The 113849-nt window shown below is 59.6% G+C and carries 104 protein-coding genes and 1 tRNA gene (2 of these 105 running past the window's edge); 45 read left to right on the top strand and 60 right to left on the bottom strand.

From position 1 onward, the window contains the following. Positions 1-478 carry the start of an acyltransferase family protein gene (locus tag OHL14_RS17030; protein WP_263380577.1) on the bottom strand. 641 nt of this gene lie to the left of the window's left edge, so the window shows 478 of its 1119 coding nt (coding positions 1-478); it begins with the start codon at positions 476-478; the stop codon falls past the left edge of the window. 127 nt (positions 479-605) lie between these two features. Here OHL14_RS17030 and OHL14_RS17025 point away from each other — a divergent pair, with 127 nt between their 5' ends. The 5 genes from OHL14_RS17025 (at position 606) to OHL14_RS17005 (ending at position 6110) form a co-directional block, all read left to right on the top strand. Then, positions 606-1829 carry a glycosyltransferase family 87 protein gene (locus OHL14_RS17025; RefSeq protein WP_263380576.1) on the top strand — a complete coding sequence of 408 codons (1224 nt, stop codon included), beginning with the start codon at positions 606-608 and terminating at the stop codon, positions 1827-1829. A 19-nt stretch (positions 1830-1848) separates the two neighbouring features. Beyond that, on the top strand, positions 1849-2229 hold the full coding sequence (locus tag OHL14_RS17020; protein WP_263380575.1) for an energy transducer TonB: 381 nt from the start codon (positions 1849-1851) through the stop codon (positions 2227-2229). Positions 2230-2270: 41 nt separating this feature from the next. After that, positions 2271-4040 (top strand): DUF885 domain-containing protein, encoded by a 1770-nt coding sequence (locus OHL14_RS17015; protein ID WP_263380574.1) that lies wholly within the window; start codon positions 2271-2273, stop codon positions 4038-4040. A gap of 102 nt (positions 4041-4142) precedes the next feature. Next, complete coding sequence (galU, locus tag OHL14_RS17010) at positions 4143-5021, top strand: UTP--glucose-1-phosphate uridylyltransferase GalU (protein WP_263380573.1); 879 nt, start codon at positions 4143-4145, stop codon at positions 5019-5021. A gap of 63 nt (positions 5022-5084) precedes the next feature. Next, positions 5085-6110: a hypothetical protein gene (locus tag OHL14_RS17005; RefSeq protein WP_263380572.1), complete on the top strand. Its 1026-nt coding sequence runs from the start codon at positions 5085-5087 to the stop codon at positions 6108-6110. 28 nt (positions 6111-6138) lie between these two features. Here OHL14_RS17005 and OHL14_RS17000 read toward each other — a convergent pair whose 3' ends face one another. The 4 genes from OHL14_RS17000 to OHL14_RS16985 all read right to left on the bottom strand — a co-directional run bounded on the left by OHL14_RS17000 (position 6139) and on the right by OHL14_RS16985 (position 9255). Beyond that, a complete protein-coding gene (locus OHL14_RS17000) occupies positions 6139-7260 on the bottom strand; it encodes a GGDEF domain-containing protein (RefSeq protein WP_263380571.1) in 1122 nt (373 codons plus the stop codon). A gap of 148 nt (positions 7261-7408) precedes the next feature. Beyond that, complete coding sequence (gene moaA / locus OHL14_RS16995; protein WP_263380570.1) at positions 7409-8467, bottom strand: GTP 3',8-cyclase MoaA; 1059 nt, start codon at positions 8465-8467, stop codon at positions 7409-7411. 134 nt (positions 8468-8601) lie between these two features. Further along, positions 8602-8868: a hypothetical protein gene (locus OHL14_RS16990; RefSeq protein WP_263380569.1), complete on the bottom strand. Its 267-nt coding sequence runs from the start codon at positions 8866-8868 to the stop codon at positions 8602-8604. Positions 8869-8934: 66 nt separating this feature from the next. Further along, a complete protein-coding gene (locus OHL14_RS16985; RefSeq protein WP_263380568.1) occupies positions 8935-9255 on the bottom strand; it encodes an FmdB family zinc ribbon protein in 321 nt (106 codons plus the stop codon). Between the two features lie 109 nt (positions 9256-9364). Here OHL14_RS16985 and OHL14_RS16980 point away from each other — a divergent pair, with 109 nt between their 5' ends. Both OHL14_RS16980 and OHL14_RS16975 read left to right on the top strand, forming a co-directional pair. After that, the gene (locus OHL14_RS16980) at positions 9365-9967 is read left to right on the top strand and encodes a redoxin domain-containing protein (protein ID WP_263380567.1); all 603 of its coding nucleotides are present in this window, start codon (positions 9365-9367) and stop codon (positions 9965-9967) included. After that, complete coding sequence (locus OHL14_RS16975; RefSeq protein ID WP_263380566.1) at positions 9964-11952, top strand: tetratricopeptide repeat protein; 1989 nt, start codon at positions 9964-9966, stop codon at positions 11950-11952. Before OHL14_RS16980 ends, OHL14_RS16975 begins: the two co-directional genes overlap by 4 nt. Before the next feature lie 9 nt (positions 11953-11961). Here OHL14_RS16975 and trxA read toward each other — a convergent pair whose 3' ends face one another. Continuing rightward, positions 11962-12390, bottom strand: coding sequence for a thioredoxin (gene trxA, locus OHL14_RS16970; protein WP_263380565.1), 429 nt, complete (start codon positions 12388-12390; stop codon positions 11962-11964). A gap of 99 nt (positions 12391-12489) precedes the next feature. On the opposite strand from trxA, the gene OHL14_RS16965 reads away from it, so the two are divergent. Further along, positions 12490-13920, top strand: a complete 1431-nt coding sequence (locus tag OHL14_RS16965; protein WP_263380564.1) for a glycoside hydrolase family 27 protein — start codon at positions 12490-12492, stop codon at positions 13918-13920. Between the two features lie 238 nt (positions 13921-14158). Then, positions 14159-14599: an energy transducer TonB gene (locus OHL14_RS16960; RefSeq protein ID WP_263380563.1), complete on the top strand. Its 441-nt coding sequence runs from the start codon at positions 14159-14161 to the stop codon at positions 14597-14599. Between the two features lie 82 nt (positions 14600-14681). Here OHL14_RS16960 and OHL14_RS16955 read toward each other — a convergent pair whose 3' ends face one another. The 5 genes from OHL14_RS16955 to OHL14_RS16935 all read right to left on the bottom strand — a co-directional run bounded on the left by OHL14_RS16955 (position 14682) and on the right by OHL14_RS16935 (position 19945). Next, on the bottom strand, positions 14682-15638 hold the full coding sequence (locus OHL14_RS16955; protein ID WP_263380562.1) for a hypothetical protein: 957 nt from the start codon (positions 15636-15638) through the stop codon (positions 14682-14684). Between the two features lie 94 nt (positions 15639-15732). Further along, the gene (locus OHL14_RS16950) at positions 15733-16362 is read right to left on the bottom strand and encodes a hypothetical protein (RefSeq protein ID WP_263380561.1); all 630 of its coding nucleotides are present in this window, start codon (positions 16360-16362) and stop codon (positions 15733-15735) included. A 302-nt stretch (positions 16363-16664) separates the two neighbouring features. Beyond that, positions 16665-18230: a sulfatase-like hydrolase/transferase gene (locus tag OHL14_RS16945; RefSeq protein ID WP_263380560.1), complete on the bottom strand. Its 1566-nt coding sequence runs from the start codon at positions 18228-18230 to the stop codon at positions 16665-16667. Beyond that, positions 18227-19630: a class I SAM-dependent methyltransferase gene (locus OHL14_RS16940; RefSeq protein WP_263380559.1), complete on the bottom strand. Its 1404-nt coding sequence runs from the start codon at positions 19628-19630 to the stop codon at positions 18227-18229. Before OHL14_RS16940 ends, OHL14_RS16945 begins: the two co-directional genes overlap by 4 nt. A 57-nt stretch (positions 19631-19687) precedes the next feature. Then, a complete protein-coding gene (locus OHL14_RS16935; RefSeq protein WP_263380558.1) occupies positions 19688-19945 on the bottom strand; it encodes a hypothetical protein in 258 nt (85 codons plus the stop codon). 351 nt (positions 19946-20296) lie between these two features. Here OHL14_RS16935 and ruvB point away from each other — a divergent pair, with 351 nt between their 5' ends. Further along, positions 20297-21370 carry a Holliday junction branch migration DNA helicase RuvB gene (ruvB, locus tag OHL14_RS16930; RefSeq protein WP_263380557.1) on the top strand — a complete coding sequence of 358 codons (1074 nt, stop codon included), beginning with the start codon at positions 20297-20299 and terminating at the stop codon, positions 21368-21370. Between the two features lie 3 nt (positions 21371-21373). Here the strand turns inward: ruvB and OHL14_RS16925 are convergent, their stop codons facing one another. Together OHL14_RS16925 and murQ are read right to left on the bottom strand one after the other, a co-directional pair. Continuing rightward, entirely contained in the window at positions 21374-22579 is a 1206-nt protein-coding gene (locus tag OHL14_RS16925; RefSeq protein WP_263380556.1) for a glycerophosphodiester phosphodiesterase family protein, read from the bottom strand. Positions 22580-22624: 45 nt separating this feature from the next. Next, positions 22625-23554 carry an N-acetylmuramic acid 6-phosphate etherase gene (gene murQ, locus OHL14_RS16920; RefSeq protein WP_263380555.1) on the bottom strand — a complete coding sequence of 310 codons (930 nt, stop codon included), beginning with the start codon at positions 23552-23554 and terminating at the stop codon, positions 22625-22627. 48 nt (positions 23555-23602) lie between these two features. On the opposite strand from murQ, the gene OHL14_RS16915 reads away from it, so the two are divergent. The 3 genes from OHL14_RS16915 (at position 23603) to OHL14_RS16905 (ending at position 27500) form a co-directional block, all read left to right on the top strand. After that, positions 23603-24946 carry an MFS transporter gene (locus tag OHL14_RS16915; protein WP_263380554.1) on the top strand — a complete coding sequence of 448 codons (1344 nt, stop codon included), beginning with the start codon at positions 23603-23605 and terminating at the stop codon, positions 24944-24946. A 65-nt stretch (positions 24947-25011) separates the two neighbouring features. Further along, positions 25012-25764 carry a hypothetical protein gene (locus OHL14_RS16910; RefSeq protein WP_263380553.1) on the top strand — a complete coding sequence of 251 codons (753 nt, stop codon included), beginning with the start codon at positions 25012-25014 and terminating at the stop codon, positions 25762-25764. Positions 25765-25805: 41 nt separating this feature from the next. Next, positions 25806-27500, top strand: a complete 1695-nt coding sequence (locus OHL14_RS16905) for a carboxylesterase/lipase family protein (protein WP_263380552.1) — start codon at positions 25806-25808, stop codon at positions 27498-27500. 5 nt (positions 27501-27505) lie between these two features. On the opposite strand, the gene OHL14_RS16900 is transcribed toward OHL14_RS16905, so the two are convergent. The 6 genes from OHL14_RS16900 to OHL14_RS16875 form a co-directional block, all read right to left on the bottom strand. Then, a complete protein-coding gene (locus OHL14_RS16900; protein ID WP_263380551.1) occupies positions 27506-28459 on the bottom strand; it encodes an MBL fold metallo-hydrolase in 954 nt (317 codons plus the stop codon). Positions 28460-28531: 72 nt separating this feature from the next. Next, positions 28532-29701: an esterase gene (locus OHL14_RS16895; RefSeq protein ID WP_263380550.1), complete on the bottom strand. Its 1170-nt coding sequence runs from the start codon at positions 29699-29701 to the stop codon at positions 28532-28534. 66 nt (positions 29702-29767) lie between these two features. Then, positions 29768-32593 (bottom strand): phosphoenolpyruvate carboxylase, encoded by a 2826-nt coding sequence (locus OHL14_RS16890; RefSeq protein ID WP_263380549.1) that lies wholly within the window; start codon positions 32591-32593, stop codon positions 29768-29770. A gap of 12 nt (positions 32594-32605) precedes the next feature. Next, positions 32606-33556 carry a ketopantoate reductase family protein gene (locus OHL14_RS16885; protein WP_263380548.1) on the bottom strand — a complete coding sequence of 317 codons (951 nt, stop codon included), beginning with the start codon at positions 33554-33556 and terminating at the stop codon, positions 32606-32608. Between the two features lie 30 nt (positions 33557-33586). Continuing rightward, entirely contained in the window at positions 33587-34234 is a 648-nt protein-coding gene (locus OHL14_RS16880; protein WP_263380547.1) for a hypothetical protein, read from the bottom strand. A 200-nt stretch (positions 34235-34434) separates the two neighbouring features. Further along, complete coding sequence (locus OHL14_RS16875; protein WP_263380546.1) at positions 34435-36462, bottom strand: ABC-F family ATP-binding cassette domain-containing protein; 2028 nt, start codon at positions 36460-36462, stop codon at positions 34435-34437. Between the two features lie 84 nt (positions 36463-36546). On the opposite strand from OHL14_RS16875, the gene OHL14_RS16870 reads away from it, so the two are divergent. The 3 genes from OHL14_RS16870 to OHL14_RS16860 all read left to right on the top strand — a co-directional run bounded on the left by OHL14_RS16870 (position 36547) and on the right by OHL14_RS16860 (position 39812). Continuing rightward, positions 36547-38217 (top strand): AsmA family protein, encoded by a 1671-nt coding sequence (locus OHL14_RS16870; RefSeq protein WP_263380545.1) that lies wholly within the window; start codon positions 36547-36549, stop codon positions 38215-38217. A 113-nt stretch (positions 38218-38330) separates the two neighbouring features. Continuing rightward, positions 38331-38633: a hypothetical protein gene (locus OHL14_RS16865; RefSeq protein ID WP_263380544.1), complete on the top strand. Its 303-nt coding sequence runs from the start codon at positions 38331-38333 to the stop codon at positions 38631-38633. Positions 38634-38828: 195 nt separating this feature from the next. Further along, entirely contained in the window at positions 38829-39812 is a 984-nt protein-coding gene (locus tag OHL14_RS16860) for an LOG family protein (protein WP_263380543.1), read from the top strand. Between the two features lie 70 nt (positions 39813-39882). On the opposite strand, the gene OHL14_RS16855 is transcribed toward OHL14_RS16860, so the two are convergent. Continuing rightward, on the bottom strand, positions 39883-40428 hold the full coding sequence (locus OHL14_RS16855; protein ID WP_263380542.1) for a hypothetical protein: 546 nt from the start codon (positions 40426-40428) through the stop codon (positions 39883-39885). 242 nt (positions 40429-40670) lie between these two features. Between OHL14_RS16855 and OHL14_RS16850 the strand changes: the two genes are divergently transcribed. After that, a complete protein-coding gene (locus OHL14_RS16850; RefSeq protein WP_263380541.1) occupies positions 40671-41861 on the top strand; it encodes a glycosyltransferase in 1191 nt (396 codons plus the stop codon). A 125-nt stretch (positions 41862-41986) separates the two neighbouring features. Here the strand turns inward: OHL14_RS16850 and OHL14_RS16845 are convergent, their stop codons facing one another. The 6 genes from OHL14_RS16845 to OHL14_RS16820 form a co-directional block, all read right to left on the bottom strand. Continuing rightward, positions 41987-43564: an alpha-amylase family glycosyl hydrolase gene (locus tag OHL14_RS16845; RefSeq protein WP_263380540.1), complete on the bottom strand. Its 1578-nt coding sequence runs from the start codon at positions 43562-43564 to the stop codon at positions 41987-41989. Beyond that, positions 43521-44222, bottom strand: coding sequence for an adenine nucleotide alpha hydrolase (locus OHL14_RS16840; RefSeq protein WP_263380539.1), 702 nt, complete (start codon positions 44220-44222; stop codon positions 43521-43523). Before OHL14_RS16840 ends, OHL14_RS16845 begins: the two co-directional genes overlap by 44 nt. Before the next feature lie 88 nt (positions 44223-44310). Then, entirely contained in the window at positions 44311-45861 is a 1551-nt protein-coding gene (locus tag OHL14_RS16835; RefSeq protein WP_263380538.1) for a TolC family protein, read from the bottom strand. 158 nt (positions 45862-46019) lie between these two features. After that, positions 46020-46811: a hypothetical protein gene (locus OHL14_RS16830; RefSeq protein ID WP_263380537.1), complete on the bottom strand. Its 792-nt coding sequence runs from the start codon at positions 46809-46811 to the stop codon at positions 46020-46022. Positions 46812-46940: 129 nt separating this feature from the next. Further along, positions 46941-47582, bottom strand: a complete 642-nt coding sequence (locus OHL14_RS16825) for a ribonuclease HI family protein (RefSeq protein WP_263380536.1) — start codon at positions 47580-47582, stop codon at positions 46941-46943. Between the two features lie 30 nt (positions 47583-47612). After that, entirely contained in the window at positions 47613-47960 is a 348-nt protein-coding gene (locus tag OHL14_RS16820; RefSeq protein WP_263380535.1) for a gamma-glutamylcyclotransferase family protein, read from the bottom strand. A 136-nt stretch (positions 47961-48096) separates the two neighbouring features. On the opposite strand from OHL14_RS16820, the gene OHL14_RS16815 reads away from it, so the two are divergent. The 3 genes from OHL14_RS16815 to OHL14_RS16805 all read left to right on the top strand — a co-directional run bounded on the left by OHL14_RS16815 (position 48097) and on the right by OHL14_RS16805 (position 50903). Next, the gene (locus OHL14_RS16815) at positions 48097-48858 is read left to right on the top strand and encodes an RNA polymerase sigma factor (protein WP_263380534.1); all 762 of its coding nucleotides are present in this window, start codon (positions 48097-48099) and stop codon (positions 48856-48858) included. Positions 48859-48978: 120 nt separating this feature from the next. Next, complete coding sequence (locus tag OHL14_RS16810; RefSeq protein WP_263380533.1) at positions 48979-49944, top strand: HEAT repeat domain-containing protein; 966 nt, start codon at positions 48979-48981, stop codon at positions 49942-49944. 71 nt (positions 49945-50015) lie between these two features. Next, positions 50016-50903, top strand: coding sequence for a PDZ domain-containing protein (locus OHL14_RS16805; RefSeq protein WP_263380532.1), 888 nt, complete (start codon positions 50016-50018; stop codon positions 50901-50903). 93 nt (positions 50904-50996) lie between these two features. On the opposite strand, the gene OHL14_RS16800 is transcribed toward OHL14_RS16805, so the two are convergent. The 3 genes from OHL14_RS16800 to OHL14_RS16790 all read right to left on the bottom strand — a co-directional run bounded on the left by OHL14_RS16800 (position 50997) and on the right by OHL14_RS16790 (position 53840). Further along, entirely contained in the window at positions 50997-51425 is a 429-nt protein-coding gene (locus OHL14_RS16800; RefSeq protein ID WP_263380531.1) for a 2Fe-2S iron-sulfur cluster-binding protein, read from the bottom strand. Positions 51426-51437: 12 nt separating this feature from the next. Then, entirely contained in the window at positions 51438-53456 is a 2019-nt protein-coding gene (gene hscA / locus OHL14_RS16795) for a Fe-S protein assembly chaperone HscA (protein WP_263380530.1), read from the bottom strand. A gap of 99 nt (positions 53457-53555) precedes the next feature. Further along, positions 53556-53840: an energy transducer TonB gene (locus OHL14_RS16790; protein WP_263380529.1), complete on the bottom strand. Its 285-nt coding sequence runs from the start codon at positions 53838-53840 to the stop codon at positions 53556-53558. Positions 53841-54204: 364 nt separating this feature from the next. On the opposite strand from OHL14_RS16790, the gene OHL14_RS16785 reads away from it, so the two are divergent. Then, positions 54205-54630, top strand: coding sequence for a VOC family protein (locus tag OHL14_RS16785; RefSeq protein ID WP_263380528.1), 426 nt, complete (start codon positions 54205-54207; stop codon positions 54628-54630). A gap of 25 nt (positions 54631-54655) precedes the next feature. Next, positions 54656-55168, top strand: a complete 513-nt coding sequence (locus OHL14_RS16780; protein WP_263380527.1) for a DinB family protein — start codon at positions 54656-54658, stop codon at positions 55166-55168. A gap of 152 nt (positions 55169-55320) precedes the next feature. Here OHL14_RS16780 and bla read toward each other — a convergent pair whose 3' ends face one another. Continuing rightward, the gene (gene bla / locus OHL14_RS16775) at positions 55321-56205 is read right to left on the bottom strand and encodes a subclass B3 metallo-beta-lactamase (protein WP_263380526.1); all 885 of its coding nucleotides are present in this window, start codon (positions 56203-56205) and stop codon (positions 55321-55323) included. 196 nt (positions 56206-56401) lie between these two features. Then, on the bottom strand, positions 56402-57016 hold the full coding sequence (gene hscB / locus OHL14_RS16770; RefSeq protein ID WP_263380525.1) for a Fe-S protein assembly co-chaperone HscB: 615 nt from the start codon (positions 57014-57016) through the stop codon (positions 56402-56404). Positions 57017-57126: 110 nt separating this feature from the next. Between hscB and OHL14_RS16765 the strand changes: the two genes are divergently transcribed. After that, positions 57127-57852: a DUF6624 domain-containing protein gene (locus OHL14_RS16765; protein WP_263380524.1), complete on the top strand. Its 726-nt coding sequence runs from the start codon at positions 57127-57129 to the stop codon at positions 57850-57852. A 134-nt stretch (positions 57853-57986) separates the two neighbouring features. On the opposite strand, the gene OHL14_RS16760 is transcribed toward OHL14_RS16765, so the two are convergent. From OHL14_RS16760 to OHL14_RS16740, 5 genes are all read right to left on the bottom strand, one after another. Continuing rightward, positions 57987-58205: a type II toxin-antitoxin system HicB family antitoxin gene (locus tag OHL14_RS16760; protein WP_263380523.1), complete on the bottom strand. Its 219-nt coding sequence runs from the start codon at positions 58203-58205 to the stop codon at positions 57987-57989. Positions 58206-58210: 5 nt separating this feature from the next. Continuing rightward, the gene (locus OHL14_RS16755) at positions 58211-58396 is read right to left on the bottom strand and encodes a type II toxin-antitoxin system HicA family toxin (RefSeq protein WP_263380522.1); all 186 of its coding nucleotides are present in this window, start codon (positions 58394-58396) and stop codon (positions 58211-58213) included. 66 nt (positions 58397-58462) lie between these two features. Beyond that, complete coding sequence (locus OHL14_RS16750; protein ID WP_263380521.1) at positions 58463-58960, bottom strand: HesB/IscA family protein; 498 nt, start codon at positions 58958-58960, stop codon at positions 58463-58465. Between the two features lie 149 nt (positions 58961-59109). Further along, positions 59110-59529 carry a Fe-S cluster assembly scaffold IscU gene (gene iscU, locus OHL14_RS16745; RefSeq protein WP_263380520.1) on the bottom strand — a complete coding sequence of 140 codons (420 nt, stop codon included), beginning with the start codon at positions 59527-59529 and terminating at the stop codon, positions 59110-59112. A 220-nt stretch (positions 59530-59749) separates the two neighbouring features. Beyond that, positions 59750-61219, bottom strand: a complete 1470-nt coding sequence (locus tag OHL14_RS16740) for a zinc dependent phospholipase C family protein (protein WP_263380519.1) — start codon at positions 61217-61219, stop codon at positions 59750-59752. Positions 61220-61347: 128 nt separating this feature from the next. Between OHL14_RS16740 and OHL14_RS16735 the strand changes: the two genes are divergently transcribed. Beyond that, positions 61348-61608: a ribbon-helix-helix domain-containing protein gene (locus OHL14_RS16735; protein ID WP_263380518.1), complete on the top strand. Its 261-nt coding sequence runs from the start codon at positions 61348-61350 to the stop codon at positions 61606-61608. Beyond that, positions 61608-61913 (top strand): type II toxin-antitoxin system RelE/ParE family toxin, encoded by a 306-nt coding sequence (locus OHL14_RS16730; protein WP_263380517.1) that lies wholly within the window; start codon positions 61608-61610, stop codon positions 61911-61913. The genes OHL14_RS16735 and OHL14_RS16730 overlap by 1 nt, the downstream gene beginning before the upstream one ends. A gap of 294 nt (positions 61914-62207) precedes the next feature. Here the strand turns inward: OHL14_RS16730 and OHL14_RS16725 are convergent, their stop codons facing one another. Further along, positions 62208-63479: an IscS subfamily cysteine desulfurase gene (locus OHL14_RS16725; protein WP_317890429.1), complete on the bottom strand. Its 1272-nt coding sequence runs from the start codon at positions 63477-63479 to the stop codon at positions 62208-62210. A 70-nt stretch (positions 63480-63549) separates the two neighbouring features. Next, the gene (locus tag OHL14_RS16720; RefSeq protein ID WP_263380516.1) at positions 63550-64011 is read right to left on the bottom strand and encodes an RrF2 family transcriptional regulator; all 462 of its coding nucleotides are present in this window, start codon (positions 64009-64011) and stop codon (positions 63550-63552) included. A gap of 182 nt (positions 64012-64193) precedes the next feature. Between OHL14_RS16720 and OHL14_RS16715 the strand changes: the two genes are divergently transcribed. From OHL14_RS16715 to OHL14_RS16695, 5 genes are all read left to right on the top strand, one after another. Beyond that, the gene (locus tag OHL14_RS16715) at positions 64194-64769 is read left to right on the top strand and encodes a CDP-alcohol phosphatidyltransferase family protein (protein WP_263380515.1); all 576 of its coding nucleotides are present in this window, start codon (positions 64194-64196) and stop codon (positions 64767-64769) included. 56 nt (positions 64770-64825) lie between these two features. Next, positions 64826-64902 (top strand) — tRNA-Val (locus tag OHL14_RS16710). Between the two features lie 1040 nt (positions 64903-65942). Beyond that, positions 65943-69413, top strand: coding sequence for a TonB-dependent receptor (locus OHL14_RS16705; protein ID WP_263380514.1), 3471 nt, complete (start codon positions 65943-65945; stop codon positions 69411-69413). 137 nt (positions 69414-69550) lie between these two features. Next, entirely contained in the window at positions 69551-70585 is a 1035-nt protein-coding gene (locus OHL14_RS16700; protein ID WP_263380513.1) for a glycoside hydrolase family 43 protein, read from the top strand. Positions 70586-70587: 2 nt separating this feature from the next. After that, on the top strand, positions 70588-73509 hold the full coding sequence (locus OHL14_RS16695; protein WP_263380512.1) for a glycosyl hydrolase: 2922 nt from the start codon (positions 70588-70590) through the stop codon (positions 73507-73509). A gap of 16 nt (positions 73510-73525) precedes the next feature. Here OHL14_RS16695 and OHL14_RS16690 read toward each other — a convergent pair whose 3' ends face one another. Further along, positions 73526-74935 carry an arabinose isomerase gene (locus OHL14_RS16690; protein ID WP_263380511.1) on the bottom strand — a complete coding sequence of 470 codons (1410 nt, stop codon included), beginning with the start codon at positions 74933-74935 and terminating at the stop codon, positions 73526-73528. A 377-nt stretch (positions 74936-75312) separates the two neighbouring features. On the opposite strand from OHL14_RS16690, the gene OHL14_RS16685 reads away from it, so the two are divergent. Both OHL14_RS16685 and OHL14_RS16680 read left to right on the top strand, forming a co-directional pair. Then, positions 75313-75819 (top strand): asparaginase, encoded by a 507-nt coding sequence (locus tag OHL14_RS16685; RefSeq protein WP_263380510.1) that lies wholly within the window; start codon positions 75313-75315, stop codon positions 75817-75819. A gap of 224 nt (positions 75820-76043) precedes the next feature. Beyond that, on the top strand, positions 76044-77234 hold the full coding sequence (locus OHL14_RS16680) for a VIT1/CCC1 transporter family protein (protein ID WP_263380509.1): 1191 nt from the start codon (positions 76044-76046) through the stop codon (positions 77232-77234). Positions 77235-77406: 172 nt separating this feature from the next. Here the strand turns inward: OHL14_RS16680 and OHL14_RS16675 are convergent, their stop codons facing one another. Together OHL14_RS16675 and OHL14_RS16670 are read right to left on the bottom strand one after the other, a co-directional pair. Next, on the bottom strand, positions 77407-79653 hold the full coding sequence (locus OHL14_RS16675) for a transferrin receptor-like dimerization domain-containing protein (RefSeq protein ID WP_263380508.1): 2247 nt from the start codon (positions 79651-79653) through the stop codon (positions 77407-77409). Between the two features lie 99 nt (positions 79654-79752). Then, a complete protein-coding gene (locus OHL14_RS16670; protein ID WP_263380507.1) occupies positions 79753-81057 on the bottom strand; it encodes a M20/M25/M40 family metallo-hydrolase in 1305 nt (434 codons plus the stop codon). Positions 81058-81540: 483 nt separating this feature from the next. On the opposite strand from OHL14_RS16670, the gene OHL14_RS16665 reads away from it, so the two are divergent. After that, positions 81541-82989: an amidohydrolase gene (locus OHL14_RS16665; RefSeq protein ID WP_263380506.1), complete on the top strand. Its 1449-nt coding sequence runs from the start codon at positions 81541-81543 to the stop codon at positions 82987-82989. A gap of 365 nt (positions 82990-83354) precedes the next feature. Continuing rightward, complete coding sequence (locus OHL14_RS16660) at positions 83355-87596, top strand: carboxypeptidase-like regulatory domain-containing protein (protein ID WP_263380505.1); 4242 nt, start codon at positions 83355-83357, stop codon at positions 87594-87596. A gap of 74 nt (positions 87597-87670) precedes the next feature. Here the strand turns inward: OHL14_RS16660 and OHL14_RS16655 are convergent, their stop codons facing one another. The 3 genes from OHL14_RS16655 to OHL14_RS16645 all read right to left on the bottom strand — a co-directional run bounded on the left by OHL14_RS16655 (position 87671) and on the right by OHL14_RS16645 (position 89858). After that, the gene (locus tag OHL14_RS16655) at positions 87671-88573 is read right to left on the bottom strand and encodes a DNA-binding domain-containing protein (RefSeq protein ID WP_263380504.1); all 903 of its coding nucleotides are present in this window, start codon (positions 88571-88573) and stop codon (positions 87671-87673) included. Then, positions 88570-89466 carry an MNIO family bufferin maturase gene (gene bufB, locus OHL14_RS16650; RefSeq protein ID WP_263380503.1) on the bottom strand — a complete coding sequence of 299 codons (897 nt, stop codon included), beginning with the start codon at positions 89464-89466 and terminating at the stop codon, positions 88570-88572. Before bufB ends, OHL14_RS16655 begins: the two co-directional genes overlap by 4 nt. A gap of 104 nt (positions 89467-89570) precedes the next feature. Continuing rightward, a complete protein-coding gene (locus OHL14_RS16645) occupies positions 89571-89858 on the bottom strand; it encodes a hypothetical protein (RefSeq protein ID WP_263380502.1) in 288 nt (95 codons plus the stop codon). A gap of 432 nt (positions 89859-90290) precedes the next feature. Here OHL14_RS16645 and OHL14_RS16640 point away from each other — a divergent pair, with 432 nt between their 5' ends. The 3 genes from OHL14_RS16640 (at position 90291) to OHL14_RS16630 (ending at position 91742) form a co-directional block, all read left to right on the top strand. Beyond that, positions 90291-90755: a DoxX family protein gene (locus OHL14_RS16640; RefSeq protein WP_263380501.1), complete on the top strand. Its 465-nt coding sequence runs from the start codon at positions 90291-90293 to the stop codon at positions 90753-90755. Between the two features lie 109 nt (positions 90756-90864). Then, positions 90865-91503: a sigma-70 family RNA polymerase sigma factor gene (locus tag OHL14_RS16635; RefSeq protein ID WP_263380500.1), complete on the top strand. Its 639-nt coding sequence runs from the start codon at positions 90865-90867 to the stop codon at positions 91501-91503. Continuing rightward, positions 91494-91742 carry an anti-sigma factor family protein gene (locus tag OHL14_RS16630; protein WP_263380499.1) on the top strand — a complete coding sequence of 83 codons (249 nt, stop codon included), beginning with the start codon at positions 91494-91496 and terminating at the stop codon, positions 91740-91742. Before OHL14_RS16635 ends, OHL14_RS16630 begins: the two co-directional genes overlap by 10 nt. A gap of 161 nt (positions 91743-91903) precedes the next feature. Here the strand turns inward: OHL14_RS16630 and OHL14_RS16625 are convergent, their stop codons facing one another. After that, the gene (locus tag OHL14_RS16625) at positions 91904-92335 is read right to left on the bottom strand and encodes a hypothetical protein (protein WP_263380498.1); all 432 of its coding nucleotides are present in this window, start codon (positions 92333-92335) and stop codon (positions 91904-91906) included. Between the two features lie 739 nt (positions 92336-93074). Here OHL14_RS16625 and rpmB point away from each other — a divergent pair. Further along, complete coding sequence (gene rpmB, locus OHL14_RS16620) at positions 93075-93266, top strand: 50S ribosomal protein L28 (protein ID WP_263380497.1); 192 nt, start codon at positions 93075-93077, stop codon at positions 93264-93266. 98 nt (positions 93267-93364) lie between these two features. Here the strand turns inward: rpmB and msrB are convergent, their stop codons facing one another. From msrB to OHL14_RS16605, 3 genes are all read right to left on the bottom strand, one after another. Beyond that, positions 93365-93760, bottom strand: a complete 396-nt coding sequence (gene msrB, locus OHL14_RS16615) for a peptide-methionine (R)-S-oxide reductase MsrB (RefSeq protein ID WP_263380496.1) — start codon at positions 93758-93760, stop codon at positions 93365-93367. A 72-nt stretch (positions 93761-93832) separates the two neighbouring features. Continuing rightward, the gene (locus tag OHL14_RS16610; protein ID WP_263380495.1) at positions 93833-94228 is read right to left on the bottom strand and encodes a RidA family protein; all 396 of its coding nucleotides are present in this window, start codon (positions 94226-94228) and stop codon (positions 93833-93835) included. Between the two features lie 9 nt (positions 94229-94237). Further along, positions 94238-95926 (bottom strand): GH39 family glycosyl hydrolase, encoded by a 1689-nt coding sequence (locus OHL14_RS16605; protein ID WP_263380494.1) that lies wholly within the window; start codon positions 95924-95926, stop codon positions 94238-94240. A 164-nt stretch (positions 95927-96090) separates the two neighbouring features. Between OHL14_RS16605 and OHL14_RS16600 the strand changes: the two genes are divergently transcribed. Together OHL14_RS16600 and OHL14_RS16595 are read left to right on the top strand one after the other, a co-directional pair. Continuing rightward, complete coding sequence (locus tag OHL14_RS16600) at positions 96091-96498, top strand: YidB family protein (RefSeq protein ID WP_263380493.1); 408 nt, start codon at positions 96091-96093, stop codon at positions 96496-96498. 217 nt (positions 96499-96715) lie between these two features. Next, on the top strand, positions 96716-97711 hold the full coding sequence (locus tag OHL14_RS16595; protein ID WP_263380492.1) for an SDR family oxidoreductase: 996 nt from the start codon (positions 96716-96718) through the stop codon (positions 97709-97711). 78 nt (positions 97712-97789) lie between these two features. Here OHL14_RS16595 and OHL14_RS16590 read toward each other — a convergent pair whose 3' ends face one another. Continuing rightward, positions 97790-99310, bottom strand: a complete 1521-nt coding sequence (locus OHL14_RS16590) for a DEAD/DEAH box helicase (protein WP_263380491.1) — start codon at positions 99308-99310, stop codon at positions 97790-97792. A 541-nt stretch (positions 99311-99851) separates the two neighbouring features. Between OHL14_RS16590 and OHL14_RS16585 the strand changes: the two genes are divergently transcribed. Both OHL14_RS16585 and OHL14_RS16580 read left to right on the top strand, forming a co-directional pair. Next, positions 99852-101267 (top strand): MBOAT family O-acyltransferase, encoded by a 1416-nt coding sequence (locus OHL14_RS16585; protein ID WP_263380490.1) that lies wholly within the window; start codon positions 99852-99854, stop codon positions 101265-101267. A 41-nt stretch (positions 101268-101308) separates the two neighbouring features. Next, complete coding sequence (locus OHL14_RS16580; RefSeq protein WP_263380489.1) at positions 101309-102478, top strand: SGNH/GDSL hydrolase family protein; 1170 nt, start codon at positions 101309-101311, stop codon at positions 102476-102478. An 81-nt stretch (positions 102479-102559) separates the two neighbouring features. On the opposite strand, the gene OHL14_RS16575 is transcribed toward OHL14_RS16580, so the two are convergent. Together OHL14_RS16575 and OHL14_RS16570 are read right to left on the bottom strand one after the other, a co-directional pair. Then, a complete protein-coding gene (locus OHL14_RS16575; protein WP_263380488.1) occupies positions 102560-102961 on the bottom strand; it encodes a hypothetical protein in 402 nt (133 codons plus the stop codon). 125 nt (positions 102962-103086) lie between these two features. Continuing rightward, positions 103087-104061 (bottom strand): pseudouridine synthase, encoded by a 975-nt coding sequence (locus OHL14_RS16570; protein ID WP_263380487.1) that lies wholly within the window; start codon positions 104059-104061, stop codon positions 103087-103089. A 107-nt stretch (positions 104062-104168) separates the two neighbouring features. On the opposite strand from OHL14_RS16570, the gene OHL14_RS16565 reads away from it, so the two are divergent. Continuing rightward, complete coding sequence (locus OHL14_RS16565) at positions 104169-104582, top strand: cupin domain-containing protein (protein ID WP_263380486.1); 414 nt, start codon at positions 104169-104171, stop codon at positions 104580-104582. A 6-nt stretch (positions 104583-104588) separates the two neighbouring features. On the opposite strand, the gene OHL14_RS16560 is transcribed toward OHL14_RS16565, so the two are convergent. The 4 genes from OHL14_RS16560 to OHL14_RS16545 all read right to left on the bottom strand — a co-directional run bounded on the left by OHL14_RS16560 (position 104589) and on the right by OHL14_RS16545 (position 108418). Beyond that, a complete protein-coding gene (locus OHL14_RS16560) occupies positions 104589-105263 on the bottom strand; it encodes a Bax inhibitor-1/YccA family protein (protein ID WP_263380485.1) in 675 nt (224 codons plus the stop codon). 86 nt (positions 105264-105349) lie between these two features. Then, positions 105350-105538 carry a hypothetical protein gene (locus OHL14_RS16555; protein ID WP_263380484.1) on the bottom strand — a complete coding sequence of 63 codons (189 nt, stop codon included), beginning with the start codon at positions 105536-105538 and terminating at the stop codon, positions 105350-105352. Positions 105539-105589: 51 nt separating this feature from the next. Continuing rightward, on the bottom strand, positions 105590-106711 hold the full coding sequence (gene scpB, locus OHL14_RS16550) for an SMC-Scp complex subunit ScpB (protein ID WP_263380483.1): 1122 nt from the start codon (positions 106709-106711) through the stop codon (positions 105590-105592). Between the two features lie 78 nt (positions 106712-106789). Beyond that, on the bottom strand, positions 106790-108418 hold the full coding sequence (locus OHL14_RS16545; protein ID WP_263380482.1) for an inorganic phosphate transporter: 1629 nt from the start codon (positions 108416-108418) through the stop codon (positions 106790-106792). 166 nt (positions 108419-108584) lie between these two features. On the opposite strand from OHL14_RS16545, the gene OHL14_RS16540 reads away from it, so the two are divergent. After that, complete coding sequence (locus OHL14_RS16540; RefSeq protein WP_263380481.1) at positions 108585-108737, top strand: hypothetical protein; 153 nt, start codon at positions 108585-108587, stop codon at positions 108735-108737. Positions 108738-108750: 13 nt separating this feature from the next. Here the strand turns inward: OHL14_RS16540 and OHL14_RS16535 are convergent, their stop codons facing one another. Both OHL14_RS16535 and OHL14_RS16530 read right to left on the bottom strand, forming a co-directional pair. Next, positions 108751-109833, bottom strand: coding sequence for a purine-nucleoside phosphorylase (locus OHL14_RS16535; protein ID WP_263380480.1), 1083 nt, complete (start codon positions 109831-109833; stop codon positions 108751-108753). Between the two features lie 79 nt (positions 109834-109912). Then, entirely contained in the window at positions 109913-110806 is an 894-nt protein-coding gene (locus OHL14_RS16530; protein WP_263380479.1) for a LysR substrate-binding domain-containing protein, read from the bottom strand. 84 nt (positions 110807-110890) lie between these two features. Between OHL14_RS16530 and OHL14_RS16525 the strand changes: the two genes are divergently transcribed. Next, positions 110891-111373, top strand: a complete 483-nt coding sequence (locus OHL14_RS16525; protein ID WP_263380478.1) for a GNAT family N-acetyltransferase — start codon at positions 110891-110893, stop codon at positions 111371-111373. Positions 111374-111433: 60 nt separating this feature from the next. Here the strand turns inward: OHL14_RS16525 and OHL14_RS16520 are convergent, their stop codons facing one another. The 3 genes from OHL14_RS16520 to OHL14_RS16510 all read right to left on the bottom strand — a co-directional run. Beyond that, positions 111434-112714, bottom strand: a complete 1281-nt coding sequence (locus OHL14_RS16520; RefSeq protein ID WP_263380477.1) for a cupin domain-containing protein — start codon at positions 112712-112714, stop codon at positions 111434-111436. Positions 112715-112824: 110 nt separating this feature from the next. After that, positions 112825-113706, bottom strand: a complete 882-nt coding sequence (locus tag OHL14_RS16515; protein ID WP_263380476.1) for a LysR family transcriptional regulator — start codon at positions 113704-113706, stop codon at positions 112825-112827. A gap of 30 nt (positions 113707-113736) precedes the next feature. Next, positions 113737-113849, bottom strand: the 3' end of a protein-coding gene (locus tag OHL14_RS16510) for a nuclear transport factor 2 family protein (RefSeq protein WP_263380475.1). The gene runs 280 nt beyond the window's last position; 113 of the gene's 393 nt are visible here — the last part of the coding sequence; the start codon falls outside the window, past its right edge — the gene reads right to left on this strand; the stop codon is at positions 113737-113739.

Below are 113849 nucleotides of genomic sequence, written 5' to 3'. Positions count from 1 at the left end.
GGTAGAAGTGCTCCTCTACCGAAAGCGACCAGAAGTGAAGGGTGTACCAGTCCTGCGGCTGCAGTTGAAGTGGCAGATAATTGCGGATGGTCAGTAGCGAATAGACGATGCCCGACTGCGCCGGCTGCAATACACCTGCTCTCATCAATAACGCCAGTATCAAGAGATAGAACCAGGCCGCGGGCCATATCCGGAAGCATCGTTTGAGGTAAAACGTACGCAGATGGAGTGTGCCGGTACGATGCTGTTCTGCAAGCAAGCGCGAACAGATCAGCAGGCCGCTGATGGCGAAGAAAAGTTCGACCCCGCCCAGTCCCGCTCCTGTATGGAGCCATGCAGTGGACAATGGCCCGAGGCGATGGACTCGGTCGTGTGTCAGCAGGACCAGGAGGATCGCAATAGCACGCCAGCCGTCAAGGGTGGGCAGGTAGCCATGCAGAGGTGGCTTGCGGAGATCGACAAGTGTTTCCTGGTTCATGCTTCTGCTTGACTTTGCAATACTGATCTCGGATGGATGCGGCTGTGTGTATCACTATAGAGCGTGGCTGCGGCCATTCGGCTAACGTATGCAGGTACGCGGGCGAGCGTGCAGAAATGACATTGATATGAAGGTGACGAAAAAGCTTCTGCTGCTCAGTTTATTGAATATTGCAGTGATGACCGGGCTTTGGATACTGAAGCCGAGCGGCACGATTCAGGAGCTAAGCAAGGTGCTTCATGGAGAGATGTGGGCCGACTCCGCACCGTTTATGCAGGAGGCCTGGCGGGTTGAGCGGCTGGGACAGCCGGTGTACCAGACGGTGTTCTTTCAGGAGCACCTGAAGTTTCAATATCCCATGTCGTCGCTGCTTTTGGGCTACGTCACGCTCGCGTTCGGGGTCTCGTTTCAGACGCTATTAATCTGGCTGACGATTCCGAGTGCGCTTCTCACGTTGTGGCTGGCAGGCGACCTCTTTGTTCGGGTATTGCCCATGGAGCCTGCCGAGCGATTGCTGGCGCGCCTGCTCGTGATGAGCCTCGGCTTATTTTTCTATCCCCTCGCAAACGGCCTGCAGATCACCCAGATTCAAACTGTGCTTACCTTCCTGTTTACGCTGGCTGTTTGGTTGTGGCTCACGGAGCGGAAGGTCACGGCTGGCATCTGCCTTGCTCTGGCCTGCGCCGTCAAGCCGCCTCTGGGGTTGTTCCTGCTGTGGGGTCTGCTGCGCAGGGAATGGCGCTTTGTCAGCGCGTTCCTGGCCACGCTGGTTGTCGTGCAGGGACTCTCGGTGGGCCTCTTCGGATGGAGCAACAACATCGCCTATCTCGGACCGCTCAGTTACATGGGACATCACGGCGAATGCATCGGAGAAAACCAGTCGGTCAACGGGTGGCTGCAACGGTTGTTGCGCAATGGAGAGGGCAGCACGTCGATGTTCGCGCCTTACAACCGCATCGTCTACCTTGGCACCGTGCTGTCCTCCCTCCTTCTGGTGGCAGTCGGCTTGGTGGTGCCGGTGTGGCGACGGTGGCGTGACCCGGTCGGCGACTTCCTTTTCTTCGGCCTGCTCTCCACGATCGCCTCGCCCATCGTATGGACCCATCACTATGGTGTCTTCTATATAGGCACTATCTATCTGCTGGCAGTCTTTCTCCGGGACGAGCAAACTATCCCCGTCGCCTTGGGGGTCTGCTTTGTCGTACTCGCCAACCTCTTCCATCTGCTGGGCCGTTTCTATTGGATTCCTTCGGTCAATTGGGTGTTCAGTTATGGGCTTTACGCGGGTATGGGAATCATTTTGATTTTTTTGAGGAAGTACGAAAGATATGGCTTGGGAAAACTAAAGTAATGGTCCTATACTTTGGCGTATGAGAACACTGTTGGCGTCTTCTTTTCTGCTGGTTGCATTCGCCCAGACCTCGTTCGCACAGGAGCCAGCCACCCAGAGCCAGGCCGCGACGGTCTCCTCGGTTACCCTTCCCGTTGCCATTAAGGCCCCGCCCGTAAAGTATCCGAAGGGCGCTCCGCTGGGCCGCTACGTTGTCTCCGTTGCTTTTGTCGTGGACGAGCGCGGCATCCCGAGACACCCCCAGGTCGTGAAGTCTGATAACGAGTACTTCGACTTCAGCGCCATGGTCGCCGCCCTGCAGTGGCGTTTCAAGCCCGGTACGCGCGACGGAAAACCCGTCAAGACTCCGCTCACGGTCCAGCTTGCCTACGATAAAGAGAGCAAGTGGAACGATAACTAATCGCGGTTGGTGTGCAGGCGTCGTTTCGATAGACTCTGGCTATGCGCATCTTGCTCTTCGCCACCCTTGCGGGGGCCCTTTTACTGCCGGAAGGTCTGTCGGCTCAACGTCTGTCCGCCGATGGCGCGGCACAGACATTTCGCTTTTTGAGCGAACAGTACTTCGACCAGATTTACTTCAAGTACTCTCCGACGAGCGGCACAGCGGCGGGTCTGCATCAGTACGACACGCAGCTGGAGGACTATTCGTCCGCAAATATAGCGAGCGAAGTAGCGGCGCTGCATGAGATAGAGAAGAAGCTGGCGCAGATCGACCCGTCGGCGCTCGATGCCGAGCCAGCCGGGGACTACGCGATCCTGACCGGGCGCGTCCATGCCGACCTGTTGCAGCTGGAGACGATTCGTAACTGGGAGAAGAACCCGGATTCCTACTCGAGTGGTGTAACGAACTCGATTTTTGTCTTGATGGAGCGGCCGTATGCTCCCGTAAATACAAGGCTGCGTGCGGCGGTTGAGCGCGAACGGCATATCCCGCAGGTATTGCTGGAGGCGCGCAAAAACCTAAAAAATCCTCCGAAGATCTACACCGAGATCGCGCTCGAACAGATCGACGGTTTGGTGAGCTTCTTTCAGAACGACGTGCCGAGCGCGTTCACTGGCGCCGATGATCCGAAGGCTAAGGCGGAGTTTGCGACGACCAATGCGGCGGTTGTCGAAGCGTTGAAGAGCTACGGGGTGTGGATGAAGTCCGATCTGCTGGCCCGATCAAACGGCGATTTCCGCTTCGGGCAGGACACCTTCCAGAAGGCGTTGCTCTACAACGAGATGGTGGATATCCCTCTGGATAAGTTGTTGCAAATCGGCCTAAATGATCTGCATAAGAATCAGGCGGAGTTTGCGCGGGTGGCCAGGGAGATTGATCCGAACAAGACGCCGCAGCAAGAGTTAGCTGAACTGGCAACGATCCATGTCGCGCCAGACCAGCTGCTGGCGACCTTCCAGAACACCTTCGATTCGCTGAAGGCGTTTATCCGAGCGAAGCACATCATCACAATTCCGAGCGATGTGCCGCCGGTGCTCGAAGAGACACCGCCATTTATGCGCGCGACCACGCAGGCTTCGATGGACCCCTCGGGACCGTTCGAGACGCACTCCACGAAGGCTTATTTCAACGTGACATTGCCCGAAAAGGGCTGGTCGGCCGAGCGCGTGGCAGAACACATGGCCGCCTTCAACGTCGGCACAGTAGTTTCGACCAGCGTGCATGAGGCCTACCCGGGACACTATGTGCAATTCCTCTGGCAGGACCAGTTTCCCTCGAAGATACGGCAGCTACTCGGCGCAAACTCGTCGATCGAAGGGTGGGCGCACTACTGTGAGCAGATGATGCTGGATGAAGGCTACGGCCAGCCCGGCGAAGGCGCGAAGGACGCACATGAAAGCAAACTGATCCATCTGGGCCAGTTGCAGGACGCTCTGTTGCGCGATGCTCGTTTTATCGTCGGCATCCGCCTACATACGGGCGTTGGCGGCGCCATGAGCCAGGAGGAGGCGGTAAACTTCTTTATAAGAGAAGGCTATCAGTCGAGGTCGATAGGCGAGATGGAGACCAAGCGTGGCACCAGCGATGCGCTCTATCTTTACTACACGCTTGGCAAGCTGGAGATATTGAAGCTGCGCGCGGACGTAAGGAAGAAGCAAGGTGCGGCGTTCAACCTGCAGAGCTTTCATGACGACTACATGCGGCAGGGACCCGCGCCGATGAAGGTGATTCGGAAGGCGATGCTTCACGACGATAGCCCTGTTCTCTGAACTGAGCTGGACTGAACGATTGACTCCCAGGCACAGAATGCGTTCCAATCAGCGTCTCTGTCTATGCGTGAGCAGTAAATTTTAGAAAGATTTGAGGGCTCGATGGCTGGTTTGAAGATTCGTAAGGCAGTAATTCCCGCGGCGGGTATGGGTACCCGCTTTCTCCCCGCTACCAAGGTGATGCCGAAGGAGATGCTGCCGCTGGTGGATAAGCCACTGCTGCAGTACGGCGTGGAAGAAGCTGTGGCCGCCGGCTGTGATGAGGTTATTATCATCACCGGTCGCGGCAAGGTCACAATGGAAGATCACTTTGACCGCGCCCCGGAGCTTGAGGCCTCGCTCGAACGTCGAGGCAAGTTGGAGCTGTTGGAGAAGGTTCGCGAAGTCACCAAGCTGGCCCGCATCGTAGCGACCCGCCAGTCGGAGCCGCTTGGTCTGGGACATGCGGTACTGCAGGCTAAAGAGATCGTGGGCGATGAGCCTTTCTGCGTCATCCTGCCGGACGATGTGGTGCATGGTGACGAAGCCTGCATGAAGCAGATGGTGCAGGCGTTTGAGAAGGTGCAGGCCTCCATCCTCGGCTCCGAAGAGGTTGAGGGCGACGCTATCCAGAATTACGGTTGCCTCGACTGCTTGGTTGACCCGAACGATCCGCAGCTGCTGCATGTGCGCGACATGGTGGAAAAGCCGAAGCCGCATGAGGCTCCGAGCCAGAACGCCATCATCGGCCGGTATATCCTTACGCCGCGCATCTTTGAGTTGATCGAAGGCCTCAAGCCGGGCGCCGGCGGCGAACTGCAGCTCACCGACGCGATCAAGGCGCTGATTCAGTTTGAGAAGGTCTACGGCTTCCGCTACAAGGGCGTCCGTCACGATGCAGGCGACAAGTTCGGCTTTCTGAAGGCGACGGTCGACTTTGCGCTGGAACGTGAAGACCTCGGCCCTGCCTTCCGCGAGTGGCTGAAGGCGAAGAAGTTTTAAGAGCAGGAAGTAGGGAAGAGGGAGCAGGGAATAGTGGCTAGGCGCGCGACACTTGGAGTGTTGATGGGGCTAGCCGCGATGACCTGCTCCCCTTTTGCTGCAGCACCGGTGGGAGCGCAGACTCAGGCGTCTCGTAGCACCGATGCGGCGACGGCGGTGTATCAGCGAACTCGCCTGATTCTGAAGGATGGCAGCTATCAGGCGGTGCTCAGCTACAAGGTGGAGGGCAACACCGTGTCCTACCGGAGCGCCGAGCGCAACGGCGAGCTGGAGGATATTCCGTTGAAGCTGGTAGACATGCCAGCAACGGTGGCATGGTTTCAACAGCATGTGGCTCCTGAAGGCCTGGGACAGCGCAACGAGCGGCCGGTGCTGAGTCCAGAGCTTGCGAAGGCCGAGGCAGAACGCGCAGCGATGACGCCCGAGGTGTCTGCCAATCTGCGATTGCCGCAGGACTTGAGCCTGCTGGCGCTGGATCGCTTCGAGGACACACCCGAGCTGGTGCCGCTGCCGCAACAGGGAACCGACCTGAACAAAGAGACAGCCCATGGTGTGCTGAAGCAGGCTCTCAATCCTGCGTCATCGCCGCACCGGATTCTGGAACTTCCGCATCGCAGCGCTGACGTGCAATTGCATGGGACCGAGTTTTCGTTTTATGTGCGCGTCGGAGACGATCTGGCCGAGACGGGCGGCGGATTCATCGTCGACACCCATGGCGCGGACAACAACACAGTACGTGAGACGCCCACGGGAGGCGCCGCTGGGAGCTCGTATGTCATCGAGAGGCTGGATGCGCGGCTGGATTCACGCATTGTGAACAGCTTCCGCATCGCGTGGTTGAACAGCGGTCATAAGCAGCCCGAGGTGATCGAGACGCGGGAGCAGGAGCTGCCGGGCGGGCACTGGCTGAAGCTGACGCCGACCGAGCCGCTGGAGCCGGGGGAGTATGCGCTGATCGAGGTCGTCAGTGATCACGAGGTGAACCTGAACGTGTGGGAGTTCGGTGTGCATCCGCAGGCGGCGGAGAATCTCGAGGCGCTGCGACCGGATGTGCGCGGGCCGGTGGAACTGAAGAGCCGCAAGCCTTAGCCTGTCGGCCAGTGGCAATCGCTGTGAGTTAGCTGTGTCGCGAACCCTTGGATGGGACAATGACCTTCGGCTTGGATGGGTCGGCCACCGAGATGCAATTACGGCCTTCCGCCTTGGCGTTGTACATCGCGGTATCCGCGCTGAAGACGATCTCCTTCTGGGTCGTGCCATCCTGGGGAAAGGTCGCGAGGCCGAAGCTGCCGGTCATGGAGATGTTTAGCTTCGAGGCGCTGAGGAACGGGGTAGAACTCAGCTTTTTCAGAAGCTGATCCGCCAGCTCCAGTGCATCAGGCTTGTCGAGATGATTGAGCAGGCAGACGAACTCATCGCCACCGTAGCGGAAGGCCGCATGCTCCGGGCCGATCGTGCGTTTGATCAGGCTGCCGATCTCGGCAAGCAGCGCAGAGCCGACGAGATGCCCGTGTGTGTCGTTGATGCTCTTGAAGTGATCGAGGTCGATAAAGATCAGGGAGAAGTGCTCTTGCTGGATGGAGACAACGCGCCCGCGGGAGGCGGGTGTGGTGCAACGGGCGATCTCCTCGTCGAGCAGGTTGTAGAAATGGCGAGCATTGAACAGGCCGGTGCAATCGTCCGTGATCGTCAGCCGGTCGATCAACTTTACGTGGCGTGCGTTTTCGAGAGCGATGGCTGCGTAGTCGCAGAAGATGCGAAGAAAGGTGATCGAAGCATCAGGCAGCAGGTCGAGCTTCGAGTTATTCATCTGCAACACCGCGAGCGTGCGGTCGCCATGGCGAATCGGCAGGCATGCGATCGACTGTAAGTGCAGCTCAGGATGCGCTGCTGCGTAGGCGCTCCAGTCCGGTGCCTGGGATACATCCGGCACGACGAGCGGAATGCCCGAAGCGGCTACAAATCCCGCGATGCCTTCGCCGATCGGCAGTCGGATGTCGCGCAGCAGTTCCTCATCGGTGCCCGCAGAGAGCGCATAGTACAGATGCTGTGTTTCTTCATCCACCAGCAGCAGGGTCCACTGCTCAGGGCCGAAAAAGCTCTCCATCTGTTGCATGATGGTGCGCAGCAAGTTGTCCAGCTGAAGATTGGAGGTCAGGGCGCTCGCGACATCGTGGAATACACGAAGGCTCTCTAACTGGCGGGAGTCGATGGATTCGAGCTGACGCTTTGATTTCAAGGTGCATCCAGAGTGCTGGGAGTGAACACAGTGCCGCTCTCCGAAGAGGAGCGTGCGAAAAGGAGGACCGGAAGTGGGACGATGGAGCGGAAGTCTACGCTTCCAAGGCGTATTCAGCTTTCAGTCTGATTTCTCTATACCGAAGAGCTCAACCGCCGATATGCACCATACTGCGTGAAGGCTTTAGAAAAGAGGGCTCACCGATATGATGGCGTGCTTCTTTCTTTTCGATAATACGACGAATGCGCTGCCGTAGTTCCTCATCTGTCTCTCCGCGATGCATCCAGCCCACCAGATCGTGGTCAGATTGGGAAAACAGGCACGTTCGTATCTTGCCGTCGGAGGTCAGACGAATCCTGCTGCACTGCCCACAGAAGGGCTGTGACACGGGAGCAATAATGCCGATCTCTCCCACTCCATCGTCGAAGGTGTAACGACGCGCTGTCTCGGATGGATTGTTCGCAGGCAAAGCAACGAGGGGCCGTACCTTATTGAGCCGTTCAACGATCTCGGAAAGTGGGACCACGGTTTCAGGCGTCCAGGTGCGGTCTTCTTCCAGCGGCATGAATTCGATGAAGCGGACGATGACGTTCTCACTGCGGGAGAACTCCGCGAAAGCCTCGATCTGCGAGTCGTTGAAGCCGCGGAGTAGCACACAGTTCACTTTAACTGGTCCGAGTCCTGCGTCTTGCGCGGCCCGGATGCCTGCCTGAACGCGTTCAAAGCTGCCGGGAACGCGTGTGATGCGAGCGAAGGTGTCCGAGTCGACAGCGTCCATGCTGACCGTAATGCGTGAAAGGCCGGCATCCTTGAGCGGTTGCGCCAACCCGGCAAGTTTATGACCATTGGTGGTTACCGCGATGTCGATCTTCGACACGAAGTCGGAGCGCATCTCGGAGATTTCACGAACGAGGTCGAGCAGTCCATCGCGCAGCAAGGGTTCGCCACCGGTGAGGCGCACTTTCTCGATGCCGAGCGAGACGAAGATCCTCAGCAGGCGAGCATAGTCCGCCATGGGCAACTCGGAAAACTGGGCACCATCGTTGCCGGTGCGGCAGTAGACGCAGCGGTAGTTGCAGCGGTCGGTGATGGAAAGCCGTAGGTCGGTAATGAGCCGGTTGTGACTGTCGCGCAGACGCTCGAAGCCACCGACGGCCAGAGGGGCGACCGGGGAAGAGGTTTCGAGGATGGGCAGAGTATGACTCATGAAAGGCTTACTTAGATTGGATGCGCGCTACGGCGTGGCGACCCGGTGCTCCGGATCAGAAAAGCGAAGGGCAGGAGTGAAGCGGGGCGGAACCGCCGCTGTCTCCTGCCTGTTGATTCCAGATTCTCCGCGAGCTAGATGCCTACGCCGAAGTCCACGTCCTGCACCTGATCGCCCGAGTGAGCGTAGAAATCGTAGGGGGTGCGGCGATTGAACTTATATCGCTGGCGAATCTCGCGGCCAACGATCAGTCCGAGAGCGACAGCTGTGACGCCCGCAGAGACCCACCCGACGGTGCGCAGCAGGCTGCTCTCGTGGCTGTCCGTCAGATCGTCAATCTGATCGCCAATCTGGTTACCGAGTTTGCGGAGGGAACGTGACACCTTCATGGCCTGAATCATATCTCAGTGAGTAGAACCTTGGGTATAAGGGAAGAAAGACGGGAGTACTGCCTCCGCCAACAGGAGCTAAGTCTTCGACGTATTGGATGCGGCGGGGGGAGCAGGGGCTGCAGCAGCGGTCGGAGCTGCGGGTGCGGCAGCGGGAGCCGAATCAGTGCTTGCGGCGGTCGCTGGAGCAGCTGCGCTGGAGTCGCCGGAGGGCTTCGCGGTGGAGGAGTAAAGGTCTTTGTACCAGCCACCTCCGGCGAAGTTGAAGGCGGGTGCGGTGATGGTGCGCTCGAGCGGTCCGCCGCAGTGCGGGCAGATGGTGAGCTCGGCGTCAGAAAACTTCTGGATCTTCTCCGTGCGACGGTGGCAGGCGGAGCATTCGTATTCGTAGAGCGGCATGGCGGTTCCTTCTGGATTCAGTGCTCAGTCTCTAGGATACAGCCCGCAGGCGGCTCAGACGGCTGCTGCCGCTATACAAGCCCTCCAACGGCAGCCTAGAATCGCTGCCATGCAATGGGGTCGAGCAGTGGTGGCTGTGGTGCTGGCGTGCGCCGCGAGTGCTGGGGAACAAGCTTTCGGCTTGCAGGCTGACGGCAGACCGCTGTTGGAACTGGCACCCGCGTCAGCCAAAGCTGTGGTGCTGTACTTCGTGGCGAGCGACTGCCCTGTCTCGAACCGGACACTGCCGGAGATGCTGCGCGTGCAGCATGAGTTCGCCGCGCGTGACGTAGCGTTCTGGTTCGTCTACCCCAACACGGGCGAGACCTTGCAGACGATGACGCATCACCTTGCCGCGTTCGGCGTGGGAAAAGATGCCGTTCTGGATAAGGCTAGTCGGCTGGTCGCGCTGACGCATGCTCGCGTGACTCCAGAGGCGGCGGTGCTTGTCCGTGATGGCGCTGCCTGGAAGCCGGTGTATACCGGGCGCATCGACGATCGCTATGTTCGGCTGGGCGTGGAACGGCCGCAGGCAACCGAGCATTTCATCGAGCAGGTTGTGAGCGAGGTGCTGGGGCAGCGCCCTGTGCAGAAGGCTGTGGGAACGCCCGTCGGCTGCGCCATCATGAACCCCAGCGCGCCTGTGCAGACGAGTGAGGACGCGAAACAGTGAAGGTTCTGGTCCTGTTGCTGTGTAGTGGTGCGCTCCTGGCGCAGCAGCCTGCCACGAAGCTTTCTGCGCATGAGCGCGAGCTGGTGACCTGGCGCGGAGAGATTGCTCCGATCGTCTACAAAAATTGCCTGAGTTGCCATCACACAGGTGGATCGGGGCCGTTCGATCTTTCGACGTATGCGCAGGCGAAGCGGTGGTCGCCGCAGATGCTCGACGTCACGCAGAGTCGCTACATGCCGCCGTGGCTGCCTGCCCCGGGGCATGGCGAGTTCGCAGGCAATCGACGTATGAGTGAGGCCGAGATCGCCGCGATCAAGGCGTGGGTCGCATCCGGCGCACCGGAGGGTGCAGGCAAGGTGCCGGTGGCACCGACCTTCAAGAGCAGCTGGGAACTCGGGCCGCCGGACCTTGTGCTGGAGATGCCTGCGGCCATGCAGGTACCTGCTTCGGGTACTGATCTATATATGAATTTTGTGCTGCCCAGCTCGCTGCAGACCTCTCGTTGGGTGCGGGCGATGGAGATTCAGCCGGGATCGGCGCAAGTGACCCATCATGCGAATGTGATTCTCGATCGGACGCAGTCACTGCGGCGGCAGCATCCTGCGGACTGGCAGCGCGGTGTCCCGGGAATGGATATTCTGGTGGACTCAGGCGATGACTTCGACCCGGACAGCCACTTTCTGTTCTGGAAGCCGGACTCGACCGCGCTGGTGGAACCGCAGGGAATGCCGTGGCGGCTCAATCCTGGCGACGACCTGATTCTGAACATGCATCTGAAGCCGACCGGCAAGCCAGAGACGGTGCGCGCGAAGATCGGGCTGTACTTTACGGATAAGCCCGCGAGCGAGCATCCGATGCTGCTGCAGTTGGAGAACGATGCCGCGCTCAACATCCCGGCAGGAGCCACCGACTTCGTAGTGGAGGACGAGTTGAAGCTTCCCGTCGCGGTGCAGGTGTTAGGCGTCTATCCGCATGCGCACTACCTGGGGAAGCGGCTTGAAGGCTGGGCGATGCTACCCGATGGCTCGCGTCAGGACCTCATCCTCATCGAGAGTTGGGACATCGATCGGCAGAGCGTTTACAGGCTGGCGAAACCTCTGCCGCTGCCCGCAGGGACAGTCGTTCATATGCGCTATAGCTACGACAACTCCGCGGCGAATGTTCACAATCCGCACAGCCCGCCGGTAGCGGTGCATGCGGGCAATCGCAGCGAGGATGAGATGGCTCATCTCTGGTTGCAGGTATTGCCCGTCGGTCCGAAAGCCGATGAGCCCGATCCGCGGCTCGCGTTAGAACAGGCGTGGATGGAGAATCGCCTGCGCAAGAGCCCGGATGACGACATCGCGCTCTACAACATGGCCGCGCTGGAGACGGCGCAGGGCCATAGCACGCAGGCCGAGGCGATCTATCGCAGGCTGCTGGTGCAGCGACCCAAGGATGTGCGCACAATGACGTCGCTCGGTGCCGCGATGGCTGCAGCCGGCGACTGGCAGGGCGCGCAACAGCAACTGCGAGAGGCTGTTGCAACGGACGCCAGCTACACCGACGCTGCGTTCGATCTGGCTTCCATCGACGCGGAGCATGAGGACACAGCGGAGGCGGAGTCCCTGCTGGTGACGCTGACAGCGGCGCACCCTCAGGATGGGGCCGCCCAGCGGCTGCTGGCGATCGTCTATGCGAATGAAGGCCTGCTGGCGAAGGCACTCGCTCGGCTAAAGGCATGGCAAAGTATCGAGCCGATGGACCCTGACCCGCATCGTGCGCTTGCACAGGTGTATGCGCAGATGGGACAGCAGGTGGACGCTGTGCAGGAGCAGAAGGCCGTGATTGCGCTGGCGCCGAAGAGTGCAAGCGACTGGAGCGACCTCGGTGTGATGGAAGCCCAGAGTGGTAACAAGCTCAGTGCCAGGAAAGACTTCGAGCGCGCGATTGAGCTGGATCCGTCGCTTGATGCTGCGAGATCAAACCTGGCCAAGCTGCCGTGACGCTAGAGGTCAGACTGTCTGGAGCCAGCGGCTCATGACCGTGTGATCGACGAATCCAGCCTCCTGGCGGACGAGTTTGCCGCCGGAGAACACAGCAAAGTTCGGAATGCCACGCACGTTGTAGCGCGCTGCCAGTTGGGGCTGCTTTTCGGTGTCGACCTTGAGTACGAGGGCGCGGCCAGCCATCTCCTTGGCGGTCTTGGCTACCTCTGGAGCAGCCATGCGACAGGGGCCGCACCAGTCCGCCCAGAAGTCGACCAGCACCGGCACCTGCGAGTTCTGAATCGTCTCGTCGAAGAGCGCTGTGTCTGCGGCAAGGGGTTCAGCCTGCGGCGGCAGAGCTTCTTTGCACGCGCCGCAACGACCTGTGTCAGCAAGATGCCGGGCGGGGATGCGGTTCTTGGTTTGGCAGTGCGGGCAGACACGAATGACGGGCATGGCGTTCTCCTGGTTCAGTCCTGAGGTTAGATGCATGCGTGGGCACAATGCTCTCAAAGGCAGGCCAGCTGCAAGCAGGGAATGATATGTTGAGAGGCCATGAAGACCTTTTTGTTTTCTTGTGTGATGGCTGTGATGGTGTGTGCAGGCGCAGGTGCGCAGACGCCCGGTGGTAAGGCCATCGCGCAGACTCCTCCGATGGGTTGGAACAGCTGGGATGCCTATGGCCTGACCATCACCGAGCCGCAGTTCCGCGACAACGTGCGGGTGCTCAAGACAAAGCTGCTGCCCTTCGGCTGGAACTATGCCGTTATCGATGAGGGCTGGTACTTCGAAAATCCGCAGGACCGCGAGAAGTCGGATACGTTGCGCTATGCCATCGATGCGCATGGCCGTTATGTGCCGGTGCCTGCCCGGTTTCCTTCCGCTGGCAGGGTGGTCTCGGCACCGAAAACGCTGCCTGCGGGCGCAAAGCTTGCAGCCACGATCGAGGAGACGAGCTTCGCTGCGCTGGGCAGGTCGGTTCATGCGCAGGGGTTGAAGTTCGGCATTCACATCATTCGCGGCATTCCGCGGGTAAGCACGGAGCGGAACACTCCCATTGAGGGCAGCGCGTTTCATGCGCAGGATGCCGCGGACACAAGCGATGCCTGCTCGTGGGACCCGACCAGTTGGGGCGTGAAGGACAATGCAGCAGGGCAGGCTTGGTACGACTCGCTGATGCGGCAATATGCGATGTGGGGCGTCGATCTGATCAAGGTCGATTGCATTGGCGACCATCCGTACAAGATCGATGAGATCAGGATGATCCGAAGAGCGATTGATAAGACCGGCAGGCCGATCGTGCTGAGCCTGTCACCGGGTCCCATGAATCTGGCCCACGCAGAGGAGGTGAGTACGCTCGCGAACATGTGGCGCATCTCCGATGACGAGTGGGACGTATGGGCTCCGACGAAGGGCAAGAACTGGCCGCAGACGGTGAAGGAGCAGTTCCCGCGGCTGGCTGCCTGGGCCAAGTATGCGAAGCCGGGGAACTGGCCCGATGCGGATATGCTGGCTATCGGTGAGCTGCGACCGCATCCGGGCTGGGGTGAACCCCGCAACTCCGGGCTGGATACCGTGGAGCGGCGGTCGCTGCTGTCTCTTTGGGCGATGGCGCGGAGCCCGCTGATTTTGGGAGCAAACCTGACGCTGCTGGACGACGAGATGCTGGCACTTCTGACAAACCGCGACCTGATCCGCATCGACCAGCAAGGCAGTGGATCGTATGAGCTCTCGCACGCTGGCGATATCGTTGTTTGGCGGTCGCATCTTCCGCAGGGAGAAGAGGCGGTCGCCGTGTTTAACCTGAGCGAGAAGGAGATGACCTTCAAGAGCAGCTATGCGGAGCTCGATAAGACACTGGGCGGCAAGTCGTGGCGAGCGCACAACGTCTGGAAGCCGAGAGACGTGGTGGAGAAGGACGAGCCGGGCAGCGGCCTCGATGTGAAGATTCCGGAGCATGGGTGCGCGCTGTACCTGCTGCGCTAAGCCCTTGATCGTGCCTGCGATTCGCGTAGCTGAAGTATCACTACCGGTTTAGCCTCCATCGCACGGCTTGGGCGAGCTCTTGACGGTTTGTATTCATATCGGGAATCGCTCCTGCCGAAATGGGTGGGCTGCTTGCCGGAGACCCTGTGCGGTGTCGTTTTGGGGTAAGTTTAAGGCAAGTCGGGAATAGCTCTGATCGCTGAGCTAAATTCGTTCGTGATCCTGACACGAGGCCCTTATGCAGACACGAATACTCGCGATCACCATCTTTGTCGCAACTCTGTTTACCGGGACGACGCTCTGCGCGCAGTCGGCGGAAACAACCAGTTCGGGGAACCCGCAGGCAACTACAGAGACTGCGACTGCGCCAGACACTCTCGTGCAGGTCGATCCAGCCAAAATGGAGGCAATGAATATCTCCAAGGTGCCGCCTGTTTACCCGGTGGAGGCGAAGAACGCCGCCATCGAGGGCGACGTCGTTCTATATGCGATCGTGGATGAAAAGGGCAAGGTCAAGAGCCTCGATGTCGTCTCCGGCACGGAAATCCTTCGCATACCCGCACTGACCGCGGTGAACCAGTGGAAGTATGCGCCGTTTCTCGTGAACGACACTCCCGTAAAAGTTGGCACAATCATCACAATCCACTTCCGCCTCAGCGGAAACGAGACGACATCCTAGCAACGAAAGTCCGTTTTGATCGAAGCACGGGTGAAGGGCGTGGGCGAAGTCCCGTCAGCCATCGTGTGCCTCCAAGCGTGGCTTAGCGGAGTGTGGGGATTTTGGGCGCGCGCAGGGTCCAGGTGATACCAGCGCTGACAGTGTCCAGGCCCTGCACGAGGCTGCGCTCATAGGTGCCATTGAGCAGAAAATGGTGGCCGAGCGGCAGGTCGAGTTCGGTGTTAAAGCCGTTGTCCTCGGCGACGCCGGTTCCTTCCAAAATTGATTTCGTGACGGTCTTACCCTTCTTGTTCTTCCTGGTGATGGTTCCGTACACATTCTGGTTGCCGACGGGCAGGTCCTCGTAGGCCTCAAGATCGAGGCCCATGTTGAAGGGCAGCTCGATCCACGTGCCGGCCTGGAAGTTGGCGAGTGGGCCGACAGCCGTATAAGCCTTACGGACGTGTGTATTCGCGAGGGCGGAGGAGTTGCCGAAGCCGAACTCGAGATCGGGGGTGAAAGGTCCTAGCTCGTAGTCCGCGTGGTTGGTGATGTTGTAGGTGGTGGTGTTAGCACTTAGGCCGTAGCGGTAGTTCCCGGTATCGAGACCGACGGTGGTGTTCAGCTGGTAAACGAGCTTGCGAGGGGCGAACTCGAGATGACCCGCGATGTCCGTGTCGCCAAGCAGATTTGTTCCGGACTTGAGAGGGTAGGTGGTGACACCGGCCTTGGTCGTAGCTACATTCGCGTTCAGGGTGGCGTACCAGGGCACGGAGGCATCGACGGAGAGGTAGCGGTTGAAGCGGTAGGAGAGGGTGGGCATGACAATGCTGGCCCACCCGGTCGCCGAATTGTGCTGCCCGGTGTAGTCAAGTGAGAAGTTGACGCCCATCACAGGATTGACATGGATATCGGTATGCGCTGACTCGCTCTCGACAACTGGAGCGGCTTGCGCGTGGCAGGTGCGCGCAGAACAGAGCAGTGCGATGAGGCCGAGGCAGGAGGCCGACAAGATCAAGGCAAGAGAGGTGAGGAAGGCATTCTGGGCCTTGGCGATCATGAAACTGGCTCCTTGAAGGGATGAGGTCAGGCAAGGGGAACTAGACGCAGAAGCCCCCAGTGCGTTGCTGGGGGCTTCTGCGTGAGGCGAGGGGTTACTTCTTGTGCTTTTCGGTGCGGCGCTCGTCGCGAGCGATGCGGCGGGACTCCTGATTGAGCTGCTTGTTGAGCGTTTTCTTATCCTGCGCGGTCAGCTTGCCGTTGTCCTGCGCGCGCATCCCGGTCTCTTCCTTGTTGATGCCGCCTTCCTGTGTCTCCAGCTTGGCGACTTGCGTGTTGGTGAGCTTGTCGCTGTTGATGCCGTTGGAGATGCGGTCCTGCTGGTGGGCGAGGCGATCGTTGATCTCACCGTTGGTGGGCTTCTGGGTGGAGGCGTTGTGCTTGTCGGCGTAGATGTCCTTCGACTCGACATTGAGCTGCGAGTTGAGGGTGGTCTTGTCCTGCGCGGTGAGCTTACCGTTATCCTGCGCGCGCATTCCGGCTTCCTCCTTATTGATGCCGGCCTCCTGCTTTTCGACGGTGGAGGCTTCGGAGGCGGTCATCTCGCCGCTCTTGAGTCCCTGGGCTATGCGGTCCTGCTGGTTTTCCTTGCGGTCGGCAAGGGTGGCGCCGGTGACGACAGGAGGAGTCACTGTGGTGACGGTGGAGGTTGGGGCGGTTTGCGCGCAAGCGGCGGCTGCCGACAGGGCGAAGGCAGAGAAAAGTGCTAAATACGGCGTCTTCATGTCTGGATGCTCCGATAAAGAAATTTACTTGCTCAGCGCGCAGCTTTTTTCGTGTCGGCTACGTCTACTGCCTGCCGTGCTATGACACCCGCTTGTCGAGCTAGTTGTGGCTGGGCCCAAAGAAAGATTCAAAATCTTTTGGACCTTTCCGGACGAGGCTAGAGCTGACTACTCTGCAGGGCACGATGGCTCGCCTTGGGTGACGCACTTCGGGCTGCATCACGGTGGCGCGAGCAGACGGAAGGGCCGACTATCAGGACGGCCCTTGGGTACAGCTGGTCTTCTTGCTTGCGGAGTGACGGCTACTTCGTGTCGCCTGTGTGCAATACCTGTTCGATGACGTCATGCACCTTCAGCAGCAACCAGTGCGAGTTGTCCGTCTCGGGCGCTGTCTGTCCGGCGCGATGAATCAGCAGAGCAGGACGTGGGTCGAATCCGCTGCGGGTGATGGCGTCATCTTCTTCGGTCCAGGTGGGCTGATTGTTCCAGAGATACATGCGCCAGCTGTGGTCGCCCTGCACGATGACCGTGGTGTCCTTCCAGCGGGGTGAGGCTTGCAGCTGCTTCATGATCTCGCCCAGGGTGCGGTCGGCGAGCGCGAGGTTGTCGAGGTAGGAGCTGTCGCAGAAGGTGGTGAAGTTATCGGTGTTGCGGTTCCAGATGTTGGGGCTGTGCGGCACCGGCATGTGGAGGAAGGTGAGGTCAGCCTGATCGTTCTGCAACTCATCCAGGGCATGGCGACGCAGGTCGAGGAACGTCTGTAGGCGTTGGCGGACGTCGTAAGTGCAGCTATCGCGATCCGACCGGGCCGGCGCTTTCACCTCGCGCACCATACCGGCGAGCGGGGAGTAGATGTTGCTCCAGACGGAGTGGCGCTGGGCCATATCCCCATCGATGCGATCGAGGTTCATGGCGTAGCAGTCGTCGATGGCACCCGCATAGATGGTGCAATAAGGGTTGTACCAGCCCACGGCGGCGGTGCGCCAGCCTTGCTTCTGCGCGTCGGCAAAGACGGTACCGCTGCCATCGAGGGGATGCCAGCCGTGCTTGCCTACGTAGTGGACCTTGAAACTGTTGTTGAAACCGAAGCGAGTGTCATCGACCACGTTACCGCTAAGCAGCGAGGGAATGATCTTGACGGTGCGTGTACCGATCGTCTGCGTATTGGTGAAGAGTGTGGACTGGTTACGCAGCGCATCGAAGTTTGGCAGCGAGAGCTCGCGCGAGCGGTGACCAAAGGTCTGATCGAATGAGAGTTCGTCAAAGACGATCCAGACAAGGCGTGGATGCTCGCGCGGGGCTGCTGGCTGCGAGGTTTTAGCCCAGGCGGCGACATGCTGGTACGGGCCGGGCTTCCACAGCATGACGAAGAAGAGCTGCAGAATGCTGCATACGGCGAAGACGAACAGGAAGACTCCGGCACCATCGCCAATCCGTATGAGGCGACGGTACACGTTCTGCGCGCGAAGATAGCAGACTAGCGCGAAGGTGCCCCAAAGGATAAAGATCACAGTGAGCACGCCGTTGATCGCCATGTAGGGAATCTGCTCCTGCAGCCGAAAGAGGATATACGGCGGTACAAGAATCACGAGCAGCAGGCGGACGACCGGATAGAGTCGCGTGCGCGAGAGTGGTGCGAGGATAGCGAAGAAGAAGGCGGCGAGGATGAAGATGTCCGCCAGCTGTGCAACGACGATACCGCCGAGTGCGTAAGGCACATGCATGCGAACATCCGCGCCGCCGCCGAGCAGGTCGCCGTAGTTCGTAGCGAGCAGGATGGTCGCGAGCCCGAGGCACTGGCAGAAGCGCTTGACGAAGTGGTACTGGCGCGGTCGGGCTTCGCGGATGCGGACAACGGAGGCCTTCATCGCGCAGCTCCGGCGACGGTCTTTTCAAGCAGCAGCAGTATGCGTCCGTTGTTTAGCGGGAGGCGGCGCAGTTGGTTGAACCGGCCCACGCAGGCGCGCTCGAGGTCGGTCTCCGAAAGGCCGCCATAGAGCTCGTCGCGCCCGCGCATCAGGCTTTGGAACATGGGGTCAGTCACAGGCACCCACTCCAGCAGCAGATGGTTGCGAGTCATGCCGTGCAGCAGGTCCATAATGGCATCGACCGGAATCTGCTCCATCAGGATGAGGTGGTGAATGACCGCGAGCATCAGCACGAGATCGAACTGGCTTTCGAGCCGCGAGAGCAGTGACGTGGACTCGGAGTTGTTCCAGCCAACGGCGGGCGAGGGTCGCGAGAGGTCGGAGTGGATCGCCAGGATATCCAGTTTCTGGGCCTGGGCGCGCTTGAAGAGCCTGTCCGCCGCGGCGGCATCGCGTTCGAGCGCAACCACAGAGGCACCGGACTCAGCAGCCAGCGCACTGAACTCGCCTGTGTTCGCGCCGATATCGAGCACCCGGCGTGGCTTGAGCGACTCCAGCACCTCACGAACGAAGGCAATCTTTTCGGCGCTCTCCTGCGAGGTGTAGTGCGTGAGGGTTGAGGTGTAGTCGGACCACTCGGAGGTGGCCTCTTTGGGCAGTGCTTTATGGGTGCGGCGGCGCAGACCTTTGAGTGTGCCCTGGAGCAGGTGCAAGGCAAGTCCCGGCTCCTTGAGAGCAGGTTTTGCTGCGGCCTTGGCGGCCTCACCCTTGTCGTTGCGCTTTTCCAGCATCGAGGGCAGCGTGATGGGGAAGAAGGCTGCAGGAGAGAAGCGTTGCGTAAAACTCAGCGCGGCGTAGAGGTCGGTGGGCTCATAGCCATCGCGCTTCAACATCGTCAACGCTAAAGGCCAGTGCAGCAGACGCGTCATAAGCAGCGGCAGCAGGAAGGTGCGAACGTACTGGCCATAGGCGAGCCAAATGGAGTCGCCCGGAGTATGTTTCTCAAACGAGAGAACGTCGACCAGCACAGGCTTTGTTCCTACGAAGAGAATGTTGAGCGGGGTGGCGTCCTTCAGGATCCAGCCATGATTGAGCGCCTCTTCGCAGAGAGCGAGGGTAAGGTCGGCGGCGGCGAGCCACTGGCCCGGCGTCCATTCCCACGGGTAGGTCACGATGGGAATGCGCGGGTGAATAAGTTGGAGGGAGCTTTCTGTCTGTTCGGCGAAGGTGGTGAAAACCATCTCTCCGCGCTGCTCCAGTTGCTGGCGCAGTGGTGAGTTCAGGAACTGGAGCACTTCTTCGCATGCACCGGGATGGATGGTGCGAACAGCGTGTTCCGGGGTGAGGCTTAGAGAACCAGCCGGATCGCGAAAGGTAGGCGGCGGAGTAACGGGCGGCATGAGTAGTAGCTTACGTGACGCTCAGGCCCGCCACGGTCGAGCGGCGGAGCAGAGAGCCTACGCGGCGTTCCGCTCCTTCTCATTCTGAACGGTAGTCGAGGCCATCACAACGTTCTTGGGCGATTTATCCCGCCCGAAGAGGGCAGCGATGCGGCGCCGCATCATGTAGCCGAAGGCCGCAAGGCCAGCGAAGAACGATTGCAGCGCGAGCAAACCCGTGCCGGGGTCAATATAAGCGTGTGCGCGTGGCTCAGTCGCGATCATCAGGCAGAAACAGCAGAAAACGGCGAGCGAGAAGGAGAGAAATCGTTTCATCCTGTAGATTCTTTCTGGTGTTGCAAAAATGCGCAGCCGGAGTAAAGCGATCGTTGCAGACGGCAACGTTAAACGACCCAGCTATCAAAAGCTGTATACATGGACGTTCAAACGTTCAACAAAGATTCACGTCTTGGTGATTCAGATGGCACCCGCCAAAGAATGGTTTTCCTGCAACTTGGCAGGTGTCTGTTGGGTCGCTGTCCTAGGGGCTGCGGACCTAAGATGCGCTCAGGAAGTGTTCCGGCAGGCCCTCTTTGCGTTCGCGTTTTCCGCAATTTCAACGGCGAATGGTTTCCACGCCTCCACAGCATTGCTTCGCAAGCGGCTTCGCCTTACCATCGCCTAAGCATGGACTTTGAGCAAAAGCGGAAGTTGGGGCTGGCCGGGGAAACCCGCAAGAACTCCGAGGCGGAGCGGCTGGTGTCGGCCGGTCGGGTTGAAGACGACGATGTCGCCGAACTGAAGCTGCGTCCGAAGCGGCTTGCTGAGTTCATTGGCCAGACAAAAGCCAAGGAACAACTGGCGATCGCCCTCGAAGCAGCGAAGACACGCGGTGAGGCCCTGGATCACGTACTCCTCTTCGGGCCTCCGGGACTCGGCAAAACTACACTCGCGACGATCATCGCCAACGAGCTCGAAGTTGGCTTTCAGCAGACTAGCGGCCCTGCGCTGCAAGTGCAGGGCGACATGGCAGCGATCCTCACAAACTTGAGGTCGAAGCAGGTACTTTTCCTCGACGAAATCCACCGCCTGCAGCCGGTAATGGAGGAAAAACTCTACACCGCTCTCGAGGACTACCAGCTCGACATTATGATCGGCACAGGTCCCTCCGCACGCACCCACGTCATGCGGATCGACCCGTTCACCTTCGTCGCAGCAACGACGCGGCCCGGTCTGCTGAGCTCGCCGCTGCGGTCACGGTTCGGCATCCTGCTGCGGCTGGAGTTTTATACCGACGACGAATTGCGCTGGGTGGTCGAGCGTTCCGCCGAGGTGCTGGGCGTGCCGATCGATCACGATGGCGCTGCAGAGATCGCTATGCGCTCGCGCGGCACACCGCGTATCGCCAACCGGCTGCTGCGCCGTGTGCGCGACTACGCGGAGGTGCGCGCTGGCGGGCGCATCGATCGCGAGACCGCCTGTAAGGCGCTGGAGATGCTCGAGGTCGACGCGCACGGCTTCGATGAGCTCGACCGCCGCCTGTTGCGCACCATTATCGAGAAGTATGACGGCGGCCCCGTCGGCTTGAACACGCTGGCCGCAGCACTGGCGGAGGAGCAGGACGCGCTCGAAGAGGTGTATGAGCCATTCCTCATCCAGATCGGCTTCCTCGACCGCACACCGCGGGGACGCGTGGCGACGCGGCTGGCGTATGAACACCTGGGCATTGAGATGCCGCGCAAACCAACACTGTTTGGCTAAGGCTTACGGCTGACGCAGGGCAGCGGGTACCAACGGGCTGGCCAGCGAGGCGGGAGAGCCGGTGAGGTAGTAGGTCGGAATCTCTGGGAACTGCTCTTCGACCAGCTGCAGCGTTCGGAAGTCGAAGCTCTGGACCTCGGCTCGGCGCTCCATGTGGTTGCTCTTTATGGCTCCGCAGAGCGTGGTGACGAAGGTCTGCGGATCGACCGTGTGATTTCCCTCGGGTTCGCCTGCAGCCTTGGCCTGTTCGGGAGTCAGTTCGGGGAGGATCTTGGTTTCCAGGTTGAAGCGCACGGTGCGCGCGTTGGCGGCGCGGGCGGCTGCGTCCGGGTGGGACTTGCCTGCGCCGTGGCTGTAGAAGTCGGCGTAGAAGGCGACGAAACGAAACAGCTGCTCGGCGTGGGTGGGAACGTACGGACTCATCAGGTGTTCATGCGTTGCAAACGCGACGGCGACTGGCGAGAGCGCGAGGTCGTTCGTCTGGTCGGGGAACTGCGCGGCACCATAGGCTGGTCCTTGGTGCAGCTTGTCGCAGATGAAAGTCTTCTGCGCATCGGTGGAGGAGATGTCGCGGAGGTAGACGCGGTTCTCCATCGTATACGGCTGGCCGTCGGCACGGCGGCAGCTAAGCGGGTTGTAGAACTGATCGTGCCAGATCAGCGAGACGTGATCGGTCGAAACGCCTGTGTCGGTCTCAAGCTCTGTCGCCAGGTGATCGAGACCATCTTCAAACGAGGGCAGCGTGTTCTCCGGCCGCAGGCCGCGACCTCCACGATGCGCGGAGACGACAAATTTGTCGAGATAGGCCAGCTTTGCCGAGTCGCCCGCAGCGGCAGTGCGTTCTTCCTTAAGCACCATCTGCAGAATGTCCGGGCGGTCTGAGATGATGCCGTCGACCTTCAGCGCGGTCAGCGCATGGATCTTCGCGGGATCGTTCGTGGTCCAGGGAATGACGCGGAATCCAGCCTCGTGGAGTGCGGCCACGTTCACTGCAGGCGTTGCGCCAAGCAGAGTGGCGTCCACCGGCGAAAGCACTGGAGGCACCTTCGCTCCATGCGCGAAGGCGTGGGCTTTCGCTGCTGTCATCAATCCTAAAAAGCGGTCTGGCTTTGGTGTCATATCAGCCTGCTGAGAACGCGCCTGCATCGCGCAGAGCGCGAACGCAAAAGTGACGATGGTGCAACGACGGGAAGCGAAGAGGTTTGCCATAGCGTAACCACCATACGCTCCCCGATGTTGCGGGTTGATGAAGGACTACGGCTCCAGCAGCAGAGCTGCTGCCAGTACGCCACCAGCAGCCTGCAGCCGGGCTTCCGCCGCCTCGCGAGAGACGACGAGCTTCTGCATCACGATGGCCGTCTTCACGCTGTCGCCGGAGTCGGTCAGCAGCTGCGTGGCGACCGCGAGATTGCAGCCCGTCGCTTCCATGATGATGCGGTGCGCGCGATCGACGAGCTTCGCATTCGTGGGCCGCACGTTCACCATCAGATTGCCGTAGGTCGCGCCGGTGCGGACCATCACGCCAGTGGAGAGCATGTTCAGCACCAGTTTGGTCGCTGTGCCTGCCTTCATGCGTGTGCTGCCGGTCAGCACCTCGGGGCCGGTGGCGGGGGTAATCGCTATCTCTGCTACATGTGCGACGGCGGAGCCGGGTACGCAGCTCAGGCCAACGGTAAGAGCGCCGAGGGACTTGGCATACTCCATCGCGCCGAGCACGTAGGGTGTCCGTCCACTGGCAGCGATGCCAACTATCGTGTCGAGTTTGCCGAAGCCTGTCTTCGCCAGATCGCGAGCACCTTCTTCACGCGAGTCTTCGGAGTGCTCGCTCGAAAGCCGCAGCGCGCTGTCGCCTCCAGCGATCAATCCCTGCACCAGACCTGCCGCTACGGAGAACGTTGGGGGGCATTCGCTGGCGTCAAGCACCCCAAGGCGTCCACTGGTGCCCGCGCCAATGTAAAACAGCCGCCCACCTTCGTTGAAGCGTGCCGCGATGGTATCGACAGCCTGTGCAATCGGGCCGAGTTCGGCTTCCACGGCTGCTGCAACCTTCGCGTCTTCGGCGTTGATAAGCGCCAGCATGTCGAGGGTCGATAGCTGATCGAGCTGGTCGGAGGCGGGATTGCGGGTCTCGGTGAGCAGGCTGCCGAGGATCAGGACGTCGTCGGGTTGTTCGCGTGTAGCCATTGCCTTCCATGATACCCAGACCGTGAGTGTGTCAGCATAGAAGGAGTCATGGATGAGACAGAGCAGCAAAAGAAGCCTGAACTAAGCGCCACCGTAGCCTGGCAGTCGCGCGACTTCCGCTTCTACTCCGCAGCACGCACTCTCGGCATCATGGGCGCAGAGGCGCAGGCCGTCGGCGTGGCATGGCAGGTGTACCAGATCACTCATTCGGCGCTCGCGCTGGGCTATACCGGCCTCGCTCTTTTTCTCCCCGGATTGTTCTTTGTGCTGCCCGCGGGCCACGTCGCAGACCGCTATGATCGTCGCACCATCATCATGACCTGCTACAGCGTGCAGGCCGTCGCTACGGCGCTCCTGCTGTGGCTCGCGCTGCCCAGCGTGCATCATGGCCCGGTCAGCATCTGGGTGATCTACGCGATTCTCTTTCTCATTGGTACGGGACGCTGCTTTAGCGGCCCAGCCGCCAGCGCGCTGGTACCCACGCTGGTGCCGAAGGAACACTTCGTCAATGCCGTGACCTGGGGTGCGACTGTCTACCAAGTCGCCAACGCGACCGGCCCCATGTTCGGTGGCATCCTCTTCACGGTCGCGATCGGCAAACTGTTCGGAGGCCGTTTCGCCGCGTTCAACGGCGCGCCGCTGGTTTACTGCTTCACGATCGTGTGCCTGCTCTGTTTCCTCGCGCTCATCAGCGTGGTGAAGCCGCGCGGTGCCGGTGAAAAAAAGGCCTTTACGCTGGGTACCATGCTGGCTGGGCTGCGCTACGTGATGAGCACGCGACTGCTGCTTGGCTCGATCTCGCTCGATCTTTTTGCGGTGCTGCTGGGAGGTGCCACCTCGCTGCTGCCCATCTTCGCGTCGGAGGTGTTGCACTCCGGTCCGAACGGGCTGGGTCTGCTGCGCGCGATGCCAAGTCTGGGAGCGCTCGTCGTCAGCATGTCGTTGCTGGCCGTGCCGATCAAACGCCGTGCCGGACGCACCATGCTCAGCTGCGTCGGCATTTTCGGAGCGGCCACGGTTGTCTTCGGCCTGAGCCGCAACATCTGGCTCAGCTGCGTCGCTCTGCTTATCCTCGGCGCAGCCGACATGGCCAGCGTGGTCGTTCGTTCGAGCATCCTGCAACTTGCCACGCCGCCGGAGATGCGCGGTCGCGTCAGCAGCGTCAACTGGTTGTTTATTGGCGCCTCCAACGAGTTCGGCGAATATGAAAGCGGCCTCACCGCGCATTGGTGGGGAGCCGTCCGCGCGGTTGTCATTGGCGGCGTAGCCAGCCTCGCCGTCACCGGTCTGTGGAGCGTCTTCTTCCCGGCGCTGCGCCATGCCGACGCCCTTACTGCAGAGGACCTGATCGAAGTGGAGAAACAGTTCGCCTCCACGGAGCCGATCCGCTAATTCCACTACTAAAGCCTCGCCCTGGCAGCACGATTGCATCTACTCTGTTTGAAAAGGAGTTGGGCATGGACTCAGGAGCGAAGGCGATGTTGGGCATGACGGCAGTCGTGCTGGTGGCAGGGGCGATTTACGTGGGTATCGATCAGCATCGGCGGAAGGTCGAGCAGGAGACACCGGTCGAGACGACCTCGACCTCTTCTGTGAAGATGGACCCGGACGACAACGTTTACCTGAAGAAGAAGCATCCCGACTCGCTCGCGGACGAGCGGGAGCTGATCGGCCACACCGTCTGGATCAGCGCAGGCGGACAGCTGGACTACTACAAGGACACCGGCAAGCATGTGGACTACGCACATCCGGCGGGCACACTCCTGCAGAACGAGCCGCTGGAAGTGAAAGAGGTTTTCGAGGAGGTACCGCCGAAGAATAGCAAAGCTGTCTTCCGCATCCCCGCAGGCAAGCGCCATGTGCTGATCGGCTTCACGATGCCGAAAGCGGCAGACCCGAAAACTACCTACGCGATGGTCGTCGGCAACTTCGACTCCGTCTACAACATCTACAGCGACGACCTCTTCTTCTACGACGACCCGCACAAGCTGTACGACTACTGGGGACCGACGGTGTGGGCGCACATTGATAAGCATGAGCCGACGCTTGGCATGACTGAGCGCGAGGTGATGATGTGTGTCGGGCAGGTGCAGGTACCTCACGGTGGCACCTACGGCAATCGCAGCATCACGTACGACAACAATGGGCACCCTCTCGATATCGACTTCGAGAACAACAAGGTCATCAAGATCACACCCGCTGCTAGTTAGCTGATAGAGAGAACTAGTAGAGTGATCTGCGAGGATTTTTCATGAATCGCAGGGATGTTCTACGCGGTGCAGCGGTGGTGGGTGCTGCGCGTTTGTTGCCGATACCAGGCGCTCTCTTGGCCGAGCCGAAATCTCCTGCGGTGGTAGCCGCTACCACCGCAGGTAAAGTGCGCGGGTATGCCGCAGGAGACGGGATCTCTGCCTTCAAGGGGATTCCGTATGGTCTCGATACGGCGCAGACTCGCTTCGCCGCACCCAGACCTCCCAAGGCGTGGACTAACATCCGCGAGTGCAGTGAATGGGCTCCCCGCGCTCCGCAGACTGTTGGAGCGCGTCCTGAGTATGAGAGCTCGAAGTCTCGCGAAGAGGCAGCCAACCGGCCCGGCTATCATCTTCCTCCGGATGAAGGTCCACAGAGCGAGGACTGCCTGCACCTGAACGTTTGGACACCCGGCTTGCGTGACCACAAGAAGCGACCGGTCATGTTCTATATTCACGGCGGCGCGTTCGCGAACGGCACGGCTAACGCCGCGCTTTACGACGGGACACGCCTGGCGCGTCGCGGCGATGTCGTTGTAGTCACCGTCAACCATCGCCTCAACTCTTTTGGTTACGCCTACTTTGCAGAGCTATTGCCGGGCCAGGGCTTTGAGGACTCCGGCAATGCAGGCCAGCTCGATCTCGTGCTTGCTCTGCAATGGGTGCGCGACAACATTGCTGAGTTCGGTGGCGATCCATCGCGCGTGATGATCTTCGGCCAAAGCGGCGGCGGTGCAAAATGCGCCACGCTCATGGCCCAGCCTCCGGCTAAGGGGCTCTTTCATCGCGTGCTCTCCATGAGCGGGCAACAGGTTCTCGGTGTGCAGCCATTACATGCCACGCAGCGCGCAGCGATCCTGCTGAAGAATCTCGGCCTCGATGCCTCAAACGTGGCCGAAGCGGCCAAGGAACTGCGTGCTGCGACGATGGAACAGATTCAGGCAGCCACTCGTGGGGCTGGCTATTTCGGGCCCGTCAAGGACGGACGTTCGCTTCCTGTCGATCCCTTCGATCCCACAGACCCGCAGCTCTCCACCGACATCCCGATGGTGCTCGGCAATACGCACGATGAGACCCGCGTCCTCATCGGCGGCGGCCAGCCTGCACTCTTCGACCTTACGTGGGAGACGCTTCCCGCAGCACTAGAAAAAGGAGCGCCCTTTCTCAAGAGTCCGAGTGTCTCATTGCCCGTGCCAGAGGTCATCGCGCACTATCGCGAATGGAACCCGACCTACTCCGCGAGCGATGTTTTCTTTGCCGTGACGACGGACTCGCGCTCCTGGCGTGGCGAGGTGATTGAAGCTGAACGCCGCGCCGCTGACCCCAGGGCGCAGCCGCATACCTGGGTCTATCAACTCAACTGGAAGAGCGGCGTCGATAACGGCAAGTGGGGCGCGCCGCACACGCTCGATATTCCGCTCGCCTTCGACAATACGGCGCTCTCACCAGGCATGGTCGGCACTACGCCTGCTGATCAGGCGCGCGCGCAGCAGATGGCAGACATCGTGAGCGGGATGTACATTGCCTTCGCGCACACTGGCAATCCCAATACCGCGCAGCTGCCAAAGTGGCCCACCTTCTCAGTGGACAAGCGACCTACACTGATCCTTGACCTGCCACCGCGCATCGAAGACGATCCACGCGGCCGCGAGCGCAAGTATTTAGGTCAGGTGCCGTACGTCCAGCCCGGCACCTAGGCATCCTATACGCCCTGATAGACCAGCCCGACGAACAGCGTCGCCGGTACGAATCCCGCGCCCCACTTTTCGTCATACTTCGCCATCGGCTTGGCAGCCACAGTCTCTTCTAGCGTCTTGCCTTGTTGCTTGAGAGCCGCGACTTTTTCACGCGCCTCAACCAGCACGTCGCGGAACTTCGCCAGCTGCGCTTTGTTGCCGATTGGTCCGTGCCCCGGAATAATCATCGTCTCGCCGGTGGTGATCGCGAGGTTCCGCGTTGCGGCATGGATCATGCCGTCGATGCTCCCGCCGGAGGAGTAGTCGATGAACGGGTACGCTCCGTTGAACCACGTATCGCCTGTATGCAGGATCGCTGGTTCCTCAAAATGGATGGAGATGTCGGAGTCCGTGTGCGCCGGCATGTAGTGGACCAATTGCAGCGTCACCTTGTTGTGGTGCATCACCTTCTTGTCGGTGAAGACCTCCGTGGGGATCGCGCCTGAAGGTGCGGCCGGAACAACCGCATTGAAGGCTGTAATCGTCTGAGTGGTCGAAAGACGCTTCTGTGTATTTTCATGGGCCGTGATCACGGCTCCGGTCGCATGGATCCACTCGTTACCGTCGGTGTGGTCCAGATGCCAGTGCGTATTGATCAGCTGTTTGATCGGCGAGGATGAAAGCAGGCCCATCGCATTCGACACCTGCGGCTGGGAACTCGCATAACCAGAGTCCACGACCAGCTTTCCATCGAAGCCAGTGAGCACCGCGATATTCCCGCCCGAACCGGCCAGCACGCTCACGTTGCTGCGCAGCGGAATCGTCGTGATGGTCGCATTGGCTGCGGCCGCGCGGCTCTTTGCGACGAAGGCCGAAACTTCCTGAGCGAAAAGACTGCGTGGATGCAGTGCAAAGGCAGATGCTGCCATCGAGCCGTAGGTAAGAAAGCGGCGGCGAGAGAGATGCAGAGTTTCAGTCATGGCGTCCTCATGCACAGTCTATGGGATAACTCTCCCAAAACGGCACGCGGACGCCTGCTAGTAAACAGCACCTTACTTTGCTGCGGGCTGGAACAGCAGCGGAGCAAAGTGAAGCAGGTTATCGCGCCACACCTCCCACGTATGCAATCCGGGTGTCTCTACCGCGACAGGGTTCAGCCCTTTTGACTCCGCCCACGCCACGAAGGCACGGTTCGGGGTGATCAGTCGATCCTCCGTCCCGCACGCCACCCACAGCAATCGCAGGTCACTCTTCTTCACTGCGTCAGGCGTTGCCAGTGACGGCGCAAATTTCGTGAAGTCGCCCTTGTCATCAACGCCTACGAGCGCCGAGCTCATGCCTACTATCCAGGCAAAGGTTTGCGGATTGTTTAGTCCAGTCGACAGGCTTTCGAGTCCTCCCATGGAAAGACCCGCTATCGCCCGGTTCTCGCGGCCTTTCGCCACGTTGTACTGAGCTTCCACGGCGGGCATCACCTCGGTCAGCAGCTCTTGTGAAAACAGCGCCGTATTCGCACCAATCCTGTCGGGGTGTTGCCATACGCCCCAGTCGGAAACGAAGTGCAGATCGCCATAGCCGAGCGGCATCACTACGATCATCGGCACGGCCTTGCCGCTGTCGATCAGGCTGTCCAGCATGTAGTCTGCATGGGCCACAACATCCCAGGCGGTCTCGTTGTCCGACCAGCCATGAAGCAGGTACAGCACCGGGTAGCCACCCTTCTTCTTCGCGTCGTAATTCGGCGGCGTGTAGACGGTATAGGCGCTCTGGTCTTCGGGCAGATTCTTCGCGACCTTCGTGGTGAAAGTGTAGTGGTCCGTGCGGCCATGGACGATCTTCGTCAGTTCCCAAGGCATGGCAGGCGTTCCGGGCACCAGCACCTTGTTGCCGAGGAAGGCGTAGTTGAAGTTCACATTGTTATTCAGCGGATCCATCTGGCCCACACCATCCACGGTGAAGCTGTAGCCGTAAATCTCCGGAGGCAGTGCGGGCGTCGTGACAGACCAGACACCTGCGTCGTCGCGCGTCATCTCCAGAGGCTTCGCATCGACATCCAGCGACGTCGTCACTGACTTCGCGCCCACATTTACATACCGAAAGGTGATGGAGCCATCGGGATGGACCTCATGGCTGTTCAGCGGGACTTTGCCTGGACCCGATTGGGCATAGGCAGTTGCGGCGACGATGGCGAGAAGGGCGAGTATCCGGAAGGAGCGAAGCATGAGCGGCAGTGTACACGGTTACATATTGGCTTGGCAGCACTTTGCTGTCTTCGAGGAGCCTGAAGCTCAGCCTGTGTTCCGCAACCCTGCCGCGATGCCGTTGATCGTCGCCGTGATCGCGCGGTCCAGCTCGTCGCTGCTCTCGCCAGCGCGTTTGCGGCGCAGCAGTTCAAGCTGTAGCAGGCTCATTGGATCGACATACGGATTCCGCAGCCGGATCGAATTCGCCAAGACCGGGTTACGCTCCAAAAGCTTCGTCTGGCCTGTGATCGCGAGCACCATCCGTTTGGTCCGCGTGAACTCTGCCTCCAATGTCGTGTAAACGCGATCGCGCAGTGCTTCATCTTTCACCAGCGATGCGTACAGCTTCGCAATGCCGAAGTCAGCCTTCGCCAGCGCCATCTCTACATTGCGGATCATGTCGATGAAGAGCGGAAAGCTCTGCATCATCTGCTGCAACAGCACCAGGCCGCCCGTGTGGTTCGTAATGTACTGCTCCAGCGCGTATCCCACGCCGAAATACGCAGGCACAAGGTGCCGCGACTGCATCCAGCCGAAGACCCACGGGATCGCCCGTAAATCAGCCATACTGCGTTGCTTCTGCGCGCTGGCATCCACTCGCTTTGCAGGCCGCGAACCGATGCGCGCATGCTCCAGCTCGGCAACCGGCGAGGCCTGCTCGAAGTACACAAAGACCTCGGGATCTTCGACGATATGTTTGCAATAGAAGGCGAACGACGTAGCCGAAAGCTCATCGAGCGCTGACTCCCACGCTGGCGTAATCTCGCCGGTAAGGTGCGCAGACTTGTCGTTGCTCTTGATGTCCGGCCGCGCCAGAGCATCGAGCGAAGCCGCGATCATCAACTCAAGATTGCGTTCCGCCAGCACCACATCGCTGTACTTCCAGTTCAGCACCTCACCCTGTTCGGTGATGCGGAGCTCGCCGTTGAAGCTATCCACCGGCTGCGCAAAGATCGACCGATGCGTCGGGCCACCGCCACGACCCACCGTGCCGCCGCGTCCGTGGAACAACCGCAGCGTCACACCGCATTCGCGTGCCACCGTGTGCAGCTCGCGATGTGCTTTCCAGATCTCCCAGGTGCTGGCGATCATGCCGCCATCCTTGTTGCTGTCCGAGTAGCCCAGCATCATCTCCTGATCGCCATGCCAGGCTGCGAGCAGCGGCTTGTAGACCTCGCTCGTCCAGAGCTCGCGGCAGATCGCCGGAGCGTTGCGCAGGTCTTCGATGCTCTCGAACAGCAGCACCGGCTGCAGCCCGGGGTCGGCCTCGCCATTTACGGCACTGCCACCGATCGCATCCACGCCGCCAAGCTTCGCCAGCTTCAACACGTTGAACGCGTCTTCCGCTGCACTTGCGCCGCTCACCACATACTGAGTGATAGCGGAAGGTGCATGCTGCTTCAACTGCGCAACCATGCGAAAGGTGCTCAGCACCTCCTCCGTCTGCTCGGAACTCTTACCCTCTGCCAACTCCTGCAGCGCTGCGCTGTGAACGCGCGCATGTTGCCGAATGTCCAGCGTCTGCAGATGCAGGCCAAATGTGCGAACCGTCAGCAGCAGAGGATCAATGAATAGTTCTGCCAAACGCTCGCCATGGTTCTCCGCAAGCGATGTGCGCAGCAGCGTCAGGTCTTCCATCAGCTCGCCCGCGTTCTGATACAGCGGCAACGTGGCCGTGGTCGAAAGCATCAGGTTGCGCAGCATGATCGATGGCGGAGTTCCACCCAGGCGCAGCGTGATGCACGCCAGTTGGAGACGCACAGCCTCTGTAGGCAGGCGGTCGGAGCTCTGAATGTAGGTCAGATAATGATCGAGCCGAGCCTGCAGCGCTGCCGAGATCGGCGCCTGCCGCGTCGAAGAAGCCAGCTGCTCAAACAGGTTCGACAGCACCGAAAGGTAGTGGCCGAACAACAGCTCGCGCGACATCTTCATCGACTCAGCTGTCGTCGTCGCAGTCACAAATGGGTTGCCGTCGCGATCCCCGCCGATCCACGACCCAAACTTCACCAGGATCGGTAGCTCGGGTGTGGTCGTCTGAACGGCGTCGCCATCATGCTCTTCCACCGGGTACTCGGCATCGAGCGCGCTGGCGATTTCGGCGTAGAGCACCGGGATCGTCTGAAAGATGGAAGCTTCGTAATAATCCAGCGCCATGCGGATCTCGTCACGCACGGTTGGCCTGGCGGAACGAACGTCGTCCGTCTGCCACAGCGCCGTAATCTCTGCGAGCATGGTCAATTCCAGCGCATCCAGTTCCGCAGGCGGCAATGGAATGCCGTCAAGCTTCTCCAGCAGGTCGCTGATACTGCGGCGTTTGAACATCACGCTGCGTCGAGCGACCTCGGTCGGATGCGCCGTGAACACCGGCAGAATGCAGACCTTCGCTAGTAGAGCCATGGCCTCCTGCCGCGAACGTCCAGCCTCACGCAGACGCCGCAGCGTTCCCCGCAGGCTGCCGCGCTGGGGTGCTGCCGTCGCATCCAGCAGGGCACTGCGCCGACGGCGCTTGCGGTGGTTCGTCTCCGCCAGATTGATAAGTTCGAAGTAAAATGCGAAGGCGCGCGCCAGCTGGTAGGAGACGGTTGCGTTCGCAGCAGCGAACCGCGCTGCTGTCTCGGCGGCCTCCAGATGCTTCAGCTCGGCTTTGATGTCGTTCCGCGCATCAGCATCGCGCCGTGCAATCGCAGTGCGGCGCAGGCTCTCGACGGTATCGAAGAGCTGATCCCCGGCCTGCTCACGCAGCACCTGTCCAAGCAACGCCCCGAGCGAACGGATGTCGCGGCGCAGCGGCTGTTCTTTCGCCTCGCCGGAGCGGGCTTCGAGTTCGGCAAGGCGTTCGGTCCAGCTGACCGGTGTCCAAAGTGAGGGCATATCATCCCTATTCTATGGGACGCGCGCCCCGTCGCTCGAACGCCCCGCTGCGTACACACTCAACATCGCGTAAGCCGCCTTCAGCAGCGGCGTTTTTACACCCTTTGCCGCACCCCGAGCGATCATGTCGCCCAGAATGTGGTCCGCTTCCACGGGCGCTCCGCGCATCATGTCGCGATACATGCTTGCTGTCAGCGACGACCCCGTCAGCAGCAGCCGAGCCGTTGCGGCTTCGAGGAAAGCAGCGGGCGTCACATAGCCATTTGCGGCAGAGACAGCCGCGGTCTCGTCTACGATTGCCTGCGCGGTCTCTCTCCCCGCAGGCACAGCCACCACCTCGCCGATAGCCCCACGCATCATGCACGTGATCGCCCCCAGCGCCGCCAGGAACACCCATTTCTGCCACATAAAGGCAACGATATCCGGCTGCAGCTTTGCTTCAAAGCCCGCATCGCTCAACTCTGCCTGGATGGCCTCGATCCGAGGTGTCACCTTCGTATCGCGTTCACCGAAGTTCAGGTCGTGCAGCGTCTCCATCGAATGAACGCGGCCTTCGGCATCGACATCGGCGACGATCCGCGTGCTACCACCGAGCACCCGCGCCTCACCGAACCGCGCCACCAGCTTTTCCAGATGCGCAATGCCGTTCAACAGCGGAAGAATCGCCGTCTCTGCGCCGACGGCAGCTGCAAAGTCTTCCATTGCAGCTTCAAGCGAGTACGCCTTCGTGCTCAGCAGAATCAGGTCGAATGCTTGCGGCTTCGCAGCGAGATCCTCTGCCAGCAGCAGTTGCGGTACCGCAACTGTCACATCGCCCTGCGGACTGATCACCTGCAGCCCCTTGCTTTTCAGCTGCTCCGCCCGGACACCGCGCACCAGAAACGTCACATCGCGCCCCGCTGCAGCCAGCCGAGCCCCAAAGTATCCGCCGACAGCCCCGGCGCCGATTACCAGAATACGCATATGCTCTACAGCATACTTCGCGAAGCTCCACTAGCCTTCACGAAGCATCCGCAGCTTCAACGTATCGTGAGGAATCGGGGGCACCAACCGCGCGCCTCCGCAGTAATACTCCTGGCCGCCGCCGAAGTTACCAATCAGCATGGCGATCGAGTAGAACTGGCCGCGCGTCACAAGAGAGATGACCTTCGGAACCATAGGCGGGTTGAACCGCCGAGCGAGCGCCGGAAGATCGTCCCGCCACGCGGCAAAGGGATCGAAACCAACCGTGCCCGCTGGCATCTTGAACGCGAAGTTTCGCTTCACCAGTCGGTCTACCGCAGGGTTGTCTTCCACTGTGCCCACGTGGCCGGCGTACATCACGCCCCGGTCGGTCCAGCGCGCGATGATGCAGCCGCTCATGAAACCCGTCAGCACGTCGTACGGCCCCATGGCTACCCGCGACGTTCTGCCCGGTGTGTAGTCGAGCCATTGATGCTGGATCGGTGTATTCATTTGCAAACCGATCGTGCTCACATGCGTCATCATCAGCTTCGGAGAGACCACCGAACCCAGCCCGATGTACGTCAGGGGCGCCGTCGGGCGAATGCTGTCCGTAATGATCCCGTCACGTAGTCCATCCACGTTTGCCGGCTTGTTCCACCGGAAACGAACGCCAAGCTCAAAATATTTTTCAATCACTTTGACACTCCCGTCGCATGGAATCTCCGGGTTGTCAGCATCGCGAACACGCACGAGGGTATCCCGGTCAGTACTAGGGCCCGGGCGAATCGAACTAAGCTCTTTGTGATTCGAGAAGTGCGCGTAGGATACGCCGTCTCGCGCAATGGTTGCAAGCAAGACAAAATGTCGTTTTCCGCTGCGTCCTTTCGCGACTCGACTTAGGCTGTCTCCTGCTCTTCCAGCTGCGTCGCCAACTCTTCCCACTCCGTCGTCCGAGCCGTATGTTGCTCGCGCAGCATTTCCAACTCCGCAGCCAGCGCGCGAGCCGCCTCCGCCGTGCTGAAAGCCCCTTGCTGCTGCTGAGCCGCCTGAATACGATCTTCCAACTGCGGCAGCTCATCTTCAATCGCCGCGACGCGCTCCTGCAGCTGCTTCAACTTGATAGGATTCAGCCGCTTCACCGTCGGCTTTGGCGTCGCCGTCACCGCATCGAGCGAGCCTTCGGGCTCATGGTTCACTGCCTCGATCTCGACAGCCGCCACGCCTACCTGTTTGCTTGGCTTCAGCATCCCGGTGATGGCATCGATGTGCGGATTGGCTGCCTTCTCTTCCGCCAGCCGCTCCGTCCCGCCACCTTTGCGGAAGAGGTAGTCCTCATAGTTGCCCGGGTAGATATGCACGCGGCGCTCTTCCACCTCGAACACCCGCGTCGCCAGCCCATCGATGAAGTAGCGATCATGCGAGACAAACAGCACGGTACCGCTGAAGTCTCGGATTGCCTCCAGCAGCACATCCTTCGCCCGCAGGTCGAGATGGTTCGTCGGTTCGTCCAGCAGAATAAAGTTCGCGGGGCTCACCAGCATCTTCGCCATCGCGTAGCGATTGCGTTCTCCGCCGCTCAATACGCCGAGCTTCTTGAACACGTCATCGCCACTGAACATAAAGCATCCCAGCAACGAACGCAGCGTGACGACGTCCACCTTTGGATTGCTGCCCGTAATGTCGTCGAGCATCTCATTGTTCGGATTCAGCACCTTGTACTGGTCCTGCGCAAAGTAGTCGGCCAGCACATTGTGGCCGAGCCGGATGTTGCCGCTCGTTGGGCCTTCCAGGCCGCTCAACATGCGGATCATCGTCGATTTGCCCGCACCGTTCGCGCCCACCAGCGCGATACGATCACCGCGCTCGATTGTGAAGCTCACATCGTCAAGCACCTGCTTCACGCCGCCATCGGGTAGCGGATAGCTCTTGCTGAGGTTCGTCACCTCGATCACCGTGCGACCGCTGGCAGGTGGCTGCGGAAAGCTGAAGTGGATCGTGGCCTCTTCCTCCGGCACCTCGATCCGCTCGATCTTCTCCAGCTCCTTAATACGCGACTGCACCTGTTTCGCCTTCGTCGCCTGCGCGCGGAACCTATTGATGAACGCCTCCAGCGCCTCGATGCGATCGCGCTGGTTCTTGTACGCGGCCATGATCTGTCCGCGGCGCTCTTCCTTCAGCGTCAGGTACTTCTCGTAGTTGCCGTGGTACACCTGCATCCGCTTGTTCCATACCTCGACAATCTTGTTCACCGTCACATCGAGGAAGTAGCGATCGTGCGAGATCAGGATGAATGCGTTCTCGTACGTATGCAGATAGTTCTCGAGCCAGTTGCGGCTCTCGAGATCGAGATGGTTCGTAGGCTCGTCCAGCAGCAGTAGAGAAGGCTTCTGCAATAGAAGCTTCGCCAGCGAGATACGCATCTGCCAGCCACCTGAAAATTCCTCGGTCTTGCGGTACCAGTCTTCCTTGCTGAAGCCCAGTCCACCCAGCACGGCGCCCACCTGCGCGTCCAGAGTGTAGATGTCATGCACATGCAAGTGGTCGGCGATCTCCGAATAGCGATCGGCCGCAGCGGCATACTCCTTCGACTTGGGGTCGGCATCCGAAAGCACGTGCGTCAGTTGCTCGGCCTCGGCTTCCATATCGCGCAGTTCATCGAAGACTGACAGACATTCATCGAACACAGTTTTGCCGCGTAGAGCGAGGCCGTCCTGCGGCAGATAACCGATGGTCATACCCTTGATGTGCGTCCGCTGGCCGTAGTCCAGGCCCTCGATACCAGCGAGGATCTTCAGCAGTGTTGACTTGCCCGTACCATTACCGCCCACCAGGCCAGTACGCTCATTCGGCGTGACCAACCAGTTGACGTCTTCAAAGAGGAGTTTGTGGCCGAATCGTTTCCCGGCGCCTGAGAGTTGCAACATTAGTTCTATTTTCGCATCGCTGCTGTCCAACATGTGACGGAAGTCGTTTTTAGCGCATCCAATTCACTCGTAGGAGTACGTTACGTGGCTATCAACACCGATCAAAAGATGACAGAATCCCGCCCCAGCAAAGGCAACCCGCCCGCTCATCAACGGCGCAATAAACTTTTGAAGATCGTTGGGATCGTTCTTGGAATTCTTCTTGTAGGTGGTTTAATCACGGCAGAATACGTCGCTCACCACGCAGCTCCGCTGCTGCGCAAAGCAGTCATCGATTCGCTGGAACAGCGTTTCCACGAACGCGCTGAACTCGACGACCTGGATGTGTCTGTGCTCCATGGCCTGCAGGTCGAAGGCCACGGTCTCCGTCTCTACCCCGCGCCAGAAGTCCATCAGCCCGTCGTCAGCATTCAAACCTTTACCTTCTTTGAATCGATGGATGACCTCTTCCATCTGCGCGAGCGGGTCGATACCATCTACGTCACCGGCCTCGAACTCCGTGTCCCACCGCATACCGGGCACTCTATCGCTGCGCCAAAGATTCCGCATTCGCCTCTCAAACTCGTTGTAGGCAAAGTCGTCTGTCGCGATGCGCTGCTCGTCATCGAGACGGACAAGCCGGGTAAACTCCCCTTGCAGTTCCAGATCGCTTCGCTCACCTTGCAGGACTTCGGCACCACGCAGCCTTTCGCCTATCAGGCAGACCTCATCAACCCCAAGCCGAAGGGCCGCATTCAGGTTCACGGCCACATCGGTCCATGGCGTGCCGACTCTCCGCGCGACACCTTCGTTGATGGCGATTACACCTTTACCAACGCGGACCTCAACACGATCAAGGGTCTCGGCGGTCATCTCGATTCCACCGGCAGCTTTACCGGAGTCCTCAGCAAGCTCATCGTCGATGGCACCACGCACACGCCGGACTTCTCGCTCGACATCGGCAATCACCCTATGGAGCTGGACACAGTCTTCCACGCCTTCGTCGATGGCACCACCGGCGACACCACGCTGGCTCCCGTCACCGCAAAGCTCGGTCACTCTGACTTCCTCGCCTCCGGCAGCATCGTGCGTGTGCCCTTCAAAGACGGCGAGCCCGGCAGCATCGGTCACGACATCAACCTCAAGGTCGACATGAAGCATGGCCGCATCGAAGATCTGCTGGAACTCGCCGTCAAGAGTGAGCCTCCGCTCATGAACGGCGCCCTGGTCATGCAAGCAAACATTCACGTGCCCCCCGGGCATGTTCGTGTTATCGATAAGCTCGATCTGCGCGGCACGTTGCACATCAATGGCGTCGAGTTCACCAGCAAAGGTCTGCAGGACAAGATCGATGGCCTCAGCATGAGAGCCCAGGGCAAGCCCGAAGATGCTGGCGCCGCAGGCCGCGATCGTAAGCCCGAGGTCGCTTCGCAGATGCAGGTGCAGTTCGTTCTGGCAAACAACATGCTCACCGTCGACACCCTGCACTACGATTTGCCCGGAGCCAACGTGCAGATGGTTGGCGCCTACGCCCTCAACTCAAAGATCTTCAACTTCGAAGGCCACGTCCGCACCGACGCCAGGGCCTCCGAGATGACTACGGGCTGGAAGGCAGCGCTGCTGAAGCCATTTGATGGCTTTTTCGAAAAGAATGGCGCGGGTCTGCAGCTTCCCATCTCCATCAGCGGCGTCAACAGCGACTACAAATTCGGTCTGCACGATAGCAAACAGACCGCCGAACAGATGGCTGCTGCGTTGCGTAACACAAGTCGTTGACCCGCCTCAATCGAGACACGCACCGCCTCACCCTGCTAACGTGAAGGAGTGGCGATAGTCTCTCCACTGTGATTTCAATGCCAGCCCAGCAGCAAACCTTCTTGGAGTTCGACATGCCCTCTGAGCCGCGACCAGACCCAGCAGCGCGCAAGCCCGACCCCGCGCCTGCGCCTCTCTGGCTGCAGCGTCTCAGCCTCGTCGTGCTCGTTCTCTTCTGCTTCTACATCGGCGGCCTGCTCGCCGTGCTGCCGTGGTCGCCGCGCTACTGGACCGCCAACGGTTGGGTCGTCGCACATCCTGCCATCGACTCCATCGTGCAGCAGGGCTGGGTGCGTGGACTCGTCTCCGGCCTCGGCCTTATCGACATCTGGATCGGCGTTAGCGAACTCCTCCACTATCGCGACTACCGCGGCTAGCCCATAGCCCACTCCTCAAATAGTGTCATCCTGAGCGGAGCGAAGGACCTGCTTCTCGAACCGCAACGGAAGAGTCATCTCGACCGGAGGTGGCTTTATCGCCGTAGTGGAGAGGCCGGCTTCTTTCGCAAGATGCTTCCAGAGCGACCCTTCTTCACCCAAACCCGCCCCTCCGTGGCGTAGATTAACCAAGTTATGTCTGACGCCCCGAACATCCCGAAGCTGCCCCCTGATCCACTCGCCTCCGCGCCCCTCGCCTACGAGAACGAAGAGTTCATCAACTCCCCCGACGGCCGGATGATGCGCATCATGTCGGAGTACTACGAGCCGCAGGCCCGCTTCCGCCGCGAGCGCATCCAGGACACCGTCGTCTTCTTCGGCTCCGCCCGTTTCCGCTCCCTGTCGGACGCCAATAACGAGCTTGAGCTGCTCGACAACACCGGCTCCACCCAGCCAGCACCGGAGTCCGAACAGCCTACGCGCTCCGGCGAACCTGAGACGACCGAGTTGAAGCGCACGCGCGCCGAAGCCGCCGTCGAGATGGCCCGCTATTACGAGGACGCTCGCTCGCTTGCCCGCATGATGACCGCATGGGCCAGGACGCTGCCCGGTCGTCGCCATCGCTTCGTCATCACCTCCGGCGGAGGCCCCGGCATCATGGAAGCCGCCAATCGCGGCGCGTGGGAGGCCGGCGGCAAGACCATCGGCCTAAATATCAAGCTCCCGTTCGAGCAATATCCGAATCCTTACATCACACCTGCGCTCAACCTCAATTTCCACTACTTCTTCATGCGCAAGTACTGGTTCGCGTATCTGGCCAAAGCGCTGGTTGTCTTCCCGGGAGGCTTTGGCACGCTCGATGAGATGTTTGAACTTCTCACGCTCGACCAGACACACAAACTCTCCAAGCCGATCACCATCGTCATCTACGGCTCCAGCTACTGGAAGAACGTCATCAACCTCGAACTGCTCGCCGAGAAGGGCGCTATCGCGGTCAAGGACCTCGACCTGTTCAAGTTCGCCGACACCCCCGAAGAGGCCTTCGCGCTGCTCAAAGACGGCCTCACGAAGAACCACCTCACCGGCTCTGAAGCTCCGGGTGAGGGCACCGTACCCGAGGAACCTGAGGTTAGCGCACAGGAGATGCTGGGCCCGGATATTGCGAAGACGAGGTCGTAAAGACAGCGATGAGTGGCTGGTTCCAAGTGGCAAATGCCGTTCTTGCGTATCACTTGGCACGAGTCACTTCTCACTGTTTCAATAAAGCGCGTGGCCCCGCCAGCACAAAATCCAGAACCACCCGCGGCAGCAGTTTCCAGTCCCCACCCGCTGACTCCGCCCCCGTAATCAGCAACCCGCGCCGCTGCGCATACCAGTTGAACCCTGACCCGAAAGCCGCCATTACGAACGAAGCGATCAGCCCCGTCTTCATATGCGGAGTTCCCGCCAGGTGATGCACCGTGCTCTGCACCGTCAGTAGTAGGGCAGGCACCCCCAGCCACACCGCGATCCCTGTTGCCCATACCGGCTGCGCATGGCGAATCCTCTGGGTAATCGCAGCGAGCACTCCCGCCGCAACAATCGCAAAGCCGGCCTCCACCAGGCTCGCCCGCAGCGCCGAAGCATGACCCGCCCGCAGGTTCGTCGCGAAGAACACCGTCGCGCGAATACACACGCTGATCAGCGCAGCCTTCCAGTTCCACCCCGTCAGCAGGTTCGTCACCGGCCGCCGCACAATGTCCCGCAGCGCCGCGCCTAAGGTCTCACCCACCGCCGGTTCCTGCCTCGCACTCATCCCCGCAGGCTATAGCAACGGAGTGAACCCAGCAAAAATATCTGTCATCTCGACCGAGGCGAAGCGCAGTGGAGAGACCCGCATATTTTCAGTAAGCTAAAGCCGCAGGCGCGAGCGCACCCACTTCTGTCTCGTCTTTTCTCCTGGCTCCAAACTGAACGTAACAAAACCCCGTCTGTAAACCCACAAATTCACCCCCGATTGCAGCCCGGCGATCCTCCAACGCGATATCCTCTACGCGCATGTGGTTCGCCTCAGACACTCCCAAGCCGCGCATCGCCTACTTCCCCGACAGCTTCCACGAGGTCAACGGCGTCGCCCACACCAGCCGCAACTTCGCCGCCTGGGCCCGCCGCAACGACGTCCCCATGCTCTGCGTCCGCGCCGCCGACCCCAAGAAGAACAAGACGCATGTCTGCGAACCCGACGGCTCCGTCACGGCGCTCGAACTGGGTCGCTCCCCGCTCGCCGTGCAGCTTGAGCAGGACCTCTACTTCGACCCACTCTTCTTCCGCTACTCCTACCTCATCTCCGAGACCGTTCGAAACTTCCGCCCGGACATCATTCACATCACCGGCCCCAGCGAACTCGGCTTCTTCGGTCTCTACTTTGCCTGGAAGCTGCAGATCCCCATGGTCGCCAGCTGGCACACCAACGTCCACGAGTATGCTGCCCGTCGCCTCGGCTGGCTCTCGAATCGATTCAGCGCAGCGACTGCCATGCGCCTCGAAGACAGCGTAGAAGGCATCACGCTCAAAGGCACCGGCCTGCTTTATCGCTACGCCAAAGTTCTCTATGCTCCCAACCCCGGCCTCTGCACGCTGCTCGAATCGGAGACCGGCCGTCCCTGCCACCTCATGCAGCGCGGCGTCGAAACCGACACCTTCACGCCCGCCAAACGTACCCGCCCCGCTAACGACAACGAGCTCATCCTCGGCTTCGTCGGTCGCCTGTCGGTAGAGAAAAACGTAGCCTTGCTTCCCAGGATCGACGCCGCGCTTCGCTCCCGCGGCATCCACCCGAAGTGGCTCATCGTTGGCCACGGCGCCGAGGAGGAGATGCTCCGCTCCAGCCTCAAAGATGTCACCATGGCGGGGGTCCTGCGCGGCGAAGCTCTCGCCGAGGCCTACGCCAACATGAACCTCTTCATCTTCCCCTCGCACACCGACACCTTCGGCAACGTCGTCCTCGAAGCCCTCGCCAGCGGCGTCCCCGCCATCGTCACTCCCAACGGTGGCCCAGCCACCATCGTCACCGACAACCTCACAGGCCGCATCGTGCCCGACGAAGACTTCGCCACAGCCATCGCCGCTCTGCTAGCCGATCCCGCCCACCTGGAATCCATGCGTCATGCCGCCCGCACCCACGCCCTGCAATGCTCCTGGGACGCCGTCTTCACCCGCGTAGTCGAGGCGTATCCATCGCGTTCTTGAAATTACTTCTAAGGTTGTCATCCTGAGCGCAGGCGGGGCCCCAGCGAGCGTTTTTTGCTCGTTGGGGTGCAAGCGAAGGACCTGCTGTCTGACAGCGCCACCTCGTTTGCTTGGCCCGGCGAACTCTAGTGGTACAGCTCTCCTAAAAACACCCCATATGGCGGCAACGACAGATTGTCCGTGCTCTGCACCGACTCCGCCGTCGCGGTTGCGCTCAGCAGGTTTCGCAAAGTCCCCGTCTTGATGTGCTGCCGCGTCAGCTCTTCATTCAGCGACAGCTTCAGCGGAGCCCCGGACAAGTTGCACACCGCAATGATCGCCGTCGACCGCGAATCCTTCGCCGGCTGTCGCACCCACACCACGGCGCCCAGATCGTCATAGTCCAGCAGTAGCTCCGCTCCATTGCGCAGCGTCGGGTTGTCATGGTGCAGCTGAATCAGCCGCCGATACAGCTGCAGCAGCGACTCCGTATCGCCCTCTTCCTTCGCCACATTCAAGGTCGTTGCATCGGCAGGAGCCGCCTGCAGTAGCTTGCCACTCGTAAACCCTGGCAGCGTGTTCGGGTCGACTACCAACGGTGCAGGCACCACCTCGCCGTCAGCGTTCTTCACGACGGGTGCAGCCTTCGGCGGCGGCACATACGGCTTGAACGTCGCAAATCCATCTTTATCCACCTGCGCTGGCGTATTGTCGACGACCGGGGCGGGCTTGGCCTCTTCCACCGGCTTCGGAGCTTGCGTCACATTCGCCGGAGTCCACTGCATGACCTCGGCACTATCGCCCGACTCCACCGGCAGCATCCCGATCTCCTGCCCATAGCGCACTGAAGCCGCACCACGCGATGCCAGAAGCACCATCGCAAACGCCCGTCGCCTCCCATCCAGCGCTGCCACGTTCGCTTGAGCCAGCAGCTCCTTCGTCGAAAACAGTTGCTCTGCCAGAAATAGCGCCGTCCCCGTCGGAGCGGCATTCACCCCATTCAGAGCCGCGCGGATCGTCTTTGCCGTCGCATTCGTCAGCTCCAGTGGCACCTGCGTTAGCTGTGCTCCAGTTGGGACAGACCCACCGCGCATTCGGGTCACTACGGGTACCTGATCCAGGTCGATCGCATGGATCGTGCTCGGAGCGGGATTTGTCCCTGTCGCTGCCAGCAGCACCCGAGATCCCGGAAAGCCATCCGTTACTCCGCGCAATCTGTGCAGCAAGCCAGCCACGTCATTCGCCGGTCGGGCACTCCGCAACAGCACCCCGGCAGCTCCACGCGTCAGCCACATGCGCGCTTGTCCCACCACGGCATCATCGGTGTTCGGAGCCACATTCCCGCCGCCGTCCACAACCACCAGCACACGAATCTGAACCGGCGCCGCGGCACTTACTACGTCATCAAACCCATTGCCATCGCCCAGCTTATCCAGCACAATCGCGTCCACACCCAGCGACTGCAGGTAGTTCATGCGGCTGGCAACGCCCTTCAGGTCGCCCACGCCATCCCCATCCGAGTCCTGAAAACCCCGCACATCCACGCGGTACATCACCGCATTGCGCCACCAGGCCTCGGACATCATGCCCGAGCCCTGCCAGCCAGGCCGCGCTAGCGTCTGCGCTCGCAGTGAGTAGTTCGAACCGAAGAGCATCGCGCCCGCACACAGCGTCAGCGCACTAAACCGAAGAGAGGGCCGTTTCAACAGGGAGTAAGTCCGCATAAACAAAGTTGTCGCGCTCGACGATCTCACCCACGCGTACGTCTATGCTACGCGACTTCCCCCCGCCCACGAACGCTGGTCCAGCGCTTACGAACGTATGAAACTCCCCACGTTCTCCACACGGGTCCACACCCGCAGGCAGGTCAGCCAGCAGAGCCTCATCGAACAGCCGCCCCGCGAAGCTGCGGTCCAGCTGCCGGGGATCGACACAGGTCAGATGCGCTCGCATGCCCGCAGCGATCATCGCTCTCGCCAGCTCGTCCGTCGGAATCTGCCAGCAGGGAAAGATCGGTTCCAGCCCCGTCTCCGCCAGCTTCGCCACCCGGTAGGCTCGAATATCTTCCAGAAACAGATCGCCAAACGCGATCCCCACGAGGCCCTCCTTCACCGCGCGTGCACACACCGCCGCCATCCGCGTCTCGTACTCCTCATTCGAGCACGGCCACGGCAGCGGCACCTTCCACACCGGCAAGTTCACGGCCTCCGCCTGCCGGTCCAGCAGCTGTTCGCGAAACCCGTGCATTGCCACGCGCGCAAACTTTTCGTTCACGGTAGTCAGCAGCCCTACGACTTCGTACTCCGCCTGCTCCCGCAGCAGATGCAGCGCCCACGCGCAGTCTTTGCCTCCACTCCAACTCAGCAGAATCCGCTTGCCCATGCTCCCATCGTATGCGACGCCAAAGGAAAAGGCGCTCCACCACGGTCAGTGATGGAGCGCCTCTTGATCCCTAGCCCGAAGGCCTCAACTACATTCCCAGATACGTTCTGTACCGAGTCTCAACAACACCGGTATTCCGAGCGAGCATCAGCTTTGCCACGTTGTATTGATAGAGCGACTGGACCAGCTGTGCCTGCGCGCTCGTCACCGACGACTGCGCATCCACAACTGGCAGACTGTCATCCACGCCCGCGCTGAAGCGGTCCTGCTCATCGGAAAGTTCCTGCTTCGCAAGGTCCACATTGCTCTGTGCGACCTTCACCAGCTCCTGCGCTGTGTTTACGTCCAGCATCGCTGCCCGAATCTGCGCATCGATCGTCACACGCAAATCGCTCTCTCGCTGCTGCACAGCTCGAAGCTGCGCCTCCGCAACCTCCTGCTGTCCACGCTGCGCTGCCTCGTTGAAGATCGGGAACGTGAGGCTGCCTTCAGCGTTGAAGTTGCCATGGTAGCTGCCCGTCGTCTGCCCGATGACTCCATAAAAGCCATTGAACGCCAGCACCGGCAACCGCTGATACTTCACGGCCTTCGAGATATGGTGATCGAGCTTGTCCTCTTCCTGCAGGCTCAGGTAATCCTTGCGGTGAGCGTACGCCGTCGCCTTCGCGGTCGCCAGATCCATGCTCGCCAGGTCCTGATACGGAGTCTTGTCTGTCAGTTCCAACTCCTGCCCTACCGGGATACCGAGTACCCGCGCCAGCTGAATCTTGTCTTTCGCGAGCGTGTCCTGCGCCGATACCAGATCCTGCACGCGCTGCTGGTACTGCACCTCAGACCGCAGCGTATCCAGGTGAACGCCCACCCCTGCCGCCTGCTTCTCAGATGCCTGATCGAACAACGTCTTCGCCGACTTCACCTGCGCCGTGTCGTTCTCAATATTCGCCTCGTCGGCCAGAACGTTCAGATACAGGCGTCCCACCGTCAAAACCACGTCGCCGCGGTCCGAAAGCATCTGCAGATCGACCACGTTCGTCTCGTTCTTGGTGCCACGGTATAGCTCGAAGTCCGTCAGGTTGAACAGCGTCTGGCTCATCTTCACGCTCGCCTGCGTTACATCCACCTTCACGATCGTCGCGATCGTATAGCCCGGAGGAATCAATCCGGTCGCGCTCAACTTCCCAATCTCCGAGCCACCGAAGCCCATAGCCGCCAGGTTCAACTCCTGCGCGTTGCTGGAGGCGTTGATAGTCAGGTTCGGGATGAGTACATTGACCACGCCCAGCGTCAGTCCGCGCACCGACTTCTGGTTCTGACGGTCATACAGCAGGCGGATGTTCCGCTGCAGTCCCAGCGAGATCGCATCATCGAGCGACAGCCGTACCGGGCCGCTCGTCGGCAACTCCATCGCCAGCCCATTCGGGACTGGCTGGGTCGCGAACTTCAGCGTAAATCCATCACCCGCAGGCCTGCCCAAAGCTTCGTCAGCCTGTGCCCGCGCCTCGGCGCTCTTCACCGCGCTCGGAGCAGAGGGAAGGTCCTGCGTCGTCTGGGCAGATTTCTGCGCGTAGCCTGCTCCCGCAGCCAGAAAAGCCATCGCTGCGGTCGGTGCCAGCAGCTTCCACTTTGAACTCGTCATCATCACTGTCTATTTAGATTGCCACGGCCCCTGCCGGGATGCGAAATGGTGCAAGAAAACCGCACTCTGCACCACATGCCTCAACCTCGGTGCAATTCCTGGCTTTGGCATTCCGTGGCATAGCGGAGGAATTTGCATTTCGCCCCGCCCCACTCACACCTTTACTGCACCCCTAAACTCCGCTGCGCCTCTGCCAGTGTCTTATCTGTGGAAGGCTTCCAACCTGTCTTGATCTCGTCCGCATTCTGGCTGATGTTCTTGAACAGCAGAGCGCGACCCCCGATATGCACATGGTTCTCCACAATCTGCCAGTGGCCCGGCGCGACGGGCCGTCGCTCGACGTCGAAGGTGCCACCCTGATCCAGCCTGCCCAGCAGACCGTAGCCGATCTTCACTTCATGGCTCAGCTTGCCTCGCAAGCTCTTGATGCGGTCGCCATCGCGCGCAATCACCATCTCGCCTTCCATGGCCGCAAGCACCCGTGATTCCATGGTTGGCGGCTTGAAGGCAGGATTCGGCTCGTAACGCAGCGTCGTCTCCTCGGGAGTCTGCGTCGCCACCGACCAGGTAAAGGCATCCGGCAGCATCTTCAGGAATCGCTCCGCCTGAGCGTCGTCATGTTGTCCATCGCGCTGGGCTTTAGCTTGCTCGTCGGGGCTGTCCACGTACTCTCGAATCCGCTCCTTCTCCTTGCGATCTTCCGCAGGCGTCAGCTCATGGCTGTTGATCGCGATCAGTCGGCGCAGCTCCCCTTGCGGCGTCTCAATGGCGTCGAAGGTCTCAGCTTTCGAGGGAGAGTTGCTCTGGTCCCGATACCGCCAGTTGCTTTTATCCGTATTGTTTGCACGAAGTTCGGAGAACACAGCACCACGCACAAGTTCCTGTGCCGACGTGCTTTCAACGACCGGGGCCTCGCTCGGTTCGGCAAACAATAGCCCACAGGTTAGGGCCATGGCGGCAATGAGAGCGAGTAGAGACACAACTTCTGGAGTACGACGTGTCGATGAAAAAGGCCGTTGCATACTATGCTCTTGGATGCATCCTTGGCTACTTTTCGTCGCCTGCTTCTCGCATCCCGGTGTTTACTCCACAATAACCTTCACGAACACTCCATCTGGCAGTTCGGCCCCGCCAAGCAGGTGAATGGCCCCGCCGCGCGTAAATCCGCGCAGCATCTGTGGCGCTTTCGGCGCTTGCGCGGCGCTGGGTGTCTCTGGTGCGGGCTCCCGCACACGGGCCGCACCCCCTCCACTGCTCACTGGAACCGGCGACCTCCCGGTCCCCCGATCCATCGCCTCGTTCGCCAGCCGGTCAGCATCCTTGTTCTTGTGCCGAAGCGCATGGCTGATCTCGAACCCGTCCAGCAGTGTGATCCTCTTCCGTGCCTCCTCCCACAGGGGGCGCAGGTCGGGTGAGTTCACCTTGTACTTGCCCTGGATCTGCTTCACCATCAGCTCCGAGTCCGACACAACCCGCAGCCTCCGATGCCCATGCTCGATCGCCCATTGCAGGCAGGCCAGCAGCCCGGAGTACTCAGCATAGTTGTTCGTCCGGTGCCCGAGAAACTCCGAGATCTCCGCCAGCTTATGTCCAGCAGCATCCGTCACCACCGCCCCAAACCCTGCTGGCCCGGGATTTCCCCGCGCTCCACCATCGCAGTGTGCCAGCACCCAGCTGGTTGCATTCTTGGACGAGTCGGCGGTATCGGGAAAAAGAGAAGACATAAGCTCCAGTCTAGCTGAGGCTCTGTGACCTTATTCCACCATCCCGTTCCATACATAGACCCAGCACGAAAGCCGCTCTCCGCGATCCATCGCGACCTCGGCCTTCACCCGCAAAAAGAGGCTTTCGGCGGGTTTTGAAGCCTCAAAACCCTCATAGGCGTCGAGCCGGGTGAACGCATTCTCCGGCACCGCAAACACCGTGCCGCATATGTTCTCAGCATCATGCGCCAGCACCACCCCGGGATAGGTCCCGAAGTCATGCAGCCGCCCGCTCACGCTTCCTCGGCCTATTTCTGAAAATCGCTGCACGACATCCGAGATCTCCGTGGGAGCCCGTTCCGGATGCAGCGTTCCGTACACAAACAGCAGCTCCGTCATCGCATTCTTGATTCCATCGACCGTATTTTCAGCCTATTCAGCATTCTCGACCACCAAACCATAGTTTCGCTCACCTTCTCCACACCCCTCACGTCTATCCGAGTGTAGTTACCCTGACTCCGGAGTCAGACCAAGCATGAGCAGTGAAGCGATCCAACTCACCGGCGATGGCCGGCGACGCCCCAGTCCCTTTGCCCTCGGTCTCCTAGAAACCGAAGCAGCGGCGATCGAAGTAAAATCAGCGGGTATGCCCCGCATCGCCGCCCAGTCCGGTCTCCGTACCAAGCTCTCTGCAGAGCAGGCGGAAGCTCGCCAGCAGCAGCGTGCGGAAGACGACGACCTCATTCGGGCTGCCCAGGCCGGGGAACGCTCTGCCTTCGACGCCCTCGTACGGCGCTACGATCGCAGTGTGCTTCGCCTCGCCCTGCACATGCTCGGCAACGAACAGGACGCTCAGGATGTGCATCAGGAGGCTTTCATCAAGGCCTACCGGCACCTCTCGAACTTCCGCTTCGAGTGCTCGTTCTACACGTGGCTCTACCGGATCGTGACGAACCTTTGTCTCGATCAGCTGCGCCGCCGCAAGAGCCGCCGCGAAGATCCCGGCACCGTTTTGGACTCTTCCGGCGAAGAGATGGACCTCATGGCCAGCGTGCAAGACGAGCGCGCCTCGGCCAATCCGGCCCGCGAGCTGGAACGCAAGACCATGAACGCGGCTATCCAGAGCGCGCTCGATGAACTCACTCCCCGCGAACGTACGGTGTTTGAGCTCAAGCACTACCAGGGTTTGAAGCTTCGGACCATCGGCGAGATGTTGTCGACCACCGAAGAGACCGCCAAGAACACGCTCTTCCGCGCTACGCGGAAGCTTCGGGCAAGGTTGGCGGACGCGCGATAGCAGCGCGACATACGAGAGGGTTTACGGAATGACGCAACAACGCCACAACTCGGGCAGGATCAAAATGACCCGCAGTGGCTCTACAGCAATAACTTTCGAGGCTGGCTTAGAGGTACGCATATGAAGTGTGAGATCGCGCAACAGAACATTATTCTCGCCCAGTACGGCGAGCTGCCTGATGAGTATCAATTCCCCCTGGAGCAGCACCTGAACACCTGCGACGACTGCCGTCGCGAGTGGAATGCCACGCTCGCTTTGCAGGAAGACCTGGCTCTCCTGCCCATGGTGGAACCTTCGCCCAACCTTCTGGCAGCCTCGCGCATGGCCCTCGATGAGGCGCTTGACGCCATTCCCGAGCGCTCGGCAGGACAGCGCTTCTGGGGCAATGCCATGCGCTGGTTTGGCAACATCCAGAGCGCTCCTGCTCTCGCTACGTTGCTTATCGGTGTCGGCTTTCTCGGCGGCAATTTTGTTGCCCGCTACCAGGCTGCGAACGCGCCCAAGCTGCCCGCCCCGGTCATTCTTTCGAATCCCAGCGCTGGCTCCATCGCCAGTGTCTCCGGCATCGTGCAGACCCCGAGTAAGGACATCGTGCAGGTGCAGTACAACCGCCTTGTGCCTGAGACCGTTCAGGGTTCGCTCGACGACCCGCAGATTCGCCAGCTTCTGATGCTGGGCACACATCTCGCCTCCAACAGCGAGGTCCATGCACAGTCCGTTGGCCTGATGGCCGATGCCTGCCGCACCCCGCAGGGCTGCGTCGGCGGACAGGATGGAGCCGACGAGCTGCGTAAGGCTTTGCTCACAGAGTTCCGCTTCGATAAGAGCCCTGCCGTCCGTCTGAAGGCGCTCGCTGGTCTGCAATCTTACGTAGGTCAGGATGAGCAGGTACGTGATGCGCTGCTCGATTCGCTGATGCATGACAAGAGCGCCGATGTTCGCGCTCAGGCCGTCTCCATGCTCTCGCCTGTTCAGGCAGACTCCAGCGTTCGCCAGGTGCTGCGCACGGTCTCGTCGCAGGACGTGAATCCGGCCATCCGCAACGCCTCGTTCCAGGTGCTGCAGGGCACGGCGAACATCGAGTAGCCGCGGCGCTTCTAGGACCATCAGCGGGCCACCAGGCAAAGAATGAACGGCAGCGAACCAAGGGGCAAAGAGTGGAGTTTCGTATCAACCGATTGACAGCCGTCACGCTTGCGTTCTCGCTGGCCGCCGTCGTACCGGCGCTTGCGGCCACGGGTCATGCGCGCGGTGCGGGCGCGCGCTCCACTCCGCAGCGTACCCCCGGCTATCTCGGCATCGTCTTTCACGATAACAACGGCCACGGCGTCGAGGTGGTGCTCGTCGACCACGATGGGCCCGCAGGCAAGATCGGCCTGCGCCAGCATGACATCATCCTCAGCATGAACGGGCAACCGACGAACAGCATGGTCGCCCTCAGCCAGATGATCCACGAGTCCGCACCCGGCCTGAAGATCGCGCTCGTCATCGAACGCGAGGGGCAAACCTTGAAAGTGAATACGCTGATCGCCGATCGCAGTGAGGTCGAACGCAGCGTACGCCTCCGCGTCGCTGCCGATGCCGCCGTCCCGCAATCCGATCCGCCCGTTACCGAGTTCGCCGAGGACGCCTCTGCCGAACCAGCGCCCGCCAGCGGCTCAACCAGCAAGAGCTTTGTGAAGTCCATGCTCCACATTGCGCCGTTTACCGGCCTTGGGCTGGAAACGATGGAGCCGCAGCTCGCCGACTATTTCGGTGCTTCCCAGGGATTCGGCTTGTTGATCCAGACAGTCATGCCCAACAGCCCTGCCGCCTTTAGCGGCCTGCGCGCAGGCGATGTCCTGCTCCGCGCCGATAGCGCTCCCATCAAGACAGCGTCGGACTGGAATAAGCATCTCCGCGCCAACCAGGGCCAGCCGATGACGCTGACCATCCTGCGCGACAAGCATGAGATCAGCATCAACCTCACGCCCGAGTCGCGCCACCACTCCTCGTTGGAGTGGCCGAAGAGCTTCGAGACTCAGTTCTTCCAGACCCTGCGCTAGAATCTCCAGCAACGCTCAATTTTGTCATTCCATAGCGCAGCGAAGGAATCTGCATCTCGACGGGTCGCCGGATCTCGCCCGGACAGCCTTCGACTACTTCGTCGTCGAGGGCTTGCCTTCCTGCACATAGTTCTTGTTCCACGACGGAATCTCGGCAATGTAAGTGCCTGGCTTCTCAATCACGCACTGGCAACCGAGGCGCGAGTTCAGCTGTAGCCCCGGTGCCAGATCGAGGCGATCCAGCTCAAGGTCTTCTGCCTCAGACACACCCTCAGCGCCCTTCTTCAGAAACATATGGCAGGTCGTGCAGGCGCTGACGCCGCCGCAGGCGTGGTCCATGAAAACGCCATAGTTTTCAGCGATATCCAGAAAGCTCATCGGTAAACCGTGGCCGTCATAGGGCATCGTGTCGAACTTGAATTCAACGGTCTTGTTCTCTGGCTCAAACGTAACGCGGACCATACCTTCAGCAGGAGGCTTGGAGAGGTCGACTTCGGGAAGGTTGTGATCGTGATCTGACATAGCTCTTTGATTCTAATCTTCCGTGGACTCGCCCGGCGTCTCCGGGTCTTTTTTGTCCTGTTCAATCACATTCGTCGCTGCGGCATCTTCAACCTCAGCCTTCGCAAACGCATGCGGCGCGCTCGTCGGAGCTCCCAGCTCGCCGCCCAGGTTATCTCCCGCCGTCGCCATCGTCTTGCCACCCAGCGCTCCGGTCACGGCTGTATCCATCATGATCTCCGCAAACCGCCGCGTCGCCTTGTCCAGCTGGTCGATGCCCTTGCGAATGACCTTGTAGTCGCCGCCCTTGATCGAGTTCTTCAGCTCCAGTACCGCCGCCTCGATCGCCGCATGTTCATCGAACGTCAGCGCCTGCCATGCCGACGAGCTCTTGCCCTTAGCGACCGCATCCAGAATCGTATTCGCCTCGTTCGTCGCCTCGATCACCTGCCGCGCCGTGATGTCCTCCTCGGCATAGTCAAAGCTCGCAAGAATCATCGTCTCCACCTGCTCGTCAGTCAGCCCGTACGTCGGCTTCACCTCGACCTGCGCCTCCGTGCCGCTGCGCTGTTCGCGCGCGCTCACGTGCAGTATCCCGTTCGCATCGATCAAAAACTTTACCTCGACGCGCGCCATGCCCGCAGCCATCGGCGGAATGCCCTTCAGGTCGAACCGCGCCAGCGACCGGCAATCCTTCGCCAGCTCACGCTCACCCTGCAGTACATGGATCGCCACCGCCGTCTGTCCGTCGACAGCCGTCGTGTAATGCTCGGTCGCGCTCGCTGGAATCGTCGAGTTCCGCTGAATTACCTTGCTCATCACGCCGCCATACGCCTCGATGCCCAGTGAAAGCGGCGTCACATCCAGCAGCAGCAGATCGTTCGTCGCAAGATTGTCGCTGCCGCTCAAAATCTGAGCCTGCACCGCCGCACCGAGCGCCACCACCTCATCCGGATTCAGCTCCGTATGCAGCTTACGTCCGCGAGCCTCCAGGTCAAACAACTTCGTCACCAGCGTCCGCACCGCGGGTATCCGCGTCGAGCCACCCACCATCACCACTTCATCAATCTGCTCTGGCGTCAGCCCTGCATCCTTCAGTGCCTGCCGCACCGGCCCCGCCGTCCGCTCGATCACAGCAGCGATCAACCCCTCATACTGCTCGCGAGTAATCTCACGCGCATACACCTTGCCCTCAGGCAGGGGAAGCGCAATCCGCGCTCTCTCCGCATCGCTCAGCGCAATCTTCGCATCGATCACCGCCTTGCGCAGCGTCTGAATCGCTTCCGGATCGCTGCTGATGTCCACGCCCAGATCGCCCTTGATGTCATCCAGCGCCACCGCCAGCAGCAGGTTGTCGATATCATCGCCGCCCAGGTGCGTATCGCCGCCCGTCGCGATCACCTCGAAGATCCCCTCATGCAGCTTCAGGATCGAAATATCGAATGTGCCGCCGCCGAAGTCATACACAGCAATGATGCCGTCGCGCTTCTTATCCAGCCCATACGCCAGCGCCGCCGCCGTCGGTTCATTCACCAGCCGCAGCACCTCCAGCCCCGCAATCCGACCTGCATCCTTCGTCGCCTGCCGTTGCGCATCGTTGAAGTACGCAGGCACCGTGATCACTGCCTTCGAAACCTCACCACCGAAGAACCGTTCCGCGTTGCGTTTCAACTGCAGCAGGATGTAAGCCGAAATCTCCGGCGGCGTCAGCGTCAGCCCACCTACATTCAGCTTCAACACCTCGCCAGGCTGCAGCCCTTCAGCCAGGTGGAAAGGGAAGAGCTTCAGCTCCGGCTCCACGTCCGTCAGATCGCGTCCCATCAGCCGCTTCACGCTGTATACAGCATTCGCCGAGTTCGTCAGCAGCACATTGCGCGCAGCATTGCCCACGGAAAATCCGTTCGCCGTCTCCTGGTCGAACGCCACCACTGAAGGCACAATCGGCGACCCATCCTCGCCCGGAATCACGGCGGGTGTCTCGCCCTGCATATAAGCAATCAGCGAGTTGGTTGTGCCTAAATCGATGCCGACTACACGCGGTGTCTCTGCCACTGAAATCCTCTTTCGCGGCGTCCGTCTTCGCAAAGCAGCGCCACTTCCTATTTTCGCCTATCTCAAGGATGCGCGCGCGGTTAGGAAGGGTGCAGCCGTTCAGAAAACGTCTACATCGAAGTTCATAGAAAGCTCCACGGCCACTGGTCGGCCCTGATACATTGCCGGTTTGAAGCGGTCCTGCCGCACGGCCTCCATCGCTGCCTGGCAGAGATCTAGATGCGTGCATCGGATCACGTGCACATTTTGCGGTACGCCTTGCTCGTCCACAACAAAGCCAATAAAAATCTCGCCGATCTGTTTCTTCTCTTCCTCGGTAGGCTTCAGGTCAGGATCCACTTGGTGAATCATCGAAGGCGGTTTTACGCCGGAGCCTATGTGCATGGGCGATGCTACCGTCCCGAGGCGAACATCCTGCGTTGCCTGAGAAGCTGTCTGCGCATAAGAGGGGCCCGCAAGGCCGAGCGCTAAGAGCAGTGTGGAGACGTGTCGCGTAGTCATTCTTAGAGAGACGCCACCTCTCGTTGATGGGGAGCCCGTTTTCTCACAATTTCGCTTTACATGCACGTCGCGATCCACACCAGACCCAACCGATATTCACATCTTGTCCACGGGTTCTGCACACATCACAGAAGTCGTTCATCGGATATTCATATGCGATTGCTTGCCCGCAGCCGACCTTGGGTAGACGATTTCCCTATACACAGAGGCTCCTTGTGACTGAATATGCCGAAGGAGATCACTTTCTATGTCCGCTGCAGGCTCGATGTTAATCCCAAGTTTGCGTTACCGTGACGCCCACGCCGCCATCGCTTGGCTCGAGCAGGCCTTTGGGATGACCCGCCACGCCGTCTATGATGGAAAGGCCGGGAATGTTGATCACGCCGAACTTCGATTTGGCACCGGTATGATCATGCTGGGATCGGCGACGAACCCCGGACCGATCACCCCGTTCTACGCAACACCCGCTGAGATCGACGGTCGCGTCACCTCTCCGCTCTACTTGATAACGCCTGACTGCGAGTCCCTCTGGGCGAGCGCAAAGGCCGCCGGAGTTGAAGTCGTGATGGAGCTGAAAGAGATGGAGTACGGTGGCAAGGCGTTCACCGTTCGCGACCCCGAGGGCTACCTCTGGTCAGTTGGCGAATACGACCCCTGGCAGCAAGGGGCTTAACCCGCAAAGGTTTTTGAGGACAGGTATGAGCAAGGTTCCGTACGAAGAGGCTTTGGGCGATCGCGATCCGGCAAAGGTCATCGCCAAGACGCCACGCAAGTTGATGCGTCTACTGGACGATCTCGACGACGAACAGATCGAAGAGCATCCCGGTCCCGGCAAGTGGAACCTGCGCGAGATCGTCTGCCACATGGCCGACTGCGAGATCGCCTGGGCCTGGCGCCTGCGCTACGCCTACGGCGAAAAAAATCCGGTAATGCAGCCCTTTGATCAGGACTCCTGGGCAAAGTCCTACAAGTCCTACTCGCTCGCTGAGGCGCTTGGCTGCTTCAAGGCCCTGCGGGTCTTCAACATCGCCTTCATCGACGGCCTCAAAGACGCCGACATCAAGAAGGTCATCACCCACCCCGAGCGCGGCGAAGAATCCCTCTGGACCATCGTCCGCATCATGGCAGGACATGACCTCCACCACCTGGCACTCCTTGACAAGAGAACCTATTGGGACGAAAAGGGCAAGTCGACCAAAGGCAAGAAATAGATCCGCTCCCATCCTCTTTTTGTCACCCCGCAGCGCAGCCTCTTCTGTTTGTCATTCCGTAGCGCAGCGGAGGAATCTGCATTTTCCCTGTCTTAACTGTCCTTCCCTTGAGCGAGGAGTCGGCTTCTCGCTTCGGCACTGGCTCAGCGTAATCAGTAAGCCGCGGCCATCTGCTTGGTGAGCATCTTCTCAAATGTCGTCTGTGCCTCCGCGATCGCCGCCTGATAGCCGGCGGGATCGATAAATACTTTCGGCCCTTCCGTCTTCATCCGTTGCAGCTTCGGCAGCATATCGAAGTACACCCCATGCGCACCGAGAAAGATGTCGCACGGCATCGCCTTCAGCGCCACGAACGTGTATTCAAAATCGCTGGCAATCTCCGGATATGACGCAGCGCGCTTCGGCGTAGCCACCAACTGATACCCCGGCAGTGCCGAAAGCCCACCCACAATCACCACATGCCGCAGCTTGTCCGCAGGTTCACCCGGAACATGCACATCCATCGTCCAGGTCGTGCAACCCCGCGTATGTCCCGCCGTGCGATGCGCCGTCAACACCACACCACCCAGCTCCACCGTATCGCTATCGTGCAGCACGCGGTCTACACGCACCGGCGGATAATCCGTTGTGATGTCTTTGCCGAAGGCAAAATCCTTGTGCCCGCCTGTCAGGGCCACCTCGGCGTCATACTCCATCACCATGTCCTTCGCACCCGTCTCGCGCACCACCTCGGCCGCCCCGGCAAGATGATCGAAGTGCGCCTGTCCGTTCAGCAGGATCTTCGTATCGCCCCACTTGAACCCGAGTTTCTCCACACTCGCTCGAATCTGCGGCGGAGACGTCACCAGGTTGGCATTGATCAGAATGTTTCCCTGTGGCGTCGTCACCAGGTACGCCGCCAGATCGCGACTGCCCACGTAGTATAGGTTGTCGGCAATGCGAAACGGCTCAACCGGCGTTGTCCAGTCCGCGCTTACCTCAGCGCGAAGAGGAAGACAGACAAAGAGAGCTGCAAGGTAGGGAAGTAGTCGATGCATCCCACCTTGATATCACGCCCCAGGCTCCTTCGTTTGCTATTCCCGAAGGAAATCTGCTTCCCGCTCTTGCCCTTTTTGTCAGTCCGGAGCGCAGCGAAGAAATCCGCATTCGCTCTTGCTTTTCTTTGTCATTCCCGCAGGGAATCTGCTTCTGCTTTTCTGTTCGCTCTTATCGGAACGAACCCTCGCCACCGGCCTAAACCCCCAGCGCCGCATTCACATCCCGCACCAGGTTCCGCACGTAGCTCCGCCGATTCAGCAGGGCCACCATCGCATCCTTCGCGCTACCCTTCGCCGCCGCATCGTTCGCATCCACAGCCGCATCCCACCGCGACCACAGCGCCTCCAGCTGCTGCTGCAACTCCGCCAGCATCGCCGTAAACTTCACCCGAGCCGCCTCCAGCTGTTCGCGAGCGTCCGGGTCGTCGCCCATCTTCAACTCTTCCAGCGCCATGTTCAGTTCGAACGCCTCTTCCAGCAGATCGGGCGGCGCCACCTGCTTCTTCGCCGTGCCTGTAGCCTTCGCCGCATCGGTCGCCGCGCGCGATTGCTCCTCCAGCTGCACTCCCTCCAGCCCCAGCAGGTACTCCGTCCGCGCAATCGGATCGCGCAGCGTACGATACGCATCGTTCAGCGCAGAGCTAGCCGCCAGCGCAGCCTCCTGCTCGGCAACAGGCTTCGCCGCAAAGCGGTCGGGATGCAGCTTGCGCGACTGCGCATAGAAGCTCTTCTCCAGCGCGGCAAGGTCGATGTGCAGGTGCTGAGGAAGTTCAAACTGGGTGAAGTAGCTGTTGTACGCGTCGTGGCTCATCACTCTTTATTGTAGTCACTGCACAACGCAGCGCTCGGAAGGTATGCGCCGAGGTTCATTGCAGACTTCAACCACAGGAATCGCCCGCAACACCGCGATACACTGCCCTTATGTCGATTTCCCGCTACACTGCCTCACTTGTGCTCCTCACCTGCATCGCTTCAGGCCCCGCTTTCGCCGTCCTCGCGCAGTCTCCCTCGACCGCCCAAGCGAGCACAGATTGGAAGACCGCCATCGCGCAACGTCGCGAGGCCCTCATCGCCAGGAACGGCCCCGGCACCGATCCGCAGCTGCGCGACGAACTCCTCAAGATGCGCGACGAAGACCAGAAGGCCCGCGGCATTGATCCAGCCGCAAAATCCAAGGGACACGTCGAAATCGCCAGCAACCTCGCCGACATCGACGCCGCCCTCACCAAAGAGCTGCAGCTCATCGTCAAGGGCCGCGGCTGGCCCACTATCTCCATGGTAGGCATCGACGCCTCGAACGCAGCCATGCTCATCATGACCCACACCCGCGACCACGCCTGGCAGGTCAGTCTTCTCCCCATGCTGACCAACCTCGCCGACGAGAAGAAAATCGACGGCTCCGCCCTCGCACTCGTCGTCGATAAGGAACTCGTCTTCGAAGGCAAGCTGCAACGCTACGGCACGCAGTTCAAGCAGCTCGAAGACGGCAGCATCGCCATGTACAGCGTCGAAGACCCCGGCGGCCTAGACCGCGAACGAGCCGAAGTCATGCTCCCCCCCATCGACGTCTACAAGGGCATGATGGCGAACATGTACCACCTCAAGGTCTCCAACAAGCTGGTCATGGCAACCCCGCAAAAACAGTAAAGTTCGCGCATACTCAGCTTGAACGAATCTCTACCGCCAGCACATCCCGGGAGGTCACGGCTTCAGCGGTGACAAGAAAAGCCGTCGTACATCAGAGCGGTTTCGGCCGCTACGGTACGTCGACTCCGGTCTGATTACGCAGCTACGGCAATGCGCTGCGCTGTTGTGGTCGGCTCAGGAATAGGTAACCCGTCTTCGCGGAGACCCGCGATATGCATGACGATACCCTTTCGAATAAACTCTTCGGCTTCCTCGCGCGTTTCGCCCACAACCCCTAAGCCTGGAAGATCAGGAGCATACGCTCCCCAGCCCCCGTCCTCGGCCCGCTCGAAGATGACTAGATATTCACTCATAGACGCTACTCCAAACCAGCTTGCCTAAGAATACTCTTTCGGGTGTCCGGCGGAACATCTTTTCCTGGATGCCCTGCGATGGTCACGCGGCCTGGCTTGACGGGATGTTTGTATTGCCGGTGGCTACCGTTCTGTTCCTTGATGTACCAGCCGTCGCGTTCTACCAGCTTCATGATGTCGCGATATTTCATCCGTGCCCTCTTCGTTGAGTGAGTTGTTCTCACCTACCTCAACGCATATCAGAGCCCGATTAATTCTTACGCCGAAAAGCTGCTCCCACACCCACAACTCTTCGTGCTGTTCGGATTGATGAAGTTGAACCCCTGGCGCATCAGCGTCTCCTCAAAGTCCAGCACCATTCCCGCCAGGTACAGAAAGCTCTTCGGGTCCACGAACAGCTTCACTGCCTTGGCACCGCTCGGATCGTTCGCCGTCTCCACACCTTCGCCAAACACAAACGTGCGATCGCGCTCCCGTGGCTGCGAATCGAAGCGAATGTTGTAGCTCAACCCGCTGCAGCCGCCGCCGGTGATGCCCAGCCGCAAACCGCCAGCCTCCGGCGAGATCCCTTCCTTCGCCATCGCAATGCGGATGCGCTTCAGCGCGTTCTTCGTAATCTCCACCGCCGCCTTCGCGCGTGGCTCAAAGCCCTCCGCCGTCAGCAGAGTCATCCCCGCAAGCGGGTCCTTGTTCATGTCGGGCGCAGGCGCGCTCATCGACTGACTGGTCGTGCTCGAGATGGATACGGTCGACATAACTCTTCTTCGATTCTAGCGACCACACGAACGATGCAGGCCGCATTTCATTCTGTGTTGTGTAGAAGCGCCACTACCTCTGCACAGACAACACCGCCCCATCCACGCCGAAGGCTCAAGCCATCGCATGAATGGGGCCTCGTTGTTGCTTAGTGAGCAGCTACAGCGATGCCAGCTTCTTCGGCGACGCCGTTCTTCTTCTTCCAGTCGCCGATCGCGGCGCGAATCGCGTCCTCAGCCAGCACCGAGCAGTGGATCTTCACCGGAGGAAGCGCGAGCTCCTTCACGATGTCGGTGTTGCTGATCGCCATCGCTTCAGCAATCGTCTTGCCCTTCACCCACTCGGTCGCGAGCGAGCTCGATGCAATGGCCGAACCGCAGCCGAACGTCTTGAACTTTGCGTCCTCGATGACCTGCGTCTCGGGGTTCACCTTGATCTGCAGGCGCATCACGTCGCCGCACTCGGGGGCGCCGACCAGGCCGGTACCAACCTCGGACGAGCTCTTATCGAGCGTGCCGACGTTGCGGGGATTTTCGTAGTGATCAACAACCTTATCGCTATATGCCATGGGGGTTCTCCGGGGTCGTACTCGTACTTAGATGATAACTCGGACTGATTTGGTGCGAAAGGTCTAAATTCACTCCCCACCCACTATGAACCGTCATTTTCGACCGCAGCATCGCAGTCTCATCGCGAAGCGGAGTGGAGAAACCCCGTATTTGCAGACGCGAGAGCCGAAGGTTCGAGCGTATTGTCAGGCCGCCGCACAATCAGCTCTATCTTTCCTTTCACGGTTTTGCAGCTGTCGTTCCGCCAGGAGTCGCGTCATCATCCAGATCCTGCCCATAGGTCGCATACGGCACCGCCTCTCGACTCGTTGGCATCCCGCGCAGCGTCACCAAATCTGCCTGCAGCTGCGCCCAGCGCTCCGGGTTCTTCTTCGTCGCATACGGCAGATCGAGATCGGCATAGTACGCCAGCACATCCCTCTGGATCCCCGGCGGTATCGGCTGCGTCGGCGTCGCCACCAGCCGATGCGCCAGCGACGCATAGGTGTCGTCCGTCAGTCGATAACCTGCGGGTCGTACTACCTTACCCGTATCCAGGTCCCGATTTCGCAGCGGATGCCGCGGATCGCTCGTCTGCCGCGGCGTGATCTGCTCCGCTCCCGGCAAAGCGGGAACAGCATCCGAACTCGACGGATGCGCCTCGCTGTCTTCCGCCGCAGCAACAGCCGCCGTCGGCCTCACCGCCGGCGGAGGCGTAAAACGCCGCAGCTCATAATCCAGCGTGTCCGCCGAATGCAGCACCGAGTGGATGTAGTCGCGCTCCGTCGCTACGCTCGGCCCCTTGACCGCCACCAGCTTGATCGGTCCAACCTTGGGCAGAATGAACAGAAATCCCGCCAGCGTATAAGTCCCGATCCCGGCGTGCTTCCTGTACTCGTTCCAGCGGTTCTGCTGCGCTACGGCCGTAATCTCGGTCTGCAGCCGGATGAAATCAGGGTCCGCAGCAATGTCCGCAGGCTCGCCCCTGCGATGCAGAATCGTCACGGCATACGCAATCCGTGGGATAAATCCGCGCACCGCAAAGCGATAGCCTCTGACGTTGATCCGATGCCCCTTGCCCTTATCGAAATCGTCCGTCAGCCCGTAAGTCTGATAGAAAGCCAGCGCCAGCTGATGCGTCGGCACCTTCAGCCCTACATGCCGTAGGTAGTGCACCGGCGCAAACCGCTGGTGCGCAATCTCGTTGATGTCGAAGGCAAACTCGGTCTGCACATGCTGGTGCTCACCCTGCGCGTAGTTCACCTCGTTGCCATACTTGTCGCGCAATTTGGGAAACTCCACCGGCACCGCAAGGTTCGTCGCTGAAGGGTGCCCAATGCTGTCGCCGATGTAGTGCGAAAGCGCTCCCACCGCGAACGCGAGCTCATTCGCATTGCCTGCATTGCGAAACAGGTTCACCACAAAGTCGCCCGACCGCACATAGTGCGTCAGGTCGCTAAAGAACGCATCGCCGAACGGGTAGTATCCAATATCCTGAATCACGCACCCGCCATACGCATAGGCGCGCGCTTCTTCAATCTGCGCAGGCGTCAGCGTCGGATAACGGCTCAGCAGCAGCGGCACAATCGACGACTGCCAGGTCAGGTCGATCAGCTGCTCGTGCGTCAGCACGGAATAAGCGTTTGCAGGCTTCGCCGGCAACATCAGACCAATCGTCAGCAGTAAAACGAGGAACGAACGCATGCGCATGGGCTTCCAGTGAAGATATCTCAAGCTTTATCAGATGCGCGAGGAGAAACCTCAAGGAGGGAATCGAGACAGTTTTTCTGTTGGCAGGGGGAGGAGGCAGGTTTAGGCTGGAATTGAGGTGGTCTCCCATGGCGACTCGAAGCATCAGTCCCGCTGCTGCCGAATTCGAGCAATTCGCCGCCGAGCAGGTAGCCAGCGGAGAGTTCTCCAACGCGCGCGAGGTGCTCGAAGCAGCCAAAGCCGCTCTCGCCCGCCAAAAGCGCTATCAGGAAAAACTCGCCGACCTCAAACAGGCCATCCAGGAAGGCATGGAGAGCGGCGTCGCTGAAGGGGATGTCTTTGCGCGGGTGCGGGAGAAGGCTGGCCTGCCTCCGAGAATCAAGACCTAGTGGGAGCAGTAAGGTACTCGCCACGGGCTGAGGATGACCTCTACGACATCGCAATCTATACGCTTGATCACTGGGGTATTGCGCAAGCGGATCTCTACATTGCAGGCCTGGAACATTTCTGTGACCTGCTAGCGGACTCGCCGCGGTTGGGCCGCCCGTGTCATGCCATCGCTCCCTCCCTGCGGCGGATCGAGCATCAGAGCCACATCATCTTTTTCTTCCCTACCGATGACGGAATTCTCATATCCCGCATCCTGTACAAAGGCCGTGACATCACGGACCACGCCTTTGCTCCATCCGGCTAGGCCACATGCTGAGTGTGCATATGGGATTGGATCATTCCCCCGCCAACTCCTGTCAAGCCCTAAACCTTGCAAGTCATACATTCCAAAGTAGATAGAATTGGATGTTCACTTGGTCCAATCCGCTATAATTAAATTAAGGGAAGCAAAAAGGACCGTGATTCACGGTCCTTTTTGCTTCCCTTTATATCTTTCAGCTCAAACGCAGACCTGAAACAAGGCTTAGTCCAATGCTGCGAAGACTTTAGCGCAAAAGTATGGGGGAGGGGTACCCCTCCCCCATGCTTCAGCACTATCTTAGTGAGCCGCCCACTCGATCTTGCTCAGGTCGATGCCCTCTTTGACCATCTCGTACAGCGGGCTCAACTCGCGGAGATGAAGCACGACGTCGATGATCTTGTCGCTCACATAATCCACCTCAGCCTTGGTGTTGAAACGACCAAGGCCGAAGCGAATCGAGCTGTGCGCCACGTCGTCGCCCAGACCAAGAGCCTTCAGCACATAGCTCGGTTCCAGCGTCGCCGAAGTACAAGCCGAACCCGACGAAACCGCGATGTCGTTGATACCCATCAGAAGGCTTTCGCCCTCGACGTAAACGAAGCTCATGTTCAGGTTTCCAGGCAGATGATGCTCCATGTTGCCATTCACCTGCGTGTAATCCAGAGCCTTCTCCAGCTTCGCGCGGAGGTAGTCGCGCAGTTCGATCTCGCGCTTTGCCTCTGCTTCCATCTCGTTCATCGCAATCTCGCAAGCCGCACCGAGACCGACGATGCCCGGAACGTTCAGCGTGCCCGAACGCATACCGCGCTCGTGGCCGCCGCCGTTGGTCTGCTCAGAGATCTGCACACGAGGGTTGCGGCGGCGAACATATAGCGCGCCAACACCCTTCGGTCCATAAACCTTATGACCGCTCAGCGAGAGGATGTCGATGTTGTCCGTGATCACGTTGACCGGAATCTTGCCCACAGCCTGCACAGCGTCCGTGTGGAAGAGCACGCCCTTCTCGTGGCACAGCTTACCGATCTCCTGAATCGGCTGAATCACGCCGATCTCGTTGTTCGCATACATAATGCTCACGAGGATCGTCTGATCGTCCATTGCAAGCTTCAGGTCTTCGATGTCGATCAGGCCATCTGCCTGCACCGGCAGATACGTCACGCGGAAGCCCTGCTTCTCGAGCTTCTTACAAGTGTCGAGCACAGCCTTGTGCTCGGTCATCTCCGTGATGATGTGATTACCTTTTTCGCGGTACATCTCCGCGACGCCCTTGATCGCGAGGTTATTCGACTCGGTCGCACCCGAGGTGAAGATGATTTCCTTGGCACTCGCGCCGATCAGCTTCGCAATTTGCTCGCGCGCCTTTTCGACGCCCTGCTCGGCTTCCCAGCCGAAGCTGTGGTTGCGGCTGGCTGCATTGCCAAAGATGCCCGTAAGGTACGGCATCATTGCCTCCAGGACGCGCGGGTCCATCGGCGTTGTGGCATGGTTGTCCATGTAGATGGGAAGCTTCACGCCCTCTGGAAGCGGCTTGGTAGACTGCGTAACGTTCATTCCGAGTGTTTCGGCCATGGTATTTGCTCCTGAAGTGTGGCGCGGCGCGCCGTGTAAGCGAAGTCCTTTAATGCGGACCTCTGGATGGCTAACGCGCGATGGTGACCAGTCCGCCTGCAAGTGCTGCGCGTGGTGCCTGGTCGGTTTCGATCAAATCCGAGATGTACAGCTCCGAAAGCAGGGTAGTGATGCTGTCATTCACCTTGCGCAACGGTTCTTTGATGGTGCAATGCCCTGCAAGGTCGCAGGTTCCGTGGATCGTAATGCAACTTGTAATAAAGAGCGGTCCGTCGATGGCGCGAATCACCTCAAACGCCGAGATGTCCTCCGCCGCACGCGCCAGCGCATAACCACCGTTGGTGCCAGCATGTGAAATCAGAATGCCAGCCTTGGCCAGTGTCTGCAGGATCTTCGCCAGCAGCTGCGGAGGAATGTGATATGCCTCGGCGATCTCCTTGGCTGATTGGGCACCGTTTGACGTATTGGCCTGTTCAGCCAGATACTTCAGGGCCATCAGGCCGTAGTCCGCTTTTTTGGTGAGCCTTAGCATAGGGTGTCTTCGGCGACAATGGATGCAAAGCCGCGTATTTACAGTCTACGAAAGCCCGAGCTCACAAGCAAGACTCTTTCAGTCGTATATTTTGCCTTGCTAAAGAATGCGTGCCACAGGCGTGCCAGCATGGACAAGCGCACACGTACTTCACAGCCGCGGAATGCTATGCTCACTCTGGCGTGGCTACACTCAAACAATTTGGCGCGGCACCGAACCTGCTGACGATGCTCCGGCTATTTACGCTGCCGTTCCTGGTCATCACCATTTTGGACGGACGCTGGGTACTGGCTTTTGTTCTCTTATGGATAGCGGGCATCAGCGATGGCTTGGACGGCCTGCTCGCCCGCCTGCTCAAGCAGCGCACCGTCCTCGGCGAGTACCTCGATCCAATCGCCGACAAGCTCCTTCTGAGCACCCTCTTCATCGTCCTAACGCACGTCGGTGTGGTCCCCCGCTACGTTACCGTTCTCGTCTTCAGCCGCGACCTCGGCATCCTGCTGATTGCGACTCTGCTCTTCGTCACAAACACTTTACGCAACTTCAAACCCAGCTTTCTGGGCAAGGCGAACACCTCGGTACAGATCTTAGGAGTGCTGACGGTAATGACCTGCCAGGTCTTCCACCTCTACGGCCTCACAGAGCTGAAGCAGCTGCTTCTCTGGGCGATCGCGCTCTTAGCACCAATCTCCGCAGCCGAGTACGCTTGGCTGGTCTTCCGCCGCATCAGCATGCCGAACCCGCAGCGAGCGGCATAACCGCAGGCAACTGTGGTTGCAGTGAGTGACATCTCCCTGTAGACTTAGACCTGCGCAGGCGCGTAGCTCAGCTGGTTAGAGCGCTACCTTGACACGGTAGAGGTCGGAGGTTCGAGTCCTCTCGTGCCTACCATATCTAAATAATTGCTAATGAGTGACTTACGAGGCTGGAGAGAGCTGAATTTCTCGCCAAACGGGGGCTCTCAAAGAGCACACTTCGAATATTAGCGCGCCATTCGCGCCGAGTTAAGACGAACAAAAGGCCCTCCCTTCGGAGGGCTTTACTATTTGCCGGTGTGAGCTTTTTATGCTGCGGCAAAGACCTCTTTGAGCCGACTTTGCACTGTGAGCTTCGATGCCCGACTCGTGTGCGCGTAGAGATCGAAGCAGGCGAGATTAGCATGCCGCAATAGGTCTGTAATGATTTCGGGGTTTCTCCAGCATCGGAGAGAGCCGATGATATTGACCGCCGGTACGTGTCCCATGCGATCTTCGCATCGATGTCAGCAACTTCGCCGCAGGATCCAGCCTGCGCTTGAGCAGATTGTCGAACCAATAGGTTCTTTCCCGCCCGTGGTCCGATGCGAATACCCCATCCTCATCAGCGCGGTACAAACACTCGCTGCGCCATTCGTCCAAGACTGCCAACCCCTGGACGAGAGGAAGAGGCCAGCGGTTTGCTTCAGATTTCAAGTTCGTCTGATCCCTACCAACTTTGCCTTGGTTCAACTTCAAAACACGCCGATAGCTGGTTGCATAACTTCGCTTTGATTGCTAGTGCCAGGTTGAGCCTTCGCAGTCCCGACTCTACAGAAACAGGCTTTACATCGGTGAGGGAGGTGCTTCCTCCAGCGCTGCTCTCCGAGTTAGTGAAATTGTTTCATGAGGGGATTGACAGCTAAGAAGGTGAGGTCTTAGGATCAGGCCGCTCCGAAAATGCACATCTCAAAAACATGAAGCTGCTTAAACGGCTATGTAAACGGATACATTGGCGGGCGCGCTGACAAAGGATGGATAGATGCAATCGATATCGCTGGCTCGGAAGCCACTTACTTTAGGAATTATCCTCGCGTATTCAATGTTGCTGCTTGCAACTTTATCCCCGTCTCGACTCCATGCACAGCTTTATCTCGGCAGCATCTCGGGTGAGGTAACGGATGGAACAGGGCCAAGGTGCCGGGCGCAGCCGTTGTGGCTGAGGATGTGAGGACGCACTTCAAGACGACGGCAACGACGAACGCGGACGGCCTCTATAACCTTGCCTCTGTGAATCCAGGCACCTACGTTGTGACCGCGACGGCAAGTGGCTTCGGTGCAAATACAGTCCGCAGCGTTTTGCTAACAGCTGGTCAGGTACAGAAGATTGACTTCAAACTGGCTCCGGGAGCTGCAACAGAAAGCGTTGATGTGAATGCAGACAACGCGCTCATGGATACCAGTTCAGCCAACATCGCCACCACACTGAGTACGCAGGAAGTGACCGACCTTCCCAACGAGGGTCGCAATCCCTTTGTCCAGGCAACTCTCGCGGCTGGCGTCATTGACGCTGGCGCCTACTTCACAGGCAAGGCCAGCGGGTTCACGAATCCTTTCAGTGGCGTCGCAGTGCAGATCACTACAGATGGCAGCAGCGGTCACAACCGTTTGACGATCGACGGAATCCCTGACGATCCTGCAGAGCGGTTTTCGGGAGCCGGCTACACGGGGTTCGTGCCTTCTCCCGAAGCTATCCAGGAAACTAAGGTTCAAACGTCTATTTTCGACGCACAGGTGGGCCATGGGAACGGTACGGTTACCGATACGGTAGTCCGTTCGGGTGGCAACAAGCTTCATGGGGCCGCTTACTACGTATTTCAGAACACCTACTTGAACGCGAATACTTCGGAGAAGGTCCCTACTCAAAATGCCACAGGCACAGCGCGGACGCCACGCAACAACGATCAGCTAAGCCAGACTGGCGTCGTTTTAGATGGGCCGGTCTATATACCAAAGCTCTATGACGGACGCGATAAGACGTTTTTCCTGGTTTCGTTCGAACGCTACGCTTCGCATCAGGCGATTAACTACACCACTCGCGTGCCGACGGCTGCAGAATTGAGCGGCGATTTCTCGGGGTTGTGTTCGGCCTTCAACGGAGCTGGTCTTTGCACCTCAGGCATTCAACTCTATGTTCCTAACTCGCCCCTGGATGTAAACGGCAACCGCACACAATACTTTGCCAATAACAATATTGCGAGTTCCATCAGCCCGGTCGGCACAGCGCTTTTGAGCTACCTGCCTGCGCCGAATGTACCCGGATCTTCGGCCATCACCAATCCAAACTACGTCTCCTCTCAGACCTCATATCCCAGCACGTATCCTTCGTTCATCGTTCGCATGGATCACGTGATCGGAAAGAAAGACAAGGTCAACGGGATATTCTTTCGCTCGGGGCTCACTCAGAACTATCCGCTCCAGGGGTTTCCAAAGGGGATTGGTCCGACCGGCTACGGTTACAACGTCTATCGCAATAACCGAGGCGGCAGCCTGGATGAGGTTCACCAATTCTCATCGAGCATGACTCTCGATTCGCGCTTCGGGTTGAACTACCATCCGTTTGGCTTGGTCTATCCCGGCGCTTCGGGGTTCAATGTGGCAGGCCTTGGTATCAACACTACTGGGCTTCCCTATCTGTCTTTTCCAGGTACGACGGAGACGGACGGCTATGCCGGTCTTGCTTCAGGAGCAGGCGGACAAGTCAGTTCGGACACTACCGGATCGCTGGAGGAGATCCTGACTAGGACCATCAAGACCCACACGATTCGCTTCGGTTTCGAAGGCAATATCGTTCGTTACAACGTGCAGAACCCCGGTAGCGGCTTTGGCACGTTTGGGTTCGACCGCCGCTTCACGCAGCAGAACTACACGACAGGGACCGCCGCTTCCGGCGACCCAATCGCGGATGAACTGCTGGGTGCCTTCTCGACGGTGTCCTACAACATCAGCGCTTCGTATGCTCTGCAGCAGATATATATGGCACCCTTTGTTCAGGATGACTGGCGCGTGACACCGAAGCTGACAGTGAACCTTGGTCTGCGCTATGACTACGAGTCGCCATTCACGGAGCGCTATAACAAGCAGGTATCAAACTTCTGCACGACCTGCACGAATCCATTGCAGGCTTCGGTTTCAGGTCTGACACTCAATGGTGGTCTACAGTACACCAGCTCCTCCAATCGCTTTCCGTATCCTCGCGACCTGAACAATATCCAGCCTCGTTTAGGTGTGGCATACCAGGTGCATCCGACGACAGTCGTTCGTGCAGGCTTCGGCATCATCTACTTCAATACTCTCGAGTCCCCGATTGGCACTGGCTTTTCTCAGACCACGAGCTACAACAACTATTCTGGGACAACTGCGAACATAGCTCCGTTGAACTCGTTGGCGAATCCCTTTCCCAGCGGTGTGACGCCTGTGACGGGGAGCAGTCTGGGACTCTCAACCGCACTCGGACAAAACGTCACGTTTGTCGACCCTCACCATGTTCAGCCGAAGAGCGCACAGCAGTCCCTGAGCATACAGCAGCAATTTCCTGGGAGCGTTGCTCTGCAGGTTGCATATGTTGGCGCACGTCCGACGCGACTTGAAGTGAACCACAACATCAATGTGTTGCCCACGCAGTTTTACAATCAGGGTGGCGCCGAGGTGAACTATCTAAACGCGTCTGTCCCGAACCCCATGGCTGGCCTTTTCGGATCCAGCTCTCCGACGTTGAATGCAGCGAGCGTGGCGCGGAACCTTCTCTTGCTCCCCTACCCGGAGTTTGGTTCCGTCACGGAGGATTACTCCTCGATCGGTAGCGCACCCTACAATGCACTCCAGATCCAAGTCTCCAAGCCGATGCATCATCACTACTCCCTGCAGGGCAATTTCACCTGGGACAAGGTGATGACTCGCAACTCCTTCAACGACAACTATGCAGCGGCTTCTGGAAAACTAAGTTCGGTACAGGACTCCGCACCAACAATGTTCGGCAACATCTTCGGGCTTTTCGAGCTGCCCAGGTTCGCTAAACTACCGATCTATGAACGTGTGGCGCTGGGCGGCTGGCAGGTAAACACGGTGATGCGCTTCGCGAATGGCGTTCTCGTCTCCGCTCCTTCGAACGTCGACATCATTGGAAGCTACTATCAGCCAAATGCCAACCTCTTCCGCACCTTCAATCCCTGCTATCAGCAGCAGTCTGTGAATACGACGACAGGCGCGGTCACCACAACCCAGGTGAACACCTTACTCAATGCAACGGGTGTCTATAACACGGTCACGGCCTGCGACGGGAAGTCTCCGAACCCGGCCTTCCGACAACGCATACCGTACACCTCGCAGAGCAACTCACCTTATCTCAATCTTCGCTACTCGGTTCATCCGCAGGCCGACCTCTCGATCTTCAAGAAGTTTTATATCCGCGAGGGTGTGAACTTCGAAATTCGCGGAGAGTTTTTCAATGTCCTCAATACACCTAACTACGCCGCTCCGAACACCACGCTGGGAGCTTCGAACACAGCGTCCAGGGCGGGTTCCGGCTCGCTCACTGTGCCACAGGGACAGGCCTCACAGATCAACGATCCGCGCATTGGGGAGATCACGGCGCGTATCAACTTCTAAACTGCAAAGGAGGTCCCACCCTCATGGGCCTCCTTTGCTTTTGCGGGGACGAACTGCAAGACTTGGCAAAGTAAACCCAGGCGCGGATACCGACCATCCGGTTTTCCGCGCCACTGTTTTTGACTTGGGAGTGACGCGTGAATCTATCGCGATCAATAAAAGCCCTTTGGCTCTTCACCGCGATTTTTGTGATCATGGGGTCAGCGAGCGCCCAGGCCGCGCTCTCACCTGCACCTCTAGCAGCGCCGCCATTTCATCCGGGGCAAGTATGGTCCGATACAGACGGCGTCCCGATTAATGCGCATGGCGGCGGCTTCTTGTACCGGCACGGAACCTACTACTGGTACGGTGAATTCAAAACCGCCGGACCAGGTGGCAACGCTGCGAACGTGGGCGTTTCGGTGTACACCTCACATGATCTATACCACTGGAAAAACGCTGGCATCGCCCTAAAAGTGAGTGACAACCCCGATAGCGATATCGTGAAGGGCTGCGTAATCGAGCGACCGAAGGTCCTCTATAACGCAAAGACCCGCACGTACGTGATGTGGTTTCACCTCGAACTGAAAGGGAAGGGCTACAGCGCTGCACTTGCTGGCGTGGCGACAAGTAAATCGCCGACAGGGCCATATAAGTTTTTGCGCGACTTCAGACCGGATGGGGAGATGTCGCGAGACATGACGCTCTATCAGGATGACGATGGCAAGGCTTATCTCATCACCACCTCTGAAAATAATCAAACACAGCATCTCTCGCAGTTGACGGACGACTACTTGGACACGACGGGACATTTCACACGTATCCTGGGGAACAAGGCGCTGGAGGGAGAGGCGATCTTCAAGGCAGACGGCCACTACTTTTACATTGGTTCTCATACAACCGGCTGGGCACCCAACCCGGCATTTGGTGCAGTCGCTGAGAAGCTGGAAGGGCCCTGGAAAGAGATTGGCAATCCTTGCCGCGGAACGGGCGCAGACCTGACCTTCGGCGCGCAGAGCACCTATGTGCTGCCGGTTGCGGGGAGGCCAGGAGCTTTCATCTTCATCGCCGATCAATGGCGTCCGAAGAATGCAATCGACGGTCGGTACGTCTGGCTCCCAGTCACGATCACCGGCGACACCTATACCATTACGTGGCATGACACGTGGGACCTGAGTGTTTTTGAGAGGTAATTATGACGCGAGTCCAGCAAATCCATGGTCTGGCCCTTTTGGGGTTACTCATCGTCGGCGTGGGGACGCCAATGCTGGGGCAAAAGCCTGCAGGCGCGCAACTCTCTCTCTCTGAACTGCGAGCAGGATTTGTTGAGCCGCCGCCGCAGGCTCGCCTTCGCTGCTACTGGTGGTGGCTGAATGGTCATACGGACAAAGCTACGATCACCCACGATCTCGAAGAGATGCGGGCGAAGGGCTTTGGCGGTGCTCTGCTGGTTGATGCCAACGGCTCAGAACAGAACGGCAATGATAATGTGCCAGCGGGCCCAACCTTTGGAAGCCCCGAGTGGGTGGGCCTCTACACGCACACTCTGCGCGAGGCAGATCGCCTTGGGCTTGAGATTACCTTGAATATCACGAGCGGATGGAACCTCGGCGGCCCGGATGTAACGCCGGAGCAAGCCTCGAAGCTGCTGACGTGGGCGCGCGTGCAGGTTACGGGTGGAACGCGCCTTGCCATAAAACTCCCTGTGCCTGAGTCGAAGAATGGATTCTACCGGCAGATTGCTGTGCTGGCTTATCCTCTTCATCACGGCACCGCTTTGCAGGGCCAACCCGCTGGCTTGCCGTTGCGGATGCGCTCGGCTGCGGCAGAGACAGGCTTCAGCATGACCGACTCAAGCTCGATGCTGAATGCGGGAAACAACAGCGAAGATAAAACTATGGCAGACACCTCTCTCGCGGAGGTGGTCAACGTCTCTTCGAATGTAGACGCAAGTGGGACGTTGACTTGGGACGCACCAGCTGGCAACTGGGAAGTGCTGCGCATCGGCTATACCGACTCCGGCGCGAAGGTTTCCACCGCCAGCGGCGCATGGCAGGGGTTAGCGATCGATTACATGAGCCGCGAAGCCTTCGACGCATACTGGGACCACACGGTCGAGCCCCTGATGCAGGCTGCGAAGCCATTCCATAGTTTGAAATATCTCGCGACCGATAGTTGGGAGCTTGGAGGCACCAACTGGACGAAGGAGTTTGCAACAGAATTCAAGCAGCGTCGTGGATACGACCCCGTGCCATGGCTGCCTGTGGTTGCAGGACGCTTCGTTGGGGATCGCGAGCAGAGTGAACGCTTTCTTGCGGATCTACGTCGCACTGTCGCCGATCTCGTCGTAAGCAACCACTACGACGTATTCGCTGAGCATGCTGCCAAATATGGACTGGGTGTGCAAGCCGAGAGCGGTGGGCCTCATGGAGCGCCTATCGACGCACTGGAAACCTTTCGCCACGCGGCGGTGCCACAGTCGGAGTTCTGGTCGCAAAATCCGCATCGTGCGACCGACCCGGACCGCTTCTTCACAAAAGAGGCTGCGAGTGCTGCCAATATCTACGGTCAGCATTACATTGCTCAGGAGGGAGAGACGTCGATTGGTCCGCAATGGTCTGAGAGCCTTGCGACCGACCTGAAGCCGAGCTTCGACATGGCGATCACCGAAGGCATGAACCGGCTTGTCTGGCACGAGTTCACGTCGAGTCCGGCTGCGACTGGACTTCCCGGGCAGGAATATTTTGCAGGAACGCACCTGAACCCTAAAGTGACATGGTGGAACGCAGGGAGCGCGTTCTTTACCTATCTCAATCGCGCGCAGTTCATGATGCAGCAGGGCGTGGCCGTGAATGATGTTCTCTACTTCGACGGAGACAACGTGCCGAACTTCGTTCGTCTGAAAGCAGACGATCCAGCGCATGTGCTGCCCGGATATGACTACGACGTGACGAACCAGGACGCGTGGTTGCGTACCATTCATATGGAAGGCGCAGAGTTGGTTGGACCTTCGGGCGTTCGCTGGCGTGCGCTTGCGCTGCCAAAGACGGGAAGACTTTCACTCGAAGCTTTGCAGAAGGCAGAGCGCTATGCCCAGGGTGGCGGAACCTTGATCGGCGTGGCTCCCCTTGCGCCAACAGGCTTGACGACGGTCGAGGATGAAGCCAGGTATCGCGCGCTTATCCGTCAGGTGTGGGGCGAAGATTGCATTGCAGGATCGCAGCACACCTATGGCAAGGGTCACGTTATCTGCAATAAGGACACCCATGCTGCACTACAGCAGGTGAAGATGCTGCCCGACGTGGATGTTGCTGCGGAAAAGGATGTCCTGGGTTCTGCCTCTGACTCCGTGCTGGATTACGTCCACCGCCGGATCGGTTCGAATGACATTTACTACCTGCGCAACGGTTCATCGCACGCCTCAAAGCATGAGGTGATCTTCCGCGCAAAGGCTTCCGCCCCTGAGTTTTGGGATGCTGTTTCGGGCGAGATACATCAGGCCGGGGACACCGCGATACTGCCCGACGGGCGCACGAAAATCACGGTCAACCTGCCTGCATATGGTTCGGTTTTCGTTGTCTTTCCCGGGAATGGAGCAAGCCATTCAGCAGGCTCACTGAGCGAACAGCGAACATCGCCGGTGGCCCGTAAGGGTCCGTGGGTGCTCCGCTTTCAGGCAGATCGTGGCGCTCCATACGAGCCTGTTACGACAACTGATCTCAAGAGCTGGACAGAATTCGATAACCCGGGCATTCGCTACTTCTCCGGAAGCGTAATGTACTCGGCGAGTGTAACCGCGCCGGTTGTCGACAAGGGGGAACACGTATGGCTGCGCTTCACCGATGTACGCGAGATCGCCTGCGTGAAAGTGAACGGGCACGATGCCGGCACCGTTTGGGCTAAGCCGCTCATGCTACGCGTCGATCCGTTCCTGAAAGCGGGGGAAAACACGTTGGAGATTGAGGTTACGAACCTGTGGCCGAACCGCATCATCGGCGACCAGCAACCTGGAACGGTTGAGCGATACACGAAGACCAACATTACGACGTATCGCGCCGACTCGCCGCTGTTGCCGTCAGGTCTGATAGGGCCTGTCGAGTGGGTCGTAATGCGGTAAAGAAGCAAAATCTAATTCAGCAGACCATCGCAAGAGGTATGTTGAGAAGCCGAGCGAGCTTCGAGAGTTGGTCGCCGATATGCCCCGTTCCGACCGCACAGGGATGTGCGGGCCCATGTGAGTTCCACGTATCCACGAACCCGCGCGCGCCGAGGGAGAACTGATAAAAACTGTTTGTGTTGCCTATCTCCAGGACCTCGCCCGGGACGCTTCGGCCGTGTGCTGCAAGTAACTTGAAACCATGCTCGCAATCTTCCACAACGGAGAGCAATGTAACCGGTCCGTGCTTCACGGACATCTCTACGGAAAGACCGCTACCCACCTTCCCGTGGAAGGCCTTGAGCGGTCGCACCTTGAGTTTTCCTTCAGCGATATTTGGGTGTCCGGGACCATCATGCCCCATCAGAACGAGATCCCTATGGAAGTCCATGGCGTAATACTCGGTGAAGGATCCACCTGCACCCAGCAGCTCCATGATCTTCATAGCGATGACATTCTTCACCTCATACTCGCCCGCCACCGGTGTTCCCTGCGCTGTAAGCAAAGTTGTCCCGAGGATGATGGAGTTAAGCGTCGTCTCGTTCTCGGTGATACCTGTGCCTTTGTAGTAGTAAGCCAAGAGCCCGAGGCGGTGAGCGTCAACAAGGCGATTGAGGGCAATGGAAGTAGTTGCTGCTGATGTCAGCTCTTCGTTTATGCAGTCTTCACCGATGTCGAAGAATTGATGGAATTCGGATATCTTGGCGTCTAGCTCCCCTGCGGTGATATCCCGACGGAAGGCACTCAATTCATCCACTTCGAGCATCTCCACGTCGAGACCGAAGACACCGCTGACTTGCACTAGATCTGTAGAAACATCGAGCATGCCCGTGTAGTAGTGGCCCATCAGCCCCAGCCGACTATGTTCGAGCACATATTTCGCATAGGCCGCACCCAACCACTGCTCGATCTCCCTCCAACAAATGGGATCGTCGTGCAGCATCCCGGTCACCTGCTCAAACGGCATTCGGAGCCGCTTGAGCATATTCGCAATCTCTGGCATCGGGCACGAACTGCAGTAGGCTAGCCACTCCCCAGTCATCGCCGTACGATCGCCCATGGCATTGAAGCGAGCGTAGTCAATCGCAACAGCGGGCTGCAAATTCAGCAGGATCACGGGGACGCGATTACGGCGCAGCAACGGTAGAAGAGTGGAAGAAAGTGCGTATGTAGAAACGTAAACGAGCAGAACATCCACATCCTCTTGGCGGCAACGATGAGCCGCAGCCATGCCATTACAAACGGAGTCCACTAGCCCAAGATTGATAACGGTGCGTGAAGGCGCGTCGATTTTCTGTGCCACGACTGAGAGATAACCTTCCAGCCGGTCGCGCAATCCTTCGAATTGTGGCCAGTATGCGTCCAGTCCTATGCCGACAAGTCCCACACGCAGAATCATACGGTCGGTCGAATAAAGCGTGGCATTTCGATGGAGACTGTGACTCATAGGTCTCGAGTTTACTGGAAGCCCATTTCCATCGCATAGGTTTCAAATCATTGAGCCCAACATACGCTGTTCTGTTTCCCGGAACTTATGACGCTTCCAGAAGGCACATCGTACGTGACAGCAAGAGCGGCGATCTTCACGTATGCGGATTCGCGGGATAAGGGTGCCTTGCGGCAAATCGTCGTGTTTGAATTTACAGCTTTCGGAGAAACCTGTGGGAAACGCAGGATAGTTCATGTGAGTGTAGTGTCGAGCGGCTGTGTACCTTTAAGGTGAGTCAGGTAGAAGGCTCGGAGTTCTGAAGAGGATTAGGTGGAATGCGCAAAATTCATGTTTTGTCCACGGGCGGCACGATCGAGAAGGACTACTCGGAGTCGGAAGGTGCAGTCGTCAATCGTGCGGAAAAGATTGAGCGCTACCTGAAACAGCTACGTCTACCGGAGTGCGAGATCATAGTCTCGCCTCTGCTCAACAAAGACAGCTTGTTGATGACGGACTCGGACCGGCAGGTCATCCTCGAATCGGTGGAAGGTCTGCTTGCGGAGCAAAACCCAATCATCATCACGCATGGAACGGACACAATGGTGGAGACCGGGCGGTATCTTCAGCAGCGACTGCAAGGATTAAAAGTAGCTGTCATTCTCACCGGTGCCATGTCCCCTTTGGGATTCGAAGGCAGCGACGGTCTGCAGAACCTCACGGAGAGCGTCCTTGCCACCAGCCTTCTCAATCCAGGAGTCCACCTCGTCATGCATGGTGAGGTGCTTCCAATTCAGGCGGCAAAGAAGGACAAAGCTCAGTCGCGATTCGTGAGAACCGATTGAGCCTGCCAGTAGCTGGGAGGATGCGTCTTTAGCAACTAGCTACGACATAGATCATCTGCGTAGCTGCTGGCATAGTGGGTCCGAGGTATAGGCGCTACCCGCAATCGTAACGCTCTTCCACAGCCTTCAAGCGTCCCTTGGATGGTCACAGGTATTCTGTGCAGGCGCTTCGCTTGCTGCATCGCCTCGCCCGCGAAGCGCCATAGCGCGCCAAGGAGAACTGCATGCCCTCTGCAGACAAGAAAAAACTGCTCTCCGCACTCGCCGCCAACTGGCAGGCAGAGATGGAAGGCTTCCACACCTATACGGCCCTCGCAGTCGCCGAGTCCGATCCGCACCGTCGCAACGCCCTGCGCGGCCTCGCCACTGCTGAGAAGCATCACGCCGAACTGTGGGCCGGACGCATCCAGGCCCTCGGCGGCACAGAGCCGCAGTACACGGGCGACCCCAACGGTCAGGCGGACTCCCTCGCCAATCGCATAGGCGGTTCGGACCTCGCCCTGCGCCGCCTTGAAATCGACGAAGGCCGCGACATCGCCAAATACGGCCAGCAACTCAAAGCTCTCGGAGACGAACCCAGCATCGCCATATTGCAGGAGGTCATCGCCGACGAGCGCGAACACTTCGCCACCCTCGGCAACCTCATCCGCTCCAGAGGCGCCCTGCCATCTCTGCCACCCGAGCAGGCGCAGGCTGCGCTCGACGATCTTGTCGCCGCCCGCAACAAGGGCCACGCCCAGACCGCAAGCTGGGTCGGCGACGCCATCTACGGCATCAACGATGGCCTCGGCTCCATCTTCGGCATCGTCTCCGGCGTCTCTGGAGCCACCCTCGGCAACAGCCACTTCGTCCTCATCGCCGGCATGGCTGGCATGGTCGCAAGCGCCCTGTCCATGGGCTCTGGCGCCTATCTCGCCGCTAAGAGCGAGCGCGAAATCTACGAAGCCGAGTTCGCTCGCGAAAAGGAAGCCGTCGAAGATAACGAGGCCGAAGCCCGCGAAATCCTCTCCCTCAGCTACCAGATCCGCGGTCTCCCAGAAGAAGATGCCCAGCGTTTCGTCGATCACATCGCAAAGGACAAGACCCAGCTCATCCGAGCCCTCGCACGCGAACGCCTCAGCACCACCGAAGAAGGCCTCAGCAAGCCGATGGTCTCTGCCATCTCCGGCGCCCTCTCCACCGCTGTAGGTGCTTTCATCCCCATCATCCCGTTCTTCTTCCTCAACGGAATCCCCGCCGTCATCGTCGCAGCTATCGTCTCTCTCATCGCCCACTTCGCCGTCGGCGCGGCCAAGTCCCTCATCACCATCCGCTCCTGGTGGGCCAGCGGCTTCGAGATGACCTGGATCGGCGCGCTCGAAGGCGTCGTCACCTACGTCATCGGCATGGGCTTAGGCAAACTCGGCGGAGGCTAATCCTCGTTCCAGGAATGTATGCCATCATGCGCACCTTTGACATTTTCATCCTGAGCGCAGAGAAGGACCTGCTGTTTGCTTACAGCCGCGCAAATCTTCAGGCTTTGTGACACATACTCACACACGAAGGCCCTCCACAAAGGAGGGCCTTCGTGCTTCCATCTGCGCCGTTCTACTTTCCGCCGAGCTCCTTCGTCGCTGTCTTCAGCACCGCGACCTCGCGCTCCAGAGCCTCTGCCGTCCGTGTAATCTGCGCATCGACCATCGGCCACTCCTTCTGCTCGATCGCCTCCCGCACCGCCGGCAGCGTCTTCACGCCATACCCCGTATAAAAGCCCGGAGCATAGACCATGTTCTCGAACCACGGCCGATTCGGCAGACCACCCTTGTCCAGCAGCGCCCGCTCTGTCTTCAGCAGCTCTTCATTCACATCATTGCCCGCCGTCGCCGCATGAGCTGTGAACGCCTTGTCGTATTCCGCAGCCGCAGCCGTTAGATCATCGGAAGCTTGATCCAGCGGAGCGAAGTTCAGATACGGCGGCACCACCTCAACCGGGGGAGGGACACTCACCTTGTGCGGATCGGCGGCTGCCTTGTACGCACCTTCAGCGATGTCCGTGTTGCGCTCCTTCGTCTGCATGCGCATCGTGTCAGCGAGCTTCTTGATCTCCGTCACATACCCATGCACTGTCTCTGCCTGATCCGTGAACTGGTAGGGAATCACGTCCGCGTCAGCCATGCGCATCATCATCATGCCGCCCGTCTGTGCCAGCGCCTTGCCATACGCAAAGTCCGTATCGGAAAAGTGCGTGTACCAGTAGAAGTCGTCGTAGATCGAGTGGTACTGTCCGCCGCCTTCATCCTCGCCACCGTAGCCAAGGTTCGCGCTCGGCACACCCAGGTGATCGATGAACACCGTGTAGTCCGAACCCGAGCCCAGCGCACCGATGCGCGTATCCGGCCGCGTGCGAGCCTCTGCACCGCCGCCTTCGCCACCGCGTCCTGTCCGCACCTGGCTCGCCAGGCGAGCACGCTTCCACACGCTCATGCCCGTCTCCGGGTCCGTCACGTCCTTCACCACGCTGTTGATGAAGTTCTCCAGCGAGTGCGATCCTTCTGCGCGGAAGAACCCACGTCCATTGCCATCGGAGTTGAAGTACGCCACAGCATGCTTCTGCAGCTCTTCCGCGTGATACTCAGCCCACTCGGTCGAACCTAGCAGAGCCGGCTCTTCGCCATCCCACCAGCAGTACATGATCGTGCGCTCAGGCTTCCATCCCTGCTTCAACAACTCGCCCAGTCCACGCGCCTCTTCCAGCTCAGGGCTCGCTCCGCTGATAGGATCGCCCGCACCATTCACCCAGCCATCGTGGTGGTTGCCGCGAATCACCCACTGATCCGGATATTTCGCGCCAGGGATCGTTGCGACCACGTCATACAAAGTCTTGCGGTCCCAGTTGAACGCCAGCGCCAGGTGCGCCATCACCTTGCTCGGCCCTGTCTTGTACGTCAACGGCAACCCACCGCGCCAGTTCTCCGGCACTACCTCGCCATTCAGAGCCTTCAGGAACGGCGTCGCATCCTCATACGAAATCGGCATCACCGGGATCTTCGTAATCGTCTGCACCTTGTCCAGCGGAATCAGCTTCGTTCCCGGTTTCGCTCCCACACCCGGCGTCTGCGGGTCACCCGGGTAAACCGGCATATCCATCACGCTGCCGCGCTGCGCTCCCTCTGCCGGACGCATCGGTCCGTCAGGGAAAGACTCCCCACGCACGTAGCCGTCATCCTTCGGATCGCTGAAGATCAGGCAGCCCACAGCGCCATGTTCCGCCGCCAGCTTCGGCTTGATGCCGCGCCACGTCTGTCCATAACGCGCCAGCACAATCGCGCCCTTAACCGAAACGCCCATGCGCTCCAGCTCTTCATAATCCGCGGGCGCGCCGTAGTTCACATACACCAGAGGCGCCGTCACATCGCCATCCTTGGAGTACGCGTTATACGTCGGCAGCGCCTCGTCCTTCTGGTTCGAAGTTGGATCGATCGCAATTGAAGGCTCCTGCAGCTTCGCCTCATACCTGTTCGGTCCCAGCAGCTCGAGCTTGCGCGACTTCGGTGTCGGAAACAACGCCTGGAACTCTTCAATCTTCGCGTCCAGCCCATACGACTTCAGCTGCGCCAGCAGCCACTCGGCGTTGTCCTTGTCATACGGAGAACCTACGTGGTGCGGTCGCGCCGTCAGGCGTCGCATGTTCTCGCGCAGGCGACCTTGGTCGGGAACCTCGCTGAACTTCTTCTCCCACTGCACCTCGTTAGCGGAGTGCTCAGCCGTATAACCACGCAGCGGGGCACTCGGGGATGGTTCCACAGCATACGCAGCTATGGAAAGCGTCAGGAAACAAGCGGCAATTTTACGCATAACAAACTCCTCGGTTTTGCTTTGAAGGGGCTGGGCTTTAGCCCAGCCGTTGAAGACTCTTCCCGGCGTTCAAGGGCTTCAGCCCCAGAGGGAAAGCCACTACTGCAACAGCGAGAGAAGAATCAGCAAAGCGTTCTGCGGCCCCTTGTACGAATCCGTGACGTCGATGGTTTCGTTTAGTGAGTGCGCACCGGCATCCTTGCCGCCGCCGCCAATCGTGATCGCAGGTATTCCCAGGTGCATCGGCACGTTTGAATCGGATGAGCCGGCACCGTAACGTGCTTTCCCTATCCCCAGCGCGGATATCGACTGCGTGGCAATCTGCACAATCGCCGCGGACTCCTCCGTATGCCCGGCAGGCCGAATCCCAATCGGTTCGATCTTCACGCTCAGCTTTCCCTTGTCATGCCAGCGTGCGTTCTCGTCATCCAGCCCTTGCTGCACAGCAGCCTTGAACTTCGCGTCCATCTCATCCAGTGCCTTGATGTCCGGCGAACGCTCATCGAACTCGAACCACGCCTCAAAGGGAATCGAATTCACCGAAGTTCCGCCGCCTACCGTGCCTTCGTTGAACGTCACCTTCGGACTCGTCGGCACCTGAATTGCATCGATGTGCGCCACCGCGCGTCCCAGGGCACCAATAGGATTTGCCAACCCGAACGCACCATAGCTGTGCCCGCCCGGCCCGGTGAACGTCACCTTATACCGATAGCTGCCTACGCCGCCGTTCGTAACGTCATCGACCCCGCCCGGCTCAATCGAGATGAACTCGTCAATCTCACCCTTCAACGTCGTGTTGAACAGCTCTTTTGTTCCACGCAGATCACCCTGTCCCTCTTCGCCGGTATCCGCAACAAACGTCACCGAACCCTTCGTCTTCAGCTTGGTCTCGTTCATGCCGTGGATTACAGCCAGCAACGCAGCCAGCCCGCGGCAGTCATCGCCAATGCCCGGCCCCTTCAGCAAGTTGCCCGTGCGCGTCACATGTACATCCGTGCCTTCTGGAAACACCGTGTCCAGATGCGCTGCCATCACCAGGTGAGGATGCGCCTCCGCTCCAGGCCGATCTCCCAGCACGTTGCCAGCCTTGTCGATGCGCACATTCTCCAACCCCGCTGCCTTGAACAGCTTCGCCAACTCCTCGGCACGCTTGTCTTCATGGAACGGCGGTGCTGCAATCTCGCAGATGCGAATTTGCTCATCGATGAAGTGCGGCTCCGAGCTCTTGATCACCTGCATGGCCTGCTGTACTGCAGGCTTCGCAAGCACCTGCGCTGGCTCCTGCGCATAGCTCATGTGACCGATTGTCAGCAACGCCATCAGCGCCAGCGACGAGGAAGAAGTAATCGCCCTGCGAGTCGCAATCGGCGCATATCCAGCAGCAGAAACACTTGCGAAGAGCATTCCATCTCCAGCATGCATGATGCAGTTATCAGTATTGAATCGAAAAATGAGGGACGATATCGCGCGCTCGAGACGCCCGCGACAACTCGGCAGCAAGGCAACACGAAGCAACGGGGTCCGCGAAGCAAGGGGCCTAGGGTCGCAGGCTCACTCGCAGGTAGCGCGAGTGCTTGTAAGGCATAGTGCGTACTTCGGTTGTAATATCGGAGTCCTACAGTGTCAAATCTTCACCCTGCTCCTGCAGCAGCGTAAGCCGACCCCGCCGTCGCACCTCGCGCACCTGCACGGAATACAGGAAATGGTCAGTCTCGCTTTGAAGGGGATGGGCTTTAGCCCATCCGTTAAGAGCCGCGTTTGAAACTGGGCTTTAGCCCCTGAGGGAGCGGATGTTTGAGCCCGAGAGCATTCAGCCCAGCCATAATCTTCGACCCATCACCCGTCATCAGCCTCGCCGCCCCCCATCTCGTCGTAAAGGAAACGCCCATGAATACACGCGTTGCAGCCCTCGTCCTCCTCGGTTTTGCCTCCTCTGCCTTCGCGCAGTCGACACCCACGGCGCACAAGCAGGTGCTCAAGTTCGTCGACGCAGGCTCCGCCAACTGGAAGCAAGTCTCCAAACAAATCTGGGACTACGCCGAGCTCGGCTATCACGAGAACAAAAGCTCCACGCTGCTGCAGGCGCAGCTCAAAGACGCTGGCTTCGCCATACAGCCCGGCGTCGCTGACGAGCCCACCGCCTTCATCGCCAGCTATGGCTCCGGCTCGCCCATCATCGCCATACTCGGCGAGTTCGACGCGCTCCCCGGCCTCTCGCAACAAGCCGTCCCCGGTCGCGACCCCGTCACCGCAGGCGCTCCCGGCCACGGCTGTGGACACAACCTCCTCGGCTCCGGCGCGGCTCTCGCCGCCGTCGCCACCATGGAGTACATGAAGGCCAACCACGTCGCCGGCACACTCCGCTACTATGGCACCCCCGCAGAAGAAGGTGGCTCCGGCAAGGTCTACATGGTCCGCGACGGCCTCTTCAAAGACGTCGACGTCGTTCTCCACTGGCATCCCGGCGCAGGCAACAGCATCATCAACGGCGGCGCGCTCGCCGTCGATACCGCCAAGTTCACCTTCCACGGCATCGCCTCGCACGCCGCCCTTGCTCCCGACCGCGGCCGCTCCGCACTCGACGCCGTCATGCTCATGGGCAACGGCCTCGAGTTTATGCGCGAGCATGTCCCCTCCAACACCCGCATCCACTACATCATCTCCAAAGGCGGAGTCGCCCCCAACGTCGTGCCCGACCTCGCGCAGATGGACCTCATGGCCCGCAACCCCTCCAACACCGTCCTCACCGGCATATGGGATCGCATCCTCAAAGTTGCGCAGGGCGCAGCCCTCATGACCGGCACCACGCTCGAGGTCACCGACATCGGCAGCGACGCCAACATCATCCCCAACGACGCTCTCGCCCCGGTCGCGCAGAAGAACCTCGAAGAGGTCGGCGGCTACACCCTTGACGCTACCCAGACAAAGTTCGCGCAGCAGTTGCAAAGCACCCTCGGCCTCGACACACTCCCCGACCTCAAGCTCACTGACGTCATCGAGCCGCTCCGCACCTACGACCCCAACGCCCCGTCTGCCTCCACCGACGTAGGCGACGTCAGCTGGGCCGTCCCCACCATCGGCTTCTCCACCGCCACCTTCGTTCCCGGAGTCGCCGCCCACACCTGGCAGGCCGCCGCCTCCGCCGGCATGTCCATCGGACAGGACGGCATGATCATCGCCTCCAAGGCCCTCGCCCTCACCGCCGTCGATCTCTTCACCCAGCCCGCACTCGTCGCAGCCGCCAAAGCCCACTTCGCCCACCAGATGAAGGGCAAGTCCTACCAGTCCCCCATCCCCGCCAACCAAAAACCCCTCTATAACTATCGCGGTAACTAGATGTTTCCTTAGCAACTGACACGGTTTTCTCTATCGAGCCCATAAGCGAAGCTTGCGTGCCTCTGCCCCTTGTAGTACGTTCTATTTATCTATTCATAATTTCCTGCTCAATCTGTATCTCAGAGCAGACGTAACTCCCGTCCCGGGATGTCGTGAAGGTGATTTCGCACCCAGTCGTGCCGAATCCCTGTTTTTGCTTTACGAGCACCCAGAGTAGTTTTCGGCCCGCAACTTAGCCCTAACCCTCCGCCTCCACAGCAGAGCCGTTCGCGTCACCACTTCATTTGCTCCACGATTCACCGATCACGGTGGACGAACTAGAAGCAGCACAGCAGCATCAGCAAAATTTTTGTGAGGTATTTTCCATGAATCGACTCCATCTGCGGTGGCCGGCGATAGCCCGTTTCGGCACCCTTCTCCTGGCATTCGTTCTTCTCGGTGCGCTGCCTGCACTCGCCCAGTCCAATAGCGGTACTATCACCGGTACCGTCACCGACCCGCAGGGCGCCATGATCCCCGACACGACCGTCACGATCACGGATCCCTCCACGAAGCAGTCGCGTTCCACCAAGACCAACGCCACCGGCCAGTTCGTGCTCGTCGATATCGTCCCAGGTGCCTATGACGTGACCGCCGTCAAGACGGGCTTCTCCACCGATCAGATCCTCGGCCTCATCGTCAGCGTCGGCGCCCAGACCAACGCCAACTTCAAGATGGCCATCGGTTCTGAAAACACCACCGTCGACGTGCAGGCCTCCAACGCCGACCTTCAGACCATGAACGCCGCCACCGGCACCACGGTCGACCCGGCTCTCGTTGACTCGCTCCCCGCCATCGGTCGCGACGTCGCCACCTTCATGGAAATGCAGCCTGGCGTCACACCGGGCGGACAGACCGCCGGCACCACCGCCGACCAGACCACCTTCCAGCTCGACGGCGGCAGCAACACCTCCGATATGGACGGCACCGCCATCGGTTACACCACCGGCAACACCAACTCCACCACAGGCGGCTTCCTTGGTCAGGGTCCCGCCGGCGTCGTTCCTATGCCTCAGGATTCCATCGAAGAGTTCAAGGTATCCACCACCGGCCAGACCGCAGACTTCGCATCATCCTCCGGTTCGCAGTCCCAGGTCGTCACCAAGCGTGGCCACGATCACTGGCACGGTACCGCCTACGAGTACTACCTCGACAACAACTTCGATGCCAACACCTGGCAGAACAACTTCCCCAATGCATCAGGTAATCTGCCAACAGCAACTCCCCCTGGCCCGTACCCGGCTAACCCCGTAACTGGACTCACCAATGGTGCAACTGTTTACACCTCCAAGCCCAGCTACCACTACAGCCGCTTCGGCTTCGCAGCTGGCGGTAAGATTCTGCCCCGCCTGCTGGGCGGAAACACCTATCTCTTCGCCAACTACGAAGGCTTCCGCTGGCCGCTCGCCGCAACCTATGAGCGTACGGTACCTTCCTACGCGTTCCTTCAGCAGCAGCAGTTGACCTTTAATACGACCGCTGCCGCAGGCTGCACACCAGTCGGGAACACATCCACCTGCTCGGCGGCTCAGTTGCTCGCTGCCGACCCTCGTCACATCGGCATGCCGGGGGTGATGAACACCTTCTACAACAACCAGCTTCCCGTCGCGCCCGTCACCAATGGAGGTAGCGTCGGCAACAACGGTGCAACCTACGCTGGTAGCTTCGACGTGAGCTGCGGTGCTCTCTCCACCTCCTACTGCGATAGCGTCAACACCATCGGATACAAAGCCAACGTCAACACCCCGCAGAGCAGCAACTTCTTCGTCACCCGTGTCGATCACGACTTCGGCGAAAAGTGGCACCTCAACTCCAGCTACCGCTACTACAACTTCCAGAACCTCACCAGCAACCAGGTCGATATCGGCGGTGTCCTCCCCGGCGACAAGATCGGTACACCCATCGCTGTTACGCCTCGTCCGCAGCAGCCTTGGTTCCTCGTAGTGGGTCTCACCACCAACGTCAGCTCCTCGCTCACCAACGACTTCCACTTCAGCTTCCTGCGTAACTTCTGGCAATGGAAGGGTGCAGGTGCGCCGCCGCAGATCGCCGGTGCTACCGGTGCTATCGAGCCTCTCGGCGAAAACACCACCACTGTTCTCTCGCCCTACAACGTCAACGCGCAGAACATCCGCACCCGTATCTGGAATGGTAAGGACCTCAGCCTCTCGGACAACGTCTCCAAGCTGAAGGGCAACCACTTCATCACGGGCGGCTTTGCTTATCAGCGCAACGCTGACTTCCACCAGCGCACAGATAATGGTGCCAGCATCAACTACACGCCCACCTACCAGATCGGTGATGCCGGCGGTGGTGGAACAGCTTCCTATTCGGCAACGGGCCTCGGTCTCGCTGGCGCAAATGCCAGCTCCAACTACGCTCGCCTCATCGATACCTACTTCGGTATCGTGACCGATTCGCAGGTAGCCAACACCTACACCAACGCAAACGGCGTCCTGTCGCTGAACGCGCCCAACACGCCCTTCGGCGCACACGTCACCATCCCCTTCTACAACCTCTACGCCTCCGACGCATGGCATGCCGCCAAGTCGCTGACGATCAGCTATGGTCTCAGCTACGCAATCGAAATGCCCCCCAGCGAAGACAACGGTGATCAGGTCCAGTGGACCGATCCCTCCGGCAACGCGATCCACCTTGACCAGTGGCTCACCAACCGCAAGAACGCTGCTGCGTCCGGACAGATCTACAACCCCACCATCGCCTTTGCTTTGCTGAAGAACACCCTCGGCAACCACAAGTACATCTACAACCCCTACTACGGTGCTGCCAGCCCTCGTCTGTCCTTCGCCTGGAATCCGAAGTTCAATGAGAAGTATCTGAACAAGCTCTTCGGTGATGGCGCTACCGTCATCCGCGGAGGCTACGGCCGCGTCTATGGGCGCCTCAACGGCTCGCCCGAAGTGCTCAACCCGCTCCTCAGCCCCGGCCTCGTGCTCGGTACCCGCTGCCAGTATGTGCAGCCCAACGGCACCAACGCTGGCACCTGCAACCAGTCCGGCTACACCGACGCCACCACCTTCCGTTATGGCACCGGTGGTAGCGTAGCGGGTGGCGGCGATGGCATCAGCCCGCTGACTGCCTCTGCACCGCCGCCGAACACACTACCACAGCCCTATAAGCCAGGCGTCGATGGACCAGGCGTCTCCATCGCCTCGCCACTCGATCCTACCCTGCGTCCCAGCAGCGTGGACACCTTCAACCTCTCCGTCCAGCGTCAGCTCGGCCGCAAGACCTTGATCGAGATCGGCTACATCGGTCGCCTCATTCACAACGACTACATCTACAAGAACCCCAACCAAGTCCCCTACAATCTGTCGGAGGGCGGCCAGACCTTTGAGGCCGCTTACGTCGCGATCGAAACTGCATTGGGTTGCACCGTGTCCTCTTCGCTCTGCCAGAAGAGCACCGCGCCAACCAATGCCTCACCAATCACCCCACAGGCCTTCTTCGAAACAGCTCTCGCACCTTCCTATTGCACGGGTGCACCGAGCTGCACTCAGGCCGTCATCAACAAGCAGCTCACCAAGTTCCGCCAGCAGAACGTCTTTGCTCTCTGGCAGGCGCTGGATAACAACGTCAACGGCGCAAACGGTGCAGGCTTCGTCTTTGCACGCAGCCTCTCTGGCACTGCCATCACCCCACCCAGCACCAATAACCAGGCTTACGGTAGCGCAGGTCAGGTCGCCACCGGCCAGAGCATCGCAGTCCCGGATGGCTATGGCAACTACAACGGTGTCTACCTCACCTACAAGGTCAGCAACTGGCACGGCCTGACGGCGCAGGAGAACTTCACCGTCAGCAAGGCACTCGGTCTGGGTTCCTTCAACCAGTACTCCAGCTCCATCTCGGCTGAAGACTCCTACAACCTCCGCCAGCAGTACGGTCGCCAGCCCTTCGATCAGAAGATCATCTTCAACACCTTCCTTGTCTACGACACCCCGTGGTACAAGGACCAGCACGGCATCATCGGTCGCCTCGCCGGTGGCTGGATCATCTCGCCCGTTGTTCAGGCGGGTACGGGCCAGCCTCTGAGCTGCACCACCTTCAACTCCGGTCAGAACTTCGGCGGCGAAGATGGTTCGACCTTCACCGACAGCGAAAACTGCATCCTGACCTCCGGCTACACGCAGGGTCAGCACACGCACCGCGGCATCTACGGTGGTATCGACAACTCGTCGGGTACCAACATCAACGTGGGTACTACGGTCCATGGCGGTACGTCAGCTGCAGCCGTCAACATGTTCCAGAACCCCGTGCTCGTCTACCAGGGCACCCGTCCTCCGGTACTCGGCGTCGATGCTCGTGACGGCGGTGCTGGCCCGATCAGCGGTCTCGGTTACCTCAACATGGATTTGAGCATTAAGAAGAATGTTCAGATCTGGCACAAGACCAGCCTCGAACTCTCCGGTACGTTCTTCAACGTGATGAACCATCTGGACTTCGCCAACCCCAGCTTCAGCATCAACAGCGCGAGCGCCTTCGGTGTCACCAAGACCCAGGGCAATAGCCCTCGTCAGATCCAGATGGGTGCTCGCGTCAGCTTCTAAACCTCAACCCAAACCAAAGCGACGCCGACAGAAACTCTGTCGGCGTCGCTTTTTTGCATCTCCCTCTAAACTCTCTACTGCACCGGCACAGCCGTAGCCTCATCCTCGCTCTTGCAGAACCAACCGAGCTCTGCAGCATGAGCGAAGTACTCCCGGATCTTCGCCGCCTGCTCCTCCGGCGTCAGCCTGCTCTTCTCAAACGCTATCCCCAGAGCCTCCGCCAGCGGCTTCCCCTCGCGCAGAGCCGTCAGCAGCGCATACGCCTCGCGATCGATGTGCCGGTAGTACACCACATCGTCATACCGATGCACCGCCAGCCACACTGCCTTTTTCCGCATCGCTGGCAGCTTCATCCGCTTCACTTCCTTCTTCATCATCGAAGCGCTACTGACCATCTCCGTCTCCGGAGTATCCTTCCGCACCGCCAGCACCAGCTCATCCACCGGATACGCCATCGCCAGCAGCTGCAGATGCGGCTGCAGCGTCAGGCAAGTCTCCGGCCCGATCGCCCGCATGTCCTCCGCCGCCAGCGGCTCCAATCGCCGCCCATCGTACGACTCCACATACGCCCACTCTAGCTTTGCAATCTCCAGCGCCAGCTGATGTCGCCGCCCCGTAAACTCCGGATGCACCTGCAGCCACTCCGGCAGCTTCCCACTCAAATCCCGCAGCGTCCACGACGTCGACGGAATCTCCCGCAGATACGCCAGTACCATCGCATCGAACCGCTTCTCCCCCAGCAGCGCATTCAGAGCAGGGAAGTCCTCACTCACCGCCCCAATCACCCGAAACCAGTACTGCCGGTTATAAATCTCCAGCCGCTCAAACGAGCTCAGCCGATCGTTCGGCTTCACATAACTCTGCGCAATCGCCTCGACAGACTCACCCTCCGCCGTCTCCCGCCGCATCTCCCAATCCACCGTCAGCGGCCGTCGCACATCCTCCGCCATCCGTCGCTGCAACTCGAGCAGGTTCATGCCACCACCTGCGCAACCTGCCCCACACCCTCTGCCGTCACACCACCAACAGCCGCAGCTTCAGCAGCTTTCAAATACCGATTCGCCTTCAAAGCCTCGGCATGCACCTCTTCGAAGCTCGGAATATTGTCATCCCACTCCAGCAGCGTCGCCGTCGGCCCCGCGCGTTCAATCGCCAGAGCATACAGCCCCCACACCGGGTCCAGCACCGGATGATCGTGCGTATCCAGAATGTACTTCTCGAACTTCGAGTGCCCCGCAATATGAATCTGCGCCACGCGCTCCGCAGGGATCGCATCCACATACGTCATCGGATCGAACGAATGGTTCTGCGACGACACATAAATGTTATTCACATCCAGCAGAATCCCGCAGTCCGCCGCATGCACCACCTCGTTCAGAAACTCCCACTCCGTCATCTCGCTCTCGTGATACTCCGCATAGCTCGACACGTTCTCCACTGCAATCGGAATCTCGAGATAGTCCTGCACCTGCCGAATCCGCTCGGCCGTAGTCTTCACTGCCTCAAACGTATACGGCAGCGGCAGCAGGTCATGGGTATAGCGCCCATCCACCGACCCCCAGCACAGATGGTCCGACAGCCACGGCGTCTTCGTGCGCTTCGTCAACTCTTTCAGCCGCTTCAAATGATCGCGGTTCAGCGCCTGCGCGGAGCCAAAGTACATCGACACGCCATGCTGCACCACACGATATTGATCGAGTATCTGGTCCAGCAGCCGTAGCGGCCGCCCCCCATCCACCATGTAATTTTCTGAGATGATCTCGAACCAGTCCACCACTGGCTTCTTCGTCAAAATGTGATCGTAGTGCGGCACGCGTAGACCGATACCCACACCATAGTCTGTAAACGCGTTGAAGCGGTTCGCCGGCATCAGCTCTCCTTCGTGCGCGCTTTCACTCTGCGCGCTGAATGACGTTGGAGGCTTGAGATTCCTTCTCAAGCCTCCAACAGACTAACCAGAAGCTGGTTCCGAAGTTAGACAGCCTTCGGCGGGGTCGAGCCGTCGGTGGCGCAACCGCCCTTGCCCTTGCAGCTGTTCTTACCGGGGTGCTTGCCGCCGCCCTGGCCCTTACAGTCATTCTTGCCCTTACAGCTGTGCTTGGGCAGTGCCGGAGCATCCTGCGCTACCAGCACAACGCCAGCCGAAGCCGTCGAGGTCGATGCGTTGTCGGTCGTCTGTGCGTTCAAGCGAGCGGACGTGCCGCCAACCAAACCGGCGAATGCTGCTGCCAGAGCAAGCGAAGTAACCTTGGTGTTCGTCATGGTATATACCTTTCCTCGGTGGGCCAGGCTTTGCCTGGGCGTTAGCAAACGACGGCCTTCTCTTATCGATCGAAAGAAGGTGGACGAAATGTGTGATGGAGGAGCTGACTTCTACTCTCAACATCTCCTGCAGTACGACTACCTGCTGCGTGGTTTGAGTCGTCACCTCAGGATTGGTTACAACCGGACGGCAAATCCGTCGAGGAATTGTAGTCCTCTGCAAAGAGCGCCATCCACCGTTGATACGCCCACCAGCTCACAATGGATTTGTAACCATATCAAGGAAATCGTTTCTAAACCTCAGAGCCGCATCGAACCGTCGCAGCAGCAACATCCGCAGGATGATAGGCAATAGTCGTTCCTAATATGTCGCGTGGTATCAATATCGCTGTTGATGCAATAGCAGTGAGCTGGCTCTCCGGAGAGATAAAAATGAAATCGTTGATCCACCTCTATGAACGCATCGTCCGGGCCCTCAACGCTCTGCAGTCACCCTTCCTGCTCGCCGTCCGTCTCTACTGGGGCTTCCAGCTCGTGACCAACGGCTGGGGCAAGCTGCATCACCTCGGCAAGATCACCGAATTCTTCGCCAGCCTCAACATTCCATTCCCCGGCCTTAACGCGCCCTTCGTCTCTGCGCTGGAGTTCTTCGGTGGCATCCTTCTGATGCTTGGACTCTTCTCGCGCCCAATCGCCTTCCTCATTGCCTGCGATATGTTAGTCGCCTACTACACCGCCGACCACGACGCCCTGGTATCCATCTTCTCCGACCCCGGCAAGTTCTACATCGCCGACCCTTACACCTTCCTCTTCGCCGGTCTCCTCATCCTCATCTTCGGCGCAGGCTACCTCTCCCTGGATACCCTTCTAGCCAAGCGTCTCAACACCGCGCACTAAAGAGCCTCTGAACAAGTCCGCTTTGAAGGGTACGGGCTTCAGCCCGTACGTCAAAGAACCCCTTTTGAGATGAGGGGCTTTAGCCCCGGAGCGAACAAGCACCCGCACCATGACCGCGCCCCAGCCCAACCCGGACGAAACGAAGAACGAAGCGACCATGATCGCCTCCATCCTCGCTGGTCAAACGCAGCTCTTCCACGAGCTCATCCGTCCGCACGAACGCGCCGTCTATCGGATGGCCCTCTCTTACATGAAGAACGAGGCTGACGCCGAAGACGTCGCGCAGGAGGCCTTCCTCAAGGCCTTCCGCAATCTTTCCACCTTCCGCGCAGAAGCGAAGTTCAGCACCTGGCTCATCAGCATCACATTAAACGAGGCTCGCAACCGCCTCCGTCGCAACGCCACCATGCCGACCGATTCCATCGACGCCACACCCGAAGAAGGCGGCACCGTCACCCCGGCCCTGCTTCGCGACTGGCGCGAGGTCCCCTCGGAAGCCCTGGAGCGCGCCGAGGTCAAGCAGATGCTGCAGCGCGCCGTCGCTTCGTTGCCTGAGATCTACCGCTGCGTCTTCGTCCTGCGCGACATGGAAGACCTCAGCGTCAACGAAACAGCCGAAGCACTCTGTATCAGCGTGCCATCGGTAAAGGTCCGATTGCACCGTGCCCGTCTCATGTTGCAGAAGCAGCTGGTCCCAGAGTTGAAGTCAGTCAGTACGACGAAAAGGAGGTGGTTCTCATGGTCATAGAGTGCAAGCACGTATGGGATTACATCTCCGACTACCTTGACGGCACTCTATCCGCCGAGGAGCGCGAAACCGTGCAGCGCCACCTCGAACACTGCGAGCTTTGCTCCGCCATCCTCGACTCCACGCGCAACGTCATCATCCTCACCGCCGACGACCGCGTCTTCGAACTCCCCGCAGGCTTCAGCGACCGTCTCCACGCTCGCCTGGACGAAGAACTACTAAATTCCAACAGTTCTTAGCTCTATTCTCTGTCGCTTGTCGTCCTGAGCGCAGGGAAGGATCTGCTTTTCCCGAACCACCACGTCTCTCAATAGGAGCACACTCGATAGGTCAGGGCTTCAGCCCTGACAACAACGCTCCCTCAAAAAATAAAAGGTCGCGGACTTTAGTCCGCGACCCTCTACATCCCATGCACAATCCGGTGCGTCGCATACTCCGCCGCCACCAGCACCAGCGTCACCACCGCGAGCGCAATCTGCCAGTTTTCCCCGCGCCGCTTCTCAGGCGTCACCGGAGCCACCCGCCACGCCGAAGCCGGCCGCGACCGCAACGACCGCACCCGCCAGATCACATACAGGTTCAGCAAAGACCCACCCCCCGCCACAAACATCATCGGGATGCGAATGGCATCTTCATGAAAACCACTTGCCGGTCGATGCAGCCCCGCCGCGGCAGCCAGCGCGCTCAACCCGATCACTACCCGAACGCCGCTCACCGCCATCACCATCGTGCAGGCGCTCTGCACCAGGATGAAGAAAAAGCTCACCAGCCCGACACCCCACCGCGAACTCACCGGAGCAGGGGAGGGAACCACCTCATCAACCTTCGACACGTGCTTCACCTCGTCTCTAGACACCCTATCAATATAATGACGCTTCCTCGCTTCGACTCCTGGCTCGCCCACTCTTCGCTCTAAGCTGAACAGAACACAGAAGAGCTCGGAAGCGGCACGACGATCTGACCCCACCCAAAAGAGGGTGTCATCTCAGCCGAAGCGGATGGTTTCATCAACCGCGCAGTTGGGAGCTCGTTGTATTTACGGCAGCGATGCGAGAAGCACAAGTCCGGTCCACGCCAAAATCCTGTCAAGCCCCTTCACACCCTGTAAATCAGAAATCCCCAATAATCACGCCGCTTTTCACGCCAAAGAAAGATGGATGTTTCCTGTTTCCAGACGGCTATAATAGAAGTAGAGGACAGGAAAAGCCGCCCGGCCCGCAAGCCGTAGCGGCTTTCTTCTTCGAAAGTCCATACTTTGACCCTCGAAGTCCGGATTCAACCGATCTCGAATCAAGACTTTGAGTCTCAAAGTATGGGGGGGAGAGGGAGAGGGAGAGGGAGAGGGAGAGGGAGAGGGGGAGGGGGTTCCACCCACCTTTAACTTCCAATATCCCCCGATTCAGTGGTATCCTTACATCTGCTGGCGCAGTGTCAGCGGAGTGGCCTCAAAAGGCCCCCGCGACGGCCACCTCCCCGCTCCTGTCCTGGAAAGTTGCCGGACCCGAGCGAGACTCCGTCGAGAGTCGGTATAGGGAAGTTCTGCGGCACAAGTTCTGTTTTTGGAGTGAGTCATGGCACAGGTATGTGAGCTTTGCGGCAAGGGTCCGCAGTTTGGTAACAACATCTCCCACGCGCACAACGTAACCCGTCGTCGCTGGAACCCGAACCTTCAGTCGGTCAAGGCTGCAACCGTTGGCGGCACCAAGCGCGTCAAGGTCTGCACCAGCTGCATCAAGTCGGGCAAGGTCACCAAGGCCGCCTAGTCTTCGCAGCACCGCAACACCTTTAGCTTTCTCAGCACTCAGAAACAACGAAGCCCCGGCTGCAACTGCCGCCGGGGCTTTTCGTGTTTCTCTTCGGTTTACTGCTTCTCGAACGCAAGCGAAGCCGAGTTGATGCAGTAACGCTCGCCCGTCGGATTCGGCCCGTCCGGAAAGACGTGTCCCAGATGTCCACCGCACTTGGCGCAGGTCACCTCGACGCGCTTCATCCCGAACGTGCGGTCCTCGTGCAGTTCGACTGCATCCTTTGAGATCGGTTCAAAGAAGCTCGGCCAGCCCGAACCGGACTCGAACTTCGTTCCCGACTTGAACAGCGGGGCATTGCAGGCAGCGCAGTGGTAGAAGCCGTCGTCATGGTTGTTCACCAGCGCGCCAGTAAACGGCCGCTCGGTGCCCTTCTCGCGCAGCACGTGATACTGTTCCGGCGTCAGCTCGGCCTTCCACTCGGCCTCGGTCTTCTGAATCTTTTCAGGCATGTTTTTCTCTCCTCCAGATACAGATTAGATGCTTCAGACCGCACTTCGGATGAAGCACGGACGGAGCAGGCTCTACGCAACCGGATACTTGGCGACACATTCGATCTCGACCAGCGAATCCTTCGGCAGCGCCGCCACCTGGACCGTCGAACGCGCAGGAAACGCTTCAGTAAAGTTCTTCGCGTACACCTCGTTCATGGCGGTAAAGTCGCTCATGCTCTTCAAAAAGACGGTCGTCTTCACCACATGGCTGAAGTCGACACCCGCCTCGGTCAGCACCGCCTTAAGGTTCTTGAATACCTGCGTCGTCTGCTCCACGATCGCGCCCTCAACGAGGTTGCCAGTCGCAGGATCGATAGGAATCTGTCCTGAGGTAAACAGCGTGTCTCCCACGCGAATGGCCTGCGAGTAAGGGCCAATAGCGGCAGGTGCGGAGGTCGTGGCGATAACAGTCTTGGCTGAGCTCATGCCCAGATTCTACTGCGTCTCCTTCCATCGCAGCATCACAAGCGTCGTGGCCTGCGGTAGAAGGGAACTCGGCAGCGTCACGCGACCATCCGTGACCGCGATCGATTGAGTTAGCGCACCATGTTCGAGCTGGCCTGCAGCCACCAGCTTCGCCTGCTGCGCCGGAGTCGGCTGCTGCGGACTGCCCATCGCCTTCCAGGCTGTAAAGGAGTTGCTGTGCGTCGCGTCGACCGTGAACGTCTCCACCTCGACCTTGGCCAAGTCTGCTGGAAGTCCGCTCAGAACGATCTTTACCGGCGTCGCTGCTCCTGTCGGCAGATCGTCATCGCGATAGTTCCACAGCAATACCGAAGCGCTATGCTCCGCGCGCGTAGCGAACGCATCTATCTCTGAAGCAGAGACGCCCCTTTGAAGGATCGCTTCGAGCGGCTCGGCCGCTGAGCTAGTGACAGCAACTCGTTCGCCACCCATCTTCCCAGCCATGCGGAAGGCGTTCAGCACTGGCTTATCCACGCCATTCGTGGCGAGGGTGCGAAACCCTTCAAAGTACTCGCGGCCTTCGAACTCGAAGGACCAAGTCAGCATCCCGAGCAGGTTCACCTTGTGCCGGTCCTGCAGCTCGAATAGCGCTTTGATCGTCGCAGCGGTATACGCCGCATACAGCGGCCCATTGCGATAGCCGTTTGCAGGATTTTCCTTTGCGGAACAAGCCGCGCAGCCCTCCGGATCAGCCTCGCTCAGGATGATCGGCAGCTTCTGAAACTGCGGATACGACGCAACCACCGCGAAGCCTTTGTCCGCGTCCGTCAGCTCTTTATCGAGCCCCATGCGCACATGGCTGCTGCCATCTGCGTCCTTGATCAACTTCGGCGAGCCCTTGATGTGGAAGCTGATGAAGTCCAACGGAACGGCCTTGCCGTTAGCTGCACTCTTGTCGTTCGCCACATGCTTCAGGAAGACATCGAGAAACGCTGCCGCCTCGCTGGCACGCGGGCTCGTCGAGGCAGGACCGCCAACGCGGGCTTCTGGCAGTGCGGTACGAACGCCGCTCACCGCATAGTCATAGAGCTTCAAATACTCGGCCTCGGTGCCATGCCAGTAGGGAATGTTCGGCTCATTCCACACCTCGAAGTACCACTGCGCGACCTTGTCGTGTCCGTAACGCGAGACCAGATGCTCCACGAGCGTTCTGCAAAGCTCGCCCCACGCCGCATAGTCCTTCGGCGGGCTCTGCACCGAGCCTTCGATGGTGTGAGGATAGGCAAGATAGTAGGGATTCGTGCCTGAAGCCAGCGCCTCCGGCATAAAGCCCAGTTCCACCATAGGCCGAACACCGGCAGCGAGCCATGCATCGAAGGTCCGGTCGATCACACGGAAGTCATAGACGGGCTTGCCACCTGCATCGACGGAATAGACTCCCGTTGAACTCCACTTCAGCGCGGGCTTCCCATCACCCGACGTGAGAAGGTGATGAGCGCGGATGTATACCGGCAGCGCGCTCGTATCGTGCAATTCGCCCAGCAGCTTCCGGCCATTCGCCGTTGTTGTGTAGTTCAGCTCGTCGTAGCCATACCAGTTAGTAATCGGCTTGTACGCGCCCTGCGACTGGCTGAGATCAACATGGATAACGGTGGGCGATTGCGCTATAGCAGCCACAGCGGAGCCAACGAGTGCGAGCGACAGGATTAGGCGAGTCATCGTGCCCGATGATACGAGAGAGCGTGGGGAGCTGGCTCAAGGAAAGCGGGCTGTAGGCGGAATTGGCAAAAATTTAGCGCCTCTATCGGACACCGAGAAGTGGAAGCGGATACTATTCGTCTATCCGAAAAGTAAGCAGCCCGCATTCAGGGCAAGGAGAAAGCATGGGAATCTTCGATTCGATCGAAAGCATGGCTGAGCAGGCGATGGGCAGCCAGGGCGGCACAAACGCACAGGTCGCGACGGGCTTGATGCAGGTGATTCAGGAGCATCCGCAGGGTGTTGGCGGGCTGTTGAGCGCGCTGCAGTCCAGCGGTCTCGGCGCACATGCGGAGCAGTGGGCCAGCGGCCAGACGACCGCAGCTACACCCGAGCAGGTGCAAGCCGGCTTGGGTAACAATGGCATGCTGGAGGCGATTGCCGCTAAGGCAGGACTTTCGCCCGAGATGACGCAGGCAGCTCTCACCACCGTCCTGCCGATGGTGCTCGCGCACGTCGCTCCGAATGGCCAGGCAGCGGAGCCAGGCAGTCTCGGGAGCTTGGCCGGATCTTTGCTGCAAAAGTTCCTATAGAACAATCTCTAAAATCACGACGAGGAAGGGCAGAGTTCAACTCTGCCCTTTCGTTTGCTTCGACTCTGTTGATAGGGCACAGGCAGATGACAGAAGCACCTCAAAGACGCGCAACCTGTCGATTCGCGTTGGCAACAAAACTCTCCATAAGAAGGTTGAATGCCATGCGATCCTTGCGGACGCAACATGGCTTTCCCTACCGAGATTGGAGAATCAGATGAGTGACGAACAACAACTTTCGCGCCGGAAGCTAATGGCTGGAATAGGCTCAGGCCTTGTAGCAACTGCCGTATCGCCTGTATCGGCGCAGGAACGCGGCGGCCCCACGGCGCAGCCTATGGCAGATCCAACAACGAAGTATCCTAAGCCGCCTTATAAATTCACGCGGCAGCCGTGGCCGGGGCTGGCAAGCAAGATGGACCCGCCACCAGATCATGGTGAGAAAAGCTACAAGGGCTCAGGCCGACTGATGGGGCGCAAGGCGCTGATCACCGGCGGTGACTCAGGCATGGGACGTGCCGCAGCGATCGCCTACGCGCGCGAGGGTGCTGATGTGGCGATCAACTACTTCCCGACCGAAGAGCCAGATGCGAAGGAGGTAGTGGCGCTGATCCACGCAGAAGGCCGCAAGGCGGTGGCGATCCCCGGCGATCTGCGCGACGAGAAGTTTGCGAAAAGTCTCGTGGGCAAAGCGATCAGCGAGCTTGGTGGCTTGGACATCCTGGTAAGCAATGCAGCGCGCCAGCAGGAGTTCGCGCAGATCACCGACATGCCGGATGAGGAATTCGACTGGATCATCAAGACGAATATCTACGCGCCGTATTACATCATCAAGTCGGCAATCCCTCATCTTCAGCCGGGATCGACAATCATCGCGACCACCTCGGAGCAGGCGTATGACCCATCCCCTGATCTATATGCGTACGCTCAAACTAAGGCGGCGACGATGAATTTTGTGAAGTCTCTGGCGAAGGCGCTGGGGCCAAAGGGTATCCGCATCAACGGCGTCGCCCCGGGCCCGATTTATACACCCCTGCAAATTTCCGGTGGTGCGACCGAGCAGAAGTTTACGAATTTCGGTGGCAACTATCCGCTGGGTCGGGCAGGACAGCCGGCTGAGTTGGCGTCGATCTTTGTGCAGCTCGCTTCGCAGGATGCAAGCTACACGACCGGCAATGTCTATGGCGCTGGCGGCGGTGACGGTCAGCCGTAATCTTGGGCCCAAGGAAAAGAAAGGGCGAGGAGATCATCTCCTCGCCCTTCTCTTTACGTACTAGTTCGACGCTACAGCTTAGCGGCCGCGGTTGCCGCTGGGACCACCGGGACGGCGACCTGCGGGACGACCAGCGTTGCCGCCAGGACGACCACTGCCACCAGGGCGACCAGCTCCGCCACCGGGACGCGAGCGGTTGAAGCCGCCACCACTGCGAGGACGCTGTGCGGGACGATCCGAGTTGCCCTCGTAAGGAGCAGCCGTGCCGTCTGCATTCTTCCAGCTGCGTGTCTCCATCTGGAGTACGTCATCAAGGCCGCCAGCGGGGCGCGAGACGAAGTCAACGGGCTTGTTGCGCTCTTCCTTGGCGAGGTTCTTGTCGGACTCGTGCCAGGTGAACTTGATCTTCAACTCGCGCTCCAGCTTGCGTGCATCGCCCTTTTCGAGCGGCGTCACAAAGGTGGTTGCGACGCCCTTGGCGCCCGCGCGGCCGGTACGACCGATGCGGTGGACGAAGTCATCCGAACCGTTGGGCAGATCGTAGTTCACGACGTGCGCAATATGCGAGATGTCGATACCGCGGGCAGCGACGTCGGTGGCTACGAGCACGCGGCTCTTGCCGCTGGCGAAGCTCTTGAGAGCTGCGCTGCGCTGCGACTGCGAGCGATCGCCGTGGATCACTTCGGTCAGATGACCGGACTTCTCCAGCTTGCGAGCGATACGGTCAGCGCCATGCTTGGTGCGTGAGAAGACGAGGTACGTTCCCTCTTCCTCGTTCAGCATCTTGTCGAGCTGTGCGAGCTTCTGGTCCTGCATGACGGTGTAGACGCGGAGCTCAACACGGTCGGAAGGCTTGGAGGTTGTGCCGATCTCGATGCGAACCGGGGTCTGCACATAATCCTTGACGATCTCGCGAATGTTCGCATCGAGGGTCGCGGAGTAGCACATGGTCTGGCGATCCTTGGGCAGGGCAGCGACGATGCGCTTGATGGCGGGCAGGAAGCCCATGTCCAGCATGCGATCGACCTCGTCGAGCACGAGCATGTCGACGTCGCGAAGGTTCACGGCCTTGCGGCGGAGGAAGTCTTCGAGGCGGCCGGGCGTAGCCACGATGAGGCGGGGTCCGCGCGAGATTTGCTCGATCTGCGTGTTCTCGGAGAGGCCACCGCAGACGAGGACAGCGTCTGACTTCTGCGTGGGGCAGATCTTGTGGAACTGCTCGAGCACCTGCATCGCGAGCTCACGCGTGGGCAGCAGGATGAGAGCGAGAACGGGAGTCTTCTTGCCACGCGTGCTGGCAACCGAGATCTCCTCGAGACGCTCGATCATAGGGATCAGGAAGCTGAGGGTCTTGCCGGTGCCGGTCGAGGCGGTGGCAAGAATGTCGTCGCCTTCAATGGCGGGAGGAATGGCGCCGGCCTGCACGGGCGTCGGGTGGACGTAACCGGCGGCGGTGAGGCGAGCCTTCAGGGAATCAGAGATGTCGAAGTCGGTAAAGGTGACCTGAGCGGACTCCTCGGGGGTAGCAACGATGGTGCGGGCAACTTCGAGGGGCTCGGGGTTCAGAATGGACTCAAGAGTAAGGGTAGAGGTAGACAAGGGTTTCCTTTGAAATGGGTAGGAGGCGGAGGCATGCAGGAACGCTCGGCGGGTACAAGCTCGCGGAATACGTTTTGGATTCGGGTTTCAGCATTGCCCTCGCGTCGACCTGTTCACAGGGAGACATCTGGTTTGTTAGCACTGCTGCTGCACGGCGAGGAAGATCCCGATGGATCGACCTACTAGCCAGAGCAACCAACGCGCTTTGCAAACTTGGTCTTTCAGATGCGCGGTGGAAGAGGTTGTGAAGCTTGGCGATCGCGGTCTCTGGCCAGACTCGAATCCAATTGGAGTCATCTGCCCGCGTGCCTTGCGTTGGTGTTTCAAACGCAGGTACAGAATACCATGAGTTACGCGTTTTTCACAGGAGAGTGTCGAAGGAGGTGCCTCTGCACGAATCCTAAGGCCTGGGCTTGGACCGGAAGCTCCCCGGGGAGATGATCAGGCAGTGTCGTGGTACAAAACAAATTGCGTTTGGTTTCGTCTGTTGGACGTAAGCTGATCACAGATTTCCTGACGTCTGTCCTGCAAGGTCCGCACGATGCTATTCCCTACAGTTGAATATGCGCTGTTTTTTCTGGCGGTGATGGCGATTGCCTGGCCGCTGGCTGGGCGGGTCAGTGCTCGTAAAGAGTTCCTGCTGGGGGCGAGCTATGTTTTCTATGGTTTCTGGAGCTGGCGGTATGTGCCACTGCTGATCGCGGTGTCGCTGTTCGCGGGACTGATCGCGCAGGGCATCCAGCGGAGTGAGGATGAGCGTGTACGCAAGGGGCTGCTGACGTTCGGCGTGGTCGTCTGCCTGATCGTGCTGGCCTACTACAAATACACGAGCTTTCTGCTGCTGAGTGCGATGGGCATCTGGGGTCTGGTTGGGCGAACTCCAGTTTTGAACCTGCCTGCGCCGTTTCTGCCGCTAGGAGTTTCATTCTTCGTGTTTCACGCGATCTCGCTGATGGGCGATGTCTATCGGCGCAAACTGAAGGTGCAGTTGTTCCTGTTGGATGCGCTGCTGTATGTGGCGTTCTTCCCGCAGCTGATTGCCGGGCCAATCCTGCGGGCGTCGAAGTTTATTCCTCAGCTGATGAAGCCGGTCGACGCGACGAAGATCCGCGTGAACCGGGCGTTTCTGCTGATCCTGGCCGGGCTATTCAAGAAGGTGATCGTCTCGAACACGCTGGCGACGCGGCTGGTGGAACCGGTGTTCAACTCACCCGCACAGTTCCATCGCTGGGATGTGCTGCTGGCGATCTATGGCTATGCGGCGGAGATCTATTGCGATTTCTCCGGATACACGGACATTGCGACTGGCTGCGCGATGCTGCTGGGCTACCGTTTCCCGCGCAACTTCGATGCACCGTACACCGCGACCGATCCGCAGGACTTCTGGCAGCGTTGGCATATCTCGCTGTCCACATGGCTGCGCGACTATTTGTACATTCCGCTGGGCGGCTCGCGTGAGGGTAAGGGCCGGACGTATCTGAACCTGATGATCACGATGCTGCTGGGCGGGTTGTGGCATGGGGCTTCGTGGACGTTTGTGGTGTGGGGTGGTCTACAGGGTGTCTACCTGATTGGGCATAGGCTTTGGGCGGGACAAAAGGTAGCGTTTGAGCTGAACCAGACGCGGTGGTGGCCCTGGGTATCGCGCGTGCTGATGTTCCACGCGGTGTGCCTGGGATGGGTGTTCTTCCGCGCTCCAACGTTCCGGCTGGCAGCGACCGTGCTGAAGCAGCTAGGTTCGCACGGCGCGACGACGCTGGCTGTGTGGCCGGTCGTGTTGACGCTGGTGGTCGGCATCTTCGGGCAGTATGCTCCGCGGATGTGCCGACGCGGAATTGAGGCGACGATGTCGCGGATGCCCGTGGCTGCAAATGGCGCGGTGCTGGCGCTCGGAGTGTATGCGATTGAGCTCCTGGGGCCGACGGGAGTGGCACCTTTTATTTACTTCCAGTTTTAGAAGCAGGGTGTAGGAAACAGGGATTAGGAAAGACGAAGGCTATGCACGGGTATCAGCGGTTTTCGACGGTTCGGCAGATGGCGGTGAGTGTGGCGGTGTTCGCCGCGCTCGGGCTGGTGCTGGAGTCGGGAGGACTGTATGACTGGGCGCAGCGGCTGGATCTAGGGCCGGAGCGGACGGTGGCGGTACCTGTAACATCCGCGCTGCATGCAGGCCTAAGGTATCTCGGGCTGGAACGGGTCCGGCATGGCGCGCTGCTGGAACTGGCCCGCACCGGCTGGGGAGATGATGCAGCACTGGTGGCTGAATCTCATGTGCGGGATGTGGAGTTGAAGCCGACGATGCCGAAGGTCGTGGCGTCGGTGCCGAATGTGCCTGCGAAGACCATCATTGCTGAGGTGAGAGTTGCGCCGAAGACGCCAATGCTGCCGCTGCGGCCAATGGCCGGTGATCCGCCGGTGCTGAGTGCTCTACCTTTGCTCGCGGCGGTGCCGGTGGGCAAGGTGAGAACAGTGGCGCTGGTGGGAGATTCCATGATGGCTGTGGGGTTATCGTCGACGATTTTGCGCGAGGCGCCGCAATATCAAGACCTGCACTTTGTGAGGGTATTTAAGTCGGGCACAGGTCTGGCTCGGCCTGAGGTCTTCGACTGGCAGGTGGAGTATCCGGCGATGCTGAAGGACAACAAGCCGGACGTGATCGTGGTAGCGATCGGTGCGAACGATGGCCAGGGGTTTGTCGAGGATGGCAAGGTCTATGCCTTTGGCACGCCTGAGTGGCAGGCGCTCTATGAGCGGCGTGTGCAGGCGTTTCTGGGGCTATTGGAAGAGAGCGGAGCGCGCGTGGTGTGGGTCGGGCTGCCGCCGATGAAGAGCGACAGCTATGCTGCAAAGATTGCTCTGGTAAACCGCATTGATTATGCGGTGGTCAGTGCGAGTCCGCAGGCGATCTGGTTTAGCTCGGCGGGCGTAGTGGGCGACGGGCAAGGGCGATTCCAGGACTTTGGCATAGTGCATGGAGCGACGGCCCGGCTAAGGCAAGCCGATGGGATTCATATGTCTGATGAGGGCGCTTCGCTGCTGACGGAAAAGCTGCTGCCGTGGCTGGGGAAGCAGGAGGTGGCGGTGCCGCCTGCAAACCTGGCTACACCTGTAACGGGAGTGAAGGACACCGCGAGCGTGGGGTTGGGCGTGGAGTCTGGAAAGTTGTAAATGTGATCTGCAACGAGAAACAGAAGAGCCCCGGGCATGTGTATGCGCGGGGCCCTTGTCCTTCGGGGGAATTCGCTGACCTTAGCGATGGCCGCCTGCCACGTGTCCGCCGCTATCGTGACTCTCGGTGGCGTGGAAGCTCTTGAAGTTGTCGGGGTGGTGCTGAGGGGCTCCGTGGCCGGGCATGGGGCCATGGTAGCCGTGGCGAGGATCGAACGCCGTGTTCACGCCGCCGTGGAAGTTGGCGGGACCATGGAACCAGCGACCAGCGCCGATGAAGACGCCGCCGTTGAACCATTCAGGGCCGTAGTAGCCGTAGGGGGCGCAACTGTAGGGCGCATAGTCGTAGTAGCCGTAGGGGCATTGCGGGGGAGCGCCGATGCTGACGGAAATCTGGGCCTGGGCCTGCGGGGCCATGGCAGTGGCGAGCGTACCGACGGACAGAGCGGCAAGGGCGGAGAGAGCAAACCGGGTCATACGCATTTCTGATGTCACCTCGATGACATAGGAGCGCATGACCCGCTTTTGCGTTGTATATCGCACTAAGAATAAATAATGCGTGAGAGTGGAACTTTTTCCAACGATCTGCGGGCGTTGATTCGGGGAGGTTAGCGACTTGGTTTCCGCGCGATATTGAACTTCTTTTTGCGGGGCGGAACGGGTTTCTTGAGCTGTGCCGCCTCGGGCAGAGTCTTCTTGCGCTCCACCTTCTTGCCAGCTGCAGCGCGGTTCAACGCCTGCACTTCGCCCTGGGTGAGTTCGCGGAAGCCACCCGGAGGGACGTCGAGGGTGAGCGCGCCGTAGCCGATGCGGCGGATCTTCTCTACGTGATGGCCGATCTCTTCGAACATCTTGCGAAGCTGGCGATTGCGGCCTTCGATGAGGGTGACGGAGAACCAGGGATTTTCGCCGGAGCGGACCTGCTCGATCTGCGCGGGCTGCGTGAGGACGCGGTCGCGGCGACCGGAGGAGCGCGTGTCCGCGAGGCGACCACGATCAATCATGATGCCGCTGCGGAGCTGGCCAATGGCCGCATCGGTGGGGGCACCGGAGACTTTGACGAGGTAGGTTTTGAGCACGCCGGTGGCGGCTTTGGAGAGCTTGTTGGCGAGGTCGCCGTCGTTGGTCATCAGCAGCAGGCCTTCAGAGAGGTAATCGAGGCGACCGACGGGATAGAGGCGTGGGAACTTGGAGTGCTCGCCGATCTGCTTCTTCTGGCGATCCTGACCGAGAAGCTGCATGACGGTGGGGCGATGCTCGGGGTCATCGAGTGTGGTGACATAACCGCGCGGCTTGTTCACCATGAAGTACTTGGTGGGTTCAGGGCCATGGAGGAGTTTGCCGTCGACGCGGACGTGGTCGCGACCGACTTCGGCGCGGGTGCCAAGTTCGGTGATGGTCTGGCCGTTGACCTGAACGCGGCCATCGAGGATGATCTGCTCGGCAGCGCGGCGAGAGGCGATGCCTGCCTGCGCGAGGATTTTCTGCAGGCGGTCGCCTTTGGGGGCTTCCTTTTGAGGAGCTTTCGGGGAGACGGGCTTTGCGGGCGCTTTAAAAACCGCCTTGATGGGGGACTTACTCATGGGATTTGGCTTTCTGACTGCGGAGACGCTCATCGCTGTCGTGCGGACATTTTGGAAACGCCCTGATCTCATACTAATGTAGCTGGGGTATGCGGAGGGAGATGGATATGGAGAGCGTTTCGGGAAAAGCGGGAATCAGCGTGGTGACGCAGGAGCAGCAGAGTGCGGGGACGGCGCAGACGTCCGGATCGCAGCGGTTGGTGGCCATACCGGGGGAGCAGGGGATCGCTTCGGGGATGTGGGCTGGGACGTTCCGCGTGCAACCGGGCGGGCGGACGGGAATCCATCACCATGGCGCTCAAGAGACGGTAGTGTATGTGCTGGCGGGTGAGTCGCTGGTGCGTTGGGGCGAACGAGGGGAGCATTCGGCGACAGTGCGTGCAGGAGATTTCGTACACGTGCCGGCCTGGGTGGTTCATCAGGAGATCAATCCGTCAGCGACGGAGACCTTCGAATGGGTGGTGGTGCGGAGTACGCCAGATCCAATTGTAGTGAATCTGGCGGACTCGGTGTGGGACTGAAAGGCTTTAGCGGCGGCCTCTGCCACCGGAGAAGATTGTCGTGAGCGCGAGGAAGATGTTCAGGCCATCGAGGTAGATGCTGACGGCGAGTTCTGTTGCCGTGGCTCCATCGCCGCCATTCTTGATGCGCATGAAGTCGACGAGAAGCAGGACACTGAAGATCGCCAGCGACGCCCAGGAGTAAATCGTCGGGTTGACGAAGTGGAAGAACATGCCGAGGATGCCAACCAGCACGAGGACTAGCAGAGCGGCGAAGGCGTAGTTGGCGACGCGACGGTAGTCGAAGCTGACCACCTGCGCGCCGATACCGATGCAGGCCATGCCTACGGCGGTGGTAACCGCAGCGTTGAAGACGATGGAGATGCCGACGGCTCCCATGTGAAGGAGGCTGACGATCCACGGGGCGATCTCGATGCCCATGACGAAGGCGAGCATGAGGAACAGGCCGAGCGCGAGGGGCGGGTTTTTACGGGCGGCGCGGACACCGAAGATCAGTGCGAAGCTGGCGATGAAGCAGATGAGCAGCAGCCCTGAGGAGTAGAAGGACGGGGCGAGAAACACGCCGACTCCGGTGACGAGAAAGCCGAGCGACGAGATGAGGAGCACCTTGCCGAGGAGCGAAGTGGTGGCCTGCGTGCGGCCTTCGATGACGATGGGATTGGAGCGCGTGCCGGGATACATGGTTGGGCAACCTCTCTTGATTATGATACGCCTGAGGCGCGGAAAGGTGAGCGAGAATCACTCAGATGTTACGCGATGAGCGTGGATCAGATGGCGGGGTAGGGCGGTTCTTTGCTGTGGGGCGCATCTCCGCGGGGCCGAAGAGCGGCGTCAGGGCGAGGGGACAATGGAGCATCCGGAGGATTCTCATTGTCGCCTTCGGGGGTGGAGATTGTCTCCGGCTCGTCGTCAGGCGGCTGATCGTGGTCAGGATGGGGAAGGGGCTGCGAGCTCATGCCAAGTGAGATGCAGGATGCCAGCAGGAAGTCAACAGTAACGATTGGCGCCTAACCGTCGGTTGGCTCGTGCTTGTGGCCTTCGGGATGAGTGGAGTCATCCGACATCAGGTCCTCGGGTGTCTCATGGAGGGTGTGGGTCGGTTCCAGAACGGCGTGGAGCTCGTCGAGGGGAGCGGAGTCCTCTACATGATCTGACTCCGAAGGTGTTTCCGATTCGACTTTCTCCTCGGGTTCGGCTGCGGCCTCTTTCTCTGCGGTTTCTTCAGGAGAATCGGTATGGATAGCTTCCGGGTGTGGCTGGTTCTCTTCCATGTCGATCTCCTCCTGGACAGCCTCGTTCAACTCACCAGCCATCTTTTCAAACTCTTCGATGCTGGGAAGCTCGTTGATGTCCTTGAGACCGAAGCGGAGGAGGAAGTCCTTGGTGGTCTTGTAAAGGATCGGGCGGCCGATCACCTGCTTGCGGCCCGCGGTCGTGACGAGCTTACGCGTCATGAGTGAGCCGAGAGTACCGGCAGACTCGACGCCGCGCACCTCGGTGACCTCGGGGGCGGTCACGGGTTGCTTGTAGGCAACGACGGCGAGGGTTTCGAGCGCCTGGAGCGATAGTTTGAGGGGTGGTTTCAGAGACTTCACAAAGCCGCGGACGGCGTCATGATATTCAGGCTTTGTCGCGAAGCGGAAGCCGCTCGCGACTTCTTTCACCTCGAAGCCGCGGTCGCTATTGGCGTATTCAGCGATGAGCTGATCAAGCAGATCGCGGAAGTAGTCGCGCAGCTTGCGCGCAGCGAGTTTTTGCTCCGCGGCGAGGGTCTTGGCGCTAGGCTCGGTGTCTGCTTCCGCCGTCGCTTCCTCAGCGGCAGGCGCAGACTCCGGTGAGGATGGCACCTCTGCGGTGGATGCGTCGTCGGTCGCTTCCGGCTCAGCCGCAGTCGTCTCTTCCGACACGGGCTCAGATACTTCTTCGGTATCGAACACTTCGGCGTTCAGGTCATCCTGATCGGGCGCGGAGTCGTCGTCGCCGGTGGTGGTGCCGAGCGTGAGCTGGTTGGCGGCGAGCACGTCGAGCTCGGCTTGTCCCTCTTCTCCGAGGAGGCCGATGAGCTGGGCGAGGGTTACCGGTTCTTCCGATGCGTAGATGACGGCTTCAATTTTGGCTTTAAGGCTCATGCGTTGGCTTCATTAAACGGGAAACGGTGCAGGGTTGAGTGTACCAACCCTGCACCGTGAGGTGGATAACCGTGTGGGTTACTTGGCGATCATGTTGAAAACGTAGAACAAACCGGCGGAAAGCAGCGCGGCGGCCGGGAGAGTGAAGACCCAGGCCATCGCGATGTTGCGGATGGTGGACATCTGCAGACCGCTCTTGTTGGCCGCCATGGTGCCTGCAACACCAGAGCTGAGGACGTGCGTTGTGCTTACGGGAAGTCCGAATCCGTCGGCGAGACCTATGGTGATCATGGCCGTGATCTCAGCGGAGGCACCCTGAGCATAGGTGAGGTGTGTCTTGCCGATCTTCTCGCCGACAGTGACCACGATACGTTTCCAACCGATCATGGTGCCGAGGCCGAGAGCGAGTGCCACAGCAACCTTCACCCAAGTCGGGATGAACTTGGTGGACTTGTCCAGGAACTTGCGATAGTTGCCGACTATCGCGGTATCGTTCGCGCTCATAGCGGGAGCGTCAGGCGTCTTGGCCAGCAGGGCGAGGGTGGCGCTGGTCTCGTACATCTGGTTGCGGACATTGGCCTGCATCGATGCCGGAACGTTGCCGAGCGAGCCGTAGGAGCTGGCTTCATTGCGGATGTCGACGACGCGCTGTTGTAGAGCGGTAATGACCTGGGGCTCATACTTCTTGGTGGTGAGGAAGTTGTTGAGCTCAGCGTCGGGATCGCCGATGGGGGTGGAGTCGGTCTCGTAGTTGCTGAGCGCTCCCGCAACCTGCGTAGAGACGGCTGCGAAGGTCTGTACCTCGCGGGCGCTGACGGTGTGGTTCAAGGCGTAAGCGGTGGGCACCGTACCGACGAGGATCAGCATGATGAGGCCCATGCCCTTCTGGCCGTCGTTGGAGCCGTGGAAGTAGCTAACGCCGCCGCAGGTGAGGATGAGCAGGCAGCGAATGTAGAACGGCGGCGGCTCTGTGCCTTCAGGAGCTTTATAGAGGCGCGGATCGCGGGCTACGAGCTTGAATACGAAGAAGAGGAGACCAGCCAGGACGAACCCTACGACCGGCGAGACGAGTAGCGCGGTGAAGACCTTCTTCACCTGCGCCATGTCGATGCCGCTTAGGCCACCATGACCCTGCATCAGCGAGTAGGCAAAGCCCACGCCTAGAACGGAGCCGATCATGGTGTGCGAGCTGGAGGCTGGAAGGCCTCGCCACCACGTGGCAAGGTTCCAGAGGATTGCTGCGATCAGCAACGCGAACACCATCGCGAAGCCGGAGCCGGAACTCACCTTCAGGATAAGCTCGACTGGCAGCAGGTTCACGATGGAATAGGCAACCGTGCCAGTGGAAAGCAGAACGCCGATGAAGTTCATGATGCCGGAGTAGACCACGGCAACGTGCGGTTCGAGCGAGTGAGTGTAAATGACGGTAGCGACGGCGTTTGCCGTATCGTGGAAGCCGTTTACGAACTCGAAGCCCAGCGCGATAAACAGTGCAACGCCCAGCAGAGCGAACGGGAAGACGGAAGCGGAATGAACGAGCTTCAGGTCGTTGCCAAGATGCGTGGCGATGTAGGCAATACCGGCAACGAGCATGAGCGCGAAGATGCCACCGCCCCATTTACCGGCGGAGGACTTTTCGAGCTTCTGATCGAGCATGGACTTGGTGTATTCGGATTCAACCTGGGGAGGGGTCGCTGAGGTAGACATATATCTGGATTCGCTTTCGGAGCGCGCTTATGTGGAGTGAAGTGCTGAACGCGATCAGGTTAGTCGCCTACATGTTGCGAGGATGTGAACAGCCTGTAATTTTCGAGGCTATTTGCACGAAAGGGTTGTAGTACATCGAACCTGAGATCAGATGCGGAGACATGGCATGACGGCGCTGAAGATTGTGCGCGGAGATATCACCCGGCGCCCCGTTGACGCTATCGTCAATGCTGCCAACAGTTCGCTCGCGGAGAAAAATCCTGCTTTCGTTCGCGGCAACTCCTGCTCGGTTATGCGACGTTCTGGCTGGCAGGGTTAGTAGCAGCCAACGCCTACTCGCCTGGGATGTGCGCGTAGGTGTTGGGCCAATCGGCGAGGATTTTGTGCAGCACGGTGCTGCCGCAGAGATAGGCGGCTTCGAGCGAGACCTTGCTGCCGATGTAGGGCGCGGTGAGCGATTCAACGGGCTCGTGGCCGGGACGCTGCATGGAGTAGTTGCTGCCGGTGCGTAGGACCAGCACGCGGTTGATGTCAACGCGATGGAGAGCATTGAGCCTCTCCATCGCGCCCATGAAACCGGAGTCTTCCATCTCGGTCATGGCAAAGGTACCCTTGCCGTTGGTCCAGAGACGGACCCAGTCTTCGGCAAACTTGTTCATGATGGCACCGTGCCAGTAGTAGTCGCTGGCGAAGGTGTCGCCAAGCAGAACGAAGGGTGGCTTCTGCGCGTTAGGAAAGCCTGTGAATGTCGCGCGAAAGGCGGCGACCTTGTCATCATCCATCAGCTTGAGATCTTTGGTTTGGGCGAAGGCCCAGGCGACGAGTTTCGGATTCAGCGTGTAAAGGTTCGAGCGGTGCCAGGTAGGAGCATCCGTGGTCTTTGGGTTCGGCTCGATCGCTCCGGTGGGGAACAGACCGTACGGCCACGCCTTGGGGGCCTCGCGGGGATCGATCATGCGAACTACGTCGCCAACGACGTAGTTCGCCCATGCAGCAGAGCCGATGGAGGCGACGTCCGGGTTAACACCCGCGATGCCGTTGATCAGGAAATAGGTGTGGGTGAGGTCGAAGCGCGGATCTAGGCCGAGCGCCATGGTCGACGCGGTCGCATTGACGAGCGTGGTGCCGGAGAGCATACCGAGCACGGTGTGTTCCTTGTTGGTGCGGAGGGCGTGCTGGCCGGGAGGGAGGACGGCGCCGCCGGGGAAGTCGACGACTTCGGTGAGGTGCTCGCGCTCGACCCAGAACTGGTACTCGCCCGGTATATCGCCGATGTCGTTGCCGACTTCAAACGTAGAGATAATGACAGCGCGGATGGGCCAGGGTTTTTGTTCCTGCGCGTTCAGCGCGAAGGGCGAATAGAGCAGCGCGAGGACGAGGGCGAGGGTGGATACACGAAGACGGCGAGCGCGCATGGCGAGGCTCCTTACAGGTGCTAAGTGACAGTCGGAGTCTCTAGGGTAGCGCATTCGCCTGGTGGGAGTGCCGTGATCCTCACGTGGCGAGGTGTCGCTGAGCGAGCCTGAGGAAGTTTGCAGTCATGGTGCAAGCAGAACCGAGCCTCATGCCCGCGTCGACCGTGGTCCGAACGGGCGAATGGATGTCTCGGTAGACTGCGCCAGGGATGCCGAGGTTCGCGAGGCAAGCGGGCACCAATGAGACGCCAAGACCGGCCGCGACGAGCCTGATCACAGTGGGGAACTGCGGTGCGTTCTGCACGATGTTCGGCGTGAAGCCAGCTCGCTCGCAGCAGGCGATGGTGCGGTCCCACGCGAGCGCGCCATGGCTACGGGCGAAGAGGATGAACGGCTCGGTGGCGAGGTCTTTCATCCGGAGCGTGGCCTTCGCTGCGAGCGGGTGCGATTGAGGCAGCACGGCAAGGAAACGCTCTTTGAGCAGGGTTTCAACATGGACGCCTTCGGTGGGGTCGCCGTCGCGAAGGAAGCCGAGGTCGATGGATCGATCGAGCAGGGATGCGATCTGCGCCGCGGTGGTGAGCTCGCGCAGTCGCAGTTCGACGCGCGGAAAACGGCGGCGATAGTCTTGTATGGCAAGCGGCAAGTTGGTGAACATGATGGAGCCACTGAAGGCTACGGTGAGGGTGCCTTCTTCGCCGCGACCGATGCGGCGGACCTCGGCCATGTCGTTGCGGATTTTATCGAGTGTGGCTTGCGCGCGGGTGGATAGGAGCTTGCCTGCAGGTGTAAGACGGACTCCTCGCGTGGAGCGTACGAAGAGTGGATAACCCAGGTTCTGCTCCAGCTTGCGGATCTGCTGGCTGAGGGGCGGCTGCGCGATGCCCAGCTTTTTGGCGGCACGAGTGAAGTGCAGCGTCTCGGCGACGGCCAGAAAGTAGCGGAGCTGGCGAAGATCGATCTCGTCATTCATATGTTTTATATATAAATTAGCAACTTTCAACTATTGGACATCTTAGACCGTTCTTCGTAGTGTGTGGATACGGAGGATGTTGCGATGGTCGATACCGAGCGAGAGATTGGAACAAGGCTCTTTCAGGATGGTGATGAAGAGGCGTTCCGCCTGCTGAACGAGGAATGGATCACGAAGTACTTCAAGTTGGAAGAGAAGGACCGCTACACCCTGAAGCATCCGCGTGAGGTAATTCTCGATAAAGGCGGCGAGATTGTGTTCGTCACGCTCGATGGCGAACTGGTGGGCTGCTGTGCGCTGGTGCCCATTGCGCCCGATGAGTACGAGGTCGCGAAGATGGGAGTCACCGAGAGCGCGAAGGGTCTTGGCCTTGGTCGGCGCGTGCTTTCAGCAGCCATTGAAGAAGGCCGCCGAAAAGGAGCAAAGCGCTTGTACCTGGAGACGAGTCAGAAACTCGCGCCTGCGCTGAATTTGTATGCGGCACTGGGCTTTAAGCCGGTGCCTGCGGAGCGGCTGACTCCGTCTCCCTATGTGCGCGCGGATGTTTTTCTGGAGATGTGGTTCTAGGAACGGGCAAACGTAGCAACGCGCGGGAAGCTCCGCGGCGTCGCTACGTTTGCCCGTGCTCTACTTTCCTGCGATGACATCGTTCTTCTCGACGGGTATGCGGCGAATCTCCTCCGCGGAGAGGTTCGTGTGCGAGGAGACCATTTGTATGGGCAGGCGGCGGAGCCAGTTATTCAGCGTGAACTCCTGGAAGCTGTCGGCCTTGAACAGTTCAAGGAAGACAAGGTCCTCGGTGCCGGTGTTTTCGATGTAGTGACCAGCGACTGGTGGAACGTATCCAACATCGTTGGCGTTGAAGTCCATGGTGCGGGCGCGGCCTGGCGGCATAAAGACAGTCATGCGACCCTTACCTGCAAGGTAGAACTGCCACTCGCTCGCGTTGGGGTGCCAGTGCATCTCGCGGATAGCGCCGGGCTTCAGGACGACGAGACCCGCTGCGATACTCTTGGACACGGGGAAGTTACTCGAGTCGACGACGCGCACCTCGCCCCCGGGTGTGGTCTTGTTCGGTTTCATCGCCTCCATTTTGAAGGTGTATTGCTGCTGTGTGATGGGGCCAGACTTCTCAATCTCTTCGCGGTCTGCGGCGAGCGAGCCAGGCATCTCCGCTGGGAAGATGTAGAGTTCGCGCTTGGGCAGCTTTGCGATCGACGCTGCGGAGAGGTTTGAGTTCTTCGTGAGAACTTCATCGGGCGTGTGCGCCATCCATTCGGAGAGCAGGAAGGTACCGTCTTCGGAGAAGTTGCCTTCGTCGAAGACGAGCAGGAACTCGCAGCCATCGGGTCCGAGACCCTGGATGGAGTGCGGATAGCCAGCAGGAAAGAACCAAAGGTCCCCTTTTGCAACGTCATCGACGAACATGGTGCCGTCGGGGTTGAGCACAGTCACGCGGGCGTTGCCGTAGAGCATGAATGCCCACTCGTCAGCGGTATGCCAGTGAAGCTCGCGGAAGCTGCCCTTGGTAAGGCGCATGTTCACTCCCGCGATGTCTTTGGAAGGTGGCAGTTCGCGCTGCGTAACCTGGTGCGTCCAACCGCCTTCTTCCACGCGCTTGCGGGCGAGATCGAAGGAGTACCAGATGGGACCGATGTCGCCAAAGTCCGTCTCGGGCGGCGTATTCGTGTTGGGGTTCTCGTCCAGCAGTGGCTTGTTTTCCTGTCCAGGATTGCTGATGCCGTTGCCGTGTTCTCCGGCATGAATCTGTGAGCGTTGCTGCGCGCCAGCAACGGCAGCGGTGCCGAGAGCGGCGGCCAGCGTGAGAGTGCTCTGGCCGAGAAAACCACGACGGGAGTAGGTCCTGGGCAGGCTGAGGGGTGATCCGGGGTCGGTGGTCATGCTCATGGTGAATCCTCCTGCAAGCCGAGATGCCTTAAGGCCTGCGTAATCATTCGATGCCATCAGCGCTGATTCGTCCAATCATATGATTGGCTCTCTGTGATTGGTTTTATCTATTACAAACTGCGGTCCGTCGCAATGCCGAGAAACGAGCGCAGCAGCGGTGTTTCTCGGTCTTTGCGTGTGGCGATCGCAATCTCGGAGACGCCGAGCGAAAGCGGGAGTGTCTTGAACACGACGTCTCCGCGCTGAGCCAGCACGATCGCTCGAGGAAGAATCGCAATGCCGACACCCGCTGCGACAAGCGCGACAGCGGTGAACATCTCGCCGGTCTCCTGCACGATGTTGGGAGAAAATCCTGCGTCGGTGCAAAGGCGAATGATGGAGTCGAAGAAGCCGGGTGCCCACTGGCGTCCGTAGGCAACGAAGAGTTCATCACGAAGGTCAGAAAGTCTGACGCGAGCACGCTTGGCAAGTGGATGGGACTTGGGGAGCACGATGGCGAAGGGTTCGCGATTGATCACGCGGAGATTCAGGTCTTCATGCTGCAAGGGCAGACGAACAAAGCCGATGTCGACGGTGCCGTCGCGAAGTCCCTGCAGTTGCACGGAGGTGCGCATGTTGCGAATTTCGAGGGAGACTTGAGGCAACTTTCGGCGCACGGTGGAGACGATGCGGGGAACGATCTCCAGCGCAGCCGAGGAGACGAAGGCGATACGCAAATGGCCGACTTCGCCGCGCGAGGCTTTCTGAACGCGGACAATGGCCTGCTCCGCCCGAGCGAGCGTGGCGCGCGCTTCTTCGACGAAGACTTCGCCCTCCGGGGTAAGGCGTACGACTCGGCGGGTGCGGAAGAAGAGCGTGACGCGAAGCTCTTCTTCGAGGTTTTGAATCTGGCTGCTGAGGGCAGGCTGCGAAAGATGCAGATGCTCTGCCGCGCGGATGAAGCTGAGGCGCTCGGCGACGGCAAGGAACGATCGAAGATGTTTCAGCTCCATGTCGCCTCCGTGCTGTCGCCCCGCTGCTGCTTACCGCGTTGTCCCAAAGGCGGCTGAGGGTGTCAAATCTGAGTCTTCCGCTTCCTTCAGGCCCATGCGTTTGATGAGTCCGTTAGCGGTCGTATAAACGTGCCACACGTCAC

Source organism: Granulicella paludicola, from assembly GCF_025685545.1.
GTDB lineage: Bacteria > Acidobacteriota > Terriglobia > Terriglobales > Acidobacteriaceae > Granulicella > Granulicella paludicola.
This window is presented reverse-complemented; position numbering and strand designations above follow the sequence as displayed.

Bases quoted from the DNA above. Each gene is read 5' to 3' on its own strand.
- OHL14_RS16885 (WP_263380548.1), bottom strand. From the start codon at position 33,556: ATGCGTATTCTGGTAATCGGCGCCGGGGCTGTCGGCGGATACTTTGGG.
- OHL14_RS16860 (WP_263380543.1), top strand. From the start codon at position 38,829: ATGTCTGACGCCCCGAACATCCCGAAGCTGCCCCCTGATCCACTCGCC.
- OHL14_RS16780 (WP_263380527.1), top strand. From the start codon at position 54,656: ATGAGCAAGGTTCCGTACGAAGAGGCTTTGGGCGATCGCGATCCGGCA.
- murQ (WP_263380555.1), bottom strand. From the start codon at position 23,554: ATGGCTACACGCGAACAACCCGACGACGTCCTGATCCTCGGCAGCCTG.
- OHL14_RS16610 (WP_263380495.1), bottom strand. From the start codon at position 94,228: ATGAGCTCAGCCAAGACTGTTATCGCCACGACCTCCGCACCTGCCGCT.
- OHL14_RS16655 (WP_263380504.1), bottom strand. From the start codon at position 88,573: ATGAACCTGCTCGAGTTGCAGCGACGGATGGCGGAGGATGTGCGACGG.
- OHL14_RS16845 (WP_263380540.1), bottom strand. From the start codon at position 43,564: ATGCGGACTTACTCCCTGTTGAAACGGCCCTCTCTTCGGTTTAGTGCG.
- trxA (WP_263380565.1), bottom strand. From the start codon at position 12,390: ATGCCCGTCATTCGTGTCTGCCCGCACTGCCAAACCAAGAACCGCATC.
- OHL14_RS16905 (WP_263380552.1), top strand. From the start codon at position 25,806: ATGAATCGCAGGGATGTTCTACGCGGTGCAGCGGTGGTGGGTGCTGCG.
- galU (WP_263380573.1), top strand. From the start codon at position 4,143: ATGGCTGGTTTGAAGATTCGTAAGGCAGTAATTCCCGCGGCGGGTATG.
- OHL14_RS16810 (WP_263380533.1), top strand. From the start codon at position 48,979: ATGAAGTGTGAGATCGCGCAACAGAACATTATTCTCGCCCAGTACGGC.
- OHL14_RS16630 (WP_263380499.1), top strand. From the start codon at position 91,494: ATGGTCATAGAGTGCAAGCACGTATGGGATTACATCTCCGACTACCTT.
- OHL14_RS16680 (WP_263380509.1), top strand. From the start codon at position 76,044: ATGCCCTCTGCAGACAAGAAAAAACTGCTCTCCGCACTCGCCGCCAAC.
- scpB (WP_263380483.1), bottom strand. From the start codon at position 106,711: ATGAGCCTTAAAGCCAAAATTGAAGCCGTCATCTACGCATCGGAAGAA.
- OHL14_RS16910 (WP_263380553.1), top strand. From the start codon at position 25,012: ATGGACTCAGGAGCGAAGGCGATGTTGGGCATGACGGCAGTCGTGCTG.
- OHL14_RS16790 (WP_263380529.1), bottom strand. From the start codon at position 53,840: ATGCACATAGGCTCCGGCGTAAAACCGCCTTCGATGATTCACCAAGTG.
- bufB (WP_263380503.1), bottom strand. From the start codon at position 89,466: ATGCCGGCGAACCGCTTCAACGCGTTTACAGACTATGGTGTGGGTATC.
- OHL14_RS16840 (WP_263380539.1), bottom strand. From the start codon at position 44,222: ATGGGCAAGCGGATTCTGCTGAGTTGGAGTGGAGGCAAAGACTGCGCG.
- OHL14_RS16835 (WP_263380538.1), bottom strand. From the start codon at position 45,861: ATGATGACGAGTTCAAAGTGGAAGCTGCTGGCACCGACCGCAGCGATG.
- OHL14_RS16850 (WP_263380541.1), top strand. From the start codon at position 40,671: ATGTGGTTCGCCTCAGACACTCCCAAGCCGCGCATCGCCTACTTCCCC.
- OHL14_RS16555 (WP_263380484.1), bottom strand. From the start codon at position 105,538: ATGAGCTCGCAGCCCCTTCCCCATCCTGACCACGATCAGCCGCCTGAC.
- OHL14_RS16950 (WP_263380561.1), bottom strand. From the start codon at position 16,362: ATGAAGACGCCGTATTTAGCACTTTTCTCTGCCTTCGCCCTGTCGGCA.
- OHL14_RS16965 (WP_263380564.1), top strand. From the start codon at position 12,490: ATGAAGACCTTTTTGTTTTCTTGTGTGATGGCTGTGATGGTGTGTGCA.
- hscB (WP_263380525.1), bottom strand. From the start codon at position 57,016: ATGAGCCACGACGCGTACAACAGCTACTTCACCCAGTTTGAACTTCCT.
- OHL14_RS16535 (WP_263380480.1), bottom strand. From the start codon at position 109,833: ATGCGCGCTCGCCGTCTTCGTGTATCCACCCTCGCCCTCGTCCTCGCG.
- OHL14_RS16825 (WP_263380536.1), bottom strand. From the start codon at position 47,582: ATGTCTTCTCTTTTTCCCGATACCGCCGACTCGTCCAAGAATGCAACC.
- OHL14_RS16675 (WP_263380508.1), bottom strand. From the start codon at position 79,653: ATGCGTAAAATTGCCGCTTGTTTCCTGACGCTTTCCATAGCTGCGTAT.
- OHL14_RS16955 (WP_263380562.1), bottom strand. From the start codon at position 15,638: ATGATCGCCAAGGCCCAGAATGCCTTCCTCACCTCTCTTGCCTTGATC.
- OHL14_RS16750 (WP_263380521.1), bottom strand. From the start codon at position 58,960: ATGTCGACCGTATCCATCTCGAGCACGACCAGTCAGTCGATGAGCGCG.
- OHL14_RS16760 (WP_263380523.1), bottom strand. From the start codon at position 58,205: ATGAGTGAATATCTAGTCATCTTCGAGCGGGCCGAGGACGGGGGCTGG.
- OHL14_RS16525 (WP_263380478.1), top strand. From the start codon at position 110,891: ATGGTCGATACCGAGCGAGAGATTGGAACAAGGCTCTTTCAGGATGGT.
- OHL14_RS16875 (WP_263380546.1), bottom strand. From the start codon at position 36,462: ATGTTGCAACTCTCAGGCGCCGGGAAACGATTCGGCCACAAACTCCTC.
- OHL14_RS16530 (WP_263380479.1), bottom strand. From the start codon at position 110,806: ATGAATGACGAGATCGATCTTCGCCAGCTCCGCTACTTTCTGGCCGTC.
- bla (WP_263380526.1), bottom strand. From the start codon at position 56,205: ATGCATCGACTACTTCCCTACCTTGCAGCTCTCTTTGTCTGTCTTCCT.
- OHL14_RS16580 (WP_263380489.1), top strand. From the start codon at position 101,309: ATGCACGGGTATCAGCGGTTTTCGACGGTTCGGCAGATGGCGGTGAGT.
- OHL14_RS16635 (WP_263380500.1), top strand. From the start codon at position 90,865: ATGACCGCGCCCCAGCCCAACCCGGACGAAACGAAGAACGAAGCGACC.
- OHL14_RS16765 (WP_263380524.1), top strand. From the start codon at position 57,127: ATGTCGATTTCCCGCTACACTGCCTCACTTGTGCTCCTCACCTGCATC.
- OHL14_RS16815 (WP_263380534.1), top strand. From the start codon at position 48,097: ATGAGCAGTGAAGCGATCCAACTCACCGGCGATGGCCGGCGACGCCCC.
- OHL14_RS16735 (WP_263380518.1), top strand. From the start codon at position 61,348: ATGGCGACTCGAAGCATCAGTCCCGCTGCTGCCGAATTCGAGCAATTC.
- OHL14_RS16830 (WP_263380537.1), bottom strand. From the start codon at position 46,811: ATGGCCCTAACCTGTGGGCTATTGTTTGCCGAACCGAGCGAGGCCCCG.
- OHL14_RS16800 (WP_263380531.1), bottom strand. From the start codon at position 51,425: ATGTCAGATCACGATCACAACCTTCCCGAAGTCGACCTCTCCAAGCCT.
- OHL14_RS16520 (WP_263380477.1), bottom strand. From the start codon at position 112,714: ATGAGCATGACCACCGACCCCGGATCACCCCTCAGCCTGCCCAGGACC.
- OHL14_RS16515 (WP_263380476.1), bottom strand. From the start codon at position 113,706: ATGGAGCTGAAACATCTTCGATCGTTCCTTGCCGTCGCCGAGCGCCTC.
- OHL14_RS16720 (WP_263380516.1), bottom strand. From the start codon at position 64,011: ATGCTAAGGCTCACCAAAAAAGCGGACTACGGCCTGATGGCCCTGAAG.
- moaA (WP_263380570.1), bottom strand. From the start codon at position 8,467: ATGAGTCATACTCTGCCCATCCTCGAAACCTCTTCCCCGGTCGCCCCT.
- OHL14_RS16925 (WP_263380556.1), bottom strand. From the start codon at position 22,579: ATGGCAAACCTCTTCGCTTCCCGTCGTTGCACCATCGTCACTTTTGCG.
- OHL14_RS16980 (WP_263380567.1), top strand. From the start codon at position 9,365: ATGCAATGGGGTCGAGCAGTGGTGGCTGTGGTGCTGGCGTGCGCCGCG.
- OHL14_RS16640 (WP_263380501.1), top strand. From the start codon at position 90,291: ATGAAATCGTTGATCCACCTCTATGAACGCATCGTCCGGGCCCTCAAC.
- OHL14_RS16900 (WP_263380551.1), bottom strand. From the start codon at position 28,459: ATGACTGAAACTCTGCATCTCTCTCGCCGCCGCTTTCTTACCTACGGC.
- OHL14_RS16785 (WP_263380528.1), top strand. From the start codon at position 54,205: ATGTCCGCTGCAGGCTCGATGTTAATCCCAAGTTTGCGTTACCGTGAC.
- iscU (WP_263380520.1), bottom strand. From the start codon at position 59,529: ATGGCATATAGCGATAAGGTTGTTGATCACTACGAAAATCCCCGCAAC.
- OHL14_RS16685 (WP_263380510.1), top strand. From the start codon at position 75,313: ATGCGCAAAATTCATGTTTTGTCCACGGGCGGCACGATCGAGAAGGAC.
- rpmB (WP_263380497.1), top strand. From the start codon at position 93,075: ATGGCACAGGTATGTGAGCTTTGCGGCAAGGGTCCGCAGTTTGGTAAC.
- OHL14_RS16890 (WP_263380549.1), bottom strand. From the start codon at position 32,593: ATGCCCTCACTTTGGACACCGGTCAGCTGGACCGAACGCCTTGCCGAA.
- OHL14_RS16545 (WP_263380482.1), bottom strand. From the start codon at position 108,418: ATGTCTACCTCAGCGACCCCTCCCCAGGTTGAATCCGAATACACCAAG.
- OHL14_RS16945 (WP_263380560.1), bottom strand. From the start codon at position 18,230: ATGAAGGCCTCCGTTGTCCGCATCCGCGAAGCCCGACCGCGCCAGTAC.
- OHL14_RS16670 (WP_263380507.1), bottom strand. From the start codon at position 81,057: ATGCTCTTCGCAAGTGTTTCTGCTGCTGGATATGCGCCGATTGCGACT.
- OHL14_RS16895 (WP_263380550.1), bottom strand. From the start codon at position 29,701: ATGCTTCGCTCCTTCCGGATACTCGCCCTTCTCGCCATCGTCGCCGCA.
- OHL14_RS16755 (WP_263380522.1), bottom strand. From the start codon at position 58,396: ATGAAATATCGCGACATCATGAAGCTGGTAGAACGCGACGGCTGGTAC.
- OHL14_RS16575 (WP_263380488.1), bottom strand. From the start codon at position 102,961: ATGCGTATGACCCGGTTTGCTCTCTCCGCCCTTGCCGCTCTGTCCGTC.
- OHL14_RS16665 (WP_263380506.1), top strand. From the start codon at position 81,541: ATGAATACACGCGTTGCAGCCCTCGTCCTCCTCGGTTTTGCCTCCTCT.
- OHL14_RS16695 (WP_263380512.1), top strand. From the start codon at position 70,588: ATGACGCGAGTCCAGCAAATCCATGGTCTGGCCCTTTTGGGGTTACTC.
- OHL14_RS16660 (WP_263380505.1), top strand. From the start codon at position 83,355: ATGAATCGACTCCATCTGCGGTGGCCGGCGATAGCCCGTTTCGGCACC.
- OHL14_RS17005 (WP_263380572.1), top strand. From the start codon at position 5,085: ATGGGGCTAGCCGCGATGACCTGCTCCCCTTTTGCTGCAGCACCGGTG.
- OHL14_RS17015 (WP_263380574.1), top strand. From the start codon at position 2,271: ATGCGCATCTTGCTCTTCGCCACCCTTGCGGGGGCCCTTTTACTGCCG.
- OHL14_RS16645 (WP_263380502.1), bottom strand. From the start codon at position 89,858: ATGACGAACACCAAGGTTACTTCGCTTGCTCTGGCAGCAGCATTCGCC.
- OHL14_RS16820 (WP_263380535.1), bottom strand. From the start codon at position 47,960: ATGACGGAGCTGCTGTTTGTGTACGGAACGCTGCATCCGGAACGGGCT.
- OHL14_RS16960 (WP_263380563.1), top strand. From the start codon at position 14,159: ATGCAGACACGAATACTCGCGATCACCATCTTTGTCGCAACTCTGTTT.
- OHL14_RS16565 (WP_263380486.1), top strand. From the start codon at position 104,169: ATGGAGAGCGTTTCGGGAAAAGCGGGAATCAGCGTGGTGACGCAGGAG.
- OHL14_RS16605 (WP_263380494.1), bottom strand. From the start codon at position 95,926: ATGACTCGCCTAATCCTGTCGCTCGCACTCGTTGGCTCCGCTGTGGCT.
- OHL14_RS16935 (WP_263380558.1), bottom strand. From the start codon at position 19,945: ATGAAACGATTTCTCTCCTTCTCGCTCGCCGTTTTCTGCTGTTTCTGC.
- OHL14_RS16540 (WP_263380481.1), top strand. From the start codon at position 108,585: ATGACGGCGCTGAAGATTGTGCGCGGAGATATCACCCGGCGCCCCGTT.
- OHL14_RS16990 (WP_263380569.1), bottom strand. From the start codon at position 8,868: ATGATTCAGGCCATGAAGGTGTCACGTTCCCTCCGCAAACTCGGTAAC.
- OHL14_RS16725 (WP_317890429.1), bottom strand. From the start codon at position 63,479: ATGGCCGAAACACTCGGAATGAACGTTACGCAGTCTACCAAGCCGCTT.
- OHL14_RS16915 (WP_263380554.1), top strand. From the start codon at position 23,603: ATGGATGAGACAGAGCAGCAAAAGAAGCCTGAACTAAGCGCCACCGTA.
- OHL14_RS16985 (WP_263380568.1), bottom strand. From the start codon at position 9,255: ATGCCGCTCTACGAATACGAATGCTCCGCCTGCCACCGTCGCACGGAG.
- OHL14_RS16600 (WP_263380493.1), top strand. From the start codon at position 96,091: ATGGGAATCTTCGATTCGATCGAAAGCATGGCTGAGCAGGCGATGGGC.
- OHL14_RS16595 (WP_263380492.1), top strand. From the start codon at position 96,716: ATGAGTGACGAACAACAACTTTCGCGCCGGAAGCTAATGGCTGGAATA.
- OHL14_RS16740 (WP_263380519.1), bottom strand. From the start codon at position 61,219: ATGCGCATGCGTTCGTTCCTCGTTTTACTGCTGACGATTGGTCTGATG.
- ruvB (WP_263380557.1), top strand. From the start codon at position 20,297: ATGGACTTTGAGCAAAAGCGGAAGTTGGGGCTGGCCGGGGAAACCCGC.
- OHL14_RS16570 (WP_263380487.1), bottom strand. From the start codon at position 104,061: ATGAGTAAGTCCCCCATCAAGGCGGTTTTTAAAGCGCCCGCAAAGCCC.
- msrB (WP_263380496.1), bottom strand. From the start codon at position 93,760: ATGCCTGAAAAGATTCAGAAGACCGAGGCCGAGTGGAAGGCCGAGCTG.
- OHL14_RS17025 (WP_263380576.1), top strand. From the start codon at position 606: ATGAAGGTGACGAAAAAGCTTCTGCTGCTCAGTTTATTGAATATTGCA.
- OHL14_RS16560 (WP_263380485.1), bottom strand. From the start codon at position 105,263: ATGTATCCCGGCACGCGCTCCAATCCCATCGTCATCGAAGGCCGCACG.
- OHL14_RS16865 (WP_263380544.1), top strand. From the start codon at position 38,331: ATGCCCTCTGAGCCGCGACCAGACCCAGCAGCGCGCAAGCCCGACCCC.
- OHL14_RS16585 (WP_263380490.1), top strand. From the start codon at position 99,852: ATGCTATTCCCTACAGTTGAATATGCGCTGTTTTTTCTGGCGGTGATG.
- OHL14_RS16940 (WP_263380559.1), bottom strand. From the start codon at position 19,630: ATGCCGCCCGTTACTCCGCCGCCTACCTTTCGCGATCCGGCTGGTTCT.
- OHL14_RS17020 (WP_263380575.1), top strand. From the start codon at position 1,849: ATGAGAACACTGTTGGCGTCTTCTTTTCTGCTGGTTGCATTCGCCCAG.
- OHL14_RS16855 (WP_263380542.1), bottom strand. From the start codon at position 40,428: ATGAGTGCGAGGCAGGAACCGGCGGTGGGTGAGACCTTAGGCGCGGCG.